The organism is Pseudomonas sp. 43mfcvi1.1 (genome assembly GCF_900115935.1).
GTDB lineage: Bacteria > Pseudomonadota > Gammaproteobacteria > Pseudomonadales > Pseudomonadaceae > Aquipseudomonas > Aquipseudomonas bijieensis.
Genome location: NZ_UETT01000019.1, coordinates 56,150 through 149,564, shown reverse-complemented (window position 1 = coordinate 149,564; position 93,415 = coordinate 56,150). Strand labels below are relative to the sequence as shown.

Annotated in this window: 81 protein-coding genes (1 of these 81 only partly in view); 45 read left to right on the top strand and 36 right to left on the bottom strand. The window is 61.1% G+C overall.

The genetic code is table 11. From position 1 onward, the window contains the following. The 13 genes from DTP52_RS28365 to DTP52_RS28295 form a co-directional block, all read left to right on the top strand. The coding region (locus DTP52_RS28365; protein ID WP_178082506.1) for an RHS repeat-associated core domain-containing protein at positions 1 to 2,811 on the top strand (2,811 nt) is incomplete at its 5' end. Positions 2,812 to 2,814: 3 nt separating this feature from the next. After that, the gene (locus DTP52_RS28360) at positions 2,815 to 3,216 is read left to right on the top strand and encodes a hypothetical protein (protein ID WP_109756326.1); all 402 of its coding nucleotides are present in this window, start codon (positions 2,815 to 2,817) and stop codon (positions 3,214 to 3,216) included. Positions 3,217 to 3,731: 515 nt separating this feature from the next. After that, positions 3,732 to 4,985 (top strand): cystathionine gamma-synthase family protein, encoded by a 1,254-nt coding sequence (locus DTP52_RS28350; RefSeq protein WP_109756325.1) that lies wholly within the window; start codon positions 3,732 to 3,734, stop codon positions 4,983 to 4,985. A 151-nt stretch (positions 4,986 to 5,136) separates the two neighbouring features. Further along, positions 5,137 to 6,567, top strand: coding sequence for an amino acid permease (locus DTP52_RS28345; protein WP_109756324.1), 1,431 nt, complete (start codon positions 5,137 to 5,139; stop codon positions 6,565 to 6,567). A 57-nt stretch (positions 6,568 to 6,624) separates the two neighbouring features. After that, entirely contained in the window at positions 6,625 to 7,515 is an 891-nt protein-coding gene (locus tag DTP52_RS28340; protein WP_109756323.1) for a LysR substrate-binding domain-containing protein, read from the top strand. Positions 7,516 to 7,531: 16 nt separating this feature from the next. Continuing rightward, positions 7,532 to 8,911, top strand: a complete 1,380-nt coding sequence (gene thrC, locus DTP52_RS28335; protein ID WP_109756322.1) for a threonine synthase — start codon at positions 7,532 to 7,534, stop codon at positions 8,909 to 8,911. A 12-nt stretch (positions 8,912 to 8,923) separates the two neighbouring features. Further along, a complete protein-coding gene (locus tag DTP52_RS28330) occupies positions 8,924 to 9,361 on the top strand; it encodes an Lrp/AsnC family transcriptional regulator (RefSeq protein ID WP_109756321.1) in 438 nt (145 codons plus the stop codon). A gap of 548 nt (positions 9,362 to 9,909) precedes the next feature. Beyond that, the gene (locus DTP52_RS28320) at positions 9,910 to 10,968 is read left to right on the top strand and encodes a homoserine dehydrogenase (RefSeq protein WP_109756320.1); all 1,059 of its coding nucleotides are present in this window, start codon (positions 9,910 to 9,912) and stop codon (positions 10,966 to 10,968) included. Beyond that, a complete protein-coding gene (locus DTP52_RS28315; RefSeq protein ID WP_109756319.1) occupies positions 10,965 to 12,377 on the top strand; it encodes an aldehyde dehydrogenase family protein in 1,413 nt (470 codons plus the stop codon). The genes DTP52_RS28320 and DTP52_RS28315 overlap by 4 nt, the downstream gene beginning before the upstream one ends. A gap of 414 nt (positions 12,378 to 12,791) precedes the next feature. Further along, the gene (fic, locus tag DTP52_RS28310; RefSeq protein WP_109756318.1) at positions 12,792 to 13,913 is read left to right on the top strand and encodes a protein adenylyltransferase Fic; all 1,122 of its coding nucleotides are present in this window, start codon (positions 12,792 to 12,794) and stop codon (positions 13,911 to 13,913) included. Positions 13,914 to 14,211: 298 nt separating this feature from the next. Further along, complete coding sequence (locus DTP52_RS28305; RefSeq protein ID WP_178082505.1) at positions 14,212 to 15,207, top strand: hypothetical protein; 996 nt, start codon at positions 14,212 to 14,214, stop codon at positions 15,205 to 15,207. A gap of 618 nt (positions 15,208 to 15,825) precedes the next feature. After that, positions 15,826 to 17,100 (top strand): glycoside hydrolase family 68 protein, encoded by a 1,275-nt coding sequence (locus DTP52_RS28300; protein ID WP_109756316.1) that lies wholly within the window; start codon positions 15,826 to 15,828, stop codon positions 17,098 to 17,100. A gap of 602 nt (positions 17,101 to 17,702) precedes the next feature. Further along, positions 17,703 to 18,062 carry a DUF6124 family protein gene (locus DTP52_RS28295; protein WP_109756315.1) on the top strand — a complete coding sequence of 120 codons (360 nt, stop codon included), beginning with the start codon at positions 17,703 to 17,705 and terminating at the stop codon, positions 18,060 to 18,062. Between the two features lie 191 nt (positions 18,063 to 18,253). On the opposite strand, the gene DTP52_RS28290 is transcribed toward DTP52_RS28295, so the two are convergent. From DTP52_RS28290 to DTP52_RS28280, 3 genes are all read right to left on the bottom strand, one after another. Next, positions 18,254 to 19,342, bottom strand: coding sequence for a macro domain-containing protein (locus tag DTP52_RS28290; protein WP_109756314.1), 1,089 nt, complete (start codon positions 19,340 to 19,342; stop codon positions 18,254 to 18,256). Between the two features lie 18 nt (positions 19,343 to 19,360). After that, the gene (locus DTP52_RS28285; protein WP_256594290.1) at positions 19,361 to 19,801 is read right to left on the bottom strand and encodes a restriction endonuclease; all 441 of its coding nucleotides are present in this window, start codon (positions 19,799 to 19,801) and stop codon (positions 19,361 to 19,363) included. Positions 19,802 to 20,020: 219 nt separating this feature from the next. Then, entirely contained in the window at positions 20,021 to 20,464 is a 444-nt protein-coding gene (locus tag DTP52_RS28280) for a very short patch repair endonuclease (RefSeq protein ID WP_371925656.1), read from the bottom strand. 465 nt (positions 20,465 to 20,929) lie between these two features. Here DTP52_RS28280 and DTP52_RS28275 point away from each other — a divergent pair, with 465 nt between their 5' ends. Genes DTP52_RS28275 through DTP52_RS28260 form a run of 4 tightly spaced genes read left to right on the top strand, consistent with a single transcriptional unit; the run spans position 20,930 to position 27,873 of the window. Beyond that, on the top strand, positions 20,930 to 22,594 hold the full coding sequence (locus DTP52_RS28275) for a DNA cytosine methyltransferase (RefSeq protein WP_109756313.1): 1,665 nt from the start codon (positions 20,930 to 20,932) through the stop codon (positions 22,592 to 22,594). After that, positions 22,591 to 24,609, top strand: coding sequence for an ATP-binding protein (locus tag DTP52_RS28270; RefSeq protein WP_256594289.1), 2,019 nt, complete (start codon positions 22,591 to 22,593; stop codon positions 24,607 to 24,609). The genes DTP52_RS28275 and DTP52_RS28270 overlap by 4 nt, the downstream gene beginning before the upstream one ends. Continuing rightward, positions 24,609 to 26,927, top strand: a complete 2,319-nt coding sequence (locus tag DTP52_RS28265; protein ID WP_109756312.1) for a Z1 domain-containing protein — start codon at positions 24,609 to 24,611, stop codon at positions 26,925 to 26,927. The genes DTP52_RS28270 and DTP52_RS28265 overlap by 1 nt, the downstream gene beginning before the upstream one ends. Continuing rightward, positions 26,920 to 27,873 carry a PD-(D/E)XK motif protein gene (locus DTP52_RS28260; RefSeq protein ID WP_109756311.1) on the top strand — a complete coding sequence of 318 codons (954 nt, stop codon included), beginning with the start codon at positions 26,920 to 26,922 and terminating at the stop codon, positions 27,871 to 27,873. The genes DTP52_RS28265 and DTP52_RS28260 overlap by 8 nt, the downstream gene beginning before the upstream one ends. A gap of 58 nt (positions 27,874 to 27,931) precedes the next feature. Here DTP52_RS28260 and DTP52_RS28255 read toward each other — a convergent pair whose 3' ends face one another. From DTP52_RS28255 to DTP52_RS28210, 10 genes are all read right to left on the bottom strand, one after another. Next, complete coding sequence (locus DTP52_RS28255; RefSeq protein ID WP_109756310.1) at positions 27,932 to 28,921, bottom strand: hypothetical protein; 990 nt, start codon at positions 28,919 to 28,921, stop codon at positions 27,932 to 27,934. A 1,077-nt stretch (positions 28,922 to 29,998) separates the two neighbouring features. Further along, positions 29,999 to 30,730 (bottom strand): helix-turn-helix transcriptional regulator, encoded by a 732-nt coding sequence (locus DTP52_RS28250; RefSeq protein ID WP_109756309.1) that lies wholly within the window; start codon positions 30,728 to 30,730, stop codon positions 29,999 to 30,001. A gap of 196 nt (positions 30,731 to 30,926) precedes the next feature. Then, the gene (ppa, locus tag DTP52_RS28245) at positions 30,927 to 31,454 is read right to left on the bottom strand and encodes an inorganic diphosphatase (protein WP_003205933.1); all 528 of its coding nucleotides are present in this window, start codon (positions 31,452 to 31,454) and stop codon (positions 30,927 to 30,929) included. A gap of 111 nt (positions 31,455 to 31,565) precedes the next feature. Beyond that, a complete protein-coding gene (locus DTP52_RS28240; RefSeq protein WP_109756308.1) occupies positions 31,566 to 32,378 on the bottom strand; it encodes a zinc-dependent peptidase in 813 nt (270 codons plus the stop codon). 6 nt (positions 32,379 to 32,384) lie between these two features. After that, on the bottom strand, positions 32,385 to 33,032 hold the full coding sequence (locus DTP52_RS28235) for a DedA family protein (RefSeq protein ID WP_109756307.1): 648 nt from the start codon (positions 33,030 to 33,032) through the stop codon (positions 32,385 to 32,387). Between the two features lie 473 nt (positions 33,033 to 33,505). Beyond that, on the bottom strand, positions 33,506 to 33,967 hold the full coding sequence (locus DTP52_RS28230) for an N-acetyltransferase (protein ID WP_025569618.1): 462 nt from the start codon (positions 33,965 to 33,967) through the stop codon (positions 33,506 to 33,508). Positions 33,968 to 34,073: 106 nt separating this feature from the next. Next, complete coding sequence (eutC, locus tag DTP52_RS28225) at positions 34,074 to 34,898, bottom strand: ethanolamine ammonia-lyase subunit EutC (RefSeq protein ID WP_109756306.1); 825 nt, start codon at positions 34,896 to 34,898, stop codon at positions 34,074 to 34,076. A gap of 11 nt (positions 34,899 to 34,909) precedes the next feature. Further along, entirely contained in the window at positions 34,910 to 36,304 is a 1,395-nt protein-coding gene (locus DTP52_RS28220; protein WP_109756305.1) for an ethanolamine ammonia-lyase subunit EutB, read from the bottom strand. A gap of 192 nt (positions 36,305 to 36,496) precedes the next feature. Further along, positions 36,497 to 37,867 carry an ethanolamine permease gene (gene eat / locus DTP52_RS28215; protein ID WP_109756304.1) on the bottom strand — a complete coding sequence of 457 codons (1,371 nt, stop codon included), beginning with the start codon at positions 37,865 to 37,867 and terminating at the stop codon, positions 36,497 to 36,499. Positions 37,868 to 38,126: 259 nt separating this feature from the next. Beyond that, positions 38,127 to 39,647 carry an aldehyde dehydrogenase family protein gene (locus tag DTP52_RS28210; RefSeq protein WP_025569726.1) on the bottom strand — a complete coding sequence of 507 codons (1,521 nt, stop codon included), beginning with the start codon at positions 39,645 to 39,647 and terminating at the stop codon, positions 38,127 to 38,129. A gap of 330 nt (positions 39,648 to 39,977) precedes the next feature. Between DTP52_RS28210 and DTP52_RS28205 the strand changes: the two genes are divergently transcribed. The 4 genes from DTP52_RS28205 to DTP52_RS28190 all read left to right on the top strand — a co-directional run bounded on the left by DTP52_RS28205 (position 39,978) and on the right by DTP52_RS28190 (position 44,398). Further along, positions 39,978 to 41,882: a sigma-54-dependent Fis family transcriptional regulator gene (locus DTP52_RS28205; protein WP_109756303.1), complete on the top strand. Its 1,905-nt coding sequence runs from the start codon at positions 39,978 to 39,980 to the stop codon at positions 41,880 to 41,882. A 245-nt stretch (positions 41,883 to 42,127) separates the two neighbouring features. Then, a complete protein-coding gene (mpl, locus tag DTP52_RS28200) occupies positions 42,128 to 43,477 on the top strand; it encodes a UDP-N-acetylmuramate:L-alanyl-gamma-D-glutamyl-meso-diaminopimelate ligase (protein WP_109756302.1) in 1,350 nt (449 codons plus the stop codon). Further along, positions 43,474 to 44,121 carry a flavin prenyltransferase UbiX gene (gene ubiX, locus DTP52_RS28195; RefSeq protein WP_109756301.1) on the top strand — a complete coding sequence of 216 codons (648 nt, stop codon included), beginning with the start codon at positions 43,474 to 43,476 and terminating at the stop codon, positions 44,119 to 44,121. The genes mpl and ubiX overlap by 4 nt, the downstream gene beginning before the upstream one ends. Continuing rightward, positions 44,114 to 44,398 (top strand): YceK/YidQ family lipoprotein, encoded by a 285-nt coding sequence (locus DTP52_RS28190; protein WP_109756300.1) that lies wholly within the window; start codon positions 44,114 to 44,116, stop codon positions 44,396 to 44,398. The genes ubiX and DTP52_RS28190 overlap by 8 nt, the downstream gene beginning before the upstream one ends. 180 nt (positions 44,399 to 44,578) lie before the next feature. On the opposite strand, the gene DTP52_RS28185 is transcribed toward DTP52_RS28190, so the two are convergent. The 3 genes from DTP52_RS28185 to DTP52_RS28175 all read right to left on the bottom strand — a co-directional run bounded on the left by DTP52_RS28185 (position 44,579) and on the right by DTP52_RS28175 (position 47,524). Next, positions 44,579 to 45,220 (bottom strand): oxidoreductase, encoded by a 642-nt coding sequence (locus DTP52_RS28185; protein ID WP_109756299.1) that lies wholly within the window; start codon positions 45,218 to 45,220, stop codon positions 44,579 to 44,581. 27 nt (positions 45,221 to 45,247) lie between these two features. After that, the gene (locus tag DTP52_RS28180) at positions 45,248 to 46,966 is read right to left on the bottom strand and encodes a C13 family peptidase (protein ID WP_109756298.1); all 1,719 of its coding nucleotides are present in this window, start codon (positions 46,964 to 46,966) and stop codon (positions 45,248 to 45,250) included. A 102-nt stretch (positions 46,967 to 47,068) separates the two neighbouring features. Further along, entirely contained in the window at positions 47,069 to 47,524 is a 456-nt protein-coding gene (locus DTP52_RS28175) for a MaoC family dehydratase (RefSeq protein WP_053125683.1), read from the bottom strand. 192 nt (positions 47,525 to 47,716) lie between these two features. Between DTP52_RS28175 and DTP52_RS28170 the strand changes: the two genes are divergently transcribed. From DTP52_RS28170 to DTP52_RS28160, 3 genes are read left to right on the top strand one after another with little or no spacing between them, the layout of a single operon-like run. Further along, positions 47,717 to 48,082: a CidA/LrgA family protein gene (locus DTP52_RS28170; RefSeq protein WP_109756297.1), complete on the top strand. Its 366-nt coding sequence runs from the start codon at positions 47,717 to 47,719 to the stop codon at positions 48,080 to 48,082. After that, on the top strand, positions 48,079 to 48,795 hold the full coding sequence (locus DTP52_RS28165; RefSeq protein ID WP_109756296.1) for an LrgB family protein: 717 nt from the start codon (positions 48,079 to 48,081) through the stop codon (positions 48,793 to 48,795). The genes DTP52_RS28170 and DTP52_RS28165 overlap by 4 nt, the downstream gene beginning before the upstream one ends. Before the next feature lie 10 nt (positions 48,796 to 48,805). Then, complete coding sequence (locus DTP52_RS28160; protein WP_109756295.1) at positions 48,806 to 49,396, top strand: LON peptidase substrate-binding domain-containing protein; 591 nt, start codon at positions 48,806 to 48,808, stop codon at positions 49,394 to 49,396. A gap of 138 nt (positions 49,397 to 49,534) precedes the next feature. Here DTP52_RS28160 and DTP52_RS28155 read toward each other — a convergent pair whose 3' ends face one another. Beyond that, positions 49,535 to 50,851 (bottom strand): bifunctional DedA family/phosphatase PAP2 family protein, encoded by a 1,317-nt coding sequence (locus DTP52_RS28155; RefSeq protein ID WP_109756294.1) that lies wholly within the window; start codon positions 50,849 to 50,851, stop codon positions 49,535 to 49,537. A gap of 177 nt (positions 50,852 to 51,028) precedes the next feature. Then, positions 51,029 to 51,706 carry a DNA-3-methyladenine glycosylase gene (locus DTP52_RS28150; RefSeq protein ID WP_109756293.1) on the bottom strand — a complete coding sequence of 226 codons (678 nt, stop codon included), beginning with the start codon at positions 51,704 to 51,706 and terminating at the stop codon, positions 51,029 to 51,031. A gap of 196 nt (positions 51,707 to 51,902) precedes the next feature. Between DTP52_RS28150 and DTP52_RS28145 the strand changes: the two genes are divergently transcribed. The 13 genes from DTP52_RS28145 to DTP52_RS28080 all read left to right on the top strand — a co-directional run bounded on the left by DTP52_RS28145 (position 51,903) and on the right by DTP52_RS28080 (position 65,214). Then, positions 51,903 to 53,174: a glutamate-5-semialdehyde dehydrogenase gene (locus DTP52_RS28145; RefSeq protein ID WP_109756292.1), complete on the top strand. Its 1,272-nt coding sequence runs from the start codon at positions 51,903 to 51,905 to the stop codon at positions 53,172 to 53,174. A 1-nt stretch (position 53,175) separates the two neighbouring features. Then, positions 53,176 to 53,862 carry a nicotinate-nucleotide adenylyltransferase gene (gene nadD / locus DTP52_RS28140; protein ID WP_109756291.1) on the top strand — a complete coding sequence of 229 codons (687 nt, stop codon included), beginning with the start codon at positions 53,176 to 53,178 and terminating at the stop codon, positions 53,860 to 53,862. Positions 53,863 to 53,933: 71 nt separating this feature from the next. Beyond that, complete coding sequence (rsfS, locus tag DTP52_RS28135; protein WP_109756290.1) at positions 53,934 to 54,428, top strand: ribosome silencing factor; 495 nt, start codon at positions 53,934 to 53,936, stop codon at positions 54,426 to 54,428. Positions 54,429 to 54,437: 9 nt separating this feature from the next. Further along, positions 54,438 to 54,905, top strand: coding sequence for a 23S rRNA (pseudouridine(1915)-N(3))-methyltransferase RlmH (gene rlmH / locus DTP52_RS28130; protein WP_003185785.1), 468 nt, complete (start codon positions 54,438 to 54,440; stop codon positions 54,903 to 54,905). 9 nt (positions 54,906 to 54,914) lie between these two features. Beyond that, positions 54,915 to 56,810, top strand: coding sequence for a penicillin-binding protein 2 (gene mrdA, locus DTP52_RS28125; protein ID WP_109756289.1), 1,896 nt, complete (start codon positions 54,915 to 54,917; stop codon positions 56,808 to 56,810). Positions 56,811 to 56,841: 31 nt separating this feature from the next. Beyond that, positions 56,842 to 57,945 (top strand): rod shape-determining protein RodA, encoded by a 1,104-nt coding sequence (gene rodA, locus DTP52_RS28120; protein ID WP_162893928.1) that lies wholly within the window; start codon positions 56,842 to 56,844, stop codon positions 57,943 to 57,945. A 17-nt stretch (positions 57,946 to 57,962) separates the two neighbouring features. Then, positions 57,963 to 58,973, top strand: coding sequence for a lytic murein transglycosylase B (gene mltB, locus DTP52_RS28115; RefSeq protein WP_109756287.1), 1,011 nt, complete (start codon positions 57,963 to 57,965; stop codon positions 58,971 to 58,973). Continuing rightward, entirely contained in the window at positions 58,973 to 59,998 is a 1,026-nt protein-coding gene (locus tag DTP52_RS28110; RefSeq protein ID WP_109756286.1) for a septal ring lytic transglycosylase RlpA family protein, read from the top strand. Before mltB ends, DTP52_RS28110 begins: the two co-directional genes overlap by 1 nt. Positions 59,999 to 60,166: 168 nt before the next feature. Further along, complete coding sequence (locus tag DTP52_RS28105) at positions 60,167 to 61,324, top strand: D-alanyl-D-alanine carboxypeptidase family protein (RefSeq protein ID WP_060740482.1); 1,158 nt, start codon at positions 60,167 to 60,169, stop codon at positions 61,322 to 61,324. An 81-nt stretch (positions 61,325 to 61,405) separates the two neighbouring features. After that, positions 61,406 to 61,681, top strand: coding sequence for a DUF493 domain-containing protein (locus DTP52_RS28100; protein WP_003185772.1), 276 nt, complete (start codon positions 61,406 to 61,408; stop codon positions 61,679 to 61,681). Beyond that, a complete protein-coding gene (lipB, locus tag DTP52_RS28095; protein ID WP_095963499.1) occupies positions 61,681 to 62,328 on the top strand; it encodes a lipoyl(octanoyl) transferase LipB in 648 nt (215 codons plus the stop codon). The genes DTP52_RS28100 and lipB overlap by 1 nt, the downstream gene beginning before the upstream one ends. Position 62,329: 1 nt before the next feature. Continuing rightward, positions 62,330 to 63,352 carry a lipoyl synthase gene (lipA, locus tag DTP52_RS28090; RefSeq protein WP_109756285.1) on the top strand — a complete coding sequence of 341 codons (1,023 nt, stop codon included), beginning with the start codon at positions 62,330 to 62,332 and terminating at the stop codon, positions 63,350 to 63,352. 923 nt (positions 63,353 to 64,275) lie between these two features. Next, the gene (locus tag DTP52_RS28080; RefSeq protein ID WP_109756283.1) at positions 64,276 to 65,214 is read left to right on the top strand and encodes an LD-carboxypeptidase; all 939 of its coding nucleotides are present in this window, start codon (positions 64,276 to 64,278) and stop codon (positions 65,212 to 65,214) included. A 111-nt stretch (positions 65,215 to 65,325) separates the two neighbouring features. On the opposite strand, the gene DTP52_RS28075 is transcribed toward DTP52_RS28080, so the two are convergent. The 5 genes from DTP52_RS28075 to leuS form a co-directional block, all read right to left on the bottom strand. After that, positions 65,326 to 66,648 (bottom strand): lytic murein transglycosylase, encoded by a 1,323-nt coding sequence (locus tag DTP52_RS28075; protein ID WP_109756282.1) that lies wholly within the window; start codon positions 66,646 to 66,648, stop codon positions 65,326 to 65,328. Positions 66,649 to 66,720: 72 nt separating this feature from the next. Next, positions 66,721 to 66,885 carry an alternative ribosome rescue factor ArfA gene (gene arfA / locus DTP52_RS28070; RefSeq protein ID WP_030140368.1) on the bottom strand — a complete coding sequence of 55 codons (165 nt, stop codon included), beginning with the start codon at positions 66,883 to 66,885 and terminating at the stop codon, positions 66,721 to 66,723. A 276-nt stretch (positions 66,886 to 67,161) separates the two neighbouring features. Continuing rightward, positions 67,162 to 68,199: a DNA polymerase III subunit delta gene (holA, locus tag DTP52_RS28065; RefSeq protein WP_109756281.1), complete on the bottom strand. Its 1,038-nt coding sequence runs from the start codon at positions 68,197 to 68,199 to the stop codon at positions 67,162 to 67,164. Positions 68,200 to 68,238: 39 nt separating this feature from the next. Next, positions 68,239 to 68,844 (bottom strand): LPS assembly lipoprotein LptE, encoded by a 606-nt coding sequence (lptE, locus tag DTP52_RS28060; RefSeq protein WP_109756280.1) that lies wholly within the window; start codon positions 68,842 to 68,844, stop codon positions 68,239 to 68,241. A gap of 90 nt (positions 68,845 to 68,934) precedes the next feature. Beyond that, positions 68,935 to 71,541, bottom strand: coding sequence for a leucine--tRNA ligase (gene leuS / locus DTP52_RS28055; RefSeq protein ID WP_109756330.1), 2,607 nt, complete (start codon positions 71,539 to 71,541; stop codon positions 68,935 to 68,937). 303 nt (positions 71,542 to 71,844) lie between these two features. Between leuS and DTP52_RS28050 the strand changes: the two genes are divergently transcribed. Further along, entirely contained in the window at positions 71,845 to 72,165 is a 321-nt protein-coding gene (locus tag DTP52_RS28050; protein ID WP_109756279.1) for a hypothetical protein, read from the top strand. A gap of 103 nt (positions 72,166 to 72,268) precedes the next feature. After that, positions 72,269 to 73,030: a YdcF family protein gene (locus DTP52_RS28045; protein ID WP_109756278.1), complete on the top strand. Its 762-nt coding sequence runs from the start codon at positions 72,269 to 72,271 to the stop codon at positions 73,028 to 73,030. A gap of 149 nt (positions 73,031 to 73,179) precedes the next feature. Here DTP52_RS28045 and lnt read toward each other — a convergent pair whose 3' ends face one another. From lnt to miaB, 5 genes are all read right to left on the bottom strand, one after another. Beyond that, positions 73,180 to 74,703, bottom strand: a complete 1,524-nt coding sequence (gene lnt / locus DTP52_RS28040) for an apolipoprotein N-acyltransferase (protein ID WP_109756277.1) — start codon at positions 74,701 to 74,703, stop codon at positions 73,180 to 73,182. Between the two features lie 27 nt (positions 74,704 to 74,730). Further along, positions 74,731 to 75,570, bottom strand: coding sequence for an HlyC/CorC family transporter (locus DTP52_RS28035; protein WP_003205870.1), 840 nt, complete (start codon positions 75,568 to 75,570; stop codon positions 74,731 to 74,733). 40 nt (positions 75,571 to 75,610) lie between these two features. Further along, positions 75,611 to 76,069 (bottom strand): rRNA maturation RNase YbeY, encoded by a 459-nt coding sequence (gene ybeY / locus DTP52_RS28030; protein ID WP_109756276.1) that lies wholly within the window; start codon positions 76,067 to 76,069, stop codon positions 75,611 to 75,613. Continuing rightward, a complete protein-coding gene (locus DTP52_RS28025) occupies positions 76,062 to 77,072 on the bottom strand; it encodes a PhoH family protein (RefSeq protein ID WP_109756275.1) in 1,011 nt (336 codons plus the stop codon). The genes ybeY and DTP52_RS28025 overlap by 8 nt, the downstream gene beginning before the upstream one ends. A gap of 206 nt (positions 77,073 to 77,278) precedes the next feature. Then, positions 77,279 to 78,607 carry a tRNA (N6-isopentenyl adenosine(37)-C2)-methylthiotransferase MiaB gene (gene miaB / locus DTP52_RS28020; protein ID WP_162893869.1) on the bottom strand — a complete coding sequence of 443 codons (1,329 nt, stop codon included), beginning with the start codon at positions 78,605 to 78,607 and terminating at the stop codon, positions 77,279 to 77,281. A 133-nt stretch (positions 78,608 to 78,740) separates the two neighbouring features. On the opposite strand from miaB, the gene DTP52_RS28015 reads away from it, so the two are divergent. After that, complete coding sequence (locus DTP52_RS28015) at positions 78,741 to 79,070, top strand: DUF1820 family protein (RefSeq protein WP_003185742.1); 330 nt, start codon at positions 78,741 to 78,743, stop codon at positions 79,068 to 79,070. A 154-nt stretch (positions 79,071 to 79,224) separates the two neighbouring features. Here DTP52_RS28015 and DTP52_RS28010 read toward each other — a convergent pair whose 3' ends face one another. From DTP52_RS28010 to DTP52_RS27995, 4 genes are all read right to left on the bottom strand, one after another. After that, entirely contained in the window at positions 79,225 to 79,779 is a 555-nt protein-coding gene (locus tag DTP52_RS28010) for a tetratricopeptide repeat protein (protein WP_053188388.1), read from the bottom strand. 218 nt (positions 79,780 to 79,997) lie between these two features. Continuing rightward, positions 79,998 to 81,281, bottom strand: a complete 1,284-nt coding sequence (gene hemL, locus DTP52_RS28005) for a glutamate-1-semialdehyde 2,1-aminomutase (RefSeq protein WP_109756273.1) — start codon at positions 81,279 to 81,281, stop codon at positions 79,998 to 80,000. Positions 81,282 to 81,309: 28 nt separating this feature from the next. Then, entirely contained in the window at positions 81,310 to 81,936 is a 627-nt protein-coding gene (gene thiE, locus DTP52_RS28000; protein WP_109756272.1) for a thiamine phosphate synthase, read from the bottom strand. A gap of 17 nt (positions 81,937 to 81,953) precedes the next feature. Beyond that, positions 81,954 to 82,751, bottom strand: coding sequence for a hydroxymethylpyrimidine/phosphomethylpyrimidine kinase (locus DTP52_RS27995; RefSeq protein WP_109756271.1), 798 nt, complete (start codon positions 82,749 to 82,751; stop codon positions 81,954 to 81,956). Between the two features lie 464 nt (positions 82,752 to 83,215). Here DTP52_RS27995 and DTP52_RS27985 point away from each other — a divergent pair, with 464 nt between their 5' ends. From DTP52_RS27985 to DTP52_RS27970, 4 genes are all read left to right on the top strand, one after another. Next, a complete protein-coding gene (locus DTP52_RS27985) occupies positions 83,216 to 85,600 on the top strand; it encodes a hybrid sensor histidine kinase/response regulator (protein WP_109756269.1) in 2,385 nt (794 codons plus the stop codon). A gap of 72 nt (positions 85,601 to 85,672) precedes the next feature. Further along, a complete protein-coding gene (locus DTP52_RS27980) occupies positions 85,673 to 87,322 on the top strand; it encodes an acyl-CoA dehydrogenase family protein (protein WP_109756268.1) in 1,650 nt (549 codons plus the stop codon). A gap of 263 nt (positions 87,323 to 87,585) precedes the next feature. Further along, positions 87,586 to 89,085 carry an AMP nucleosidase gene (amn, locus tag DTP52_RS27975; protein ID WP_178082507.1) on the top strand — a complete coding sequence of 500 codons (1,500 nt, stop codon included), beginning with the start codon at positions 87,586 to 87,588 and terminating at the stop codon, positions 89,083 to 89,085. Positions 89,086 to 89,224: 139 nt separating this feature from the next. Next, entirely contained in the window at positions 89,225 to 89,791 is a 567-nt protein-coding gene (locus DTP52_RS27970; protein ID WP_162893925.1) for a pseudouridine synthase, read from the top strand. Here DTP52_RS27970 and DTP52_RS27965 read toward each other — a convergent pair. Together DTP52_RS27965 and DTP52_RS27960 are read right to left on the bottom strand one after the other, a co-directional pair. Further along, on the bottom strand, positions 89,786 to 89,995 hold the full coding sequence (locus DTP52_RS27965; protein ID WP_003185724.1) for a DUF2788 domain-containing protein: 210 nt from the start codon (positions 89,993 to 89,995) through the stop codon (positions 89,786 to 89,788). The genes DTP52_RS27970 and DTP52_RS27965 overlap by 6 nt on opposite strands. 256 nt (positions 89,996 to 90,251) lie before the next feature. Continuing rightward, positions 90,252 to 90,731, bottom strand: coding sequence for an Lrp/AsnC family transcriptional regulator (locus DTP52_RS27960; RefSeq protein ID WP_003185723.1), 480 nt, complete (start codon positions 90,729 to 90,731; stop codon positions 90,252 to 90,254). A gap of 414 nt (positions 90,732 to 91,145) precedes the next feature. Here DTP52_RS27960 and DTP52_RS27950 point away from each other — a divergent pair, with 414 nt between their 5' ends. Then, a complete protein-coding gene (locus DTP52_RS27950) occupies positions 91,146 to 92,156 on the top strand; it encodes a DUF6515 family protein (RefSeq protein WP_109756265.1) in 1,011 nt (336 codons plus the stop codon). A 129-nt stretch (positions 92,157 to 92,285) separates the two neighbouring features. Here DTP52_RS27950 and DTP52_RS27945 read toward each other — a convergent pair whose 3' ends face one another. Both DTP52_RS27945 and DTP52_RS27940 read right to left on the bottom strand, forming a co-directional pair. Next, the gene (locus tag DTP52_RS27945) at positions 92,286 to 93,179 is read right to left on the bottom strand and encodes a cation diffusion facilitator family transporter (RefSeq protein ID WP_109756264.1); all 894 of its coding nucleotides are present in this window, start codon (positions 93,177 to 93,179) and stop codon (positions 92,286 to 92,288) included. A gap of 28 nt (positions 93,180 to 93,207) precedes the next feature. After that, on the bottom strand, positions 93,208 to 93,415 hold the 3' portion of the coding sequence (locus DTP52_RS27940; RefSeq protein ID WP_109756263.1) for a polyribonucleotide nucleotidyltransferase. 212 nt of this gene lie beyond the right edge of the window; 208 of the gene's 420 nt are visible here — the last part of the coding sequence; its start codon lies beyond the right edge, outside the window; the stop codon is at positions 93,208 to 93,210.

Sequence of the window (93,415 nt, the reverse complement as noted above, 5' to 3'; positions counted from 1 at the left end):
TGGCAAGGCCTCGGGCCGGCCTCCCGCTGCGTCCGGCATTGGGCCTCGTTTGCGCAGATGGACAGCCGCTACACCTGGGGCGAGGACGGCAGCGTCACGGTCCGGCACCTGGATGGCAGCCAGGAAGTTTACGTCCACGACGAGCGGGCGCGGCTGGTGCGCAAGGTCGAGCCCGACGGCGGCGAGCACCTCAAGGCCTATGACGAACAGGGCCGGTTGATCGCCGAACAGGACCCGCTGGGGGCGGTCAGCGAATACCGCTACGACGAAGTCGGACGGCTAGTGGCGCTGATGCCGGCGGACGAAGTGCCGACGTCCTACGAATACCGCAACGGTTTCCTGCACGCCCGTTCCCGTGGCCAGGCCGTGTGGACCTACCGGCGCAATGCCCGGGGCGATGTGATCGTGAGCATCGATCCGGATGGCCGGCGCACGGAATATGCCTACGACGCCCACGGGCAACTGCTGGCGAGGTATGACCCGGACGGCGGCGAACATCGGTTCGCCTGGAGTCGCCTGGGCCAACTGACCGAAGAGATCCTGCCCGATGGCGGGCGTCGGTGTTTTTCCTACGACGCCCTGGGACGTTTGCTCAGCCGCAAGGACGAACACGGCGCCCTCACGCATTACCGATGGGACGCCGTCGGCCGACTGCTGCAAGTGACCTTGCCCAGCGGCGCCACCCGGACCTGGAGCTACAACGCCTACGGCAAGGTCACCGCCGAGCGCGATGAACAGGGCCGCCTCACTCGCTACGAATACGCCGACGACCTGCACCTGGTCAGCCGTCGCCTGAACCCCGATGGCAGCGAACTGAAATACCGCTACGACTCGGCGCGGCTGCTGCTGACCGAGATCGAAAACGAATCCGGCGAAAAATATCAGTTGGACTACACGCCCAACGGCTTGATCCGACAGCAAGTCGGCTTCGACGGCCAACGCACCACCTACGCTTACGACCTCAACGGCCACTTGCGGGAGAAAACCGAACACGGCGAGGACGGTTCGCAGTGGGTCACCCGCTACCAGCGTGACGCGGCCGGGCGTTTGCGGGTCAAGACCTTGCCGGACGGCCAGGCCATCGAGTACCGCTACGACGAACTGGGCCGGTTGGTCCACGTCAACGACGGCAGCAATCGTCCGCTGGCCTTCGAGTACGACGCCCAGGACCGGCTGGTCGGCGAGCATCAGGGCTGGGGCACCCTGCGTTATCGCTACGACGCCTGCGGGCGCCTCAACCACCTGCGCTTGCCGGACGACAGCCAGCTCGACTACCACCATGCCCCCGGTGGCGCGCTGACCGCCATCGACCTCAACGGTTCGCGCTTGACCGAACACCGATTTGACGGCGGTCGCGAACGGCAACGCCAGCAGGGCCGGCTGCTCAGCGACTACACGTACGACGAACAGGGCCGCCTCAAGGCCCAGACCGTGTGGCAGAGCCAACAGCAGCAACTGTTCTGGCGCGATTACGCCTACAGCCCCCGGGGCAACCTGCAAACCCTTTCCGACAACCGCAGCCGGCGTTGCTACCAGTACGACCCGCTGGATCGCCTGACCCGCATCGACTTTTCCCACAGCGAGCCGCCGGAACACTTCTGCCATGACCCGGCCGGCAACCTGATGATGCAGGACCGCCCCGGCCCGACCACCCTCAAGGGCAACCGCCTGCTCAAGGAAGGCGACCGCCACTACGACTACGACGCCTTCGGCAACCTGATTCGCGAGCGCCGCGGCCAGGCCCTGGCCAGCGCCTACCGCTACGACAGCCAACACCGCCTGATCGGCGTCACCACGGCGGACAGCCGCGAAACGTCCTACCGCTACGACGCCTTCGGCCGACGCATCAGCAAAACCGTGGACGGCCTGACCACGGAGTTTTTCTGGCAGGGCGATCAGTTGGTCGCCGAAAACAGCCCGCGCCACCACCGCAGCTACGTCTACGAACCGGGCACCTTCCGCCCGCTGGCGATGCTCGACGGCGAAGGCCTGAACGCCTGCCCGTTCTACTACCACCTCGACCACCTGGGCACGCCCCAGGAACTGACCAGTTACAGCGGACAGATCGTCTGGTCGGCGCGCTACAACGGCTACGGCAAACTCACTGAACTCAAGCACGGCGGCGGCGAACAACTGGAGCAACCCCTGCGCTTCCAGGGCCAGTACTTCGACCCGGAAAGCGGCCTGCACTACAACCGCCACCGCTACTACAATCCCGAGACCGGCCGCTACCTGACGCCCGACCCGAGCAAACTGGCGGGTGGGCTCAATGGGTACCGGTACACCCTGAACCCGACGGGGTGGGTGGATCCGTTGGGGTTGGTGGATTGTCCGGGGAAGGGTGGGTGCAGACCGGCGGTTGGGGAGCAGGATCCGGCGGCTAAGGTTGGGGTGGATGAGGGGGAGGCTTCCTCACCAAAACCTACATTTCTTTATCGTGGAGACTTGAGGGGGCCAGAAATCATTTTTAAAGAAGGTTTTAGGAGCTTGGGGAAAAGCACCGACCTACTACTGCATGTTTGGGATAACAGAAATCCACCGAGTAATTTTGTCAGTACAAGCACGGATGTTGATGTCGGTATCGATTTTGGAACAAAGTATAGGACGCGCAAAGGGTATCTGTATGTCCTAAAGCGAATTCCTGGACGTGATGTAAATAAGGAGCTCCCGCGCAGTGATGTTCCTTATAGCTATGAGTATGAGATTGCAATCCCTGATCGGGTAAAGACGGAAGATATTATCGGGGTCACTCCACTTAAGAAGGATGGTTCCTATGTTGGGTACTCTTTACCCAACCCTCAAAGGAAATAAAAAATGACGAAGCAAGTTATTTCAGTTATTAAAGACGGTCAAAAAGAGGATGTGCTGCTTGATGTTAATTCAGCAAGATCTACCGTTCTGCTTACCTTCAAAAGTGGCTGGTCAAAAAAATACTCCGGGGTGGACGTATATGAGTGTCTTGGAAAGATTATAAAAGAACACTCCGATTTAAAATTTTTATGCAAGGGGGCTAAACGAAGTGTAAGGCCTTCCAGTATGTCCTCGCAAATGTCGTCAGGGATAGCTGCATATGAACATGTTTTGGGTAAGCGTGCCTCAAGATCAGATATTGTTAATATATTTGATTATGAAGACCAAGATATAGTCAGTGATCCTCAACTGCAAAAAGATCATTTTTTTCTTTGGCTTGAATCTATAAAAGATGTGGATGAATAGGATCTAGATTGTGAGGGACAAGATACTGTTATTGATCGTTCCCACGCCCCCGCGTGGGAATGCATCCCGTGACGCTCTGCGTCACATCCAGAAGCGGAACGCGGAGCGTCCCTGGCGACATTCCCACGCAGGAGCGTGGGAACGATCGATAACCTGTGGCGGGGGAGCAAGCTCCCTCGCCACGATGATTCACATAGCCTTTAAGTCAACGGTCGCCTGCAGGACAGGCGCTCACGCATTCTCGACGCCACCACGATTCCAGTGTGGGAGCGAGCTTGCTCGCGATAGCAGAGTGTCAGTCACCCTCAATGGCAACTGACCCACCCTCATCGCGAGCAAACCCGCTCCCACAGGTTCACCACTGACTTACACGTCGCTACTTCGTACTCAGCCATTAAAAAAACCACCCCTTTGGCACCGATAACATCGTTTCTCGGGCCGGCGGCTTTTCCCTATATTGGCCCCCAGATCCGGTGAATGGCTCAACGTTCACCCCTTGAGTGCGAGTAGTCCCAATGAACAATAAACCTGACAGCGCAGGGCTTGAAAATGCGGGTGCGGCAACCCGGGCGGTGTGGGGCGGGGAGCAAGTCAGGCATCCCTATAACGCCACGCAAACCCCAATCGTGGTCAGCGCCGCGTATGGCTATGACGACATCGACGTCTGGTACGACGTCGCGCTGGGCAAGGCACCAGGCTTTATCTACAGCCGCATGAGCAACCCCACTGTCGAGACCCTCGAAGCCAAGATCTGCGAGTTGGAAATGGCCGAGTCCGCCGTGGCGTTCAGCAGTGGCATGGCGGCGATCAGCAGTGTGCTCTACACCTTCCTGGCCCACGGCGATCGAGTGGTGTCGACCAAGGACAGTTACGGCGGCACCAACAAGATTTTCGAAGAATTCCTGCCGCGCATGGGCGTGGACGTGACTTTGTGCGAGACGTTCGATCACGAAGAGATCGAGCGGGAAATCGCCAAGGGTTGCCAATTGGTGTACCTGGAAACGCCGACCAACCCGACCCTGAAAATCCTCGACATCCCACGCCTGGTGGCAGCAGCCAAGCGCGTTGGTGCCGTGGTGGTGGCGGACAATACCTTCGCCACGCCGCTCAACCAGAACCCGCTGGCCTTGGGCGTGGACGTGGTGATCCACAGCGCGACCAAGTTCCTCAGCGGCCATGGCGATGTGCTCGGCGGCCTGGTCTGCGGCAGCGCCGCCTTGATGGCCAAGGTTCGGCACTATCGGGAAATCAACGGCGCATCGCTCGACCCGTTCTCGGCCTACATGATCATTCGCGGCATGAAAACCCTGGTGCTGCGCATGCGTCAGCAGCAATCCAGTGCCCGGGCCCTGGCGGAATACCTCGGCACCGAACCCTTGGTGGAATCGGTGAATTACCCCGGCCTGCCCAGCCATCCGAACCACGCGGTGGCGTGTGCGCAAATGTCCGGCTTCGGCGCCATCGTCAGTTTTGTCCTGGTCGGTGGCATGGACACGGTCAAGCTGCTCTTGCCGCGCCTGCGCTTCGCCCATTGCGCCGGCAACCTTGGTGCGGTGGAAACCATCTACGGCCCGGCCCGCACCACCAGCCATGTCGAAAACACCCTGGAGGAACGCCTGGCCCTGGGCATCTCCGAAGGCTTGGTGCGGGTTTCGGTGGGCATCGAAGACACCGACGATCTATTGGACGATCTGAAACAGGCATTCGCCTTCGTCAAAAAGACCCTCAATCCGCACCTCAATGAAGTCCACATCGAAGCCGCAAACTGAAGTTTGAAAGTTGGTACCCCATAACAAGGCTGTGAATGGGGCGTTCATGAATAGGAATAATAATAAAACTTAGTGGTGACGCACTTTTACTCTGCCCAGTAACTTGTCGCGGACGTTAACGCGCGCCCTAACAACTTTCATGAGAACAACCATGTCCATAAAAGAACAACACCTCGACACGCGTGCCGGTTTTAAACAGGAAATGCAGACGCGCCATATCGTCATGCTGGCCTTGGGTGGCGTCATCGGTACCGGGCTGTTCCTGACCTCCGGCTACACCGTCAACCAGGCCGGCCCCTTGGGCGCGGTGATCGCCTACATCATCGGCGCACTCATGGTCTACATGGTGATGATGTGCCTGGGGGAACTGGCGGTGCAGATGCCGGAAACCGGTTCGTTCAGCACCTACGCCACACGGTTTCTCGGCCCGGGCACCGGCTACACCGTGGCCTGGCTGTACTGGCTGACCTGGACCGTGGCAATCGGTTCTGAATTCACCGCCGCCGGTATCTTGATGACGCGCTGGTTTCCGGACACGCCCGTGTGGATCTGGAGTGCGTTGTTCGCCGGTTTTGTGTTCCTCACCAACGTGATCTCGGTGCGGTTGTTCGCCGAGACCGAGTTCTGGTTGTCGCTGGTCAAAGTGGTCACCGTGGTGGTGTTCCTGCTGATTGGCGGTGGCGCGATTCTCGGCCTGTTGAACATCGATCAGGCGCACAGCATCGGGCTGAGCAACTTCACTCGCGAAGGGCTGTTCCCCACCGGTTTCATGCCGATTGCGATGACGCTGCTGGCGGTCGCCTTCGCGTTCTCCGGCACGGAACTGATCGGCATCGCCGCCGGTGAAACCAAGGATCCGCAACGCAATGTGCCGCGCGCCATCCGCACCACCGTGCTGCGCCTGGCGGTGTTTTTCGTCGGGACCATTTTTGTCCTGGCGACCTTGTTGCCCCGCGACCAGGCCGGTCTGGTAGAGAGCCCCTTCGTCACCGTCTTCACCTACATCGGCATTCCGTACTCAGCCGACATCATGAACTTCGTGATCATCAGCGCCTTGCTCTCGGCGGCCAACTCCGGTTTGTACGCCGCCTCGCGGATGCTCTGGACCCTCAGTGACCAAGGGCACCTGCCCAAGCAGTTCTCGGCCCTGACCCGCATGGGCACGCCGCTCAACGCGATCATCGTGAGCATGGCCGGTGGCGCCGCTTCGTTGCTCAGCAGCGTGTTTGCCGCCGACACCATCTACCTGGCGCTGGTGTCGATCTCCGGCCTGGCCGTGGTGGTGGTGTGGATGAGCATTGCCGCCAGCCAGATTGCCTTCCGCCGCCACTACGTAGCCAACGGCGGTGACATTCGCCACCTCAAGTTCCGCGTTCGGGGTTATCCGTGGGTGCCGCTGGGGGCGCTGGTATGCTGCAGCCTGGCGTGTGTCGGGATCGCGTTCGATCCTGAACAGCGGGTGGCCCTGTACTTCGGCTTGCCCTTCATTGCCTGGTGCTATTTCGTGTATTTCATTACCCGCAAAAGCCGCGAGCAACGCTTGTCGGTCGCCCCCTTGGCACAGCCGTCCGACGCGTTCTAGCCAGCGCTGAGGCGTGGCCGGTGCGCTCGGTGGAAGGGGTGTCAGCGAGGTCCGATCATGAAGCAAAAGCCGTTACCCCCATTGAACTGGCTGCGGGCATTCGAGGTGTCTGCCCGTTGCCTGAACTTCACCCACGCGGCCGAAGAGTTGTGCTTGACCCAAGGCGCGGTCAGCCAGCAGATCCGTCAATTGGAGAGTCATCTGGGAGTGGCGCTGTTCAAGCGCTTGCCCCGTGGCCTGGGCTTGACCGAGGAAGGCCAGGCCTACCTGCCGGTGGTGCAGGATGCGATTACCCGGCTGGCGGTCGGCACCAACGAGATTTTTGGTCAGCACAAACGCCGGCCGATCAAGGTGCGCGGCAGCCTGGCGTTTTTCGTGCACTGGCTGGCGCCCAAGTTGGTGAGTTTTCGCCAGGCCCATCCCCAGGTCGATATCCGCTACATCAGCAACATCTGGGTCAAGGAGCTGGACGGGGAAGACGACATGGAAATCCGCTGGGGCCACGGTCAATGGCCCGGCCTGGTGTCGCAGCGCCTGACCTGGGACACCTTGTTTCCAGTGTGCTCGCCAGAACTGATGGCGCGTTCGCCACTGCAGGTGCCGGCGGACGTGGCCAAGCATCCGCTGCTGCACGTGCTGGGTTACGAAGAAGGTTGGGGCTATTGGTTGAACATGGTCGGCGCGGACGGCGTCGATTCTTCGACCGGCATGCAGTTCGACACGCTGGTTTGCACCTTGCGCATGGCCGAACTGGGGCAGGGCATTGCCCTGGCTCGCTCGTCGATGGTGGCTGACCTGCTTGAAGAAGGGCGGCTGGTCGAGCCCTTCACCCAGCGCATCGAAGCCAGCGAGTCGTTCTACCTGGTACGCAGTTCCGGGGCCGACCAGCACCCCGACGCGGTGATGTTTTCCACCTGGCTGGTCGAGCAGGCACATCGTTTTAAATAAATGGCCGGAGCCAACCATGCGCTATGTAAGTACCCGGAATGCAGCCGTGCAGGTCGATTTCGAAAAGGTCGTGTTGTCGGGCATCGCTGAAGACGGCGGGCTGTTCGTCCCGCTTGAACTGCCGCAGTTCGAACCCCAGGACATCGCCAATTGGTCGACCCTGGCCTATGACGAACTGGCCTATCGAGTGATGCGTCCGTTCGTGGGCGAGGCGATCCCCGAGGCCGACTTCAAGCGCGTGCTCAAGGACGCCGGCAGCCCGTTCAGCCATCGCTCCCTGGCGCCGTTGCACCAGGTGGATCGCAACGAATGGGTCCTGGAACTGTTCCATGGCCCGACCCATTCTTCGAAGGATTTTGCCGCGCAGTTGCAGGCGCGGCTGGTGCAGTACTTCCTGCGCAAACGCCAGCGCCGCGCCGTGGTGATCGGCGCCACCAACGGCGACACCGGGTTGGCCGCCATCGAAGCCTTCAAGCACTGCGATGAAACCGACGTGGTGGTGATTTACCCGGAGGCTGGCGTGCCGCAAGAACAACGCCAGCACCTGCAAGCGGCGGCCCATCCGCGGGTTCATCAGTTCGCCGTCAATGGCAGCTTCGACGAATGCCAGACCCTCGTCACCCGCTTGTTCCGGCAGTGGCCGTGCACCGGGCGCGAGGCGATCAGTTTCAACTCCAGCAACTGGGTCAGCGTCATGGCGCAGTTGGTGTTTTACTTCCACGCCGTGCTGCAACTGGGCGGCGGTCAGCGCCCGATTGGTTTCAGCGTGCCGGCGGCGAGTTTTGCCGAGGTCTACGCCGGCTACATCGCGCAGAAAATGGGCTTGCCGATCACGCAGATGATCGTCGCGACCAACCAGAATGACGCGCTGCACCAGTTGTTCCTGAAGAACCACTACTCCCGCTTGCGCGCCAACAAGACCTTGTCGCCAGCCATGGACCTGTCGATCTTTTCCAACCTGGAGCGGTTTCTCTGGGAGCTCTACGGCCATGACGACCAGGCCGTGAGCGCGCTGATGGCGACCTTCGAAACCACTGGCGAGATGACCATTGCCAACGAGTTCTGGCTGCAGGCGCGGATGATCATCGACTCCTACGCGGTCACGGATGAACAGACCTTGGAGGAAATCACTTCGCTGTATCGCGACACCGGTTATGTCATCGATCCGCATACCGCCACGGGCGTGCTCGCGGCGCGCTTGTACCGCCGCAGCCTGGTGGCGCCGATGGTGACCTTGGGCGAGATTTCACCGGCCAAATCGGCGGTGCTGCTCGGTGAGTTGGGGATCAACATTGCGCCGCAACCGCGTCCCATGTCCGACCATCGCCCGGCGCAGATCCATCGCATCCAGCCGGACGACCTCGGTGCCCTCCAACAACTGCTCGCTGCTCTCTAACAGGAGGCTCCCGTGAAGCGAATTCTCGACCCTCTCGACGAACGCATCATCGCCGAACTACGCCTCAACGCCCGGGCCGCCCACGCCGAACTAGCGGCCAAGGTCAACCTCTCACGCAACGCCGTGCGCCAACGCATCGAACGCCTCGAACGCGACGGCGCGATCCAGGGCTACACCGTACGCACCGGGGAGGGCGGGCAAGCGTCTTCGAACATCAACGCCGTGATCTTCGTCTACCGCTACGACCGCATGCGCGGCGCGGAAGTATTGCAAGCCCTGCGCGCGATGCCGGAAGTGCAGCAGTGCGATGTGATGAGTGGCGAGTTTGATTTGATGCTGCGGGTGGGGGCGGCGAATCCGGAGCGGGTGCATAAGGTGTGGAAGGAGATATCTGCGTTGCCTGGGGTGGAGAACACGGTGACGTCGTTTGTGTTGTCGTCGGTGGTTTAGGCACGCAGCCTGCCTAAAGTGTAAATCCTGTGGGAGCGGGCTTGCTCGCGAAGGCGGTGTGTCAAGCAACATCAATGTTGACTGTGCCGCCGTCTTCGCGAGCAAGCCCGCTCCCACAGGGTCATGTGTCCTGCCAGTGGGGCCCAGCATGCTTGCCACCGCTGAGGGTGCCCGCAGATGCTCCAGCCACCCCAAACCCTGTGGCGAGGGGATTTATCCCCGCTGGGCTGCGCAGCAGCCCCAAGCAGATCGAACTCAATCAACCTGACACACCGTGCCGGATGGTTTCGGGGCTGCTTCGCAGCCCAACGGGGATAAATCCCCTCGCCACAGATACCCCCCCCAACACCACAGATATCTCCCCTTACCAGAAATGGACCGCGCTAAAAAGCCAACCCCCCTGTTGGCTTTTTCCACACCTGACGCCTCGCCCAACCCTTGGTCAAAACGCCCATAAAATGAAGCAAATTGGCATATTTCACTGCCCAGCCCACCCCCCTAACCTAGATCCCAACAACCTCATCACCCGGATCAAGGACATAACAAAAATGACTGAATACAAACTGGCGCTGGTCGGCTTCGGCGGTGTGAATCGGGCATTGGCTCAACTGATTGCCGAGCGCAACCCACAGTGGAAAACCGAACTCGGCTTCACCCTGAAAATCGTCGGCGTCACCGATCTGTTCCTCGGTTCGGTGATGGACCGCCACGGCCTCGACGCCGCCTCACTGGCCAAACTACCGGCCGTCAAAGGCGCCATGGCCCAACTCCCCGGCGGCACCGTCGATGCCCTCAACGAAGCCGTGATCAAAGACTGCGGCGCCGACATCATCGCCGAAGCCACCTTCACCAACCCGGTGGACGGCGAGCCCGCCACCTCGTTCTGCCGCTGGGCTCTGGAGCGCGGCAAACACGTGGTCACCACCAACAAAGGCCCCATCGCCCTGCACGGCGCCGAGCTCAAGGCCCTGGCCCGGCGCAACAACGTCGCCTTCGAATACGAAGGCTCAGTGATGAGCGGCACCCCGGTCATTCGGCTGGCCAAGCAATCCCTGGCCGGCAGCTCGATCAGCGGTTTCGAAGGCATCCTCAACGGCACCTCCAACTTCGTCCTCACCTCCATGGAGGGCGGCCTCGGATTCGCCGAAGCCGTCAGCCAGGCCCAAGCCCTGGGCTACGCCGAAGCGGACCCCACGGCAGACGTCGAAGGCCATGACGTACGCCTAAAAGTGGTGATCCTCGCCAACGAACTGCTCGACGCCAAACTCACCGTCAACGACGTCACCTGCCGCGGCATCTCCTCCCTCAGCCTCGACGACATCGAAAAAGCCCGACAAAACGGCGCGCGCTGGAAACTCATCGGCGCCGCCACCCGCAATGCCGACGGCTCCATCAGCGCCAGTGTCGAACCGCGCCTGCTGAACAACGACCACCCTCTGGCGAGCATCAGCGGCGCCACCAACGCCGTGTCCTTCACCAGCGAACTGCTCGGCGCCGTCACCGTCTCCGGTCCGGGCGCAGGCCGCACCGAAACCGCCTTCGCATTGCTCTCGGACATCATCCACATCCACCAATCGGCAACCCGCAAACAGGAGCACAACCTGTGAACGTATCGCGCCTGGCCCTGGCGGTCGTCGAGCCGCACATCGAAGTCCTCAACCCGTTTGACGGCAGCGTCGTCGGCACCGTCGTGGACGTTTGCGCATCAGAAGTCCCACACCTGCTGGAGACCGGACGCAGCGGCGTACAAGCCTGCGCCGCACTGCCGCGTCATCGCCGTGCAAGCATCCTCGAACAGGCTGCCTTGAACATCGAACGCGACGCCAAAGCCTTCGCCCGGCTGATCGTCGACGAAGCCGGCAAGACCCTCAAGCAGGCGGAAAAAGAAGTCAAACGCTGCGTCAACACCCTCAAGCTCTCCGCCGAAGAAGCCAAACGCAACGCCGGCGAAATCGTGCCGTTCGACGCCTACGAAGGCGCCGAATCGCGCCAAGGCTGGTTCACCCGCGAACCCCTGGGCCTGATCGTCGCCATCACCCCCTACAACGACCCGCTGAACCTGGTGGCGCACAAACTCGGCCCGGCCATCGCCGGCGGCAACGCGGTGATCCTCAAGCCGTCCGAGCTGGCGCCGTTGTCAGCCCTCAAACTCGTCTCGTACCTGGTCGCCGCCGGCCTGCCACAAACCGTGGTCACCGTCGCCACCGGCGGCGCCGAACTGGGCAAAGCCCTGGTCAGCGCCCGCGACGTACGAATGATCTCCTTCACCGGCGGCTTCGTCACCGGCGAACAAATCGCCCGCAGCGCCGGCCTGAAAAAACTCGCCATGGACCTCGGCGGCAACGCCCCGGTCATCGTCATGGCCGACTGCAACCTCGACGCCGCCGTCGAAAGCTGCGTCTCCGGCGCCTTCTGGGCCGCCGGGCAAAACTGCATCGGCACCCAACGCCTGCTCATCCACGCCCCGATCTACGCCGCCTTCCGCGAGCGCTTCGTCAACCAGGCCCAAGCCCTCGTCGTCGGCAACCCACTGCTCGCCAACACCGACATCGGCCCGATGATCACCCAACAGGCCGCGCAAAACGCCGAACAGGTGGTAAACGAAGCCCTGCAACAAGGCGCCACTTTGCTCTGTGGTCATCGTCGACAAGGCAACTGTTACGCCGCCACGGTGCTGGAAAATGTCGATCATTCCAGCCGACTCTGGCGCAATGAAGCCTTCGCCCCGGTGGTGGTGTTGCAGCCGTTCGAAACGTTTGATGAAGCCATCGCGTTGGCTAACGAACCGGAATATGCGCTTCACGCCGGGATTTTCACCAACGACCTCAGCACCGCGATGAGCGCTGCACGGCGGATCGAAGCCGGGGGCGTGATGATCAATGACTCGTCGGATTTTCGCTTTGATGCGATGCCGTTTGGCGGGTCGAAATACGGGAGTTTGGGCAGGGAAGGGGTGCGGTTTGCCTATGAGGAAATGACCCAGCCGAAGGTGGTTTGTTTGAATACGTTGGGGTAACAGGTCAGGTCGTTGGCATCGGGCAGGTTTGGTCACCTGCCCGGTGTTTTTTTGCACAACCCCAAACCTCAAGCCCACCGCCATCCCCCCTGTGGGAGCGAGCCTGCTCGCGATGAGGCCAGCAAAGCCAACCCCCCAACCAAGCCAGACTCTTGTGGGAGAAAGTGATGAGAAAAATCGGTATTTCCGAATTTTCTACCCTGCGTCAATCGTGCAGAAACGTGTCATGTCGCTAAAACCCAATTTCGACGACACGTTCCGTCCTCATGTCGTCACCAGCGACATGAGAACGAAACGTGTCGCAAAAATCGAAAAACAGCGACACGTTATCCCCTCGTGTTTACACTGACGACACGAAAGGGCACCCGATTGAACGCCCTTGCCCTTTAATCCAAAGGACCAGGATCGCCCCCCATGACCGCAGCCCCTCACGTCTGGCAGGCCGATAAGCCCTATAACCAATTACCGCCCCTGCCACCGGCAGCCGAACTGGAAACCCGCGCAGTACTCAAGCGCTGCATCCAGGCACGCACAGCCTTGGCTGAGTTGAAGCAGGCAGCCGAACTGATCCCCAACCAAACGGTGCTGATCAACACTATCCCCTTGCTAGAAGCCAAGGACAGCTCCGAAATCGAAAGCATCGTCACCACCACGGACTTGCTCTTTCAGCATGCCCAGGAGGGTGACGGCCATGCCGATCCCGCGACCAAAGAAGCCCTGCGCTATCGCAAAGCCCTGCACCATGGCTACCTGTCACTGGCCGAGCGCCCGTTATCCACAGGCACCGCAGTCGAAATCTGCCGCACGCTCAAAGGCGTGAACATGGACATTCGACGCGTACCAGGCACCCAGTTGGCCAACGACCGGACCGGCGAAATCATCTACACCCCACCAGACGGCGAATATCATCTGCGTGACCTGCTCGCCAACTGGGAGCGTTTCCTGCACAACGAAACGGACCTAGACCCTCTGGTGCGTATGGCCGTCGGGCACTACCAGTTCGAGGCGATTCACCCGTTCACCGACGGCAATGGCCGTACCGGACGGGTGCTCAATACGCTGTACCTGATTCAGGAAGGGCTACTGAATCTACCGATCCTCTACCTCAGCCGTTACATCATCGCCCACCGAGCCGACTACTACCGTCTCCTGCTCGACGTCACCCGCGAACAGGCCTGGGAACCCTGGCTGCTCTACATGCTTAGCGCCGTGGAAGAAACCGCCCGCTGGACCTGCGCCAAAATCGTCGCCATCCGTAGCCTGTCCGAACACACCACCCAATTCGTGCGTGAACAACTGCCGAAAATCTATTCCCGTGAATTGGTGGATGTGATCTTCGAACAACCGTACTGCCGCATCCATAACGTCGTCGAAAAACAAATCGCCGGGCGCCAGGCCGCTTCTCGCTACCTCAAAGACCTTGTCGACATTGGCGTTTTGCAAGAGGTGCAGGTCGGCAAGGAAAAGCTCTTCATCCATCCGAAACTGATGCAGTTGCTGGCTCGCGATAACAATGAGTTCAGACCTTACGGCTGACCTTCATTTTTGGAAACGGCTCAGCCGAGGGTGGTCTGTTTGGATACGTTGGGGTGATAGATCAGGTCGTTGGCATCGGGCAGGTTTGGTCACCTGCCCGATGCTGTTTGAAGCAGCATCCCAAAGGGTTTGGAGCTCGCGTTTCACAAGCATTTTTTCAGGCGCTATCAGCAAAATCGTTCTGACTCATCTAAGCTGAATTTTCCTGGAATATGCGCCAAGTGCCTTCTCACACGAATGCGGCCAACCCGGCTTGCGGCACCGCTCAGCAGCCAGGCGGGAGGAAAGGATGCCGAACATGCTGGTGGTGGTCTGGGACTTCGATACACGCAGATTACGAATCCCGATCAATAATAGCCTTGTCTGCATACAGCATAGAATTGGGGCCTTGGAGTACTTGGCGAAAACAGCTTTCGCCAAAAATGTCGATCAGCATCAACTGGATTACTGTCTGGTCGTTGCCCCCGAGTACCTCTTTTCCAAGGAAAAACCTGCCTCGTTCCTTTCGGAAGAAGAAAAAGAAATCATCCGGGCTGCATTGGTGGATGTTTCAAAGAGAAACCCAAGGCTGATACTGGTCCCAGGCACGACGCTTTGGTCCAAATCAATGATGCGGCCAGATTTCAGGATGTTGAAAAGGGAAACGGGGGAGTTGAAATCTCTGGGGCAGGCCAGAAACATCAATAAGAGAAAATATCATGTGGAAATGGATGCGGTGGTGAACGAAATACCACCGACTGACCGCATGAACAAAGGGATTTATGGCGATTATGCAAGGACTACGAAAGCGGTGATCGCCGAAATGGAATCAAGAGGTCCAAAAGCCAGCGACGGAATCGTCAGGAATACAGGCTTCATCATTTGGGATGGAAACGTTTTTTATCAGCATAAGCGCTACCCCAATATCGGGAATGATGGGCTGGAAGAAATGTTTGGGACGGAGTTATGGTTCGATAAGATATTCATGCCGGGCAGTTATCGAGAAACCCCTGCTATCCATGGGCTGCAACTCGCTTTGGAAATATGCGCAGAGCACTTTGTTGGCGCGACGGTTCTGCATAAGAACAACGTCCTGGATTTTCATATCCTGGTCTCGGCCAGTATTACTCTCAATAGACAGCGTTTGGGTGTAAAGCACGGAGGGTATGTGGTTCACGCTGATTCGGAGGGCAGTTCAGTTTACCGACGTGATGGCATGAACTTGGTTCGACTCCAAGCCATCGATGAAACACCCATAGGCGTGATGGGTGTTGAAGCCGGCCGCGCCAGGAGTTTTGTTTGCGCGATTGCCTAGACCGAGCCTGACCCCGTCCGCCGAAAGAGCCGCGGTTGATGTGAAATCCAGAGCCGCGCTCACGCCAGGATTGAGTGACTGAGCGTTCGAAGTCAAAACAACAGACCCGCCGCCATAACAGGCATTTCACACCCCCCACTGTGTGCGAGCTTGCTCGCGATAGCGCTATACCAGTCAACATCAGAACCGCTGACCAACCCCCTCGCAAGCAGCTCACCACGTCCCGTTTCCCTTCATGCCGCCGACGGCGACAAATCTAAACCCCCATGTGGCTCCCCACCTTGCATTGGCCTTTGCGCAAAACGCGCAGCTCAGTTGCCCATCCTTCTATGCACTGCTTCCGCCCGTTGCCCCGTTGCCCCGTTACGCGCGTTTTCCACCGAGTAACGTTCCGTGCGCCGAGCGTGCAGCCAACGTCGGCGATCTCCTCATGAATAAACTTCTGCAAACGCTCATGGCTGAAACGTATCAGCTTCAATAAAAAACCAAAATATGCACAAATGCATTTTTTGCTTGACCCGCATGCATGAGCCTCTATAAGGTGGCTTCACTGTATGTACATACAGTATTTCTAAAGCGTCATTTATTTGAATCCATTCATGGACGAGGCAATAACTCATGAAAACCAACCCTGAAAAATTCGGTGTAACCCCCCATCAACCCAGCCTTTGGACCCGCGCTGACGCGTTGAAAGTCCGGGCGGATGATCCCACCACCACGCAGCCGCTGGTCAGCGCGGATTTCCCGGTACTGAACAACGACGTGTTCATCTGGGACACCATGCCCCTGCGCGACCTGGACGGTAACGTGACGTCCGTCGATGGCTGGTCGGTGATCTTCACCCTGACGGCCGATCGTCATCCAAACGACCCGCAGTACCTCGACGAGGACGGCAACTACGACATCCTCCGCGATTGGAACGATCGTCACGGTCGGGCAAAGATGTACTACTGGTTCTCGCGTACCGGCAAGAACTGGGAATTCGGTGGACGTGTGATGGCCGAAGGCGTTTCGCCGACCGCTCGCGAATGGGCCGGTACGCCGATCCTGTTGAACGACCGCGGTGAAGTGGACCTGTATTACACCGCCGTCACCCCAGGCGCGACCATCGTCAAGGTGCGCGGTCGGGTCGTGACCACTGAACACGGTGTCAGCATGGTCGGCTTCGAGAAGGTCAAGCCGCTGTTTGAGGCCGACGGCAACATGTACCAGACCGAAGCACAAAACGCGTTCTGGGGTTTCCGCGACCCATGGCCTTTCCGCGACCCGAAAGACGGCAAGCTCTACATGCTGTTCGAGGGCAACGTGGCCGGTGAGCGCGGCTCGCACAAAGTGGGCGAGGCAGAAATCGGCGATGTGCCACCAGGTTATGAAGATGTCGGCAACTCGCGCTACCAGACCGCCTGTGTCGGCATCGCCGTGGCCCGCGACGCGGACGGTGACGACTGGGAAATGTTGCCGCCACTGCTGACCGCCGTGGGCGTAAACGACCAGACCGAGCGCCCGCACTTCGTGTTCCAGGATGGCAAGTACTACCTGTTCACGATCAGCCATACCTTCACCTACGCCGACGGCGTGACCGGCCCGGACGGCGTGTACGGTTTCGTCGCGGACTCGCTCTTCGGCCCTTACGTGCCGCTGAACGGATCCGGCCTAGTGCTGGGCAACCCGTCCTCCCAGCCATTCCAGACCTACTCGCACTATGTAATGCCAAACGGCCTGGTGACCTCCTTCATCGACAGCGTACCGACCGACGAAACCGGCACGCAGATTCGGGTGGGCGGCACCGAGGCACCCACGGTGGGCATGAAAATCAAAGGGCAGCAGACCTTCGTGGTGGCCGAGTACGACTACGGTTACATCCCGCCGATGCTCGACGTCACGCTCAAGTAACAACAGCACCGGGGTTTCAGGCAGCGGGTTTGCGGTCGATGACAAAACCGTTGGGGGTATGATCGAGATATCCCGCCTGATTCATTGCGACGTTGCTCGCAAGCCCCATTGAACAACGAGTCGTAACCCTCTTCGCGACTGGCTGCAAGGATGCAGCCGGTCGTGAATGCATTCCCCCGCGACGTATGTACACAAGCGCCTCTGTGGGAGCGAGCTTGCTCTCGATAGCGGTGCATCAGCAACATTCCAGCCAGCTGTTTATCGTGACTCCACGAGACCAGCCACGACCGACATCGCCTTGCGCCATTGCCTACAACTACGCCAGAATCCGCCGGCTTGTGCGTCTTGGGTCCCCTCGGTAGTTTGAGTCCGTCACTGCTCATCAGTGATCGGGTTTCGCAGCCCGGACTCTATAGGCGCACAACGTCACCTTCGAAAGCAGATCGCCCATGTCTGTGATTTCGTCAGAGGTGGCTGTGCGTGGGAGACCCTCGGGTCTGCCGGTCCCTAGAGTCCCGGTCTGCGAACCCGCGTACAGCTGCCACCCCAACTTCGTTTCGCAGCGAGTGGTGGTAGCTCCAACAGACTCTAGGAGCTTTACCATGGTCAAAATTACACCAAACCCGCCAGCTACCGATGAAACCGTGTCCCGCGTTCAGTCGGCTCGTAACAAGAAACTTGATAATGCGGCCAACCGGGCTTTGGATTTCTATCTGAAGCCTATGCCGAAGAAAGAAACGTCTGACAATCCCAACAGCATCTTTCGTATCGCGCCTGATGTTGATTCGGAATGTCTGCTTGCCAGTCTCAGTGAAAACCTGGCTGCGGCCAATGCCATGATCAGTGACTTGGCGTTTGATCTTGAGGGATCGCGACGACGTGTTGCGATGGGGATTTTGCAGGTGATTGAGGTGAGTGAACTGTTGGCGAATCGGGCTTTGGATATTATTGAGGTGAGGTAACAAGGGGCCGCGCTTACCCCAGGTATGAAGAAAGGTCTTGCTCGGCAAGACCTTTTGGTATCCGACAGCCCCCGAAGCGACGAGCTCTAATTGTGCAAGAGGTACTTGCACAATTGCGGAGCGTCATCGAAGCGATGAACGCTGAGATTGTCCAACAACCTGTTGGATAATTGTTTAGTCACGCGTTACCCCTAACAGGTCGCCACTTCCGGCTTGAAACTAGTGGAAGTCAGCCGCTTCAGCGCTATATCAAGCGCCTGATCATCGAACAGCTTGCTTTTACGAGCCGCAGCACCTGCTCCGCCATCCCAATGCTTCAACGCCTCGCGCACGGCAGGAACAGTCGGGGAAATTCCATCCTGGCTCAGCAACCAATCAACCGTCGCCAACAACTCCATGCCGAAAGGCGACTCAAAACCATCGATCAACTCGGCGGTACGCTCCAAGGCCTGGGTGTACTCCTTGGCCTCTGTTTGAAGATAGATCTGCAAGAATGCTTTGCGTCCTTCGTCAAACCAGATCACGTCGCTAATACCCGCATCACTGATGCGCTTGTCACAATGCAGATAGCTGCCATCCAGGTTATTGAGCAGATGTTCCAACCGGTTGGCATACGGCCCGTACTTATGAGCAACAAACTGAAGATTCAGAGGGTTTTCGGTGTTTGGCAGCTTTTCGATGGCGCGTTCAAGAAACCAAGCCAGCTTCTGAATCTCAGGCAGGCTGCATTCCATACCCAGAACCCAATAGCGACGAACCAGTTCGGCAATCAGTGCGCGAGCCGGCGTGAGCTTTTCCACACCGTTACGCTTGGCGACGTTCAGATATTGGTTAGAAGGCTCGAACACCAGCACGTCGACATCCAGATCGCTCAATACCTCAACAATCTGCTCGCGAACCTCTGGCCACTTCAAGCCACCGTTGCCAGCCCCTAGCGGTGGAACCGCTACGGACTTCACATCGTTTTCGATCAGAAAGCGACGTAGGTCGTGCAGACCTTCGGTTATCCACGCCATCTGCGAAGGTGAACGCCAGTGCCGTTTGGTCGGGAAGTTCACGATCCAGTGTGGCCCTTCCAGTTCGTTGACCGCCGTTACGTGAACCTTGCCCGTCTCCACTTCGCCAGCCTTGCAGGCAGCTAAGTACAGGCGGTAATTTTCCGTGAAGCGCTCTTTGAACATCAGCGCGATACCTTTACCCATCACGCCCACGGTATTCACCGTGTTGACCAGGGCTTCGGTTTTGGCTTCCAGAAGGTTGCCTTGGGTAAATTGGATCATTGGAAATACCTCGGCAGCTCATTCTTCATCGAAATAATCGCGATCCAACGTTGGCAGCCGCAAGAGTCGTGATGTAACGCCCATCTCGTGATCCATCATCAGGTGCACCAGCCGCATGCCGTCCACCAACACGATGCCTTCTACCGATTTAGCGAAGTCGATCGCATGAGCGGTGAAACCAGATGTTGTGATGAAAACGCCGCGTTTGGCTTTTTGCCCGGCGAGCGCACCGTAGAACGCCTGCAGCTCAGGGGCGGCCCACTGTGTTTTGCCACCGCTTGGCTTGCACGTAAACCTTATCGAGTCCCAACTTGTCGAGCGAGATAATGCCGTCGATGCCGGCATCGCCAGAGCCCCGACCCTCTGTAGGTCATTGCGGCTGGCGCCGGGGTAATTTGAAACAAGTCGGTATCTATCTGTTTTTCTGGTTAATAATTTATTGGTCAACTTGCTTGGCATACCAGTTGGAACGCTGCTTGATTTGGATTCCGATGGACGGTGCAATTTGAGCTCTGCCCCCTTTAAGCCATCGGGATTGAACCTATCAAGCAAACCGCCGTGAAAACGTTAACCATGGCAGGTGAAGAGTTGCTGTTGATCGTTGCGCGCCATCCGCGCCAGACTGCTTTGAAGAGTCTTTTGGAGTGCTTGGAAATCGAGTGCTGAAAGCCGACAGGCTCAGATTACTGTGGGCTGATCGCTGGGGACGAGCAGGTCGGAGAAATTGGGCCAGGAGACGTATTTTTGGGTGCAATCCGGGATCGTTTCCAGAAGCCAGTTCATCCCCCCTTCCGGTCCGCGTATTCCGCACTCCCAGAGCTCGATCACTCGCCAGCCTGACCTGAGCAGTTCATCTCTGTTCCTGATGTCACGCTTCACGTTCTGATCGAATTTTGTCTGCCAAAAGTCCTCACGGGTCTTTGGGATCGTGGCGTATCTGCAGCCCGGATGCCTGTGCCAGAAGCAACCATGAACGAAGATGCAGACACGGTGACGAGGGAGTACGACATCGGGTTTGCCTGGAAGATTTCGCTGATGCAGGCGATACCTGAAGCCTTGCCGATGAAGCAGCTTCCTGACCTTCATCTCTGGCAATGTATCGCTGCCGCGGATGCCCGCCATCATTCGAGACCTGACTTCTCTGCTGACTATGTCCATGAACAACCCCCAGATGAGCTTGCCCCTATCGCAGGATACCTCCTTGGGAAAACTTTTCCGCTTTGCGAGCCAATTCAAATCGTGGATTTCTTCGTAGGTCCCGGGGCTGGGCGAAGGCTTTGCCTCATCAGGCAATGGTAAGCATTAGATATCGTCGTTTAGGTCGAGACGGACCCCTTTGCCCGTGAAACCTTGAGGCTAAGGGCATTCTTTCGCCGGTTGAGGCTGGCTAATTATGAAGGCTCACGCAACCTGCGCAGGCGACACCTCGCGGCATTTTCATTACACTCTGACACGATGTAGCATTTTGCGCCCGGTTGACGATTCGTCAAACCGGGCTGCGCCGCGTGGTATGAGCAGGCCTGAGCGGCCGCCCTTCTGCGCTCCGTGCAGGTGGTCTTGGCGCATGTTCCCTATGAGAGATACCGGATGTCCATCCAAACCGAGCTGCGCAAATCGCAGCCCAGCAATACCTACGAAGAGCCCATTATCTCGGCTGCAGACCTGTCCCCCTCGACTGGCAATCATTCCCGCGCCTCTACCTCAGACGACGAGCTGATCCGCAGCAAGCTGCAGCGTATTCAGGAAGGCGGCGAAATCCGCTACATGGACATGTTCGCAGGCTGTGGCGGCATATCCCTTGGCTTCCTGACCGCCGGATTTACACCGGTCGCATCGATCGAAATGGACCCGTGGGCTGCAAAGTCGCACGGAGCCAACTTCGGCTCGCGCTCGGTCGGGGGGGACAAGGAAGCGCACCACGCCCCGCGCGATGCGGTAGCCGAAACCGCAGAAACCGTCTTCGGCGATCTCGGACTGCAGGGCGCCACGAACCATCAGATCGATGTCCTCGTCGGCGGGCCACCCTGTCAGGCGTTCGCCCGTGTAGGCCGGGCTAAGCTCCGCGAGCAGGCTCGCCTGCGCGAAGAGGTGACTGCAGACGAAGCCTTCCTGGTGGATGGACGGGTCAGCCTGTGGGAGCGCTACGTCGCATTCATCCGGGCGACGAAGCCTGTTGCGCTGCTGATGGAGAACGTGCCAGACATCCTCAATCATGGCGGCACCAATGTTGCCGAGCTCGTTTCCAAAAGCCTTGCCGAAGAAGGCTACGACGTAGCCTACACACTGCTGAATTCCGTCTGGTACGGCGTTCCGCAGATGCGGGAACGCATGATTCTGGTAGGCTTCCATCGTTCGACCGGCATCAAGCCAAAATTTCCGGTGCCAACGCACCACTTGGTTCTGCCATCCGGCTACACCAGTTCCAAGAATGCTGCGAGGCGAGTTATCAAAGCCGAAGGCTCTGCGCACCACCGCTGGATTCCCGATCCAGCTCCCGACTCTCCCGCGGCCACATCGGCCTCTGATGCGCTGGCAGATCTGCCGCACCTGTACGCCGAAGAAATGCTTCGCTCGGGTGCCATTCGTCGCGGGGCGAAAGACCCGTCAGAACCTGTCGAGTACACAGCAAAAAAGCCGACGACTGCCTATTCGCGCCTGATGCGGGAGTGGCACGGATTTACGACCAAGTCTACGACTGGCCATGTTTTTCGGTATCTGCCGCGCGACTACAAGATCTTCGCCGAGATTCAGCCTGGCTGGGAGTACCCGCAGGTGCATGCCTATGTAGAGCAGAAAATTGCGAACTGGCTTGCCGACCGCAGGAGACTCGGTTTGCCCACCGACCCGAGAAACGCAGACGTCAGCACATACATTACGTCCTGGCGCATCCCGTATGACCCGGGGAAGTTTCCGAACAAGTGGTGGAAGCTCCGCCCCGATGCCCCTGTACGTACGCTGATGGCGCACCTCGGCAAGGACTCTTACTCCCACATCCACTTCGACTCGAAACAAGCACGCACCATCACCGTCCGTGAGGCTGCGCGGCTCCAGTCATTCCCTGACGGCTTCGTTTTCAAAGGATCGATGAACCCGGCATTCAAGCAGATTGGCAACGCCGTGCCACCACTATTCGCCTATGCTATCGCTCGTGGGATGCGGGAGTGCCTGGGGGCACCGGAGACACAAGACATGCGTGTGGCATTGTTCGATTTGGAGCAATCACAAATCAAGACGACAGAGGGCAGGAAGTGAAGTTCACCATTCTCCGACTGCTTACTCATTCCGAACTCGGCATGTTTCATGAGTACCGCCGCCAGGGGAAGGAACGCGCCAAACAGCGTTCCATCAACTTCGATTGGGACGTCGTCGGCAAGGTTTTTCCTTCAGCAGAGAACCCTGACACCATCGCAATCACCTGCCGTCGTCTCGAAGACGAAGGTACCGTGGTTGAGATTGCTTCATGGCTTAAGCGGCAGCACAAAAATTGGAGATTCGAAGGCGATTGCCCGAAAAGCTCCTTCTACAGTTTCGTCGACCCAGGCGTTCTGTTCGCGATGGTAGTTGACGCCTCGAGCACCCCGGCCAATGCATCCTGGGTTGTCATCCCGGCAGACCACCCAGCCCGCTCTTCGATCCTGTGCCATGGAGAGAGTGCCCAGCTCGGCAAATCCGCAATGATTGCGCTGTACGGTGAGGAAGGCCAGCACTGCCAGGCGGTGCTCTCGGATCACTTCCCGCAGCTATTCAAGGAGGCAGAAACAGTGTCCGTGACGTCACAAAAAGAAACCGACAACTACCGCGACGACGATGACGCCGCACCGGACCCGCTCGGCCTCTTCAAGATCCTGGCACGTGCCGGGCACAGCCTGCCCAGCGCCGTGGCCGATCTGGTGGACAACAGCCTGTCGCATGGCGCACGGGAGATCGACATCACCTTCCCGAATCCCAATGCGGGCGGCCGGTGGATGTGCATTCGCGACGACGGTAGGGGCATGACTCCATCGGGTCTGCGCGACGCCATGAAGATCGGGCACCAGCGTGAATACGACGACGGCGATCTGGGCAAGTTCGGCTATGGGCTGAAGGGTGCGGCCTGGTCCCAGGCTGATCGACTGACGGTCGTATCGAAAGCTGCCGGGAGCGAAAGCACGACACTCACCTGGGACAAGGACCATCTTGCCAAGACGCGCCGCTGGGCGCTTCTGAGCGACCCGGTAGCTCCCGAGCATGCCTCGGCAGTGAACATCGGCGAGACGGGCACGGCCGTGCTGCTCACGCAGATGCGCCCCTCGATGGAGCCGGCGAGAGGCAGGGCAGATTCTCCTTACGCGCAGGAACTCGCTGCCATCAAGTCGCACCTCGAACTGGTCTTCCACCGGTACCTTGAAGGCAAGGTGCGCGGGCGCGAGAGGGTCGTCATCAGGCTGAACGATGACGTTCTGCGTGCCAACAACCCCATGGGGCACCCGCTGACGAAAGAGTACGACCAGCATCGCATCGAGCTTCCCGGCGCTTCTCCGGACAAGACGCCTGTCCTCTATGTTCGTGCGTACGTCACGCCACATGAGGAAGAGTTCGACGAATACATCAAGGATCTGCCGCCGCTGGAGCAACGCGTTGAACGCGACCGCCACTCCCTGAATGGCCGCGCAAACGATGCTCAGGGCCTGTACTTCTATCGACTTGACCGCCTCATCAAATGGGGCGGCTGGGAAGATCTCTTCGCCAAGGATGAGCACACCAAGCTGATTCGTGTCGCAATCGACTTCGACAGGCTGGCTGATGAGCAGTTGCAGGTAGATATCAGCAAGCAGCTCATTCGCCTGCCCTTTGCGATCACCAAGCCCCTCGGAGACCTGCTAAAGACCCCTCGCGCAGCAGCCCGCCTCCGGTACAACAAGAAGGAAAAAGCTGCGTCGACTCCGAAAGGAGGCGGCAAGACTGTGTCGCCGGCCGGCACACCAGCGCCAGGCGGCTTCTTGCCTCCAACGACAGCCGCGGGAGGCACTCCCGTGGCGGCACCTGCTCCGACCCCGGCTGCAAAGAAGGACAGAACTTCAATCCGCCTTGTCAGCAGCGGCGACAAGCCATGGCAACGCAAGACCGGGTTCAAGGGGGAGGAAGTCGAGGTCACCCCGCTGATGCCGACGCTGGTGACGCTCGTGCAGCTCATCGATAAGGATGCCGAGGCCAAGACGGCTCTGTCTGAATTCCTTCGCGCATTGGAGACGGCCGGTGTCCAGGACCAGCTGACGGACAAGGTCTAATGAAGGTCCGGCTTCCGCTTCCCCTTACACTGAAGCCCAGGCTGGCTCTGTGGACCGATGCAACCGCCTGGACCAACTGGTCCCGGCATGAAGCCTATCTGCGGGCCCAGCCCAAATGGAAGCCGCACCAGATTGCGTCGGTCGCGGAAGAGTCACTGCGGATCATCTCGAAGACCACACCGGTAAGTCGCCCGGAATTCCAGTGCCGGGGTCTGGTCGTCGGCTACGTTCAGTCCGGCAAGACCGCCAACTTCACGGCTGTGGCTGCGCGCGCAGCCGATGTCGGCTACCGCCTGATCATCGTTCTTTCAGGCATTCACGATTCGCTGCGGAGCCAGACGCAGAAGCGCCTGGATCTGGAGCTGGCCGGGACGGGCGTCGACTGGATCACGCTGACCGATGAGGCTTCAGACTTTCGTGAGCCGGAGGTGGCCGATGGATTCGCATCGACCGGTACCGTCCTGATCGTCGCGAAGAAGATCACGCCGATTCTGAAACGGCTCAACCAGTGGTTCGGCAAACTCGAAGGCCGGCTCGCTGATGTACCGGTTCTTCTCATCGATGACGAAGCCGATCAGGCCTCCATCAATACACGCGGAAATCGGCGCGACCCCAGTATCGACACCGACACCGAACCGGATGACGACACGGCCCCGTCACTGACCAACGCCCTGATTCGCGACATTCTCAGAAAGATTCCGCGGGCCACATACATCGCTTACACGGCAACGCCATTCGCCAACATCCTCATCGACCCAGACGCCAGTGACAGCCAGGTCGGCGAAGACCTGTTCCCCAAGGACTTCGTCGTACAGCTTCCTCGGCCGGACGGCTACACGGGAACGGAAGAGCTTTTCGGCGTCAGCTCGCAGGGCCGCGATGTACTGCGCCCTGTAGACGCGGCGGATGTGAAGGCTCTGAAGCCGCAGCAGCGTAAAAGGAGCGAGGCGATTGTTGCCCGGGGACCGCTGGATCTTCCCCAGTCGCTCGCCGATGCCCTCCTGACCTTTGCGCTTGCCGGCGCCATCAGACTGCAGCGCGGCCAGATGGGTAAGCCGAACACGATGCTGGTGCACGTATCCCATCTCCAGCAGGACCAGTTGCGCATTGGAGGGGCGATCGAGGAACAGATCCGCAACTGGTTCCATCATGAGAACGCCGAACCCGGCGTGCTCAAGCAGATGTTCCGCTCAACGCTCTTGGGGCTGGGACCGGTAGATCTGCCTTGCAGCGAAGAGGTTCTATTGGAAGAGGCAGTGACGAACCTGGCCCGCCTAGTCGTTGTTGTGCTCAATAGCACGACGGGCGACGAACTGGAATACGACGCCAAGCCTGGACGGCAGCTTGTTGCAGTGGGTGGCAATCGGCTGTCGCGCGGATTGACGCTTGAGGGACTGACGATCGCCTACTTCCTGCGCACCACAACGCTGGCGGATGCTCTGCTGCAGATGGCCCGCTGGTATGGTTTCAGGACAGGCTATGAAGACCTGATCCGCATCTGGACAACCGAAGGCATCGCTCAGTGGTTTGTGGAGCTGGCGCTGGTCGAAGAATCCCTGCGTGACTCCATCACGGCACTAAACAAGGCCGGCCGCAGGCCTGACCAGATGGCCATCCGGATGCGCGCCCATTCAAAGCTCCTGCTCACCAGCAAGAACAAGAGCAGGATGCAGACGGATGATGCACGGTCATGGTCTGGCGAAAACCCGCAGACGATCCTGTTTCCCATGCAGGACCGGGAACTGCTGGAACGAAACTTGGACTTGGCGTCCGCCCTGTTACGACAGCACCCCCCGACACAGGATGCACACGGTGGCGCCATAGCACACGATGTGCCGGCCGAGGACATCGCACTGTTCCTGAGGCGTTATGAGGGGCACCCGAACAGCATTGCATTTCAGGGCGCGGAGATTGCCGACTGGATCCTGGAGCGAGCCGAAGCGGGAGAGCTGACGAACTGGACCGTGTTCGTAGCCAACCCGCAGCGGGAACGACAGGTACTCCTGGGTGGAAGGCCTTTCGGCCTTGTTCGACGTTCGTTGCAGGCCAACGAGTCGATCGGCATCCTGATCGATCCACGCCATGAAGGTGCCGACCTGCATGGCGGACCGGAGAACTACCGCTCTGGCTCAGGCTTCAATGCACGGGCAATGCGCGAGGACCGCCCCGCGCAGCAGGGCCTGGTCCTGCTCTACCCCCTGGATCCCGAACCGCTTCGTGCGCCAACACAGGCAGTGCTGGGCCTCGCGCTTTCGCTGCCCCGCACTGCGGACGGCGAACAACGGCTCGTCGTGAACCGTGGGGTACGCAATGGTTGAGATCACGCAAGACCGCTGGGCAAGTCTGCGCGAGCAGCGACTTTCGCACGAGGATATCTACGAGCAGGTGGCCGAAGACCTGGACGCAGCGCTGATCGGAGTGTCAAACGACGGACGCCTGCACCTGCTGCTAGCCATCGATGTCGCCCCGCAAAACCTGCCGCCGGACCTGCAGAGCCTTCAGGTCCGCATCCTGGAAGGCGGACAGATTTGGCTGGACGTTTCCGCACGAAGCCACCACGAAGAACTGCTTACGCTGGTAGGCAACAAGGTCCTCCACGCTATCCACATTGAAGGCCGCGATCCTGCTATCTCGGTTGAACGCATCATCGACGACATGCGTGCGGCATTGCGCCCGCTCGCGCCTGACCTGAGCGCGGCCGAGCAGATCGGTCTTTTCGGCGAACTCTGGGTGCTGTCCAACGTGCTGCTCCCGACCATCGGCCCGCGCGTCAGCCACCTTTGGAGCGGCCCTGAAAGCGAACGTCATGATTTCGTCGGACAGGGCGTCCACGTCGAAGTGAAGACCACCACGCGATCGGAACCGAAGCACGAAATCTCCCGTTTCGATCAGCTGAAGGCACCCGCCAGCAAGCGCCTCCTGTTTGTCAGCGTCATGCTGGAGCGCAGTCTTGGCGGCGAAGAAACGCTGGCAGACCGCGTCGATGAAATTCGTGAGAAGTTGGTATCCGATGGGCGTGCGCTGGATGTTTTCGATTCACGCCTAGCACAACTCGGCTGGCACGAGGGCCTACGACAGACAGGTGCCCTCCTACGGTTCACATTCCGCTATGTCCATGTCTTCGAAGTTGCCGGCAACTTCCCCAGGCTCCCAGATGACTACATCCCGCCACTCGGTGTGACAGGCATTAGGTACAGTGTCAATGTCGGCAGCCTGCCGTCGCTAGACGTATCGGAAGTCAAGGAAGTTCTTCTAACCGCCTAACGCGTCACCGCACAATCTGAGCTGCCGTACGCCGCGACAGGTTGACGGTTGTAACCCATTATTCGTCATGAAAAATGTTCTGTGCCTTTCCTGTTGCAACGTAATCTGCCAACCCCTGAAGGCGTCGGTAGTAGGCCAGCACAATTTTAATTGCAGATAACGGATCTCCGCTTGCTAAGTTTAGGATGTGTTCGGCGCTTTCCTCCAGGCCGAAAGCTTGACAGCTTTCCTCTAGAAGCTCGGTAAGAGATTTTATGTCTTGAGTTGAAAGGGCTATGTCAGCATCAGATTTACTTAGCCAGCCTAAATTTTGCAGGTGCATGTATGCTTTTTTATAGGCGTCACGAGCAGGGCTCTTGACTTCATTGATGCCATTGACCAGCTCTCTAATGGAATCCGCGACATCCCCATTCATGTAGAATTTTATTTCCCCCGGAGATGCGTACTCTATTTTTTTAATGCCTGCGCGATCTTCGTTTGGGATATTTTTATAAAGCTCCTTGAAGAAATTTACAGAGCTAAATCCTCCTCTCCATGGATGTTTATGGAATAAAGAGTTTATTTTTTTCGTTGCGGCTTTTCCTGTTGCTCCGAGTAATGCAAATCCAAATGAGTAGCAGTCTTGGACTAAGTCGGAAAATTTTCTTAAATCGCTTATCTCCCATTGTCCGTCTATGTTCACAGTTTTAAAGTCACTGTTAAGGCTTTCCGGTGCGTGGCCTGGAATGAACATTCCAGGTTCGGGGAGAGAGTCTAGGGGGAGCTCGGAAAAGCTTTTGGTTTGGAATTCCTCTCCTGGGTTACCCCATACTTCACCAAGCTCATATTTTCCGGTATGCAGCTTTGTTACCGCATAATGAACGTCAATTTTTTCAGAGAATAGCTGTTTTAGATGTTCGGTTTTTATTCTGGAAAAATAAAATTTAAATGCTGTCTCACCGTCTTCGTAGTTAACACCAAGATAACGGTCACCGTTCTTATTTTTTGCTAGTGCCACCAGAGGAACTTCATAGGTAAGCAGGATTTTTTCTATCGTTAGCTTAGCCATTTAGCTCTTCCACTTTCCCGGCGATGCTAGTGGGCATGACGGTCAGATAAGGCCACCAATTGACATGATTCGACTGGTCTTGATGCCATACCCCAAAGTTTGAGTCACACGGGATCTCCACCGCATGAGTAAATCTCATTTTTGCCATGCGCGGGCTTTTTATCGCCGCACGACATGCGGCGAGCGAAGTCATAAGGGAGACAGATCTCGCTAGGCACTCGTCTGGATATTTGTGCTTGGATAATCGCTTACGTTGGGAGTCGAAATCTTCAGCGGTGTGAGTGTTCGCTCTCAAGAGCCTCCATAGCTTTTCTTCAGTTGGCTTGTTGACCTCTTCAGGGGGACAGCTAGGAGGTAACGGCTCAAGGAAGTCAAATCCATTTGCATGTGACATGAAGCGAATCCAAATTTAGTGGCGTTATGCCTAGTTCGCGCATTCTCAATTAGCGATCTGCGATAGTCAAAAGCAAATTTTTCATGGCTTATATGTAACTGATTTTATTTGTCTTTTTATTAGGGTAGGGACTGCGAGAACCATGCCTTCCTTTCCAGGCTGACAATTTTGGGGCATCCAGTATCCACCTACCGTTGACTCTCAATTCTGTGATTGATGTTGGTTATGTCATGACTGTCAAATGCCTGAACAGCTCTGGACTGGGCTTCTTGTTCTCACGAGGCAGCAGCAAATTCAAGAAGATGATCTTTCGATGGCGCATTAAAAAGCCGGCTTATGGCCGGCTTCTCGTTGACTAACTCAGTTCGTTTTTGACAAACCTCACCAGCCTTCAAAACGTACATCCGGCTCTTGCGGCCGGCTGTGGGACTTGGTCAGAAAGTGATCTGCCTTGTCGGTGCGAGGCGTGGGCTCGCAAATGTGGGGCGGAGGATACGCGGGTTTGGTTCAGAATCCCAGTGGTAAGTGGTGTGGAATCATTGGGTTATCGGTGATTCAGGGGGAAAGCAGGGGGCTGCTGCGCAGCCCAGCGGGAGCAAGCTCCCTCGCCACAAAAGCTTCTGCCACAGCCTCTGCCGCAGCTCCTGCCACAATTCCCGCCACGGTTTCTGGTCTTGGGTGGGTCAATCGAATACCGGCGGTCTCTGTTTGTTGAGGGTGGACCACCAGAACACCCAGCCGATCACGTGGATGTGTTGCGCGTCGATTTGTTCAGCACTGAACACCTCATCAGGATACGCAGCGCTGTTGTGGCTGCGCAGGCGCAGCCGATTACCGGGAATGCGGTGCAGGTATTTGATACGCAGCATCCCATCATGCTCAAGCGCATAGATATGGCCGTCGACGATTTGGGTCAGGCCGCGGTCGATGGCGAGGGTGGAGCCGTCTTCGATGCGTTCGGCCATGCTGTCGCCGACCATGGTGATACAGATGGCGTCGCTGGGGTCGATTTCCAGGGATTCGAGGTGGCTGCGGGGCAGGCGGATGGATTGGTCGGGGACTTCGATGATGTGGGTTTTGGTTTCGCCGGGGGCGATGGGGGCTTCCTTATAGAAAGGCAGTTCGATGTCCGTGGGTTCCAGCACGCTGTAGACACCGTCGTTTTCGGCGGCTTCATAGGTGGTGCCGGGGCCGAGGCCCAATGGGGTTTGGGGGCCTTCGCCGTGGGCGAGCCACTCCGGGCTGACGGTCAGCAGGCTGGCGATGGAGTGGATGCGCCCGGGCGGGATGCCACGGTTGAACCAGTTGTTCACGTGCTGGGATTTCACGCCGTATAACTTCGCGAAGTCGGCGGAACGAATATGGGCTTCTTTTAGAAGGGCTCTGAAGCGGTCGCCACTGGAGATCTTTTTCATAAACGGAAAGTTTAGGGGCGACTGTGTTTTCGGCAATAAACATGTCGTTCAAATATATAAGACGATCTTTCCGTTTGCAGGATCTGCAAGGGGCGGGCTAAACGCTGTTAAACAGTATTAATACAAGTTGGTATTAAGCGCCATTAAGGCATAAAAAAACCCCGGTGCAAACCGGGGTTCTTCTGCACATTCAGTTTCAGCCTTTGTAGGCGGCAACCGATTTGGTGATCGCTTCGCGGGCGGCGTCTGCACCGGCCCAACCTTCGATCTTGACCCACTTGCCTTTTTCGAGGTCTTTGTAGTTCGCGAAGAAGTGCTCGATCTGCTGGATCAGCAGCGGTGGCAGGTCGGTGTATTCCTTCACGTCGACGTACAGTTGCGACAGTTTGTCGTGTGGCACTGCGATGACTTTGGCATCGCCGCCGCCGTCGTCGGTCATGTTCAGGATGCCGACCGGACGGGCGCGGATGACCGAGCCTGGGGCCACTGGGTATGGGGTCACGACCAGTACGTCGAGGGGGTCGCCGTCGTCGGCCAGGGTGTTGGGGATGTAACCGTAGTTGGCCGGGTAGAACATGGGGGTGGCCATGAAACGGTCAACGAACAGGCAGTCGCTGTCTTTGTCGATTTCGTATTTGATCGGGGCGTGGTTGGCCGGGATTTCGATCGCGACGTAGATGTCGTTCGGCAGGTCTTTGCCAGCCGGAATCTTGCTGTAGCTCATTGGGCGGTGCCCCCGTTAGTTGACCAAATGACTGGTCGGATTGACCAAAAAGTGGCGGCGATTATAGGCATATTCAGCCGTCGATGCCACGTTAGCAGGGTCTTAGAGACCTTAGTATGACGCCTGATAGACCGGATCTTCGGCTTGAAGTTGCCGCAGCCGGGCCAAAGGATCCTGGCGGTAGAACGCCTGGAGCTGTTCGTAGACCTTGGGATAGGCCTGGTGCAGCAGGTCTGGGGCGCTGAAGAAGTATTCGCTGGTGACGGCGAAGAATTCCGCCGGGTTTTCGGCGGCGTAGGGGTCGATGACGGTTTCTGCGTCGGGGTTGTGGTCGAGTTGGCGGTTGAGGTCATCGAAGGCCTGTTGCATGGCGTCGGCCCAATCCTGGACGCGCATGTCGGCGTGCAGCGGCGGCAGGCCGTTGGCGTCGCCGTTGAGCATGTCGAGTTTGTGCGCCAGTTCGTGGATCACCAGGTTGTAGCCGTCCCAGCCGCCGCTGGCGAGCACGCCGTCCCAGGCCAGGATGATCGGGCCCTGGGGCCAGGCTTCGCCGCTGTGTTCGCCGTCCCATTCGTGCTCGATGCCGCTGGCGTCGCGGTAGCGCTGGGGGCTGAGGAAATCGTCGGGGTAGAGAACGATTTCGTGGAAGCCCTGGTACCAGTTCAAATCGCCGAGGTGCATCAGCGGCAATTGGGCCTGGGCGGCGAGCAGCAGGCGTTGTTCCTGGCGCAGTTCGACGCCGGGCAGGGCGGTGAGGTGTTTGTCATGCAGGAACAGCACGCAGGCTTCCCGTAGCCACTGGTCCTCGGCGGCGCTGATGCCGTCGAGGAAGCTCAACTGATGACGCACGCGCTGCCAGGTTTCCTCGGTGACGGGGTGTTTGGCGAGGGTGCGTTGGCGGCGCCAGTTGCTCAGGGACCACATGGGCGATCAGGCTTTCGAGGCGCGCTGGCTCATTTTGCTGCGCACCAGGCTGATGATCATCGGCAGCAGCGACACCAGGATGATGCCCACCACCAGCAGTGACAGGTTCTGCTTGATGAACGGCACGTTGCCGAAGAAGTAGCCGAGTGTGACCAGGCCGCCGACCCAGAGGACGGTACCGAGGACGCTGAAGCCGAAGAAGCGCAGGTAGTTCATTTTGCCCACGCCGGCGACGAAGGGGGCGAAGGTGCGGATGATCGGCAGGAAGCGCGCCAGGGTCACGGTTTTGCCGCCGTGTTTGTCGTAGAAGTCGTGGGTTTGCTGCAGGTAGTCGCGGCGGAAGATTTTCGAGTCGGGGTTGCTGAACAGTTTTTCGCCGGCGGTGCGGCCGATCAGGTAATTGGTGCTGTCGCCGAGGATCGCCGCCAGCATCAACAGGCCGGCCAACAGCAGTGGGTCCATGGCACCACCCGCGGCTACGGCGCCGGCGATGAACAGCAGGGAGTCGCCCGGCAGGAAGGGCGTCACCACCAGGCCGGTTTCACAGAAGATCACCAGGAACAGGATGGCGTAGACCCATGTGCCGTAGTTGGTCACCAGCATGTCGAGGTAGACGTCGAGATGCAGAATGAGGTCGAGGGGGTTGAAATCCATGCATAGCACCTGTGGTGGCGGCCCGACTCGGCAGGCTGGTGGGGCTGGCTTTGAGTATGGCTACAGAGTGTGTAGCTTTTTCTTACAAGCTGGGAAGAGCGGCATTATACGGTGAGGATTGTGAAGCGCGTGTTGAGTTTGTAGCGGGGGATTTCTGAGGGGGTGGTTGGATGAGGCATCGGCTCGGACCGCTTTTGTGGCGAGGGAGCTTGCTCCCGCTGGAGCGCGAAGCGGTCCCCTAAAGGCTGACTAGGTCAGTCTGGTGTACCGCGTGCTCAGGTTTTGGGGCTGCTGCGCAGCCCAGCGGGGATACATCCCCTCGCCACAAGGTTTCACCTAGCCACACAGGGTTGGTGGTGTGTCATTGGGATTTGGTTGGCTGGGTTGTGGGTGCTGCGCACCCAAGCGGGAGCAAGCTCCCTCGCCACAAGGGGTGCACTCAGCCACAGAGGTTTCACCCAGCCACCAGTGGCTCAGATCCCTTCACTGATCGGCAACACGTAGTTCTTGAACTCGGTGTCTTCCTTGAAGCCAATCGACTCGTAGGTTTTCTGCGCGACTTCGTTGTTGCTGCTGGTGGAGACGCGCATGCGTACGGCGTTGGTTTCCTTGGCCATTTTTTTCGCGGTGCGGATCAGGTTGTCAGCCACCAGTTGGCGGCGGGCGTCTTCGGCGACGTAGATGTCGTTGAGGATCCACACGCGCTTGAGCGACAGCGACGAGAAGCTTGGGTAGAGCTGGCAGAAGCCCAGCAGCTTGTTGTCGTCGTCATCCGGCAAGGCCAGGTAGATCACCGATTCCTTGCGGCGCAGGCGTTTTTCGAGGAAGGCTCGGGACGAGTCCGGGTAGGGCAGTGAGCCGTAGAATTCCCGATACTTGACGAACAATGGGGTCAGCAGGTCCAGGTGTTCCAGGGTCGCTTGGATAATCCGCATGGTAGGTCTCGTCTGCAAGGGTCGACAGATATTCAGACAACAACTTTGCGCTGCCGTGCTTTTGATGCTGCCTGAAAGCGGATCAAAAACGCAACGGATAAACGGATCAGCTTTGGGGCGGCATGAGTAGGAAGTTACCTTTCATATCGGCAGTATTTTCCGAGTCTAGAGTTTGTACCTGGGCTTCGTCCTTCAGATTGACCCCCGAGAGCTGGCGGCGACAGGCCTCGCGCATCAGGTAGACCAGGCGGTGGGCGGCCATGCCGTAGCTCAAGCCTTCGAGGCGGACGTTGGAGATGCAGTTGCGATAGGCATCGGTCAGGCCGACCTTGGGCGCGTAGGTGAAATACAGCCCGAGGCTGTCGGGGGAGCTGAGGCCGGGGCGTTCGCCGATCAGGATCACCGACATTTTTGCGCCGAGCCGCTGCGCCACTTCATCGGCCACCGCGACGCGGCCTTGTTCCACCAGGATCACGGGCGACACCGACCAGCCGTCAGCGGCGATCTGTTCTTCCAGTCGCGCGAGGAACGGCAGCGTATGCCGATGCACCGCCAGCGCCGACAGGCCATCAGCGACGACGATGGCCAGGTCCACGCCGCCGGGGTGAGCCGCTGCGTAGTCATCCAGGATTTGTGCAGAGGCCTCGTCGAGCCGTCGACCCAGGTCCGGGCGTTGCAAGTAGCTGTGGCGGTCGGCGGCGGCACTGTGGAGTAGCAGGCTCTCGCGGCCGCGTTCAGTCAGTTGCGCGCGAATGCCCTGATGGTCGAACGCCAGGTGCACCGCATCGCGGGCCTGGGCGTGGGCGTATTGGAAGTCCAGTTGCGCCTGGGTCGGCAGGCTGGTGCCGGTGCGGCCCAGGGCGATGCGCGCCGGGGTCAGGCGGCGCAGTTCCAGCCAAGGGTTTTGCGAATCGACAGGAGGTTTGTCCATCGGCAGCTCACTTATCCCAAATGCGCCAGGGCGTGACGAAACGCCGGTGGCAGGTTGTCGCCGAACCGCACCCGGCCATCGGCCTGGGTGAAGATGCCCATGTTCGCCAGCCAGGTTTCGAATTCCGGCGCCGGTTTCAGGCCGAGGGTCTGGCGGGCGTAGAGGGCGTCGTGGAACGAGGTGGTCTGATAGTTGAGCATGATGTCGTCGGAGCCGGGGATGCCCATGATGAAGTTGATCCCGGCCACGCCGAGCAGGGTCAGCAGGGTGTCCATGTCGTCCTGGTCGGCTTCGGCGTGGTTGGTGTAGCAGATGTCGCAGCCCATCGGCACGCCCAAGAGCTTGCCGCAGAAGTGGTCTTCGAGGCCGGCGCGGATGATCTGTTTGCCGTTGTACAGGTATTCCGGGCCGATGAAGCCTACAACCGTGTTCACCAGGAATGGCTTGAAATGCCGTGCCACGGCGTAGGCCCGAGTCTCGCAAGTCTGTTGATCGACGCCGTGGTGGGCGTTGGCCGACAGCGCGCTGCCCTGGCCGGTTTCGAAATACATCAGGTTGTTGCCCAAGGTGCCGCGATTCAGGCTGAGCCCGGCGTCGTAGCCTTCCTTCAGCACGTTGAGGTTGATGCCGAAACTGGCGTTGGCCGCTTCGGTGCCGGCGATGGACTGGAACACCAGGTCCAGGGGCACGCCACGGTTTGCCGCTTCGATGGAGGTGGTGACGTGGGTCAGCACACAGCCCTGGGTGGGGATGTCGTAGCGCTGGATGATGGCGTCGAGCATTTCCAGCATCGCGCAGATCGAGGCGGTGCTGTCGGTGGCCGGGTTGATGCCGATCATGGCGTCGCCGTTGCCGTAGAGCAGGCCATCGAGAATGCTCGCGGCGATCCCCGCCGGTTCGTCGGTGGGGTGGTTGGGTTGCAGGCGCGTGGACAGGCGCCCGCGCAGGCCGAGGGTGCCGCGGAACTTGGTGACCACGCGGATTTTCTGCGCCACCAGCACCAGATCCTGCACGCGCATGATCTTCGACACGGCGGCGACCATTTCCGGCGTCAGCCCCGGAGCCAGTGCCCGCAGGCTCTGTTCATCGGCGGCATCGCTGAGCAGCCAATCGCGAAAGCCGCCGACGGTGAGGTGGCTGACGACGGCGAAGGCCTGTTTGTCGTGAGTGTCGACGATCAGCCGGGTGACTTCGTCGGCCTCGTAAGGAATCAGCATTTCTTGCAGGAAATGACTGAGGGGCAGGTCAGCCAGGGCCATTTGCGCGGCTACCCGCTCACCATCGTTGAGCGCCGCGACTTCGGCCAGGAAATCCCCGGAACGTGCCGGGCTGGCCTTGGCCATCAGCTCTTTGAGACTGTCGAAGCGATAGGTCTGGGCGCCGACGGAATGGGCGAATGCGGCCATGGGGCGGTGTCCTCCTGAATCTCTAAATAATTCAACTACAGCGCAGACCCAACCCCTGTGGAGTAGCCCTGCTCCCACAGAGTTTCCCCACACAGGGCTAACCCTAAAACAGGGCTCTCCCGCACAGGGAGGAAACTGCGTGCACTTCTATAAGGCAGGCACCGGGCCCTCAGCCCGGCGCCGGTGCAACTTTCAGATACCTGTGAGCATAGCGTCCGCCGGTGCATCGGAGCGTTGCTTGGCGGTCAGTTGGAAATACAGGTAGCCGACCACCATGAACGCCAGGAACACCAGGCCGATCAGCATGTTGAACCACGCCATCGCCACCAGGCACACCACCGCCAGGAACAGTGCGATGCCCGGTACGATCGGGTAGCCCGGGGCACGGAAGGTGCGTTCCAGGTTCGGTTCGGTCTTACGCAATCTGAACAGGCTGAGCATGCTGATGATGTACATCACGATGGCGCCGAACACCGACATGGTGATCATCGCGGCGGTCAGGCTCATGCCTTGCAGGTTGACCAGGCCATCGCTGTAGATCGCTGCGATGCCGATCACGCCGCCGGCCAGGATCGCCCGGTGCGGGGTCTGGAAGCGCGAGAGTTTCGCCAGGCCACGGGGCAGGTAACCGGCCCGGGCCAGGGCGAAGAACTGCCGCGAGTAGCCGAGGATGATCCCGTGGAAACTCGCCACCAGGCCGAACAGGCCGATCCACACCAGCATGTGCATCCACGTGGAATTGTTGCCGACCACGGCCTTCATCGCTTGGGGCAGCGGGTCGTTGATGTTTGACAGGGTGCGCCAGTCACCGACGCCGCCGGCCATGATCATCACGCCAATGGCCAGGAACACCAGGGTCAGGATGCCGCTGACGTAAGCGCGGGGAATCGTGCGTTTCGGGTCCTTGGCTTCTTCGGCGGCCATGGCCGCACCTTCGATGGCGAGGAAGAACCAGATCGCGAAGGGGATTGCGGCGAAAATGCCCGGGATTGAGGCGAGGCTGAATTCATTGGAGCCGGCCCAGCCGTTGAGCACGAAGTTGCTGAAGCTGAAGCCCGGCGCGACCACGCCCATGAACACCAGCAATTCGGCGACCGCCAGCACGGTGACCACCAGCTCGAAGGCGGCGGCGATGCTGACGCCGAGGATGTTCAGGGTCATGAACACGATGTACGCGCCAACCGCGGCGAGCTTGGGGTCCAGTTCCGGGAATTGCACGTTGAGGTAGGCGCCAATCGCCATGGCGATGGCCGGGGGCGCGAAGACAAATTCGATCAGCGTGGCGATCCCGGCGATCAACCCGCCTTTCTCACCAAAGGCCCGTCGGCTGTAGGCAAACGGCCCGCCAGCGTGGGGAATCGCGGTGGTCAATTCGGTGAAACTGAAGATGAAGCAGGTATACATCAACGCCACCATGAGGGCGGTGACGAGAAACCCCAGGGTCCCAGCGGTGCCCCAGCCGTAACTCCAGCCGAAGTATTCGCCGGAAATCACCAGGCCGACGGCGATACCCCATAAATGCAGGGTGCCGAGTGTGGGTTTGAGTTGAGTGGTAGAAGTCATAAGTCCTCTCTGTCTTTTTTATTGTTTGATCTGTTGGACTTTCGGGTTTGTTGTGGAGCGGGCACGCAAGGCTCATGCCAGAGCAGTGGGACGGCAATTTGATGTTGTCAGTGAGGGCGCCATCGCGAGCAGGCTCGCTCCCACAGGGGATTTGGGCCAACCCACAGAAAAAGGGTCACCCACAGTCCCTGTGGGAGCGAGCCTGCTCGCGATAGCTATCTAAAGGGCGAAGCAGAACCACCTGCCTCGCCCCGAAGGCTTAGAAGAACCCCAACGGATTGATGTCGTAGCTCACCAGCAGGTTTTTGGTCTGCTGATAATGATCGAGCATCATCTTGTGCGTCTCACGACCCACGCCGGACTTCTTGTAGCCACCGAACGCGGCGTGCGCCGGGTAGAGGTGGTAGCAGTTGGTCCAGACGCGACCGGCCTTGATCGCCCGGCCCATGCGGTAGGCGCGGTTGATGTCGCGGGTCCACAGACCGGCGCCGAGGCCGAACTCGGTGTCGTTGGCGATGGCCAGGGCTTCGGCTTCGTCCTTGAAGGTGGTGATGCTCACCACTGGGCCGAAGATTTCTTCCTGGAACACGCGCATTTTGTTGGTGCCCTTGAGCAGGGTCGGCTGGATGTAATAACCGCTGGCCAGGTTGCCTTCGAGTTTTTCCACCTTGCCGCCGGTCAGCAGCTCGGCGCCTTCGCCCTTGGCGATTTCCAGGTACGAAAGAATCTTGTCGAATTGCTGCTCGGACGCCTGGGCGCCGACCATGGTGTCGGTGTCCAGCGGGTCGCCGCGTTTGATCTGCAGGACTTTGTTCATCACCACTTTCATGAACTCGTCGTAGATCGACTCTTGCACCAGGGCGCGGGATGGGCAGGTGCACACTTCGCCCTGGTTGAAGAATGCCAGCACCAGGCCTTCGGCGGCTTTCTCGATGAAGCTCGGCTCGGCCTGCATGATGTCTTCGAAGAAGATGTTCGGCGACTTGCCGCCCAGTTCCACGGTGGACGGGATGATGTTCTCGGCGGCGCATTTCATGATGTGCGAGCCGACCGGGGTGGAACCGGTAAACGCGATCTTGGCGATGCGCTTGCTGGTCGCCAGGGCTTCACCGGCTTCTTTACCGAAGCCTTGCACCACGTTCAACACGCCGGGTGGCAGCAGGTCGCCGATCAGTTCCATGAGCACGCAGATGCCCAGCGGGGTTTGCTCGGCGGGCTTGAGCACCACGCAGTTACCGGCGGCCAGGGCCGGGGCGAGTTTCCAGGCGGCCATCAGCAGCGGGAAGTTCCACGGGATGATCTGCCCGACCACGCCCAGCGGTTCATGGATGTGATAGGCCACGGTGTTGCCGTCGATCTCGGCGGCGCTGCCTTCCTGGGCCCGCAGGCACCCGGCGAAGTAGCGGAAGTGGTCGGCGGCCAGGGGGATGTCGGCGTTGAGGGTTTCGCGCACGGCCTTGCCGTTGTCCCAGGATTCAGTGATCGCCAGCACTTCGAGGTTGGCTTCGATGCGGTCGGCGATTTTCAGCAGGATCAGCGAGCGGGCCTGGGCCGACGTGGCGCCCCAGGCATCCGCGGCGGCGTGGGCGGCGTCCAGGGCTTTGTCGATGTCTTCGGCCGTGGAGCGCGGGAATTCGGCAATGGGCTGGCCATTGACCGGGGAAGTATTGGTGAAGTACTGACCTTTGACAGGCGCGACGAACTCGCCGCCGATGTAGTTACCGTATTTGCTCTTGAACGAAACGATAGCGCCTTCAGTACCGGGGTGAGCGTAACGCATGATGAGTTCTCCTTGGCTTTTGTGCTTATACGGGAGGCCGCGCAAAATTGAGCGCCGGTAATTAAGCCTAGAGCAAAGGTTGGGCCATTGCCTTGCAAGGCCCGTAAATCAAGACTTTAGGAGGAGTTCGCCGGACAAACGGATGCCGTGCGTGACGATTGCGATACAGCCGGTGTGACAGTTTGTGCCATCGGCGAGACAGTCTGTGACTGACAGGTCGCGCCAGCATTGCAAAGGTTGTTGGGCTGGAGGATGCTGACGCGAGTTGGCGGGAGGGCTGCTAAGCAGCCCAACGGGGATAAATCCCCTCACCACAGAGAACAATAAGAAATGCACAGCAACCACTTGAGTCGCCATGCCCAACAAGTCCTGACGGTCACCCAGGGCAAGGCCCACCTGCAGGGCCCCGGCAGCGATCCGTCGATTGCCCGTTCCTGGCTGCGCTGCCTCGAGGACTATCACCTCGACCCGGCCCAGAACCTCGCGCCGACGGTGCTCGAACATGGCCGGGTGCTGGAAAGCCGCGAACGCCTGCAACAGGTGCTGCATATCGCCGGCACCGAAATGACCAGCCTCCATCAGCAACTCTCCGGCGCCGGCCACGCGGTGCTGCTGACCGACGCCCGGGGCGTGATCCTCAACTGCGTCACCGCCCCCAGCGAACGCAAGATTTTCGAACGGGCCGGGCTCTGGCTCGGCGCTGACTGGAGCGAAGCCTGCGAAGGCACCAACGGTATTGGCACCTGCCTGGTAGAACGTCAGGCCCTGACCATCCACCAGGAAGAACATTTCCGTGGCCGCCACACCGGGCTGACCTGCTCGGCCAGCCCGGTCTTCGACCCTCAGGGCGAACTGTTGGCGGTGCTCGACGTGTCCTCGGCCCGCCCGGACGTGTCGCGCCAGAGCCAGTTCCACACCATGGCCCTGGTCAATCTCTCGGCGAAGATGATCGAGAGCTGCTATTTCCTGCGTTGCTTCGACAATCAATGGCTGCTGCGCTTTCACCTGCAGGCCGAGTCCGTGGGGCTGTTCAGCGAAGGGTTGCTGGCGTTCGACGGCGAAGGGCGGATCAGCGCGGTCAACCAGAGCGCGCTCAACCTCTTGGGGCATATTCGCGGCAGCTTGCTGGGCCAGCGGGTGGAAGACTTCTTCGATTGTTCGCTGGACGAGTTGCTCGGCCGCGCGAGCGTCAATGCCAGTGCGAGCTGGCCGTTGCGGACCCGTGACGGTCGGCCTTTGTTCGCCGTGCTGCGGGGGCAGCCGCGCAGCGTGCCGGTGCCGATCGCCCCGGCGTTCAAAACCATCGAGCCCGCGCGGCTGCCGGGCATTTGCCTGGGGGATGCGGCGTTGCAGGAGCATTTTCGCAAGGCGCTGCGGGTGTTCGAGCGTGATGTGCCGCTGCTGATCCACGGCGAAACCGGCTCCGGCAAAGAAGCCTTCGCCAAGGCCGTGCACCATGCCAGCCAGCGCGCCGGCAAACAGTTCGTCGCCCTCAACTGCGCGGCCATCCCGGAAAGCCTGATCGAAAGCGAGCTGTTCGGCTATCGCGGCGGCAGTTTCACCGGTGCGCGCAAGGAAGGCATGCGCGGCAAGCTGCAACAGGCCGACGGCGGCACGTTGTTCCTCGATGAAATCGGCGACATGCCCCTGGCCTTGCAGACCCGTTTGCTGCGGGTGCTGGAAGATCGCCAGGTGGTGCCCATCGGCGGCGAGCCCGAGACGGTCAACGTGCGCATCATCAGCGCCACCCACCGGCAATTGCTGGAGCGGGTGCAGGACGGCAGCTTCCGCGAGGATTTGTATTACCGCCTCAATGGGTTGGAAATCCCCTTGCCGGCGTTGCGCGAGCGCAGTGACAAATCGCAGTTGTTGGATTTCCTGCTGGCCGAGGAGAGCGGCGGCGAGACGGTGATCATCGACGAGCCGGCGCGCCAGGCGTTGCTGGGCTTCGATTGGCCGGGCAACGTGCGGCAATTGCGCAATGTGCTGCGCACCCTGGCGGCGTTGTGCGACGGCGGGCGGATTGGTCTGGAGGACTTGCCGGCGATGATTCGCCAGCGTCCGGTGGCGCTGGTTGAAACCGTGGCAGAACGGCCGCTTGAAGATGCCGAGCGTGTGGCGTTGCTCGATGTGCTGGAGCGCCAGCGCTGGCACATGACCCACACTGCCGAACAACTGGGCATCAGCCGCAATACCCTCTACCGAAAGCTGCGCAAGCACGCCATTGCCCGCTGAACCGCGTCGCGGTCGTCCTGAAGGAATGCGATCAACTGTGGGAGCGAGCCTGCTCGCGATGGCGGCGGCACATCCAATATCAATGCAAGTTGACCCACCGCTATCGCGAGCAGGCTCGCTCCCACAGGGATTGTGTGCTGTTTGCAAGTCTGGCGGCCACCCGTAAAGGCGAGGTGAAGTCGAAACACAAGGTGCGATTTCCCCCTCCCTACGCTAACCTGCGGCCATGTTTTACGAGGTCGACTATGCACATCCATATTCTCGGTATTTGCGGCACTTTCATGGGTTCGATGGCGGTCCTGGCCAAGGAACTGGGTCATCACGTGACCGGTTCCGACGCCAACGTCTACCCGCCGATGAGCACACAGCTGGAGGCCCAGGGCATCGAGCTGACCCAAGGCTACGACCCGGCGCAGCTGGACCCGGCGCCAGACCTGGTGGTCATCGGCAACGCCATGTCCCGTGGCAACCCGGCGGTGGAGTACGTGCTCAACAAAGGCCTGCCCTACGTGTCGGGCCCGCAGTGGCTGGCCGATCATGTGTTGCAGGGCCGTTGGGTCCTGGCCGTGGCCGGCACCCACGGCAAGACCACCACCAGCAGCATGCTCGCCTGGGTTTTGGAGCACGCCGGCATGAGCCCGGGCTTTTTGATCGGCGGCGTACCGCAGAATTTCTCGGTGTCGGCGCGCCTGGGCGGCACGCCGTTCTTCGTGATCGAGGCCGACGAATACGACAGCGCGTTTTTCGACAAGCGCTCGAAATTCGTCCACTACCGTCCACGCACGGCGATCCTCAACAACCTTGAGTTCGATCATGCGGACATCTTCCCCGATCTGCCAGCCATCGAGCGGCAGTTCCACCATTTGGTCCGCACTATCCCGAGTGAAGGCCTGGTCATCCATCCGACCACCGAGCCGGCGTTGCATCGGGTGATCGAGATGGGCTGCTGGACCCCGGTGCAAACCACCGGCGCGGGTGGGCAGTGGCAGGTGAAGTTGCTCAAGGACGACGGTTCGCAGTTCGAAGTGCTGTTCGAAGGTGTGTCCCAAGGCGTGGTCGAGTGGGACATGACCGGCCAGCACAACGTCGCCAACGCCCTGGCGACCCTGGCGGCGGCTCGGCATGTCGGCGTGGTGCCGTCCATGGGCATTGCCGCGTTGAGCGCGTTCAAGAGCGTGAAGCGGCGCATGGAGAAAGTCGCCGAGGTGCGCGGCATCACCATCTATGACGACTTCGCCCACCATCCGACCGCCATCGCCACCACCCTCGACGGGCTGCGCAAGCGCATCGGTGACGCACCGTTGATCGCGATCATCGAGCCACGCTCCAACTCCATGAAACTCGGTGCCCACCGCGACGGCCTGCCGGAAAGCGTGGTCGATGCCGACCAGGTGATCTGGTACGCGCCGGCCAACCTCGGCTGGGACCTCGGCGCCACCGCCGCGCTGTGCTCGGTGCCGTCGATTGTCAGCGATTCCCTGGAAGGCATCATCGAGCGCGTGAAAAGCCAGGCCCAACCCGGCACCCACGTGGTGATCATGAGCAACGGCGGCTTCGGCGGCCTGCACGGCAAACTGGCCGAGGCGCTGAAATGAACACTCGCTTGGAGAGCAATGGCCCCGACCGCATCACGCTGGCGATGACCGGTGCCTCCGGCGCCCAGTACGGCTTGCGCCTGCTCGATTGCCTGGTGCGTGAAGACCGCGAGGTGCACTTCCTGATCTCCAAGGCTGCGCAACTGGTGATCGCCACCGAAACCGACGTGACCCTGCCGGCCAAGACCCAGATGATGCAGGCCTTCCTCACCGAATACACCGGTGCGGCGGCGGGGCAGATTCGTGTGTACGGCAAGGAAGACTGGATGTCGCCGGTGGCGTCGGGCTCCGGTGCTCCGGCGGCGATGGTGGTGGTGCCGTGCTCCACCGGGACGTTGTCGGCGATTGCCACCGGCGCCTGCAACAACCTGATCGAGCGGGCCGCGGACGTGACGCTGAAGGAGCGCCGCCAACTGATCCTGGTGCCGCGGGAAGCGCCGTATTCGAGTATTCACCTGGAGCACATGCTCAAGCTGTCGAACATGGGCGTGACCATCCTGCCGGCCTCGCCGGGGTTTTATCACCAGCCGCAGACCATCGACGACCTGATCGATTTCGTCGTCGCGCGGATTCTCAATCTGCTGAATATCCCCCAGGACATGCTGCCGCGTTGGGGCGAGCACCATTTGAGCAGCGATGAATAAGCTGCTGATCGTGCTGCTGGCGCTGCAACTGACCGGCTGCGCCACCGCCCGCACCCTCGACGCCGCCGAGCCTGGCGCGCCGGTGGTGTACGCGGGCACGCGCCTGGACCTCTACGCTCTCAATGGTGGCTGCTGCGCCAAGGACCGCTTTGGGGCCGAGGCGCCGAGTTACCCAGGGCTGGATCTGCCGGGTAGCGCGCTGCTGGATACCTTGCTGTTGCCGTTGTCGTTGTTCACGGCGATAGGTGTGGGATTTCAGGCTACGGGTGGGTTGTAAAAGATCTAACTGTGCTGAAGGATTTATCTGTGGCGAGGGGATTTATCCCCGCTGGACTGCGAAGCAGTCCCAAGAATTGAGCCATCACTGCTGGGCAACCAGTTGAAACCGAGTTGAGATTAATTGGGGGCCGCTTCGCGGCCCAGCGGGGATAAATCCCCTCGCCACAATGATTGCGCCTCACTTACCAAGCTTACGCAACTCATCCGACTCCACCACCCGCACCCCATCCTGCTCTTCCAGCGCCAAGCGCCACATGGCGCGGGCCAGTTGGCAGGCTTCGATGCCGTGGTATTTGCCCGGGATCAGCTTCGACAACGGCCCGGCCAGTTGTTCGGCCAGGCGCGGTTCGACGCGGTCGCCCAGCAGCAGGGAAGGGCGGCAGATGGTCAGTTGCGGCCAGTCCTGGGCCTTGAGCGCGGCTTCCATTTCACCTTTGACCCGGTTATAGAAAATCGATGACTTCGAGTCGGCCCCCAAGGCGCTGATCACGATCAAGTGCCGTGCCCCGAGTTCCCGGGCGCGTTTGGCAAACGCCACCACCAGGTTCAGGTCCACCGCGCGAAAGGCTTGTTCGGAGCCGGCTTTCTTGATGGTCGTGCCCAGGCAGCAAAAGGCGATGTCGACCTGGCCGCTGAGTTGTGGCAGCACCTGTGCCGGTTCCCCGACCGGATTTTCCAGGCGTGGATGCTCGGCCAGCGGCCGGCGAGTGGGGGCCAGGACCCGGGAGATGGTCGGCTCGTTGAGCAGCCGGTCCAGTAGGTGTTCCCCGGTCAACCCGGTGGCTCCGGCAAGCAAAACATGCTGAGGCGTCAAGTACATGGTGTTTCCCCCTTGATACGATTCAGCTTAGTTGCTCTTTGTGGCCTCGTCGTTCAATGCAGCACTTTGCAATGCTTTACGTGCCTGCTGTTTGCGCAGCAGTTGCCAGTGAGAGAGAACCGTCCTGGGCGCCCACATCTGCGGTTCGGACGCTTCGAAATTGTCCGCCTGTTCTCGTTCGGCCACGGTGGCCTTGGCCCGTTTGAAGGCCTGCTCCAGGTCGTCGGTCTGGTTCAGCGCCTGGGCGAACAGGGCATCGCCGAAATAGGTGAAGTTGGCCTCCTCGGAGCAGCCGAAGGACACGCGGTCGGCCCGGGACGCGGTCATGATCAGCGTGCGCTCATCCTTGAGCGCCGGGATGAAACCACCGGAGTAGCACGCCGAGATCACCACGATCTTGTCGCGGTTCTTCAGCGGTGCCAGCACCACCGCCAGTTCATCGGCAGGCAGGTCGGCCAGTTCCATGCGCGGCTGGTCGAGCACCAGTTCGTGTTCGCTGGTGCCGTGGCTGGTCAGATAGATGAAAATCAGGTCTTCCGGGCCGCTGCGTTCGGCCAGGGTGGCGGCGGCGCGGCGCAGGCTTTCGCGGCTGGCCATGGGCCGGTCGCCGAGGTGGTCACGGTGGTTCACCAGGCGGATCTGTCCGAACGCGCCGAAACGGCTGTTGAGCATGTTGGCGACGTAGTCGGATTCACGCAGGAACACGCTTTGTTTGCCATCGCCGCCCAGGGTCAGGCTGTACAGCTCCACCGCTGGCGTCGAGGCCGGGATATTGGCCAAGGCATCCTCCAGCAGGCGGCCCTGGGCCAGCAGGCCGAGTTCGAGTACATCCGGCAGCAGCCGTCCATCGGCGTCGCGCACCCGTTGGCCGTTGGCCCAGGTGCCGCTTTGTACCGTGCCGTCGGTCAGCGCCAGGGTGCCACGGCCGTGGTAACTATCGTTTTCGAACTGGCCGATGTAGAAGCTGCCGTCGGGCAGGTTCAGGCGACCCTCGCCGGTAAAGCGCCAATCCTTGAAATGACCGAGATAGTGGCTGCCGTCGGCACCGATCAATTCGCCCTTGCCGGTCAGCGCGCCGTCCTTGAACTGGCCGATCCAGACATCGCCGTCGGCATTTTCGTAGCGACCGCGACCGTTGAGCTGGTTGTTCTTGAAGCCGCCGACATAGACATCGCCGTCGGCGCTGTTGAAAGTGCCTTTGCCCTGCAGCTGTCCATCGACGAATTTCCCGGTGAACTGGTTGCCGCTGGCATCGAAGCGCTGGCCTTCACCGTTGGGCTTGCCGTTGGCGAACGGGCCCTGGTACTGGCTGCCGTCGTCGAGTTCCAGGCGTCCGAGGCCGGAATAGCGGTCGGCCTTGAACTCGCCCCGGTAGGTCATGCCGTTTTCCTTGAGCGTTCCTTCACCGTCCCGTCGCCCCAGCTTGAAGCCGCCGGTGTAGCTGCTGGTCGGTGTGGTCAGGCTGCCCTGGCCGTGGAACAGGCCTTGCTGGAACTGGCCGCGATAGACCTCGCCGTTGCTGCCATGCCATTCCCCAGTGCCGTGCCACTGGCCTTTGTCGAACTGCCCGGCATACCAACTGCCATTGGGGTAGTCGATGCGTCCCTGGCCCTGGAGCAGCCCGTCCACGAGGTCGCCGCGATAGCGGCCGCCGTCGGGCAGGCGCGCGTCGGGAGGCAGCGGCGATTCGCCGTCGCCGCAGGCGGTGAGCAACAGGGTCAGGGTCAGTGGGACGAATAAGCGCATAACGGGATCCAGGTCATCAGGCCACGAGTATGCCGCAGCTATGCCCCTTGGATACAGAGAAGCGATGCGAAACTGCCTGAGCGGTTTCGCGACCGCGCAGGTTTACACGAAGCAGAGCGACAGCGGCTCGGCGATGTAGGCCGGTTTTTCCGAGCCTTCGATCTCCAGGGTGGCGGTGGCCTTGAGCAGCCATTGGCCGGGTTTTTTCTCGGTGGCGTCCACCAGGTCGACCTTGAGCCGGACCTTGGAGTCGACCTTCACCGGCTGGATGAAACGCACGCTGTCCAGGCCGTAGTTGACGACCATCTTCACGCCCTCGGGCAGGATCAGGATGTCTTCCATCAGCTTGGGCATCAGCGACAGCGACAGGAAACCGTGGGCGATGGTGCTGCCGAACGGGGTCTGCGCGGCCTTGACCGGATCGACGTGGATGAACTGAAAGTCGCCAGTGGCTTCGGCGAACAGGTTGATGCGGTCCTGATCGATAGTGAGCCATTCGGAACGTCCAAGTTCCTTGCCGACATAATCTTTGAGCGCTGCAACGGGGACGTAAGGCATTGAGACTCTCCTTGGGTTCATCTGTTGTGCTTTTTCTGGAACGGGGATCTGCGTCCCCGGAGAACCACTGTAGATCAACATGGCGTGCACGTAAGGTCACTGAACATGCTTTTTACGAATGCCGAACCATAGCGCGGGCATGCTTATAATGCCGGCGCATTCTTTGAGTAAGTGTTGCAGGGGAGAGAGCGGATGTTGCTACGGGGCCTGACCTGGCTGGTGCTGTTCCAATTGCTGGGCACTGCGATCAATCATTTGTTCTTGCCGGTGCTGCCCGGGCCAATCGTTGGCCTGCTGCTGTTGCTGGGCTATCTGGTGGTGCGCGGCGAAGTCAGCGAGCCGTTGAACCTGGCCGCCGGCAGCCTGCTGCGCTACCTGCCGTTGCTGCTGGTGCCGCCAGCGGTGGGGGTGATGGTTTACGCCGGGGCGATAGCCGCCGATTTCTGGGCCATCGTTGGCGCGTTGACTTTGTCTCTGGTGCTGTCCGTGGCGCTGACAGGGGTGCTGATGCAGCGCCTGGCCCGCCGTCACGTCGCCGCCCCGGAGGACCGCCAATGATGCTCGACTGGCAGGGCGCCTGGAACTCGGTGATCCACCATCCGCTGTTCGGCATCGGTATTACCCTGGGCGCCTATCAATTGGTGCTGGCGGCCTTCGAAAAGACCCGCTGGGTGTTCCTGCAACCGGTGTTGATGTCCATGGTGCTGTTGATCGGCGTGTTGGTCGGTTGCGGCATCGGCTACGCCGAATACCGCAAGAGCACCGAGATCCTCAGCATCCTGCTGGGCCCGGCCACGGTCGCCCTGGCGGTACCGCTGTATTTGAACCTGCGACGGATCCGGCAGTTGTTCTGGCCGATTTTTACTACGCTGGTGATAGCCGGGGTGTTTGCCACGGGCTCTGCGGTGGTGTTGGGCTGGGCCTTCGGTGCCGAGCACATGATTCTGATGACCATGGCGCCCAAGTCTGTGACGTCGCCGATCGCCATGCTGGTGGCCGAGCAGATCGGTGGCGTGGCGGCCATGGCGGCGGTGTTCGTGTTGATTACCGGTGTACTCGGGGCGATCCTCGGTCCGAGTATTCTGACCCGCTTGGGTGTCCATAGCCCTGAGGCCCGGGGCATGGCCCTGGGGTTGGCGGCCCATGCGGTGGGTACGTCGGTGGCGTTGCAGGAAAGCGAGGAGTCGGGTGCCTTTGCGGCGCTGGCGATGAGTCTGATGGGCGTGGCCACGGCGGTGCTGCTGCCGTTGGTGGTGTCGATGACGGTTTAAGGAATTGGTTATGAGCTTGCCGCTTTTCCCGTTGAACACCGTGCTGTTCCCCGGTTGCATCCTCGACTTGCAGATTTTCGAGGCGCGTTACCTCGACATGATCGGGCGCTGCATGAAAAAGGGCGAAGGCTTCGGCGTGGTGTGCATCCTCGATGGCGAGGAAGTCGGCATCGCCCCCGAAGGCTATGCGCGGGTCGGTTGTGAAGCGTGTATCACCGACTTCTCCCAGCAGGACAATGGTCTGCTGGGCATTCGCGTGCGGGGCGGGCGGCGCTTCATCGTGCATGGCAGCAGCGTCCAGGCGGATCAACTGACGGTCGCCGAGGTCGAGTGGCTGGAGGAAGAACCGGAGCAACCGCTGCAGGATGAAGACGCCGACCTGGTGGCGCTGCTCAAGGCCCTGGCCGAGCACCCGATGGTCGAGGCCTTGAACATGGGCACCGAAGCGACCGGCCAGCAGTCGCTGGCCAATCAGCTGGCCTACCTGCTGCCGTTCAATGAACTGGACAAGATCGACCTGTTGCAACTCGATGACCCGCAGCAGCGTCTGGATGCGATCCAGGCGTTGCTCGATGAGTTGCAGGGCGAGCTCTTCGCCTGAAACACGCGCATTCACCGGAAGGACTCAGAACCCTTGTGGGAGCGAGCCTGCTCGCGATGGCGCCGGGTCAGCATGCTTGATGTCGACTGACGCACCGCAATCGCGAGCAGGCTCGCTCCCACAGGGGGGCTCCAGGTCTCAATAGGCATACCGCAACATCGCATGCGGCAAGTGCCGCAGGGCGAAAAAGCTGAACACCGCCACCAGCGCCGGCAGGATCAGCCACCAGATTTTCGGCGGCATGGCCGGCAGCGGGGCCTGGCGTTGACTCAACCACAGGACGGCGGCGCAGACACAGGCAGCAAGCATGGCGCCGGCGACAACGTCGCTCGGCCAATGCGCCCCCAGGTACACCCGCGACAGGGCAATGGCCAGCGCCGGCAGGCAACCCAGCAGCAGCCAGGTCAGGCGCAGGCGCGGCGGTTGTCCGCGACCGGCGAGGATGGCGAGGCTCAGGAACAGCGCGAATGCGCCGGAGGCATGGCCGCTGGGCATGCTGTAGCTGGTCAGCGGGTCGGTGAGGATCTCCGGGCGCACCCGGGCGAAGAAGTGCTTGCTGCCGGTATTGGCCAGGGACGTGAGCAGCATCGTGCCGCCGGCAAAGATTGCCTGGCGCCATTGGCGCGCCAGCAACAGCAAGCCGGTCAGCAGGGTGCTGAAAATCAGCATGTTGCGGAATTCGCCGATCAGCGTGAAGGTCACGGCGATTTCATCCAGCGTTGCGCTGCGATGCTCCTGGACCAGCGCCACCAACCCCTGGTCGAACGCCGTCAGGTAGCGAAAGCCGATGAACAGGCCAATCAGAATCACCAGGCCGATCCCGGCGATCAGCGCCGAGGCATGGCGATGGCGACGCAGGCTGCTGTTGACGCTCAGCCCGATCATCACCGCCATGCTGCCGATGACCACGCCGGCTTGTGGCCAGAACCCTTCGGGCAGTGGCAGGCGGAACGCCGCCCCGGTGGCCCAGCCCGGCAGCAGGTAGGCCACGGTCCAGCCCGCCGCGGCCAACACGCTGACGGCGGCGAAGCGCGGGAATGGCATGTCGCACATCCCGGCCACCATCGGCAGCATTGGCCGTAGCGGGCCGATAAAACGGCCCACCAGCAGGCTGGCGATGCCATAGCGCTGGAAATAGCTCTCCGCAGCGCTCATCCATTCAGGGTGATGCCGCAGCCCCGGCAGGCGCCGGATGTTCTGATGGAAATGCCGGCCGAGGAAGTACGACACCAGGTCCCCCAGCAAGCCACCGAGTAGGCCCAGCAGCAACGTCTCGCCCAAGGACAACGCGCCGCTGCCGGCCAGTACCGCTATCGCAAACAGCAGCACGGTGCCCGGCACGATCAACCCGGCAATGGCCAGGCACTCCACACAGGCGACGATGAACACCGCCACCGCCAGCCACTGCGGGTTGACGGTCAGCCAGCTGGTGATGCTATCGAGCCATGGGCCCATAAGTACAACTCCATTGAATAGTGATTAGCATGCATTTTTTACTGTGGGGAGAGCTTGTGGGAGCAAAGCTTGCTCGCGACGAACGATGACGCGACCTTATTGTTGATCCGTGTCGCCTGCATCGCGGGCAAGCCTTGCTCCCACAGGCCCGCTCCCACAGGGGGATGCGGTATTGCATCAGGACAGCAAAAAGTAATCACGCCCTTCGACCTGCCCGCGCCGCAACGGGTTGCGGGTGCACCACGGGGCATAGGCGGCGTCGACGAAGCGGTAGGGCAGGTGTTCGTCCCGGCCCTGGGGGATGCCCAGGCGGGTGGTCTGGATCGCATTGACCGTCGGCACGCCGACATCTTCCACCAGCAAGCGCTCGGGGTCGAAGCGTTTGGCGTCCCAGTCCGGCACTTTCAGCCCCAACGCCTTGCACAGCAGCGTCTGACCGGCACAGAGTTTCTGCGGCGTGCGTGGCCGGCCCTGGGCGTCGGGGTTGCTCAGCAGCATCTGCGCCAGGCTCGCCGGGCCGGAGACGGTGTCGACCCATGGGTACGCCGATTTGATCAGCACCGCATTGCCGGGTCCCTGAGCGCTGAAGTTCAACGAATCGCCGCCCCGGGCGTAGTACATATAGATGTGGCCGCCATCCAGAAACAAAGCCTTACGTTTTTCTGTGTAGCCCAGCGAGGCGTGGCTGCCCTTTTCGGCAAAGTAGTACGCCTCGGTCTCGATGATCCGCGCGCTGAGCCACAAGTCACCGACCTTGTGGCGAATGACTTTGCCCAGCAGGTCTTTGGCAAGCACCTGGGCGTCGCGATCGAAAAAGGCGTGGGGCAGGGCGTTGGGCGATGGCAAATCGGTCATGGCGATAGACGAAGTGAGGCCAAAGGAAGCGCGATGATAGCAATGGAAAGCTTAATCACCGCTGAACACTCGCTTCAACAGGCTGTTTACGCCTGTTTTGCTCCTCCGCCGGTCACCACTGCGAGTCCATGCTGTTAGTCGAGGGTTACGACAGCTATAATCTGCCGCTTTCCTCTTTGCCAAGACCACACAGACCATGACTGAGTCCGTTCTTGACTACATGACCCGCCTGGGTCGCGCCGCTCGCGAAGCGTCGCGCATCATCGGCCGTGCCAGCACCGCGCAGAAAAACCGCGCCCTGCAGGCCGCCGCCAATGCGCTGGACGCTGCGCGCGCCGAATTGTCCGCTGCCAACGAACTGGACCTGGCCGCTGGTCGGGCCAATGGTCTGGAGCCGGCCATGCTCGAGCGCCTGGCGCTGACTCCGGCCCGCATCGACGGCATGATCGTCGGTCTGCGTCAGGTCGCGGCCCTGCCGGATCCGGTTGGGGCGATCCGCGACATGAGCTACCGGCCGTCGGGCATCCAGGTTGGCAAGATGCGCGTGCCCCTGGGCGTGGTCGGGATCATCTACGAGTCGCGGCCGAACGTGACCATCGACGCCGCGAGCCTGTGCCTGAAGTCGGGCAACGCGACCATCCTGCGTGGCGGCTCCGAGGCTATCCACTCCAACCGCGCCATCGCCGCCTGCATCCAGCGCGGCCTGGCCGAGGCCGATCTGCCAGCGGCCGTGGTGCAAGTGGTGGAAACCACCGATCGTGCCGCAGTCGGTGCGCTGATCACCATGCCCGAGTTCGTCGATGTCATCGTGCCCCGTGGCGGCAAGGGCCTGATCGAACGGGTCAGCCGTGACGCCCGCGTGCCGGTGATCAAGCACCTGGACGGCATCTGCCATGTCTATGTAAGTGCTCACGCCGAACTGCCGAAGGCCCAGCGCATTGCCTTCAACGCCAAGACCTACCGCTACGGTATCTGCGGCGCGATGGAAACCCTGCTGGTGGACCAAGCCGTTGCCCAGGCCTTCCTGCCATCGATGGCCGCCCAGTTCCGCGAAAAAGGCGTCGAACTGCGTGGTTGCGAGCGCACCCGGGCGATCATCGAAGCCGCGGTTGCCACGGAAGAAGACTGGAATACCGAATACCTGGCGCCGATCCTGTCGATCCGCGTGGTCGACGGGCTGGACGAGGCCATCGAGCACATCAATCGCCACGGCTCGCACCACACCGATTCCATCGTCAGTGAACACCAGGGCGAAACCCGGCGGTTCGTGGCCGAAGTGGATTCGGCGTCGGTGATGATCAACACCCCGACCTGCTTCGCCGATGGCTTCGAATACGGATTGGGTGCCGAGATCGGCATTTCTACTGATAAGCTGCACGCCCGCGGCCCGGTCGGCCTGGAAGGCCTGACCTGCGAGAAGTACATCGTGGTCGGTGACGGCCAGTTGCGCGGACAGGAGCCGGCCTGACTTGGGCGACCTCGACCCGTCAGCCGCAGTGACGACGACAACTGCGCCCCGGCGCATCGGTATCCTGGGCGGCACGTTCGATCCGGTGCACATCGGTCATTTGCGCGGTGCGCTGGAAGTCGCCGATGCCCTGGTCCTCGATGAGCTACGCCTGACGCCCAGCGCCAGGCCGCCTCACCGGGACACGCCACAGGTGTCGGCGCAAGACCGCTTGGCGATGGTCGAGTGCGCGGTGGCCGGTGTGGCACCGTTGGTGGTGGACGCCCGCGAATTGCAGCGGGACAAACCGTCCTACACCATTGATACCCTGGAGCTGATGCGTGCCGAACTGGCCGCCGATGCCCAGGTTTTTCTGCTTCTGGGCTGGGACGCATTTTGCGGCCTGCCCACTTGGCATCGCTGGGAAGAGTTGCTCCAGCATTGCCACATCCTGGTGCTGCAACGCCCGGATGCCGACAGCGAGCCGCCGGATGCCTTGCGCAACCTGCTGGCGGCCCGCTCGGTGAGCGACCCGCTGGCCCTGAAAGGGCCGAGCGGACAGATTGCATTCGTCTGGCAGACGCCGCTCGCGGTATCCGCCACCCAGATCCGTCAACTGCTGGCCAGCGGTAAGTCGGTACGTTTCCTGGTGCCCGACGCGGTCCTGGCCTACATCGATGCGCACGGGCTGTACCGTGCGTCGAACTGAAAAAGGCGCGCTTCAAGGCACGTGAATGCGTGTAGCGAAGCGCCCGAACATACGAGCAAAACGAGTTTTATATGACTGACAAAGACGTAAACAAAGTAAAGCGCAAAGGCACGTTCAAAAGCGCCCCGCTGCCCGTAGAAGCCCATACCGGCGTGGCACTGGCCGGCGAAGAGCTGGTCAAGGTGGCCGTGGCGGCCCTCGAAGACGTCAAGGCCCAGGACATCCAGGTGATCGACGTTCGTGAAAAGCAGAGCATCACGGACTACATGATCATCGCCACCGGTACTTCCAACCGCCAGATCGGCGCGATGCTGGACAAGGTCCGCGAAGCGGTCAAGGCCAAGGGCGTCAAGCCGCTGGGTGAAGAAGGCAAGGGCGACAGCGACTGGGTGCTGCTGGACATGGACGACGTCATCGTGCACATGATGACCGCCTCGGCGCGCCAGTTCTACGACCTGGAGCGCCTGTGGGCCGGTGCCGAGCAGAGCCGTTCGGCCAGCGCCGCGCACCACAGCCCGGAAAATCCCCATGAGCACTTCACCAAGCTCAACAAAGACCAGCAATAAGGGACCGCTGTGCGACTGCGCCTGATCGCCGTCGGTTCTCGCATGCCCAAGTGGGTGGAAGAAGGCTGGCATGAATATGCCAAGCGTCTTCCGTCCGAGCTGGCCCTGGAACTGGTGGAAATTCCGCTCAATACCCGTGGCAAGAACGCCGACGTGGCGCGCTTCATCCGCCAGGAAGGCGAAGCCATGCTGGCCAAGGTTGGGCCGAACGAGCGCATTGTCACCCTCGAAGTCCACGGCAAGCCCTGGAGCACCGAGCAACTGGCGGTGGAGCTCGATCGCTGGCGGCTGGACTCGCGCACGGTCAATTTCATGGTCGGTGGCCCGGAAGGGCTGGCGCCGGAAGTTTGTGCCCGGGCTGATCAGCGCTGGTCGTTGTCGCCGTTGACGTTGCCACACCCGCTGGTGCGGATCCTGATCGGCGAACAGCTGTATCGTGCCTGGACAGTTCTGTCCGGGCACCCTTACCACAAGTAATCCTGCCCCATGCCTCAGCCGATCCGCATCAAGGACCACGAAAAAGACGCCCGCCTGGTGCGGGGCCGCGTCGTGTTCGGCGCCATTACCGTGGTGACGCTGATCGGCGTGCTGATTGCGCGGCTGTATTTCCTCCAGGTGATCCAGTACGAGTACCACTCGACCCTGTCGGAAAACAACCGGGTGCATGTGCAACCGATTCCGCCGACCCGCGGGCTGATCTTCGACCGCAACGGCGTGGTGGTGGCGGATAACCGGCCCAGCTTCAGCCTGAGCATGACCCGCGAGCGCTCCGGGGATTGGCAGCATGTGCTCGACGTGATCGTCGAAGTGCTGCAACTGACCCCCGAGGACCGGGCGATCTTCGAGAAGCGCATGCGCCAGGGCCGACGGCCGTTCGAGCCGGTGCCGATCCTGTTCGAGCTGACCGAAGAGCAGATCGCCCTGATCGCCGTGAACCAGTTCCGCCTGCCCGGCGTCGAGGTGGTGGCGCAACTGGTGCGGCACTATCCCCAGGGGCCGCACTTCGCCCACTCGGTCGGCTACATGGGGCGGATCAACGAGAAAGAGCTCAAGACCCTCGATCCGGTGAATTACAGCGGCACCCACCACATCGGCAAGACCGGCATCGAGCGCTTCTACGAGCCCGAGCTGCATGGCCAGGTGGGTTACGAGGAAGTCGAGACCAACGCCCGCGGCCGCGTCTTGCGGGTGCTCAAGCGTACCGACCCGATTCCTGGCAAGGACATCGTCCTGAGCCTGGACATCAAGCTGCAAGAGGCCGCCGAAGCGGCGCTGGGCGGGCGTCGTGGCGCCGTGGTGGCGCTGGACCCGAATACTGGCGAGGTGCTGGCGATGGTCAGCCAGCCGAGTTTCGACCCGAACCTGTTCGTCACCGGCATCAGCTTCAAGGCCTACGCCGAGTTGCGCGACTCCATCGACCGGCCGCTGTTCAACCGCGTGCTGCGCGGCCTCTATCCGCCGGGCTCGACCATCAAGCCGGCCGTAGCGATTGCCGGGCTGGACTCCGGCGTGGTCAACGCTTCGAGCCGGGTCTACGACCCCGGGTACTACATGCTGCCCAACTATGACCACAAGTACCGTAACTGGAACCGCACCGGCGACGGTTATGTGGACCTGGAAACGGCGATCATGCGGTCCAACGACACCTACTTCTATGACCTGGCCCACAAGCTGGGGATCGATCGGCTGTCGTCCTACCTGGGCAAGTTCGGCATCGGCCAGAAAGTCTCGCTGGACATGTTCGAAGAATCCCCCGGTTTGATGCCGTCCCGGGAGTGGAAGCGCGCGACCCGTCGCCAGGCCTGGTTCCCCGGTGAAACCCTGATCCTGGGGATCGGCCAGGGCTACATGCAGGCCACGCCGCTGCAACTGGCCCAGGCCACGGCCCTGGTGGCGAACAAGGGCAAGTGGTATCGCCCGCACCTGGCCAAGACCATCGAAGGCCAGAAGCCGGTAGACCCGAATCCGATGCCGGACATCATCCTGCGCAATCCGTCGGACTGGCAGAAGGTCAACAACGGTATGCAGCAGGTGATGCACGGTGCCCGGGGCACCGCCCGCAAGGCGGCTATCGGCGCGCAATACCGCATTGCCGGCAAGAGCGGTACGGCCCAGGTCGTCGCTATCAAGCAGGGCGAGAAATACGACCGCTCCAAGGTCCAGGAACGCCACCGCGACCACGCCTTGTTCGTTGGTTTCGCGCCCGCCGACAACCCGAAAATCGTTGTGTCGGTGATGGTCGAGAACGGGGAGTCCGGCTCTGGCGTCGCCGCGCCAGTGGTGCGCCAGATCATGGACGCCTGGTTGCTGGATGAGCACGGCCAGCTCAAGCCTGAATACGCAAGCCCCACCACCGCGGAGGCTACGGCCCGTGAAGAATAATTTCGACCGGATCCTCTCCAGCGAGGATGTGATGCGCCGCCGGGCCACCTTGTTGCAGCGCATGCACATCGACGGTCCGTTGCTGATCCTGCTGCTGACCCTGGCCGCCGGCAGCCTGTTCGTGCTGTATTCGGCCAGTGGCAAGAGCTGGGACCTGCTGGCCAAGCAGGCCACCTCGTTCGGGATCGGCCTGGTTTCGATGATCGTCATCGCCCAGCTCGAACCGCGATTCATGGCCCGCTGGGTGCCGCTGGCGTATGTAGTGGGCGTGAGCCTGCTGGTGGTGGTGGACGTAATGGGCCACAACGCCATGGGCGCCACCCGCTGGATCAACATTCCCGGGGTGATCCGCTTCCAGCCTTCGGAATTCCTCAAGATCATCATGCCGGCGACCATCGCCTGGTACCTGTCCAAGCGCTCCTTGCCGCCGCAGCTCAAGCACGTGTGCATCAGCCTGTTGCTGATCGGCATCCCGTTCATCCTGATCGTGCGCCAGCCGGACCTTGGCACTTCGCTGCTGATCCTGGCCGGCGGTGCTTTCGTGCTGTTCATGGGCGGGTTGCGCTGGCGCTGGATCCTCAGCGTGATCGCCATCGCGGTGCCGGTGTCGGTGGCCATGTGGTACTTCGTGATGCACGACTACCAGAAGCAGCGAATCCTGACTTTCCTCGACCCGGAGAGCGATCCGCTGGGCACCGGCTGGAACATCATCCAGTCCAAGGCCGCCATCGGCTCCGGCGGGGTGTTCGGCAAGGGCTGGCTGATGGGCACCCAGTCGCACCTGGACTTTTTGCCGGAAAGCCACACCGACTTCATCATCGCCGTGATGGGCGAGGAGTTCGGCCTGGTGGGCATCTGCGTGCTGCTGCTGATCTACCTGCTGCTGATCGGCCGCGGGCTGGTGATCACCGCCCAGGCCCAGACGTTGTTCGGCAAGTTGCTGGCGGGCAGCCTGACCATGACGTTTTTTGTTTATGTTTTCGTCAACATCGGTATGGTCAGTGGCCTATTGCCGGTCGTGGGGGTGCCGTTGCCATTCATTAGCTACGGAGGAACTTCGCTGGTGACACTACTGTCAGCGTTTGGGGTTTTGATGTCGATTCATACGCATCGCAAGTGGATCGCACAGGTTTGAATAAGGTGAAGAGTTCAATGCAAGCAATGCGTGGCTGGTCGACGCGATATGCGCCGTGGATCGGCCTGGTCGGCTTCCTGGGCAGTGCATCGCATGCCTTGGCGGGCGAATACGAAGGTTCGCCCCAGGTGGCCGAATTCGTCGGTGAGATGACCCGCGACTACGGTTTTGCCGGCGAGCAGCTGATGGGGGTGTTTCGCGAGGCCGAACGCAAGCAATCGATCCTCGACGCCATCTCTCGGCCTGCCGAGCGGGTCAAGCAGTGGAGCGAGTACCGGCCGATGTTCATCACCGAGGCGCGTATCGCCCGGGGCGTGGACTTCTGGCGCCAGCATGAGGCGGCCCTGGCCCGGGCCGAGCAGGAATACGGCGTGCCGGCCCAGTTCATTGTGTCGATCATTGGCGTGGAGACCTTCTTTGGCCGCAATACCGGGAATTTCCGGGTGATCGACGCGCTGTCGACCCTGGGTTTCGATTACCCGCCGCGCGCCGAGTTCTTCCGCAAGGAGCTGCGCGAGTTCCTGTTGCTGGCCCGCGAAGAGCAGGTCGATCCGCTGACCCTCAAGGGCTCCTATGCCGGGGCCATGGGCCTGCCGCAATTCATGCCCAGCAGTTTCCGCGCCTATGCGGTGGACTTTGACGGCGACGGCCACATCAATATCTGGACCAACCCGACCGACGCCATCGGCAGTGTCGCCAGCTATTTCAAGCGCCACGGCTGGGAAGCCGGCCAGCCGGTGGTCAGCCGTGCCGACGTGCGTGGCGAGCAGGTGGACGAGGGCCTGACCGAGGGCATCGAGCCGACGAAAACCGTCGGGGAGTTGCGGGCCCTGGGCTGGTCGAGTCATGATGCGCTGCGTGACGACATGCCGGTCACCGCGATGCGCCTGGAAGGCGAACAAGGTCCCGAATACTGGATGGGCCTGAAGAATTTCTACGCGATTACGCGTTATAACCGCAGCGTGATGTACGCCATGGCTGTATATCAACTGTCTGAAGAGCTGGTCAAAGCACGGGGCGTCAAATAATGCGGGCAATGCCTACCTATCAACCCCTGAAAGCCAAGCCCCTCAAGCTCGTGGCATTGGCTGCGCTGTCGTTGTTGGTCGTCAGTTGTTCGACCAGCCGCGCGCCGACCCAGAAAAACACCACTGCCGTGCGCGCGACGCCGGGCCTGGACATCAACCGGGCCCACAAGGACGGCGCGCCATGGTGGGACGTGGACGTCTCGCGCATTCCCGACGCCACGCCGACCCTGCACACCGGCCCCTACAAGGCCAACCCGTACACGGTGCTGGGCAAGACCTATTTCCCGATGGCCGACTCCAAGCGCTACGTGGCTTCGGGCACGGCGTCCTGGTATGGCACCAAGTTCCACGGCCAGAACACCGCCAATGGCGAAGTGTATGACCTGTATGGCATGAGCGCGGCCCACAAGACCTTGCCGCTGCCCAGCTATGTGCGGGTGACCAACCTGGACAACAACAAGAGCGTGATTCTGCGGGTCAATGACCGTGGGCCGTTCTATTCCGACCGTATCATCGACCTGTCGTATGCGGCGGCGAAAAAACTCGGTTACGCTGAAATCGGCACCGCCCGGGTCAAGGTCGAAGGCATCGACCCGCAGGAATGGTGGGCTCAGCGTGGCCGTCCGGCGCCTTTGATGCTCAACGAGCCGAAAGTGGCGCAAAATGCCGCGCCGACCGTGACGGCGTCCACCGGCACGGTCGAGCAGTGGACACCGCCGCCGCAGCAACACGCCGCGGCGGTGCTGCCGGTACAGATCGATGCAAAAAAAAACGCTTCTGCACCAGCGTCTGGCCAGTTTCTGCAAGTGGGCGCGTTCGCCAACCCGGACGCTGCCGAACTGCTCCGGTCGAAGCTGAGCTCGATGGTGAGCGCCCCGGTGTTCATCAGCTCGATCGTGCGCAACCAGCAGACACTGCATCGGGTGCGCCTGGGGCCGATCGGTTCTCCGGGTGAAGTCCAGCAAGTGCAGAACAGTGTGCGCCTGGCCAATCTCGGTTCGCCGAGCCTGGTCACCGCCGAGTGATTGATTGAGGCCCGCTTGCGGTTGGAGCGGGTCAGGTTGTTGGCTCCATGAATAATAAAAGCCCGGCAAGGGTGTGAGTGAGCAACTTAAATACGCGGCAACCCGTTAGAAGGCTGCCTGTTTTAGTTTTGCCTTCGGGCAAGTCCCATTAGCGATTTCGAGAGACGGATGAACATCACCACCTTTGCCAAACGCCTTTGCCTGCTAGTCCCGCTGCTTCTCTCACCGGCCGCGTTCGCGGTCGAGATGATGCCGGCCCCGCCTCAATTGGCTGCCAAATCCTTTGTGCTCATGGATGCCAGCAGCGGCGAGGTGCTGGTAGAGAACAACGGTGACCAGCGCCTGCCACCGGCCAGCCTGACCAAGCTGATGACCGCCTACATCGCCACCCTGGAGATCCGTCGCGGCCAGATCGGTGAAAACGATCCGGTGACCGTCAGCGAAAACGCCTGGCGCACCGGCGGTTCGCGGATGTTCATCAAGGTCGGTTCGCAAGTGACCGTCAGCGACCTGCTGCACGGCATCATCATCCAGTCCGGCAACGACGCCAGCGTCGCCCTGGCCGAGCACATCGCCGGCAGCGAAGATGCGTTCGCCGACATGATGAACAAAACCGTGGCCGACCTGGGCATGACCAACAGCCACTTCATGAACCCCACCGGCCTGCCGAACCCTGAGCACTATTCCTCGGCTCACGACATGGCGCTGTTGGCCCGGGCAATCATCCATGAAGACCCGGCGCACTACGCCATCTACTCCCAGAAGGAATTCTTCTGGAACGGCATCAAGCAGCCTAACCGCAACCTGCTGCTGTGGCGCGACAAGACCGTCGATGGCCTGAAGACCGGTCACACCGACGAAGCCGGCTACTGCATGGTGTCTTCGGCGGTGCGTGACGGCATGCGCCTGATCGCCGTCGTCTTCGGCACCAGCAGCGAAGTGGCCCGTGCCGCCGAGACCCAGAAGCTGTTGACCTATGGCTTCCGCTTCTTCGAAACCCAGACCTTCTACCAGAAGGGCACCGAACTGGCCCAGGCCCAGGTCTGGAAAGGCTCGAGCAACCAGGTCAAGGCCGGCCTGGCCCAGGACCTGACCATGACCCTGCCCAAGGGCCAGCTCAAGAAGCTCGCTGCCAGCATGACCATGAACCCGCAACTGACCGCTCCCATCGCCAAGGGCGACGTGATCGGTAAAGTCGAAGTCAAACTGGACGACAAAGTGGTGCACAGCGCTGACCTGATCGCTCTGGACGCGGTCGAGGAAGGTGGTATCTTCCGCCGCATCTGGGATAGCATCCGTCTATTCTTCTACGGCTTGTTCAACTGATTGAAGTGTTGACCTGCATGGCCCCGTTTCCATCCGGAGCGGGGCCATGTGCGTTACCACGGCTTACGAGGCCGTTACGCCATGACAGACTCTGAAGTAAAGGCGCCAAAAATCGAATTCCCTTGCGCGGATTATCCGATCAAGGTGATTGGCGACACCGGTGTGGGTTTCAAGGACCGGATCATCGCGATCCTTGAAAAACATGCCACCGTTGATCACAAGACCCTGGCCGAACGCCAGAGTACCAACGGCAAGTACACGACGATCCAGTTGCACATCATTGCCACCGGCCAGGAACAGCTCTACGACATCAACAGCGAGCTGCGAGCGACCGGTTTCGTGCACATGGTGTTGTGATGCCGGGCACGCTGGGCTTTCGCGAGCTGGGCACGATGGCCTACGAGCCGGTCTGGCATGCCATGCAACGCTTCACCAACGAACGCGGCAACACCGCCGACGATGAAGTCTGGCTGGTGGAACACCCACCGGTGTTCACCCAGGGCCAGGCCGGCAAGGCCGAGCACCTGTTGTTGCCGGGGGATATCCCGGTGGTGAAGGTCGACCGGGGCGGGCAGGTGACCTACCATGGCCCTGGCCAACTGGTTGCCTATCTGTTGCTGGATGTGCGCAAGCTGGGGTTTGGCGTGCGCGAGCTGGTCACCCGCATGGAGACATGCCTGATCGAGCTGCTGGCCAGCTACGGTGTTACGGCGGCGGCCAAGCCGGATGCGCCGGGTGTCTACGTCGACGGGGCGAAAATCGCGTCCCTGGGTTTGCGGATCCGCCACGGCTGTTCGTTTCATGGCCTGGCCTTGAACGTGGACATGGACCTTGCGCCATTTCGACGGATTAATCCCTGTGGCTACGCTGGACTGGCAATGACCCAGTTGAGCGAGCACGCAGGATCGATTGAATTTGCCGAGGTAAGTGCCCGGCTGCGCGCGCAGCTCGTCAAACACCTCGACTATGCTGAGCAGACGACCCTCACGGGCGGAATCGACTGATATGACTACTGATGCAGTGCAAACCATTATCCCGACGCAGGACGTCACCGAGCGTCCGGCCCCGCGTGCCAAGGTAGAGGCCGGCGTCAAGCTGCGCGGCGCCGAGAAGGTTGCACGCATCCCGGTCAAGATCATCCCGACCACCGAATTGCCGAAGAAACCGGACTGGATCCGCGTGCGCATCCCGGTGTCCCCGGAAGTCGACCGGATCAAGGCTCTGCTGCGCAAGCACAAGCTGCACAGCGTCTGCGAAGAAGCCTCCTGCCCGAACCTGGGCGAATGCTTCTCTGGCGGCACCGCCACGTTCATGATCATGGGCGACATCTGCACCCGTCGCTGCCCGTTCTGTGACGTCGGCCACGGCCGTCCGAAACCATTGGACGTGAATGAGCCAGAAAGCCTGGCCATCGCCATCGCCGACCTGAAGCTCAAGTACGTGGTCATCACCTCGGTGGACCGCGACGACCTGCGTGATGGCGGTGCCCAGCATTTTGCCGATTGCATCCGCGAGATCCGCAAGCTGTCGCCGAACGTCCAGCTGGAAACCCTGGTGCCCGATTACCGTGGCCGCATGGACATCGCCCTGGAAATCACCGCTGCCGAGCCGCCGGATGTGTTCAACCACAACCTGGAGACCGTGCCGCGCCTGTACAAGGCTGCGCGTCCGGGTTCGGACTATCAGTGGTCGCTGACCCTGTTGCAACGCTTCAAGCAGATGATGCCGCACATCCCGACCAAGTCCGGTTTGATGCTGGGCCTGGGGGAAACCGACGAGGAAGTCATCGAGGTCATGAAGCGCATGCGTGAGCATGACATCGATATGCTGACCTTGGGGCAGTACCTGCAGCCTTCGCGTAGTCACTTGCCGGTGCAGCGTTTTGTGCACCCGGATACCTTTGCCTGGTTTGCTGAGGAAGGGTACAAGATGGGGTTCAAGAACGTTGCTTCGGGGCCGTTGGTGCGGTCTTCGTATCATGCGGATGAGCAGGCTAAGTTGGTCAAGGCTGAGCTGCTCGGGTCCTGATTTTTTAGCGTTGGTTTTTAGGGTGGTGTGTATATCCGTTTTTTGCGTAACGGCGGCTTATGGTTCCGCTCTTACAGCGGGTCACTTTTGAAAAGCCCGGAAGCCGGCCCAGTCAAAAGTAACCAAAACGCTCTTGCCCCACCACTCGGTGCCTCGCTAGGGCTCGGCATGCCTTCACTCCGGCATTGGTTCGTGGGCCGCCGCGAAGGGCCATCCATGGCCCAGCGCGGCTTACCCGGCATCCATGCCGGGTTGCCCACGAACCAATGCCTGCGTTCAGCCATCGTGGTTAACGGGGCGCCCGAGATCAACGTCCACCGCGAGGCGGCCTGGCAGCCGGCCTGGTTTGGGGGGATCGCGTTTCTCCTGTGGGAGCGGGCTTGCTCGCGAAAGCGGTGGGTCAATTTGCGGTGATGTTGGATGTGCTGACGCCTTCGCGAGCAAGCCCGCTCCCACAAGTTTTGTATCGTGCGCGGATGTTGTGAGCACCCACAACCCATGTGGGAGCGAGTCTGCTCGCGATAGCGGTGGTTCAGCTACAAAGATGCTGGATGTATCCCGATCTGGCTTTGCTTTGCTTTGCTTTGCTTTGCTTTGCTTTGCTTTGGATCTTGATCTTGATCTTGATCTTGATCTTGAGGCCCCGTTAAACCACGCTGGCCGAACGCAGGCATTGCGCAGTGGGCATCCCGGCATGGATGCCGGGATAGCCGCGCTGGGCCATGGATGGCCCTTCGCGGCGGTCCACGGAGCAATGCCGGAGTGAGGGCATGCCGAGCCTAGGCGAGGCACTGAGTGGTGGGGCAAAGCGTTTTTGGTTACTTTTGGCGCTTTTCCAAAAGTGACCCGCTGTAAGAGCGGAACCATAAGTGGCCGTTACCGCAGAAACGGATATACACACGATCAAAAAAGCCGGGAACCCCATGGCCCACACCTTGACCCCCCATCACCCCGTCCCGGCACTCCCGCCAGAAGGCCTGATCGCTGTGATCGCCCCCGCCGGCCCCGCCCCGCTGGACACGGACAAAGCCATCCAATGGATGCGCGCAAGGGGTCATGAGCTGCGAATATTCCCAGGCGTCTACGAAAAGGACAACTACCTGGCCGGCAGCGACGAAGTACGTCTCAACGACCTGCACGCCGCCTTCGCCGACCCAGAAGTCAAAGCCATCATCTGCCTGCGCGGCGGCTACGGCACGCCCCGCCTGCTGGACCGCATCGACTTCGACCTCCTGCGACGCAACCCCAAGCCATTCATCGGCTACAGCGACATCACCGCCCTACATCTGGCCATCAGCCGTTACGCAGGCTTCGTCACCTTCCACGGACCTTTGCTCAACGCCGATCTGCTGGGCAACAAGGAGCCCCCAACCGTCACCTCGTTTTTCAGCCTGCTGCATGGGCAGTTGAAGGCCGGTAGTACACTGGACCATCCCGCCGCATATCCATTGACCACCGTCGAGCCGGGCATTGCCCACGGGCGTCTGCTGGGGGGCAACCTGTCGATCATCGCCGCGACCATGGGCACGCCTTATCAGATCGATGCCGACGGGGTGATCCTGTTCATCGAAGACGTCAACGAGCCGCTGTATCGTATCGACCGGCTGCTGACCCAACTACGCTTGGCCGGCACGTTGCACAAGCTACGCGGCGTGTTGGTGGGGGATGTGGCTGGGGTCGATGTCGAGGCGTTGAACCGCTTGCTCAAGCAGACCTTCGAGCCATTGCGCATTCCGGTGTTGTCGGGCTGGCGCAGTGGGCATTGCGATCCGAACCTGACGTTGCCCATGGGGGCATTGGTGACGTTGGATGCGGGGGAGAAGCGGTTGGTGTTGGAGCAGGATGTGGTAGTCAGTCGCTAGTCATATAGCGCCTGCGAATCAGCCATCGCGAGCAGACTCGCTCCCACAGGTTGATCGGAATACCTGTGGGAGCGAGCCTGCTCGCGATGGCGGTAGCGGCCATAAGCTGATTCAGCGGCTACGCAACGCCTCCAGCAACTGGTGCGTCGGATACCCATCCGCCGGCCAGCCGAACGACTGCTGGGCGCTGCGGATGGCTTTGCGGGTGTTGGCGCCGATGATGCCGTCGGGGTTGCCCGCGTCGTAGTTGTGCTTGCCCAGCAGGGTCTGCAGTTCGATGCGTTCGCTGCGGCTCAGGGGCAGATCTTCTTTTGGCCACTGGCCGTAGACCAACCCTGCACCGCTGAAGCGCTGTGACAACAAGCCAACCGCCAGGGCGTAGGAGGATGAGTTGTTGTACTTGAGAATGGCGCGGAAGTTATCGAAGATCAGGAACGCCGGGCCGCGATGGCCGGCTGGCAACAGCAGGGCCGCCGATAGCTGTGCTTGATCGGGGGCTGTCGGCAGGCCGCCATATGCTGAAACGCCCAGCCGCATCCATTCGGAAACGGGCTTGCGGATCGTGCCATCGGCTAGCGTGTAGTCGAAGCCTTCACTGAGCGAGACCTCGAAGCCCCACGGCTGGCCGCGTTGCCAGCCGGAGCTTTGCAGGTAATGGGCGGTCGAGGCCAGGGCATCGGTGGAGCTGCCCCAGATGTCGCGGCGACCGTCGCCGTCGAAATCCACCGCATGGGTGTTGTACGTGGTGGGAATGAACTGGGTCTGGCCCATGGCGCCGGCCCACGACCCGAGCATTTTTTCCGGTGTGATGTCGCCTTGTTGCAGGATCTGCAGGGCCGCGATCAGTTGCGCATGGGCAAAGCCCGGGCGCCGTCCTTCGTAGGCGAGGGTCGCCAGGGAATTGATCACCGACTTGGTGCCTTGGAACTGACCAAAGTTGCTCTCCATACCCCACACCGCCACCAGCGCCTCGCGATCGACGCCATAACGCTGCTCGATGCTTTGCAGGACCTGGGCGTTCTGTTGAATCAGGCTCTTGCCCTTGTTGACTCGCAGTGGCGACAACGCGCCATCGAGGTATTCCCACACCGGGCGGGTGAACTCCGGCTGGCTGCGATCGGCCTTGATCACGCTCATGTCCGGGCTGACGCCGATAAATGCACGGTCGAACAGATCGCCACGGATCCCGGCGGCCAGTGCCTCCTTGCGAAACCCGGCCTGCCATTCGGCGAAGGTCTGGGTGGGCGCAATGGTCAGCTCGTCACCGGTCGGCACCACGGGTGGCACGATGGCCGGAGCGGTCACGGCAGGGGCGGTCTGGAGTGGTTGGGCGTCGGCGGCAGTGGGTTTTTCGGCGCAGGCGACAAGCAGGACAACGCTTGCGGCAACAATCATTTGGCGCAATGGCCAACGATGGGAAAGACAGAAGGGCATGCACGGGTCCAGAAATACAAATCAGGTGCTGACCTTAACATGCGAAAGGGGCGTAGGGCTTGTCCGGTTGTTTCAAGCTGCCAGAAAGCAAGAAGCCTCCCAGTTGTCAGACTGGAAGGCTTCGCGGCGGTAGCTGCCCTTGCCCTTGGCGGGTCGTTCCTGGCGGCTGCGGAACAGGGGTTGGGCGACGATGGACTTGGCCTTGTTGGGGCCATGCCTGGATGGCTTTTTGCTCATGATGGGATCTCTCGTGGGGTGGTTTTTGCGGGGCAAATCATGGGACAGAGTTGGGAGGTTGTCCAGTCCCTGGGTTGTGCAAGCAGTGTCATCAGACGGACACGCAACTTGTGGTGGAAGATGACCTGTGGCGAGGGGATTTATCCCCGCTGGGGCGCGAAGCGCCCCCATTACAAACTGCCTGACACTCCACGGCGCCTAGTTTTGGGGTTGCTTCGCAACCCAGCGGGGATAAATCCCCTCGCCACAGGTATGCAGTGTGCTTCTGCTGAGTGACTACTCAGCGGGCAAAGGCAGTCGCTGCCCAGCCATCAACAGTGACAACCGGCTCAGGCTCATCCATGGCGAGCCAGCGGCCTGGCCCTTGATCTGCGCATCGATGCGCTGGGCCTCGAGTAGCAATTGCGCCCAGCGCGGTGCGGAGTAGCGTTGCAGGGCCTTGCTCATCAGCGGTTTGCGTTTGTCCCAGACGGGCGGGCGGGCCTGGCTGAAGGCTTTGTCCAGCGGTACACCCTGGCTGTATTGCAGGGACAGGTTGGCCAGCAGGCGCAACTCCCGGGCCAGGGCCCAGAGGATCACCGGCGGCTCGACGCCTTCGCCCCGTAGACCTTCGAGCATGCGCAGGGCATGGGCGGCTTCGCCGTTGAGGATCGCATCGGTCAGCCCGAAGACATCGAAGCGCGCGCTGTCGGCCACGGCAGCCTGCACCGTTTCCACGGTGATCTGCCCGCCTTCGGCCATTAGTTTGAGCTTTTCGATTTCCTGGGCGGCGGCCAGCAAGTTGCCTTCGACCCGGGCGGCGATCAGCTCCACCGCGTCCTGGCTGGCCGAGAGGCCGGCCTGGGACAGGCGCTGGCGGATCCAGCTGGGCAACTGGCTGACATCCACCGGCCAGATCTGCACGAACTGGGTTTGCGGCCCTTCGACCAGGGCCTTGCCCCATTTGGTCTTCTGCGCGCTACCGTCGAGTTTCGGCAAGCTGATCAGCAGCACCGTGTCTTCGGCGGGGCGCGAGCAGTATTCGATCAGCGCGGCGGCACCCTTGTCACCGGGTTTGCCGGAGGGTAGACGCAGTTCCAGCAGGCGTTTTTCGGCGAACAACGACATGCTCGCCCCGGCTTGCAGCAGCGTGCCCCAGTCGAAACTGGCGTCGGCGGCGAATACCTGGCGTTCATCGAAACCTTGCTGGCGTGCCGCAGAACGGATGGCGTCGGCGGCTTCCTGGCACAGCAGTGGGTCATCGCCACTGATGATGTAGACCGGCGCGAGGGCGCCTTGCAGGTGTTTGCCGAGTTGAGCGGGAGCGAGCTTCATAAGAGCGGGCGAGCGGGACGCCGGAGCGCCCCGCAAGGCTTATTCAGCCGGGATCTGCATTGGTGACTGTTGCGGGGTTTCCGCTTCAGCCTTGCGTGCCGCTTCCAGCGCATCGGCTTCGGCCTTGGCGCGAGCATCGGCAGTCTGTTGCAGTTGCTCCAACTGGGCAGGGCTCAGTTGTTGCAGACGCAGCATCATGCGCTGTATGAGTTCACGGCGCATTTCGCCGCGCACTTCGATGGACTCCTGGTCGGAGCCGGTGATGTTGTTGCCGTCGTGCAGGTAGACCTTCTGCACTTGCAGTTTGTCGTCCATCAGCACCAGGTCGTTATGGCCGCGAATCTCATAGCTCAGCACGTTGTTCAGTTCGTACTCGGCCGAACGACCAGCGCCGGCATAGCTCAGGCTGCGCTGGCTTTGCTGTTCGCGAGTCAATACGAGCTTGTACGGGGCGCCGCTGTAGACTTTCACGCCGCTGCTTTCCAGGTTGTCGCGCAGCATTTTAACGGTGTCGCCATAGGCGTCCCGTGCGCTGAGGTCCAGTTCCTTGATCGCCAGCTCGGTGGTGCCGGTGCCGCGCAGTTGGAAGCCGCAGGCGCTCAACAGGACCGCCAGGCCCACTACCAGCAGATTACGTTTGATCATCTTGTTGCTCCCCTTGAACCCTATGGGGGTCGACCATGCGACCCCGCAGGTTGTATTCGGCGCCAGGCTTGAGCCTCGCGCCCGATCCAATTAGCTTGCGACGATGTTGACCAGCTTGCCGGGCACGACGATCACTTTGCGGATCGTCAGGCCATCGACAAAGCGCAGTACGTTGTCATTGGCCCGCGCAGCGGCTTCGACTTCTTCACGCGTGGCGGCGGCCGGCATTTCGATCTGGCCGCGCAGCTTGCCGTTGACCTGGATGACCAGGGTCAAGCTGTCCTGCACCAGCGCGGTTTCGTCCACCACCGGCCAGCTGGCGTCGATCACCGGGTCGGCGTGACCCAGGCGATTCCACAGCTCGTGGCTGATGTGCGGTGTGATTGGCGCCAGCAGCAAGGTCACGGCTTCCAGGCCTTCGTGAACCAGTGCGCGATCCTGCTCGGTGCCTTGCGCGGCTTTTTCCAGCACGTTCATCAGCGTCATCACCTGGGCGATGGCGGTGTTGAATTTGTGGTTCTGGCCGACGTCATGGCTGGCCTGCTTGATGGCCAGGTGGATCGAGCGACGAATGGCTTTCTGTTCGTCGTTCAGGCGGCTGATGTCCAGTTTGCCCGGCAGGCCCTGGGTGACGTGGGCTTGCGCCAGGCGCCAGACACGCTTGAGGAAGCGGTGCGAGCCCTCGACGCCCGAGTCGGACCACTCTGCGCTCATGTCAGGTGGCGAGGCGAACATCATGAACAGGCGGCAGGTGTCGGCGCCGAACTGGTCGATCATCGATTGCGGGTCAACGCCGTTGTTCTTCGACTTGGCCATCTTCTCGGTGCCGCCGATTTCCACCGGCAGGCCGTCGGCGATCAGCTTGGCACTGATCACCTTGGCTTTGCTGTCGCGTTCGAGTTCGACGTCGCTCGGGTTGAACCAGGTGTAGGCGCCGTTGGCTTCGCGACGATAGTAAGTCTCGGCGATCACCATGCCCTGGGTCAGCAGGTTCTTGAACGGTTCGTTGGAGCTCACCAGGCCTTCGTCACGCATCAGCTTGTGGAAGAAGCGCGCGTAGAGCAGGTGGAGAATGGCGTGTTCGATACCGCCGATATATTGATCCACCGGCAACCAGTGGTCAGCCGCGGATTTCTCCACCAGGCCACCTTCATAGTGCGGTGAGGCGTAGCGGGCGTAGTACCACGAGGACTCGACGAAGGTGTCCATGGTGTCGGTTTCACGCTTGGCCGGTGCGCCGCATTTCGGGCAGCTGCATTCATAGAACTCAGGCATGCGTGCCAGGGGCGAACCGGCGCCGTCGGGTACGACGTCTTCCGGCAGGACCACGGGCAGCTGGTCTTCCGGCACCGGTACGTCACCGCAGGTGTCGCAATGCACGATCGGGATCGGGCAGCCCCAGTAACGCTGGCGGCTGATGCCCCAGTCCCGCAGGCGGAACTGGGTGCGCGAGGCGCCGAGGTTTTTCTTGATCAGGGCCACTTCGATGGCATCGAACGCGCCGGGGAAATCCAGGCCGTCGAATTCGCCGGAGTTGATCAGCTCGCCGTGTTCGCCGTAGGCGTCCTGCCAAGGAGCCGGGGTCTGGTCACCGGCGCTGGTGCGCACGACGGCTTTGACCGGCAGGTTGTACTTGTGGGCGAATTCGAAATCGCGCTCGTCGTGGGCCGGCACGGCCATGACCGCACCGTCGCCATAGTGCATCAGCACGTAGTTGGCGACCCATACCGGCAGTTTCTCGCCGGTGAGCGGATGCTCGACGAACAGCGAGGTTGGCAGGCCTTTCTTTTCCTGGGTGGCGACGTCGGCTTCGGCAACGCTACCGCCCTTGCATTCGGCGATGAACGCTTGCAGCTCGGGGTTGTTGCGGGCGGCCAGGGTCGCCAGCGGGTGCTCGGCGGCCACGGCCACATAGGTGGCCCCCATCAGCGTGTCCGGACGGGTGGTGAAGACTTTCAGGGCGCCGGCTTCGCCAATGGAGGCGACGTCGTAGGGGAACTGCACTTCCATGCCCCGGGACTTGCCGATCCAGTTGCGCTGCATGGTCTTGACCTGTTCAGGCCAACCAGTCAGTTCGTCGAGGCTCTCCAGGAGTTCATCCGCATAGGCGGTGATCTTGAAGTAGTACATCGGGATTTCGCGCTTTTCGATCAGCGCGCCGGAACGCCAGCCGCGACCGTCGATCACCTGCTCGTTGGCCAGTACGGTCTGGTCCACCGGGTCCCAGTTCACGGTGCCGTTCTTGCGGTAGATCACGCCTTTTTCGAACAGGCGGGTGAACAGCCATTGTTCCCAGCGGTAGTACTCGGGCTTGCAGGTGGTGACCTCGCGGGACCAGTCCACCGCCAGGCCCAGGCTGCGCAGTTGGGTCTTCATGTAGGCGATGTTTTCGTAGGTCCACTTGGCGGGGGCCACGTTGTTCTTCATCGCGGCGTTTTCCGCCGGCATGCCGAAGGCGTCCCAACCCATGGGTTGCAGGACGTTCTTGCCTTGCATGCGCTGGTAACGGGAGATCACGTCGCCGATGGTGTAGTTGCGCACGTGCCCCATGTGTAGCTTGCCGCTGGGGTAAGGGAACATCGACAGGCAGTAGTAAGTCTCCTTGCCTGGCTGTTCACTGACTTCAAAGGACTTTTGCTCGTCCCAGAACGACTGGGCGGCGGCTTCGATTTCACGGGGCTGGTAGTGTTCGTGCATGGCTACTTTTGTACTGAATGGGGTGGCCCAATCCTCTTCGTTGCCATGCTGGACGCAGACGACGCCGAATGCGGCGTTTTCGATGTCCAGCCAAGCTGGAAGTGGAGTTACAGGAAGCGCCGTAGCATACATGACCGCGCTCTGCCGAGGGAAACCCTGATTGCTGCTCAACCGTTGCCAAACCATTGTCAATCATCGGCGATGACCGGTGTTCAGGGCCGTTGGTCGCGGCGCCCTGCCGGTTTGCCCAGCGAAGCTAAGCTTCTCAATGGGGAGTGAGTCTTATCTTCAATGAGGTGAGGGATGGTTGAATCACAACGAAAAGTCGCTACACCTGAGTTGTATGAAAAACTGATCGATCGTCTCGGGGTTGCCCTGGACGCTGCAAGAACCGCCGGTCGCTTGCGTGATGAACGCCCGGCAGAGCTGGAACTGCGTGGCTTGAGCCCCGCAGAGTTCGAACTGGTCAAGGCTTACCTCGAACAGGCCGGACATCAAGCTCCCACCAGTGGGGCCCAGGTACTCAAGCGTCTCGATGCGCCCCGTTCGGCCAAGGTTGTATGGCTCAAGGACCGGACGCCTGACAAGGATGCTGTAAAGGTCCGGTCGCTGCAGTTCAAGTAAAGCCGGATTCACGCGTGTCGCTCTTTTTGATTCAAGGTTTTTTCGAATCTGTTGTCGCTTTGCGTCAACCCACCTAGGCTTCGGGCATCTATGGAGATGCCCGATGCCGTTTCGCTATTTCATCAAACAACTTTTATTGCCGCCCGGCATTCTTTTGCTGTTGTTGGCGCTTGCCTGGTGGTGGCGCAACTCTCGGCCGCGTCTGGCCCGTCTGTGCTTTTTCGTTGGGTTGGGTGGTTTCTGGCTGATGAGCCTGCCCGTGGTGGTGCAATGGAGCGCCAGGGCGCTGGAGCGCGAACCGCCGTTGTTGCTCAGTGATTGGGCGACCCTGGCCCAACGTGCCGACGCCATTGTGGTGCTCGGTTCGGGCCGTGAACGCGGTGACCTGGCCTGGGGCGCCGACCAACCCACCGGCGTCGGCTTGGAGCGCCAGCGTTATGCCGCGCGACTGGCCAAGGCTTCAGGCTTGCCGGTGCTGACATCCGGTGGCTTGCACTATGGCACCCCGCCCAGCGAGGCCAGGCTGATGGCGGATTCGATGCTGGAGGATTTCGGCGTCAACGTGCGCTGGCAGGAGGGGCGTAGCCGTACGACCTGGGAAAACGCCCGGATGAGCGCCGAAATCCTGCTGCCGCAAGGCATCAAGCGGGTCGTGGTGGTCACCCAGGCCTGGCACATGCCACGGGCGGTCTGGAGTTTCCAGCGGTCGGGGTTTGACGTGGTGCCGGCGCCGGTGGGGTTCCTGGGGCAGGACAATGCCCGGCCGTTGGGCGGCTGGATGCCGGAGTTCAAGGCGATCTGGCAATCCGGGCAGTTGATGAATGAGGCGGTGGGGCTGGTGGGGTATTGGTTGTTCTATCGCTGAAACACCGCGCGGAGTGAAGTGATCGCTGTTGTGGCGAGGGAGCTTGCTCCCGCTGGACTGCGAAGCAGGCCCTGTTTTTGGGGCCGCTGCGCGCCCCAGCGGGAGCAAGCTCCCTCGCCACAGGGTTTTTCATTCACATGGGGAACGAGTCAAACCGTTTTGGCCATCCGTCCCGCCATCAACGCCCAGCCCAGCAACAACACACACAAAATGATCAATGGCCACGAACGCCATTGCAGGTACGGGGTCAGGTCCTGCATCGGTACCACTTCGCCATACAGGATGCCGCGTTCGAATTGCGGGATCTGTGCGGTGATCTGACCGAAAGGGTTGATCAGGCCGGTCACGCCGTTGTTGGTGGCGCGGATCATCCAGCGGCCGGCTTCCAAGGCGCGCATCTGCGCCATTTGCAGGTGCTGCAACGGGCCGATCGAGGTGCCGAACCAGGTGTCGTTGCTGATGGTCAGCAGCAAGTCGCTGCGCGCCGAGAGGCTGGCGGCAAATTCCGGGTAGACCACCTCATAGCAAATGAACGGTGCGATCTGGTAACCCTTGGCCTGCAGCAATGGCTGGTCGGCCGGGCCCCGGGCGAAGTCCGACATGGGCAGGTCGAAGAACGCTATCAGGCCGCGCAGGATGTCCTGTAGCGGTACGTACTCGCCGAACGGCACGAGTTTCTGCTTCAGGTAGGTGCCGTCGCCTTCGCCGGTCACGGTGATGCCATTGAAGTAACGCTTCTCGTGGTGGACCAGTTGGCGAATCGGCACGCCGGTGATCAACGCCGAATGCCGCTCGGCGGCGAAGTTGCCCATCATGTCCAGGTAGCCCTGGGCGGACTCCTTGAGCACCGGTACTGCGGTTTCCGGCCAGATCAGCAGGTCGACGCGCTTGGAGGCGAAGCTCATGTCGCGGTACAGCGCCAGTTGCGCGTTGAGCTGCTCGGGGTCCCACTTCATGCTTTGTTCGATGTTGCCCTGGATCGCCGCGACGCTCAGCGGATCGCCCGAAGGGCTGGTCCAGGCATGCCCCTTGAGAGCCATGCCGACTACCCACGGGCCGATCAGCAGCATCACGCCGGCCGCAATAAAACCTTTGCGCCCGCTGCGGATCAACTGGGGCGCGTTGTACAGCAGCGCGGCGGTCAAGGCCAGGGTGAAGGAGATCAACCACATCCCGCCCAGCGGCGCGAGGCCGGACAGCGGGCCGTCGAGTTGGCTGTAGCCGGAATAGAGCCACGGGAACCCGGTGAGGAACCAGCCACGGAAGGCTTCCTGGCCCAACCACAGCGCGGCGAACGCCAGGGCATCGGCCAGCGGCGCCTCGTTGCGCCGCAGCCAGCGCGCCCAGAGCCAGGCGGGCAGGGCGAAGAACCAGGCGATGGCGGCGATGAACAGCAGCATCAGCAACCCGGCGAGCAGCACCGAGGCGCCGCCGAAGTTATGGATGCTGACGTAGATCCAACTGGTGCCGGCGCCGAACAGACCAAAGCCGAAACACCAGCCCCGGCCCAGGGCCTGGCGTGGCGACAACTCGCGCAGCCCGGCATAGAACAAGCCGACCGCCAGCAATGCCAGCGGCCAGATATTGAACGGCGCCAGGGCCAGGGTGGTGATCGCACCGGCCGCCATGGCCAGCAGGTTACCGGGCCAGCCGGGGCGGGTTATCCAGCGCATTTTTGTCCTTAGCGGGTCTCGCAGGGGTTATCGGCCAATGGGGGACAGGCGCAGCAGGTGAATCCGACGGCTGTCGGCATTCAGGATGCGGAAGCGCCAGGAACCGATTTCCGTGGTTTCGTTGCGCTTGGGCAGATGCCCGAAAGCACTCATCACCAGGCCGCCGACGGTGTCGAACTCATCGTCGGAGAATTGGCTGTCGAAGAATTCGTTGAAGTTCTCGATCGGCGTCAGGGCCTTGATCAGGAAGTCACCGCTGGGCAGAGGCTTGATGTAGCTGTCTTCCTCGACGTCATGCTCGTCTTCGATGTCGCCGACGATCTGCTCGAGCACGTCCTCGATGGTGACCAGGCCGGCCACGCCGCCGTATTCGTCGATGACGATGGCCATGTGGTTGTGATTGGCGCGGAATTCACGCAGCAGCACGTTCAGGCGCTTGGACTCGGGCACGAAGGTGGCCGGGCGCAACAGGTCCTTGATGTTGAAGCTGTCGCCGTTTTCCTGAAGGATCAGCGGCAGCAGGTCCTTGGCCAGCAGCACGCCCATGACATCGTCATGGCTTTCGCCGACGACCGGGTAGCGTGAGTGAGCGGAGTCGACCACGGCGGGCAAAAATTCACGCGGGGTCTGGGTCGCCTTGATGCTGACCATTTGCGAGCGCGGGACCATGATGTCCCGAACTTGCAGGTCAGCGACCTGGATGGCGCCTTCGACGATGGCCAGCGCTTCGCTGTCCAGCAGTTTGTTCTGGTGTGCATCGCGCAGCAGCTCCAGTAGCTCCTGGCGGTTTTTCGGCTCATGGGCAAAAGCCTGGGTGAGCTTGCCCAGCCATGACTTCTGCCCGTTGCTCGATCGATCTTCGCTCATAGCGATTACTCTGAATCCTTTGTCGTTACAGGTTGATGTATCAGTGTTCGTCGCCGGCGTAAGGGTCGGGATGACCCAGCTCTGCAAGCAACGTTCGTTCCAGTGCTTCCATTTCTTCGGCTTCGGCATCTTCTATATGGTCGTAACCCAGTAGATGCAAGCAGCCGTGAATCACCAGATGGGCCCAGTGGGCCTCAGGGGTCTTGTCTTGTTCCGTCGCTTCACGCTCCACCACCGGGACGCAGATCACCAGGTCGCCCAGCAACGGGATGTCGAGCAGTTCGTCGGGGACGTCGGCGGGGAACGACAACACGTTGGTGGCGTAGTCTTTCTGCCGCCAGGTGTGGTTCAGTTCGCGGCCTTCGGGCTCGTCCACCAGGCGGATCGTCAGCTCCGAGTCGGCGCTGCGTTGGCGCAGGGCCAGTTCGCACCATTGGCGGAACTGGGCTTCGCTGGGGGCGGCGTGTTCGCAGGCCACTTGTAGGTCGAGTTCAAGCATCTTGGCGATTGCCCTTGTCTGCGGGCGCTGACTCGTCCTGGCGATGCTCGAAGCGCTCGTAGGCTTCGACAATGCGCTGCACCAACGGATGGCGCACGACGTCCTTGGGCATGAAGTGCGTGAAGCTGATGCCCGGCACATCCTTGAGGACCTGGATCACATGGTTCAGCCCGGACTTGGTGCCACGGGGCAGGTCGACCTGGGTGATGTCCCCGGTGATGACGGCGGTGGAGCCGAAGCCGATCCGGGTCAGGAACATTTTCATCTGTTCGACCGTGGTGTTCTGGCTTTCGTCGAGGATGATGAAGCTATTGTTCAGGGTCCGGCCACGCATGTAGGCCAGCGGCGCGACCTCGATGACCTGGCGCTCGATCAGCTTGGCCACGTATTCGAAGCCGAGCATTTCATAAAGCGCGTCATAGAGCGGGCGCAGGTATGGGTCGATCTTCTGGGCCAGGTCGCCGGGCAGGAAGCCGAGTTTCTCACCCGCTTCGACCGCCGGTCGCACCAGCAGGATGCGTCGTACCTGTTCCCGCTCCAGCGCATCGACGGCGCAGGCCACGGCCAGGTAGGTCTTGCCGGTACCGGCCGGGCCGATGCCGAAGTTGATATCGTTGCCGAGGATTTCCTTCACGTAGCGCTGCTGATTCAAGCCTCGAGGGCGAATCATGCCTTTTTTCGTGCGCAGGGCCACGGCAGGTTCCGACGGGGCGTGGTTGTCGAGTTCTTCGACAGCCGACTCCTGCAGGAACAGGTGGACGGTGTCCGGCGACAGCTCGCTCCCCTTGGTTTCCCGGTAGAGACGGCGCAGCAGGTTTTCCGCGGAGGTGGTGTGCTTGGGTTCGCCGATCAGTTCGAACTGGTTGCCGCGATTGCGGATCTCGATGGCCAGGCGCTGTTCGATCAAGCGCAGATGCTCGTCGAATTGCCCGCACAGATTGGCGAAGCGGCGAGCCTCAAAGGGCTCGAGAATAAAGCGATGTGGTTCGATGGGTGCGTTCAAGGTCGTTTTTAGCCGCCCAGGGGCAATTAAGGTGAAATCAAGGATAACGCCAGTAGGCTGGGTGCGAAAGCTCTTAATAAACCGAGCAAGCTTGTGGGAGCAAGGCTTGCCCGCGATGAATGCAACTGGGTCCCTCAAGAATTGAGGCGCCTGTATCGCGGGCAAGCCTTGCTCCCACAAGTTCTGCTTTCACAGGGGATCGGGGGTTACTGGACCAGCGAACCGCGCAGCGAGTGCGGTTGCGCGGCGTCGATGTGCACGTCGGCGAACTGGCCGATCAGGGCCGGGGTGTCGCAGCGGAAGTTGACGATGCGGTTGTTCTCGGTCCGGCCTTGCAACTCGCCCGGATCTTTTTTCGAGTAATCGGTCACCAGGATCCGCTGGATGGAACCGACCATTTGTCGGCTGATCTCGAAACCTTGCTGGTTGAGGCGGTGTTGCAAGGCGTTGAGCCGTTCCTTTTTCACTTCTTCGGGGGTTTCGTCGGCGAGATCGGCGGCCGGGGTGCCAGGGCGCTGGCTGTAGACGAAGGAGTAGGAAAAGTCGAAGCCCACGTCTTCGATCAGCTTCATGGTCTGCTGGAAGTCTTTCTCGGTTTCGCCAGGGAAGCCGACGATAAAGTCCGAACTGATGCAGATCCCCGGCACCGCCGCACGCAACTTGCGCAGTTTGGATTTGTACTCCAGGGCCGTATGGTTGCGTTTCATGGCGGCGAGGATCCGGTCGGAACCCGATTGCACCGGCAAGTGCAGGTGCTTGACCAGCTCGGGAACGTCGGCGTGGGCCTGGATCAGGCTGTCGGAGAACTCCAGCGGGTGCGAGGTGGTGTAACGGATGCGGTCGATGCCGTCCACCGCCGCCACGACGCGGATCAGCTCGGCGAGGTCCGCCAGGCGGCCGTCATGGGTCAGGCCGCGATAGCCGTTGACGTTCTGCCCCAGCAGCGTGACTTCGCGCACGCCGTTTTCCGCCAGGTGGATGATCTCGGCGATCACGTCGTCGAACGGTCGGCTGACTTCTTCGCCACGGGTGTAGGGCACCACGCAGAACGTGCAGTACTTGCTGCAACCTTCCATCACCGACACATAGGCGCTTGGGCCGTCGATGCGCGGTTCGGGCAGGTGGTCGAATTTTTCGATCTCCGGGAACGAGACGTCCACTTGCGGCAGCTTGGTGCTGCGCGCGGCGTCGATCATCTCCGGCAGGCGGTGCAGGGTCTGCGGGCCGAAGACCACGTCCACGTATGGTGCGCGATCACGGATGGCGGCGCCTTCCTGGCTGGCCACGCAACCGCCCACGGCGATGACCATTTCCGGGTTGGCCAGCTTCAGCTCGCGCCAGCGGCCGAGCTGGGAGTACACCCGGTCCTGGGCGCGTTCGCGGATCGAGCAGGTGTTGAGCAGGATCACGTCCGCATCTTCAGCGCGGGCGGTGACTTCCAGGGCCTGGTGTTCACCCAGCAGGTCGACCATGCGCGAGCTGTCGTACTCGTTCATCTGGCAACCGTGGGTTTCGATGTAAAGCTTCTTGGCCATGGACGGGATCATCACGTGATTCAAAGAACCGCGCATTATAGGGAACAAGTCCCCCGGTTCCTACCGCTGTGCGAGCAGTGGCTATGCTATAGTTCGCGCCCTCATTTTTACCCGCCGATGTGTTTCGCCAGCCATGACCAAACGTGAAGCTCCAATCTACAAGGTGATTTTCCTCAACCAGGGCCAGGTGTTCGAAATGTACGCCAAGCAGATCTATCAAAGTGATCTGTGGGGCTTCCTGGAAGTGGAAGAGTTCGTCTTTGGCGAGCGCACGCAAGTGGTCGTCGATCCGAGCGAAGAAAAGCTCAAGGCGCAGTTCGAAGGCGTGGTGCGCAGCTTCGTGCCGATGCATTCGATCGTGCGCATCGACGAAGTCGAACGCCTGGGCACCCCGAAAATCAGCGAAGCCCGCGGCGCGGTCGGCAATGTGATGCCGTTTCCGATGCCGATGCCTGAGAAATAAACCTGTCGATAAGTTGAGCGCAGCCCTTTGTGGCGAGGGAGCTTGCTCCCGCTGGGCTGCGTAGCGGCCCTAAGATTTCTGGGAGCGCTTCGCACTCCAGCGGGAGCAAGCTCCCTCGCCACAATAAGCTCCCAGCCACAAGGCTGCGGTGGATTCAGGGCAGCGGGGAGAAAGGTGTACGCCCATCGGCGTTCTGCAATTCCATCAGGTATTTGCGAAAGATCTGCCCCAGCACCTGGGTCGCCACTTCCAGCTCGTCGCGGGGCATTTGCTCGGCGACTTCGTCGGCGGTGTCCAAGGCCTCTTCGGCGCCGTTGACCGCCGCCATCTTCAGGACAATGTAGGCCTGGACGTTGTTGGCCGGGACGCCTTCGCCGTGGAAGAACATGCCGCCGAGCTTGAATTGCGCCTGGGCATGGCCTTGCAGGGAGGCTTTTTCGAAGTAGTTGAGGGCCTGCTTGAGGTCGCGCGGTGCAGCCTTGCCTTCGTAGTAGAACTCGCCCAACTCGTATTGCGCTTGTGCATCACCTGCATCCGCCGCTTTTTGACAGGCGTCGAGTGCCGGTGCGAGATCTTGTGGCTGGGTGTTGAGCGTGCAACGGCCCAGCGCCGGGATCAACAACGAGTTGCCGCCTGCCTGTGCATTCGCCAGCAGGGGCTGAAGGAGCAACAGGCAGCCCAAGGCAAGGGTGCGGCCGGTGCGGTTCATGGGAATCGACTTACCTCTGAGGGGCGCGCGGACCCTCCGGGGGATCCAATAAGCGCGCATTATGAAATAAGCAGGGCCATCCTTACAAAGTCTTTACTCGTTTTTCTGCTGCGCGGGAATGCTAATAGCTGCTTCGGGCATAAATACGTAGGAAAAGAGCGGGGGAGTTGTCGGCAATAACTGACGCCAGCTTCAGCCAGCGTCAGTTATCCACAGTCTTACTTCAGCGCAGCGAAGGCTCGCTCGGCCGCATCGAGGGAGATCTTCAGCTCGGTCTCGCCGTGGGCGATGGAGGTGAAGCCGGCTTCAAATGCGCTCGGGGCCAGGTACACGCCACCCTCGAGCATCAGGTGGAAGAAGCGCTTGAACCGGTTGGCGTCGCTGGCCATCACGTCTTCGAAGGTGACGATGTCATCGGCGCCACTGAAGTACAGGCCGAACATGCCGCCGGCCTGGGTGGTCACGAACGGGATGCCCGCCGCGTCGGCACGAACCTGCAAACCGTCGAGCAGGCGGGTGGTGTAGTCGGTCAGTTCGGCGTGGAAGCCCGGGCGGCTGATCAGGCGCAGGGTGGTCAGGCCGGCGGCCATGGCCAATGGGTTGCCCGACAGCGTGCCGGCCTGGTAGACCGGGCCCAGCGGTGCGATGCATTCCATGATCTTGCGCTTGCCGCCGAAGCAGCCCACCGGCATGCCGCCGCCGATGATCTTGCCGAAGGTGCTCAGGTCCGGCGTGACGCCGTAATGGGCCTGGGCGCCGCCGAGGGCCACGCGGAAACCGGTCATCACTTCGTCGAAAATCAACACCACGCCATGCTGGTCGCACAGGCTGCGCAGGCCTTCGAGGAAACCCGGCGCCGGCGGTACGCAGTTCATGTTGCCCGCCACCGGCTCGACGATGATGCACGCCACTTCCTGGCCAACTTCGCCGAGCATCTTCTCGACTTCCTCGAGGTCGTTGAACGGCAGGGTCAGGGTGTGTTTGGCGAACGCCGCCGGTACGCCGGCCGAGCTCGGCACGCCCTGGGTCAGCGCGCCGGAGCCAGCCTTGACCAGCAGGCTGTCGGAGTGGCCGTGGTAGCAGCCTTCGAACTTGATAATGCTGTCGCGACCGGTGAAACCACGGGCCAGGCGGATCGCGCTCATGGTCGCCTCGGTGCCGGAGCTGACCATGCGCACCATTTCCATCGACGGCACGATCGAGCAGACCAGGTCGGCCATCTCGGTTTCCATCGCGGTCGGGGCGCCGTAGGACAGGCCGTGTACCAGTTGCTTGCGTACGGCATCCAGCACGTCCGGATGGCTGTGGCCGAGAATCATCGGGCCCCAGGAACCGACATAATCCACATAGCGCTTGTCGTCTTCGTCGGTCACGTACGCGCCTTCGGCGTGCTTGAAGAACAGCGGGGTGCCACCCACGCTCTTGAACGCACGAACGGGCGAGTTCACGCCGCCGGGGATGTGTTTCTGGGCATTGGCAAACAGGGTTTCGGAACGGGACATGGTTGGGCTCTCGAAAACGGAAAATAGACTATTTGTTCTGCAGCAGCTCGTTGAAGGCGCGGGCGCGGCGCGTCACTTCAGCACTGCTGTCGGCACCGAACAGGCCGTGGACCACCGCCAGCAGGTCGACCCCGTGGGCCACCAGCGGGGCGGCATTCTCCAGGGTGATGCCGCCGATGGCGCAAACCGGAATATGCAGTTTGATGCGCGCCTGTTCGAGCAGTTCAAGGTCTGCGCTGGGGGCGCCGGGCTTGGTATTGGAATTGAAGAAGCGCCCGAACGCGACATAACTGGCGCCTTCGCGGGCGGCCTGTTCGGCCAGTGCCAGGCTGGCGTGGCAGGTGGCGCCGACGATCGCCTTGTGTCCGAGCAGTGCCCGCACTGGCGCCAACGGGCCATCGGTCTGGCCCAGGTGCACGCCGACGCCCAGGCGCGCGGCCAGTTCAGCGTCATCGTTGATGATCAATTGGGTCTTGTAGCGCTCGCACAGGTTACGCAGTGCCTCGGCTTCCCGCAGGCGTCGGGCCTCGTCGCTGCTTTTGTCGCGGTATTGCAGCAGGGTCACGCCACCTTCCAACGCCGCTTCTACATAAGCGAGGAACTTGCCAGCCAGCAATTGGCTATCGGTGATGGCGTAAAGGCCACGTAATTTCATTCCACAGGCCTCCAGTGTTACGAGCAGAAATCCAGCGGCAGGCGACGCGGTACGAACTGGCCTTTGCCCAGTCGTTCGGCATCGCGCAAGGTGCGCCAGGTGTAGTCCAGCGCAGTCTTGACGGCGCTGGCGAGCTGTTCGCCCTGGGCTAGCCGACCGGCGAGGGCGCTGGCCAGGGTGCAGCCGGAACCGTGGTAACTGCCGGGCAAGCGCTGGCAGGTAAAGGTTTCGCGGCGGCCATCGCGGCTGTACAGGCGATTATGGACTTCATGTTCGTCGCCGTGACCACCGGTGATCAACAGGTGTTTGACGAAGGGCAGCAGTTTTTCCGCGCACTCGTCGGCGCTGCCTTCGGGCAGTTCGGCGAGGATGCGCGCTTCCGGCAGGTTGGGGGTGGCGATGACGGCCAGGGGCAGCAGGCGTTCGCGCATGGCGTAGCCGACCTCATCCTTGCCCAGGCGTCCGCCACCGCCGGCGCGCAGCACCGGGTCGCAGACCATGGGCAGATGCGGGTGCGCCTGGAGCAGTTCGACCACCGTGTCGACCATCTCCAGCGAGCCGAGCATGCCCAGCTTGACTGCCGCGACCTGCGAGTCGTTGAGCACGGCATTGGCTTGTGCCAGCACCCACGCTCGATCGAGCACCCGGAAATCACTGACGTTGACCGTGTCTTGCACGGTCAACGCGGTAACGGCGGGGGCGGCATGACAACCCTGGGCGAGCAGGGCTTCGATATCTGCCTGCAAACCGGCGCCGCCACTAGGGTCGTGGCCGGAGAGACAGAGGACAACGGGGCGGGAGCTGTAGATATTCATGGTGCGCGAGCTTACCACCAAACCCCTTCGATCGGCGCACGCCTGCACCAGAGGAAAATTTATGTGATAGAGGAATTTCTTTGTGGCGAGGGGATTTATCCCCGCTGGGGTGCGAAGCGCCCCCCATTCAAGTTGTCTGACACACCGCAGTGTCAGGTTTAGGGCTGCTGCGCAGCCCAACGGGGATAAATCCCCTCGCCACAGAAACCATGTGCCAGGTCCAAACAGTCGAGTCCGGATCCAAGGCGCTATTCAATCTGACCAAAGCAACAGCTCTATCTCAACGCTTGGCGCTGAAACGCCCGTTCTAGAGCCTTCTATAGGAAAGATTTCAATGGTGCAAATTGGCCATCAACGGCTATGCTAGAGATGGATCCAACTCATAACAGGTAATGCCGGTTTTACGTCTACTCAGGGAATGGGGGGCTTCCTGACTCAACCGGACAGGCCACGCTGGGACTTAAATGCGCTATTTGCTGATGTTGCTGCTGTGCTTGTCCCCTCTGGCAAGTGCTCTGGAATTCGATGAATTCACCCAAAGCCTGCCCTTGGGTCATGCCCTGCAGGTGTTCGAAGATGCGGGTGGCACTGCCACCATTGATGATGTCCTGGCCCAGGCTGCCACCGGCGCCTTCAAGCCCCATGACAAAGCCACGCTGAATGCCGGTTACTCGCGATCAGCCTTCTGGTTGAAAATCGACCTGCACTACCGCCCCGGCAATCCGGACGCCCAGCGCACCTGGCTGCTGGAACTGGCGTACCCGCCGCTGGACCACCTGGATTTGTATCTGCCAGATGCCGCCGGGGGGTACCGCCTGGTGCGCCAGACCGGCGATGCGTTGCCATTCGCCAGCCGCGAGATTCGCCAGAACAACTACTTGTTCAGCCTGGATTTCAAGCCTGAGCAGCGGCAGGTCCTGTACCTGCGCCTGCAAAGCCAGGGTTCGATCCAGGCGCCATTGACGCTGTGGTCGAGCACCGCCTATCTCGAACAGCAGCCGGTGCGCTTGTATGTGTTGGGGGTCATCTATGGCGTGCTGCTGGGAATGCTGGTGTACAACCTGTTCATCTACCTGAGCGTGCGTGATACCAGCTACCTCTATTACATCTTCTATATCGCCTCGTTCGGCCTGTATCAGTTGTCGGTCAATGGTGCGGCCGTGGAGTATTTCTGGCCGGACAATCCCTGGTGGGCAAACGCCGCGACGCCGTTTTTCATCGGCTGCGCGGGCCTGTTTGGCAGCCAGTTCGCCCGCAGCTTCCTGCAAACCGCCCGGCATGGCCGTTGGCTGGATCGCATGCTGCTGGCACTGATCGCCTACAGCGCGGTGGTGGTCGGCCTGTCGTTGATGACCAGCTATGCCTTGGCGCTGCGCCTGGCAACGGCGTTGGCGCTGGTATTCACGGTGGCGATCTTTGCCGCCGGGTTGTTTGCCTGGTGGCGTGGCCTGCGGGTGGCACGTTATTTCATCATTGCCTGGTCGGCGTTTCTGCTGGGGGGCATCATCAATACCTTGATGGTGCTGGGTTACCTGCCGAATGTATTCCTGACCATGTACGCCAGCCAGATCGGCTCGGCCATCGAAGTGGCGCTGTTGTCCCTGGCCCTGGCCGACCGTATCAATGCCATGCGCGAACAGCAGGCCCAGACCCTGTTGGACGCGGGGCAGAAACTCGAAGTGCTCAACCAGCAACTGGCCCACGGCAACAAGCTCAAGGATGAATTCCTCGCCACCCTGACCCATGAACTGCGCACGCCGATGAACGGCGTGATCGGCTCCCTGGAGTTGATGGAAACCGTCGAGATGGACGAGGAACTGACCCAGTATCAACAGACCGCCGCCGGTTCGGCGCGGGACATGATGCGCATGGTCAACGGCATCCTCACCCTTACCGAGTTGCAGGCCGGCAAGCTCAAGGTCTATCCGGCGCCGTTCAGCCTGCGTGGGGTGGTCGAGGCGCTGCAGGTGCAGTTCGGCGCCAATGCCGCGGCCAAGGGCCTTGATTTCAAGGTCGACGTGGCCCCGGGCCTGGCGGACCGACTGCTCGGTGACAGTGGCAAATTGGCCCAGTGCCTGGAATGCCTGCTGGACAACGCCATCAAGTTCACCCGAGTGGGCGGCCTGGCGCTGCGAGTCAGTGGCAGGCCGACGGAGCTTGACCGGCTGATGCTGTCCTTTGCCGTGATCGACACCGGAATCGGCTTTACCGACCTGGGGGAGGCGACCTTGTACCAGCGTTTCTTCCAGCTCGATGGTTCGATGACCCGCGAATATGGCGGTCTCGGCGTGGGCCTGGCCATCTGCCGGCAACTGGTGGAACTGCTGGGCGGGCGCCTGACCCATACCTCCGAGCCCGGTCGCGGCAGCCGTTTTCATTTGAACGTGGAGTTTGACCTGGCCTTGCCGGCAGCTGTGCCGACGCCGTTTTCCTTCGGTGGTCGCCAAGGTTCGCGCCTGCCACAGGATTGCACGGTGCTATTGGCGGATGACAACAGCATTGATCAGTTGGTCATGCGCGGCATGTTGCTCAAGCTCGGTTATCGGGTGCGCACTGCCGACAGCGGCCGTGCGGCGCTGGATCTGCTGCACGGCGAGAGCTTCGATGCGGTGCTGCTCGATTGCCAGTCGCCGCCGCTGGACGGTGTGTCGGTCTGCTGCCAGATCCGTACCTTGTCCGGTTGCGAGGAACTGCCGGTGCTGGTGGTCAGCCCGAACCTGGGGCAAGAGCGCTGCCCGTCGGGCGCGCTGATCGATTACCTGAGCAAACCGGTGAAGTTCGAGACACTGCAGGCGACGCTCCAGCGCCGTGTGCTTTGCCACGGGCAGGGTGAAAGCGCCGATATTTAGGCGGATATGACACTTTGTTCGGCCTGGGGGCGGTGCTTAACTGAACCTCCTGGCTGATCGAGGAGCCCTGTCATGAACCTGCACCAGTTCGCTGAAACCCACGACGTCACCAATCAGCCGCCGTCCCTCGATGGCGCCAATCTGTACCGCATCGACCTGCCGTTGCAAGAATGGTCGCGGCGTTTCGGCGCTGGCTGGGCGCAGGCGCGGATAGATGCGTATGGGGCGCTGGCCGGTGGGCCGTTGATGGAAGCGGGCTTCCTGGCCAATCAGAACAAGCCGGTGTTCTCCAGCCATGACCGTTATGGCCATCGCATCGACCTGGTGGAATTCCATCCCGCTTATCATCAGTTGATGCGTACCGCCGTCGAGCACGGCCTGCCCAGCTTGCCCTGGGCCCATCCACAGCCCGGCGCCCATGTCGCCCGTGCCTCGATGACCTATCTGCACAGCCAGGCCGAAGCCGGCACCGGCTGTCCGCTGACCATGACCTTCGCCAGCGTACCGGCGCTGCGCTTGCAGCCGGACCTGGCCGAGCGCTGGGTGCCGAAGGTGCTCGCCACCGAGTACGACCCGCGCAACGTTGGCATGGCGCACAAGGCCGGGGTCACCATCGGCATGGCAATGACCGAAAAACAGGGCGGCACCGATGTCCGGGCCAACACCACCAAGGCCTATCCGGTGGGCGCCAGCGGCCCGGGCCAAGCCTATGAACTGGTGGGCCACAAATGGTTCTGTTCGGCGCCGATGTGCGACGCCTTCCTCACGTTGGCCCAGACCGACAAGGGGCTGACCTGTTTCCTGCTGCCGCGCCATCGCCCCGACGACACGCGCAATCAGTTCTACATTCAACGGTTGAAGAACAAACTGGGCAACTGCTCCAACGCCTCCAGCGAAGTCGAGTTCCGTGGCGCACTGGCCTGGATGGTTGGTGAAGAAGGCCGAGGCGTGCCGACGATCATTGAGATGGTCGCCATGACCCGCTTCGATTGCATGGTCGGCTCCAGCGCCCTGATGCGCCAGGCGCTGACCCAGGCCAGTCACCACTGTGCCCACCGCAAGGTTGGCGGCAAGCTGTTGAGCGAGCAGCCGCTGATGCAGAACGTCCTGGCTGACCTGGCGTTGGAAAGCGAGTCCGCCCTGGCCTTGAGCCTGCGCATGGGCCAGGCGCTGGACCACTTGAATGACGAGCACGAAGCCAAGTTCGCCCGGCTGGTGACGGCGGTAGGCAAGTACTGGATCTGCAAGCGCGCCCCCGCGATGATCAACGAAGCCGCCGAATGCATGGGCGGCGCCGGCTACGTCGAAGACAGCATCCTGCCGCGCCTGTACCGCGAAGCGCCGGTCAACTCGACGTGGGAAGGCTCCGGCAACGTGCAATGCCTTGATGTGCTGCGCGCCTTGTCCAAGGAGCCGGGCGTGCTGGAAGTATTGTTCAGCGAATTGGGCGATGGCCACGGCGACAAGCGCCTGGCCGGCCACATCAATCAATTGCACGCAGCGTTCAAGGACACCGACGACATCCAGTACCGCGCCCGGCAATTGACCGAAGACGTCGCCGTCGGCCTGCAGGCCAAGTTGTTGCTCGAGGCGGGAAACAGCGACATCAGCGACGCCTTCATTGCCAGCCGCCTTGGCTCGGCTGGCCGGGTATACGGTGCCTTGCCCCGGGGCCTGAATGTCGAAGCCATCGTCACCCGCTCCACCCCCCATGGTTTCTAGGAAGACCGCGAAACCCTTGATCCAGCATCTGTGGTGACTGACACACCGCCATCGCGAGCAAGGGATTGGCGGTGAATGAAGGGTTTGTAGCCACTGGAGGTCAAGGGTGGGAGCGAGCCTGCTCGCGATGGTGTCGGCACATCCAACAGCTCTGGTGACTGACGCACCGCTATCGCGAGCAAGCTCGCTCCCATAGGGATTGTCGATGAATGATCGAGCGCGCCAATACGCCACTGTTCCCGTCGGGCGGCGATGCAGGCAAGATGAAGGCCTGCAAGTCAGAACACAGGAAGCTGATCGTGACCGAAGCGTTTATTGTCGTTCAAACCGCCGAACAAGCCGTGGATCGTCTGGCGGCCCTGCACGAGCGTGCGACCACCGCGTTGAATCAGGCGCTGATGCGTTATCTCAAGGACCGCGTCGAGCCGGATGCCGAGCAACGTGCGTTGTTTCGCTATCCGGCCTTGCGCCTGACCTATCACTGCCACGGCGAAGTCCCGCAAACTACGCGTGCCTACGCCAAGGTCCAGTTGCCCGGCATCTACAGCGTCACCGTCACCCATCCCGCCGCGTTCCGTAAGTACCTGCTGGAACAGCTGGTCCCGCTGATGCACGACTTCACCGTCACCGTGGAAGTCGGTGTCAGCGAGCAGAACATTCCGTACCCGTACGTGGTGGAGCAGGGCGATGAACTGGCCGGCTCCGGTGTAACCGCCGCCGTGTTGGCGCGGGTATTCCCCAGCACCGACCTGTCGGCCGCCACCGACGGTATCGCCGACGGTCTCTACGATTGGGAAAACACCGACCCGCTGCCCCTGGCGCTGTTCGATGCCGCGCGGGTGGATTTTTCCCTGCGTCGGCTGGTGCATTACACCGGCAGCGACTGGCGTCATGTGCAGCCGTGGATCCTGCTGACCAACTATCACCGCTATGTCGACCAGTTCATCGTCCACGGCCTGGAGCAACTGCGCAGCGACCCGCGCTTTGTGCGCATGGTCCTGCCGGGTAACGTGATCATCGACAAGAACATGGACCACGGCGAAGCGTCGGCCATCGCCGCCGGTGTGGTCTGGCACCGCTACCAGATGCCGGCCTATCACCTGCAGGCCAACGATGGCCATGGCGTGACCTTGGTGAACATCGGCGTCGGCCCGTCCAATGCCAAGAACATCACCGACCACCTGGCCGTATTGCGTCCGCATTGCTGGCTGATGATCGGCCACTGCGGCGGGCTGCGGCAGTCCCAGACCATCGGTGACTACGTGTTGGCCCACGCTTACATGCGCCGCGATGGCATTCTCGACCGGGTGGTGCCGCCGAACATTCCGATTCCCGCCTTGGCCGAAGTGCAGATGGCACTTCAACAGGCCGCGGCGAATATCACCGGCGAAAAGGGCGACGAGCTGAAAAAGCGCCTGCGTACCGGCACCGTGCTGACTTACGACGACCGCAACTGGGAGCTGCGCTGGGCCCAGGAGCGTCCGCTGATCAACCTGTCCCGCGCCGTGGCGGTGGACATGGAAAGCGGCACCATTGCCGCCCAGGGTTATCGCCTGCGGGTGCCCTATGGCACGTTGCTGTGCGTCTCGGACAAACCTTTGCACAGCGAGATCAAGCTGCCGGGTTCGGCCAACGCGTTCTATGAGCGCGCGGTCAACCAGCACCTGAAGATCGGCATCGAGGCGTTGGACCTGCTGCGCACCGAACTCAACTCGCTGCATTCGCGCAAACTGCGCAGCTTCGACGAGCCGCCGTTCCGCTGATACGGCGGTGGTTATTTAGCGGTCAGGCCACTAGCATTAGCGGCCCTGACCGCTAGATGTTGTGTTCGCCATGTCACGCCCCCCACGCCCTGTTTCCCGCCGCCCTGGCGCGAAACCTCCAGCTTCCGCGCCGCGCCGTGTGGCCAAGGCGCCGCCGGCCGAGCCAAAACTGATCCTGTTCAACAAACCTTTCGATGTGCTGACGCAATTCAGTGACGGTGAGGGGCGGGCGACGCTCAAGGATTTTATCGACGTACCGGGCATCTACCCGGCCGGACGGCTGGATCGCGACAGCGAAGGCTTGCTGTTGCTGACCAACGACGGGCAACTGCAGGCACGCATTGCCGATCCCAAACACAAGCTGGCCAAGACCTACTGGGTGCAAGTGGAGGGCGAGCCGAGTGCCGAGCAATTGCAGCGTTTGCGCGCCGGGGTGGAGTTGAACGACGGCATGACCTTGCCGGCCGAGGCCCGCCAACTGGACGAACCGCAATTGTGGCCGCGCAATCCGCCGGTTCGTTTTCGTAAAAGCGTGCCCACGAGTTGGCTGGAGCTGGTGATTCGCGAAGGACGCAACCGTCAGGTGCGACGCATGACCGCCGCCGTGGGCTTGCCGACATTGCGCCTGGTGCGTGTCAGGATCGGCGACTGGACGATCGAAGGGCTTGACCAGGGCCAGTGGAAAGAAGTGCCGGCGCGCTTATAGCGCCCCGGATTCGATCAGGCCGATCACCACGCTCTTGATGACGAATGCGGCTACGCCGAGGCCTAGTACGAAAAACAGGATGAATGAGCCGAAACGTCCGGCCTTGGACTTCTTCGCCAGGTCCCAGACGATGAAGCCCATGAAAATGATCAGGATGCTGACCAGGCCGGTCATCATCCACTCTTCGAAAACAGCAGGATCCATCAGGACACTCCGGCGTGAGCGGGATTGAAAAGGCGCGGCGAGTATACGGCATGGGGGGCGGGCGAGGGATTGACCTGCGGCGGTGTGTCGCAGCTATTCGTCGCGTGCTGTAGATTTTGTGGCGAGGGGATTTATCCCCGCTGGGCTGCGAAGCGGCCCCTAAACCGAGCAACTCAGTGTGCCAGGAAGATTGAATTTACTGCTTCAGGGCTGCTGCGCAGCCCAGCGGGGATAAATCCCCTCGCCACAAAAGCAGTCAGCTACGCAGATGAGTCAACGGCAGTTCAGTGCTGTTGAGCACCTGGTTCAGCACAAAACTCGAGCGCACGCTGGTAACGCCATCGATGCGCGTCAGGTGTCCCAGCAGCAGCTTCTGGTAATGGTCCATGTCCGGCACCACCACCTTGAGCTGGTAGTCCGCGTCCATCCCGGTCACCAGGCTGCATTCCAGCACTTGCGGCAGGTTGCGGATGGCGGCTTCGAAGTTTTCGAAACGTTCAGGGGTGTGGCGGTCCATGCCGATCAGCACATAAGCCGTCAGGCTCAGGCCCAGCAGCTTGCGGTCGAGCAGGGCGACCTGGCGGGTGATGTAGCCGTCATCCTCCAACTGCTTGACCCGTCGCGAGCAGGGGGAGGGCGACAGGCCGATGCGTTCGGCCAGTTCCTGGTTGGAGATGCGCGCGTCGCGCTGCAATTCCGCCAGAATGCTCAGGTCGTAACGGTCGAGTTTGCTCATCGGTTGGGCCTTTATCTTGATAATTGCGGCAGATTATCTATCCGAGGTTAAAAATTGCGCAAGTGATGTTTATTTCCGCAATCTTCGCAATCATCCGTCGACGCTCCAGGCTTATGCTTACCACCAAGATCACTGCTCGGACAAACAGTCCAGTGCAGCCCGCCCAATCAGGCCGGCTGCGGTCGCAGTACCCACCGGTACTGGCAGGCCCCCGAGCTGCACACTGTCCAGAAGACGGCGTGAGGTGAGCCGACGTCATAAGCGTCGAGCACGGACGAAATTCTCAAGGGGAGGCCGACGGGCCTCCCTTTTTTAATGCCTGCGAAATAAACCCCGCGGCTGATAATCTGTCGCAGAACCGGCCTGGGCTTTTCCAGTCTTATCTTCAGGCCCTGAACCGTTGTGAGGAATTTCATGAAGTCGCGCATCTGGCGTTTGGCAGGTGTTGGTCTGTTGTGGGCAAGTGTCAGTGCGCAGGGAATGGCCGACGATCAGCAAAACCGAGGCGGCCCGGACGGCGGTCGCGGGCAGGACGGGCGCGGCGGCAACGGCCAGGGTTACTCGGGCCAGCCGCGGCCGCAGAGCAACGAAATCATCCGGGGCGACAACAGTCGTCAGTTCGAGGTCAAGCCGCAGCCGCCGTACCAGGGCGGCCAACATTATGATCGTGGACCTCAAGACCCCAACGGCCATGGCCGCCCGCAACCGCAGCCTGGCAACAACCTGCCGATCCAGGGCCGGCCCGACAGCGTGACCCAGACCCGCGAACCGCAACCGGGGTATTACCGCGACATCCCTCGTCGCAACGACGGCTATCCGAACGCAGGTCCGCGGCCTGACCATGATGGCCGTCCCGATCAACATTGGCCTGGTCGACCGGGTGGGCATGGCAACGGCTGGGGCCCGGGGCCGCAATACCGGCCGGGTTATGTGATCGACCGTTTCCCGGATCGCAACTACCGCGTGCCCTATCGCGGCCAGGATTATTTCTACTCGGGCGGCTACTGGTATCGTCCCCAAGGGCCGCGCTACGTGGTGGTGCAGCCGCCGCGAGGCATCCGTACCCGTTACCTGCCCGATTACGCCAGGGAAGTGTGGATCGGCAGCTCGCTGTTCTTTCTCGCCGCGGGTGCCTATTACATCTACGAAGCCAATACCCAGGATTACGTCGTGGTCGAGCCGCCTGTGGCCAACCCGCAACCTCAGCCCCAGGGCAACAGCTTTGACGTGGTGGCTTATCCGGCCAACGGCCAGTCCCCCGAGCAGGTCAATCAGGATGGCTACGACTGCTATCGCTGGGCGGTGCAGCAGAGCGGTTTCGATCCGCGCAATTACACCTATCCACCGGCGCCGGAAGTGGTGCAGACCTATCGGCAGGCCCAGGGCAGTTGCTTGAGCAGTCGTGGGTATCAGGTGACGTACTGATCACACGGTATAGAAGCAGTTCCCTGTGGCGAGGGAGCTTGCTCCCGCTGGCCTGCGCAGCAGGCCCAGGATCTTGCGGTCGCTGCGCAACCGAGCGGGAGCAAGCTCCCTCGCCACGGGTGTTGGGCATCAAGCGCTGGCGCGCTTCACCACTTCCGAAGGATCGGCATGCACCAGCACTTCGGCCTTTGGATAAGCATTGTGGATAGCATCGGCGGCCTGGTCGCTGATGCCGTGGGCCACTGACAGGGTCAAATCCCCTGGCAATTCCAGGTGCAATTGCACGAACCAGTGGTTGCCGGAGATCCGCGTGCGCAGGTCGTGGGCACCGAGCACGCCGGGCACGGCGCAGGCCAGTTCCAGCATATGTTGGCTGACGTCGGGCGGCAGTTCCTCATCCATCAGCACCGCGAAGCTTTCCCGGGCGATCTGGATGGCGCTCCACAGGATGTACGCCGCGATGCCCAGGCCGAACCAGGCGTCCAGTTGATACCAGCCGAACCCCGCCAATACCAGGGCGACCAGGATGCTGCCGTTGAGCAACAAGTCGGAGCGATAGTGCAGCGAGTCGGCGCGCACGGCGTTGGAGCCGGTGGCGCGGATGACCCGATGCTGCAACGCCAACAAAGCCAGGGTCAGCCCGAGGGAAAACACGATTACGCCGACGCTGAGCCAGGGCGCGTCCACCGGCACCGGGTTTTTCAGGCGTTCGAAGGCCTGCAAGGCGATCAATACCGCACTGCCGCCGATGAACAGCGCCTGGGCCATCCCGGCCAGGGACTCGGCCTTGCCGTGACCGTAGCGATGGTCATCGTCGGCGGGGCGCAGGGCGTAATGCACCGCCAGCAGATTGAGCAGCGAAGTGACGCCGTCCAGTGCCGAGTCGGTCAGCCCGGCGAGCATGCTCACCGAGCCGCTGAGCCACCAGGCCAACGCCTTGGCGACGACCAGGATAAGTGCCACGGCCACCGAGGCCCGGGTGGCCAGGCGTAGCAGGCGAGCGTGTTCGGAGCTGGCGGTCATGGCGCGGTCGTTCCTTCTGTGGCGCCGGTCATGCGGCCGGTTTGAGACCGAGCGCGGCCAGTTGTTGCGCGCTGCCCTTGTGCTGGATCAACCGTGGATCGTCCAGCGGGAAGCTGCGGCCCAGTTCGTGTTCCAGGATTGCCTGCAACTTGTGGTTATTGACGGTGCCGTCGGGGTTGATGGCCGGCTTGAGTTTTTCTGGCTCGATCTGGACGCTTTTGCCCGGTTCGAAATAA

What these genes read in the sequence shown, in the direction of transcription:
- DTP52_RS28360 (WP_109756326.1), top strand. Translation starts at nt 2,815, where the DNA reads ATGACGAAGCAAGTTATTTCAGTTATTAAAGACGGTCAAAAAGAGGAT.
- DTP52_RS28350 (WP_109756325.1), top strand. Translation starts at nt 3,732, where the DNA reads ATGAACAATAAACCTGACAGCGCAGGGCTTGAAAATGCGGGTGCGGCA.
- DTP52_RS28345 (WP_109756324.1), top strand. Translation starts at nt 5,137, where the DNA reads ATGTCCATAAAAGAACAACACCTCGACACGCGTGCCGGTTTTAAACAG.
- DTP52_RS28340 (WP_109756323.1), top strand. Translation starts at nt 6,625, where the DNA reads ATGAAGCAAAAGCCGTTACCCCCATTGAACTGGCTGCGGGCATTCGAG.
- thrC (WP_109756322.1), top strand. Translation starts at nt 7,532, where the DNA reads ATGCGCTATGTAAGTACCCGGAATGCAGCCGTGCAGGTCGATTTCGAA.
- DTP52_RS28320 (WP_109756320.1), top strand. Translation starts at nt 9,910, where the DNA reads ATGACTGAATACAAACTGGCGCTGGTCGGCTTCGGCGGTGTGAATCGG.
- fic (WP_109756318.1), top strand. Translation starts at nt 12,792, where the DNA reads ATGACCGCAGCCCCTCACGTCTGGCAGGCCGATAAGCCCTATAACCAA.
- DTP52_RS28305 (WP_178082505.1), top strand. Translation starts at nt 14,212, where the DNA reads ATGCTGGTGGTGGTCTGGGACTTCGATACACGCAGATTACGAATCCCG.
- DTP52_RS28300 (WP_109756316.1), top strand. Translation starts at nt 15,826, where the DNA reads ATGAAAACCAACCCTGAAAAATTCGGTGTAACCCCCCATCAACCCAGC.
- DTP52_RS28295 (WP_109756315.1), top strand. Translation starts at nt 17,703, where the DNA reads ATGGTCAAAATTACACCAAACCCGCCAGCTACCGATGAAACCGTGTCC.
- DTP52_RS28290 (WP_109756314.1), bottom strand. Translation starts at nt 19,342, where the DNA reads ATGATCCAATTTACCCAAGGCAACCTTCTGGAAGCCAAAACCGAAGCC.
- DTP52_RS28285 (WP_256594290.1), bottom strand. Translation starts at nt 19,801, where the DNA reads ATGCCAAGCAAGTTGACCAATAAATTATTAACCAGAAAAACAGATAGA.
- DTP52_RS28280 (WP_371925656.1), bottom strand. Translation starts at nt 20,464, where the DNA reads ATGGCGGGCATCCGCGGCAGCGATACATTGCCAGAGATGAAGGTCAGG.
- DTP52_RS28275 (WP_109756313.1), top strand. Translation starts at nt 20,930, where the DNA reads ATGTCCATCCAAACCGAGCTGCGCAAATCGCAGCCCAGCAATACCTAC.
- DTP52_RS28265 (WP_109756312.1), top strand. Translation starts at nt 24,609, where the DNA reads ATGAAGGTCCGGCTTCCGCTTCCCCTTACACTGAAGCCCAGGCTGGCT.
- DTP52_RS28260 (WP_109756311.1), top strand. Translation starts at nt 26,920, where the DNA reads ATGGTTGAGATCACGCAAGACCGCTGGGCAAGTCTGCGCGAGCAGCGA.
- DTP52_RS28255 (WP_109756310.1), bottom strand. Translation starts at nt 28,921, where the DNA reads ATGGCTAAGCTAACGATAGAAAAAATCCTGCTTACCTATGAAGTTCCT.
- DTP52_RS28250 (WP_109756309.1), bottom strand. Translation starts at nt 30,730, where the DNA reads ATGAAAAAGATCTCCAGTGGCGACCGCTTCAGAGCCCTTCTAAAAGAA.
- ppa (WP_003205933.1), bottom strand. Translation starts at nt 31,454, where the DNA reads ATGAGCTACAGCAAGATTCCGGCTGGCAAAGACCTGCCGAACGACATC.
- DTP52_RS28240 (WP_109756308.1), bottom strand. Translation starts at nt 32,378, where the DNA reads ATGTGGTCCCTGAGCAACTGGCGCCGCCAACGCACCCTCGCCAAACAC.
- DTP52_RS28235 (WP_109756307.1), bottom strand. Translation starts at nt 33,032, where the DNA reads ATGGATTTCAACCCCCTCGACCTCATTCTGCATCTCGACGTCTACCTC.
- DTP52_RS28230 (WP_025569618.1), bottom strand. Translation starts at nt 33,967, where the DNA reads ATGCGGATTATCCAAGCGACCCTGGAACACCTGGACCTGCTGACCCCA.
- eutC (WP_109756306.1), bottom strand. Translation starts at nt 34,898, where the DNA reads ATGGACAAACCTCCTGTCGATTCGCAAAACCCTTGGCTGGAACTGCGC.
- DTP52_RS28220 (WP_109756305.1), bottom strand. Translation starts at nt 36,304, where the DNA reads ATGGCCGCATTCGCCCATTCCGTCGGCGCCCAGACCTATCGCTTCGAC.
- eat (WP_109756304.1), bottom strand. Translation starts at nt 37,867, where the DNA reads ATGACTTCTACCACTCAACTCAAACCCACACTCGGCACCCTGCATTTA.
- DTP52_RS28210 (WP_025569726.1), bottom strand. Translation starts at nt 39,647, where the DNA reads ATGCGTTACGCTCACCCCGGTACTGAAGGCGCTATCGTTTCGTTCAAG.
- DTP52_RS28205 (WP_109756303.1), top strand. Translation starts at nt 39,978, where the DNA reads ATGCACAGCAACCACTTGAGTCGCCATGCCCAACAAGTCCTGACGGTC.
- mpl (WP_109756302.1), top strand. Translation starts at nt 42,128, where the DNA reads ATGCACATCCATATTCTCGGTATTTGCGGCACTTTCATGGGTTCGATG.
- ubiX (WP_109756301.1), top strand. Translation starts at nt 43,474, where the DNA reads ATGAACACTCGCTTGGAGAGCAATGGCCCCGACCGCATCACGCTGGCG.
- DTP52_RS28190 (WP_109756300.1), top strand. Translation starts at nt 44,114, where the DNA reads ATGAATAAGCTGCTGATCGTGCTGCTGGCGCTGCAACTGACCGGCTGC.
- DTP52_RS28185 (WP_109756299.1), bottom strand. Translation starts at nt 45,220, where the DNA reads ATGTACTTGACGCCTCAGCATGTTTTGCTTGCCGGAGCCACCGGGTTG.
- DTP52_RS28180 (WP_109756298.1), bottom strand. Translation starts at nt 46,966, where the DNA reads ATGCGCTTATTCGTCCCACTGACCCTGACCCTGTTGCTCACCGCCTGC.
- DTP52_RS28175 (WP_053125683.1), bottom strand. Translation starts at nt 47,524, where the DNA reads ATGCCTTACGTCCCCGTTGCAGCGCTCAAAGATTATGTCGGCAAGGAA.
- DTP52_RS28170 (WP_109756297.1), top strand. Translation starts at nt 47,717, where the DNA reads ATGTTGCTACGGGGCCTGACCTGGCTGGTGCTGTTCCAATTGCTGGGC.
- DTP52_RS28165 (WP_109756296.1), top strand. Translation starts at nt 48,079, where the DNA reads ATGATGCTCGACTGGCAGGGCGCCTGGAACTCGGTGATCCACCATCCG.
- DTP52_RS28160 (WP_109756295.1), top strand. Translation starts at nt 48,806, where the DNA reads ATGAGCTTGCCGCTTTTCCCGTTGAACACCGTGCTGTTCCCCGGTTGC.
- DTP52_RS28155 (WP_109756294.1), bottom strand. Translation starts at nt 50,851, where the DNA reads ATGGGCCCATGGCTCGATAGCATCACCAGCTGGCTGACCGTCAACCCG.
- DTP52_RS28150 (WP_109756293.1), bottom strand. Translation starts at nt 51,706, where the DNA reads ATGACCGATTTGCCATCGCCCAACGCCCTGCCCCACGCCTTTTTCGAT.
- DTP52_RS28145 (WP_109756292.1), top strand. Translation starts at nt 51,903, where the DNA reads ATGACTGAGTCCGTTCTTGACTACATGACCCGCCTGGGTCGCGCCGCT.
- rsfS (WP_109756290.1), top strand. Translation starts at nt 53,934, where the DNA reads ATGACTGACAAAGACGTAAACAAAGTAAAGCGCAAAGGCACGTTCAAA.
- mrdA (WP_109756289.1), top strand. Translation starts at nt 54,915, where the DNA reads ATGCCTCAGCCGATCCGCATCAAGGACCACGAAAAAGACGCCCGCCTG.
- rodA (WP_162893928.1), top strand. Translation starts at nt 56,842, where the DNA reads ATGCGCCGCCGGGCCACCTTGTTGCAGCGCATGCACATCGACGGTCCG.
- mltB (WP_109756287.1), top strand. Translation starts at nt 57,963, where the DNA reads ATGCAAGCAATGCGTGGCTGGTCGACGCGATATGCGCCGTGGATCGGC.
- DTP52_RS28110 (WP_109756286.1), top strand. Translation starts at nt 58,973, where the DNA reads ATGCGGGCAATGCCTACCTATCAACCCCTGAAAGCCAAGCCCCTCAAG.
- DTP52_RS28105 (WP_060740482.1), top strand. Translation starts at nt 60,167, where the DNA reads ATGAACATCACCACCTTTGCCAAACGCCTTTGCCTGCTAGTCCCGCTG.
- DTP52_RS28100 (WP_003185772.1), top strand. Translation starts at nt 61,406, where the DNA reads ATGACAGACTCTGAAGTAAAGGCGCCAAAAATCGAATTCCCTTGCGCG.
- lipB (WP_095963499.1), top strand. Translation starts at nt 61,681, where the DNA reads ATGCCGGGCACGCTGGGCTTTCGCGAGCTGGGCACGATGGCCTACGAG.
- lipA (WP_109756285.1), top strand. Translation starts at nt 62,330, where the DNA reads ATGACTACTGATGCAGTGCAAACCATTATCCCGACGCAGGACGTCACC.
- DTP52_RS28080 (WP_109756283.1), top strand. Translation starts at nt 64,276, where the DNA reads ATGGCCCACACCTTGACCCCCCATCACCCCGTCCCGGCACTCCCGCCA.
- DTP52_RS28075 (WP_109756282.1), bottom strand. Translation starts at nt 66,648, where the DNA reads ATGCCCTTCTGTCTTTCCCATCGTTGGCCATTGCGCCAAATGATTGTT.
- arfA (WP_030140368.1), bottom strand. Translation starts at nt 66,885, where the DNA reads ATGAGCAAAAAGCCATCCAGGCATGGCCCCAACAAGGCCAAGTCCATC.
- holA (WP_109756281.1), bottom strand. Translation starts at nt 68,199, where the DNA reads ATGAAGCTCGCTCCCGCTCAACTCGGCAAACACCTGCAAGGCGCCCTC.
- lptE (WP_109756280.1), bottom strand. Translation starts at nt 68,844, where the DNA reads ATGATCAAACGTAATCTGCTGGTAGTGGGCCTGGCGGTCCTGTTGAGC.
- leuS (WP_109756330.1), bottom strand. Translation starts at nt 71,541, where the DNA reads ATGCACGAACACTACCAGCCCCGTGAAATCGAAGCCGCCGCCCAGTCG.
- DTP52_RS28050 (WP_109756279.1), top strand. Translation starts at nt 71,845, where the DNA reads ATGGTTGAATCACAACGAAAAGTCGCTACACCTGAGTTGTATGAAAAA.
- DTP52_RS28045 (WP_109756278.1), top strand. Translation starts at nt 72,269, where the DNA reads ATGCCGTTTCGCTATTTCATCAAACAACTTTTATTGCCGCCCGGCATT.
- lnt (WP_109756277.1), bottom strand. Translation starts at nt 74,703, where the DNA reads ATGCGCTGGATAACCCGCCCCGGCTGGCCCGGTAACCTGCTGGCCATG.
- DTP52_RS28035 (WP_003205870.1), bottom strand. Translation starts at nt 75,570, where the DNA reads ATGAGCGAAGATCGATCGAGCAACGGGCAGAAGTCATGGCTGGGCAAG.
- ybeY (WP_109756276.1), bottom strand. Translation starts at nt 76,069, where the DNA reads ATGCTTGAACTCGACCTACAAGTGGCCTGCGAACACGCCGCCCCCAGC.
- miaB (WP_162893869.1), bottom strand. Translation starts at nt 78,607, where the DNA reads ATGGCCAAGAAGCTTTACATCGAAACCCACGGTTGCCAGATGAACGAG.
- DTP52_RS28015 (WP_003185742.1), top strand. Translation starts at nt 78,741, where the DNA reads ATGACCAAACGTGAAGCTCCAATCTACAAGGTGATTTTCCTCAACCAG.
- DTP52_RS28010 (WP_053188388.1), bottom strand. Translation starts at nt 79,779, where the DNA reads ATGAACCGCACCGGCCGCACCCTTGCCTTGGGCTGCCTGTTGCTCCTT.
- hemL (WP_109756273.1), bottom strand. Translation starts at nt 81,281, where the DNA reads ATGTCCCGTTCCGAAACCCTGTTTGCCAATGCCCAGAAACACATCCCC.
- thiE (WP_109756272.1), bottom strand. Translation starts at nt 81,936, where the DNA reads ATGAAATTACGTGGCCTTTACGCCATCACCGATAGCCAATTGCTGGCT.
- DTP52_RS27995 (WP_109756271.1), bottom strand. Translation starts at nt 82,751, where the DNA reads ATGAATATCTACAGCTCCCGCCCCGTTGTCCTCTGTCTCTCCGGCCAC.
- DTP52_RS27985 (WP_109756269.1), top strand. Translation starts at nt 83,216, where the DNA reads ATGCGCTATTTGCTGATGTTGCTGCTGTGCTTGTCCCCTCTGGCAAGT.
- DTP52_RS27980 (WP_109756268.1), top strand. Translation starts at nt 85,673, where the DNA reads ATGAACCTGCACCAGTTCGCTGAAACCCACGACGTCACCAATCAGCCG.
- amn (WP_178082507.1), top strand. Translation starts at nt 87,586, where the DNA reads ATGAAGGCCTGCAAGTCAGAACACAGGAAGCTGATCGTGACCGAAGCG.
- DTP52_RS27965 (WP_003185724.1), bottom strand. Translation starts at nt 89,995, where the DNA reads ATGGATCCTGCTGTTTTCGAAGAGTGGATGATGACCGGCCTGGTCAGC.
- DTP52_RS27960 (WP_003185723.1), bottom strand. Translation starts at nt 90,731, where the DNA reads ATGAGCAAACTCGACCGTTACGACCTGAGCATTCTGGCGGAATTGCAG.
- DTP52_RS27950 (WP_109756265.1), top strand. Translation starts at nt 91,146, where the DNA reads ATGAAGTCGCGCATCTGGCGTTTGGCAGGTGTTGGTCTGTTGTGGGCA.
- DTP52_RS27945 (WP_109756264.1), bottom strand. Translation starts at nt 93,179, where the DNA reads ATGACCGCCAGCTCCGAACACGCTCGCCTGCTACGCCTGGCCACCCGG.